Genomic DNA, 115,343 nt, shown 5'->3' with positions numbered 1-115,343 from the left:
ACCGCACCGATGGCCAGGCCGCCCCGGATGTGACCGACGCAGGCGTTGGCGAAGTCGATCAGGCGACGCGCCACGCCACCAGTGGTCATGAAGGCACCGGAGAGCAGGAAGAACGGGATCGCCAGCAGGGTGTAGTGCTCGGAGGTCTCGAACAGCTTGATCGCCAGCGAGCGCACCGAGTCGGGGCTGAACAGCATGATGGTGATCGAACCGGCCAGGCCGAGCGACGCGGCGATCGGCACGCCGATGAACATCAGCAAGAACAGCAGCAGGAAGAGGAACAGAACGGTCATTGCTTGGGCTCCTCGTGCTCATTGATTTTCAGCGCATCGGCGGCTTCGTCAGCCAGGCCGAGGCCGGTCTGCTCGTTGCGCAGGATACGGACGAGGATTTCCAGGAAGCGGATGAACACCATGGCGTAGCCGAACGGCACGATCATGCCGATATGCCATTGCTGGATGCCGTAGTGGCCGAGGTCTTCGGCACCGATGCCGGCGGTGAACAGGGTGCGTACCCAGTCGAAGCTGCCGACCGCGATCAGGCCGGCGTAGCCCAGGCAGGCCGAACAGGCGATCACACCGATGACGCGCTGCACGCCGCGCGGGGCGAGTTTGACCAGGGCATCGACGCCGATGTGGCCGGCGGTGCGCACGCCATAGGCCAGGCCGAAGAAGATCAGCCAGCCGAACAGGGCCTTGGTCAGGGCATTGCTCCAGGTCATCGCCTGGGCCATGTCGAGAATGGCGTCGCCGATAGCGAGCAGAAACTCGTTACCGCCGAAGGCATCACCCAGCCAATAGAACAGGGTGTAGAAGTTGTTGAGGATCACGTAGACGAAAGTGATCAGCGTCATGGCTGCCAGGAGGAAGGCGATAAAGCCTTCCTCGAAGTGCTCCCAGACGCGCCGCAAGGCGTTCATGGTCGGTTCTCCCGAATGGAAAGGGCGTAGGGTGGGACGGTAGCCGGCCCACCGGTTACAGCGTTGATCGACGCCCGTCGCGGGCGTCGTGGTGGGTCAGAGCATCGACGCTCTGCCCACCCTACGGCTCTCCGGCCTTATTACTGGTTGGCAGCTTGCGCGGCCTTGATCAGGTCAGCGCCGATCTCGCCTTCGAACTTCTTCCATACCGGCTGCATGGCATCGCGCCATTGGCCGCGCTGCTCAGGAGTCAGGGTCAGGATCTCGGTGGTGCCTGCTTCGACGATGCGCTGCTTGTCGCCTTCGTTAAGGGCGTCAGCCTGCTTGTTCACCTCGACGGTGACCTCGGCGATGATCTTGTTCAGCTCGTCGCGTACGTCAGCCGGCAGACCTTCCCAGAACTTGGTGTTGGTGATCAGCATGTAGTCCAGCAGACCATGGTTGGACTCGGTGATGTACTTCTGAACTTCGTGCATCTTCTGGCTGTAGATGTTCGAGTAGGGGTTCTCGGCACCGTTGACCACACCAGTCTGCAGGCCCTGATACACCTCGGCGAAGCTCATCTTGCGCGGGTTGGCGCGCACGGCCTTGAACTGCTCTTCCAGTACGGCGGAAGCCTGTACGCGGAACTTCAGGCCACGGGCGTCTTTCGGCTCCAGCAGCGCCTTGTTGGCCGACAGCTGCTTCAGACCGTTGTGCCAGTAAGCCAGGCCGGTGATGCCCTTGTCGGTCATGGAGGTCAGCAGTTTCTGGCCTTCCGGACCTTTCTGGAAGCGATCGACTGCAGCCATGTCGTCGAACAGGAACGGCAGGTCGAATACCTGCAGCTGCTTGGTGTAATGCTCGAACTTGGCCAGGGACGGGGCGATGAGCTGGACGTCGCCGAGCAGCAGCGCTTCCATTTCCTTGCCGTCGCCGAACAGCGAGGAGTTCGGGTAGACCTCGACCTTGACCTTGTCGCCCAAACGCTCTTCAGCCAGTTGCTTGAACAGCACGGCACCCTGACCTTTCGGGGTGTGCTCGGCAACCACGTGGGAGAACTTGATGACGATCGGGTCGGCAGCGTGAACCACGCCAGCGATGGACAGGGACAGGGCGCAAGCCAGCGCCTTGGCAGTCAGTTTGAACATGCGGATGCTTCCTCTTGTTGTGTTTATCGCATTTGCGCCGGGGCGCAGCTGACGAACGGACAAGAGCAAGTCTAGGCGGCTTGGAGAAAAACGCCGGTGGCATTAGCGAGGCCTGGACTTGTACTTGTGGGTTCGCTTGGAGCTAGCTTAGAGCAACCCTTGTGCCAGTCTGCGATGCGCAGACCTTGCGCGCCGTGCAAAGGCCCATGGCTGTAGGCTTTGATGGCTTTTTGCCGAGACCTGGGCGGGCGTGTGAGCCCGCCAGCGACAGGTCTGGAAGGATGAAATTGGCGGTTTGTCGCCAGTCAGTCGAAGTCCTCTGGCGAGCTTCCGCCAGCGCCTGAGAAATTCAGCCCATGTTTGCGCAGCTTGTCGTGCAGCGTCTTGCGCGGCACACCCAGCGCCTCGGCCAGGCTGCGTAGCGAGCCGTGCGGGCGGCTCAGCTCGGCGGCGATCAAGGCGCGCTCGAAGGCTTCGACCTGTTCGCTGAGCCCGCCGTTGACCGGTGGCAGGTTTGGCGCGTTGCTGTCGAGCGCCAGTTCCAGGCCCAGCGCGAAACGCTCGGCGGCGTTCTGCAGCTCACGCACGTTGCCCGGCCAGGGATGACGCAGCAGCAAGGCGCGCTGCCCCGGCTGCAGCTCACGCGGGGCCAGGGCGTGGCGGGCGGCCGCCCCATCGGCAAAGTGCTGGAACAGCAGCAGGGCATCCTCGCCGCGCTCGCGTAGCGGCGGGATGGACAACGGCGCGACGTTGAGGCGGTAGTAGAGGTCGGCGCGGAAGCGCCCGGCATCGGCGGCCTGGCGCAGATCTTCCTTGGTCGCGGCGATCACGCGGATATCCAGCGGGATCAACTGATTACCACCGAGGCGCTCGACCACGCGCTCCTGCAGCAGGCGCAGCAGCTTGACCTGCACATCCATGCTCATGCTCTCGATCTCGTCGAGGAACAGGGTGCCGCCGTTGGCGAACTCGAACTTGCCGATGCGCCGTTTCTGCGCGCCGGTGAAGGCGCCGGCCTCATGGCCGAACAGCTCGCTTTCCACTACCGACTCGGCCAGTGCACCGGCGTTGATGGCGACGAAAGGCCCTTCGCGGCGGTTGGACAGATCGTGCAGGGCGCGTGCGACCACCTCTTTGCCGGCGCCGGTCTCGCCGAGAATCAGTACATCGGTGGCGATGCTGGCCAGTGCACCGATCTGTTCGCGCAGGCGCTGCATGGCCGGCGATTGGCCGACCAGACGGCTGGACAGTTGCTGGCGGTCATTGAGCGCCATGCGCAGGCTGCGGTTGTCCAGCACCAGGCGGCGCAGCTCCAGCGCCCGGCGTACGCTGTCGAGCAGATCGTCATTGGCGAAGGGTTTTTCCAGGAAGTCGTAGGCGCCGGCGCGCATCGCTTGCACGGCCAGCGGCACGTCACCGTGGCCAGTGATCAGCAGCACGGGCAGCTCGGCATCACGCTCGCGCAATTGCTGCAGCAGTTGCAGGCCGTCGATGCCGGGCATGCGGATATCGCTGACCACCACGCCTGGCCAGCCAGCGGGAATGCGCGCGGCCAGGCCCTGCGCGTTGCCCAGGCTGATGACCTTGAGCCCGGCCAGGTCGAGCGTCTGGCTGAGTGCCTGGCGCAGATGGGCGTCGTCGTCGATCAGCAGTACCTGAATGCGGCTGTCGATGGCGCTGTCGCTGGTCATGGCGAAGGGTCCTCTGAGGGTTGCAGGTTGACGCCGGGGCTGGCCAGGCGCAGGGTGATCAGCGCGCCGCCGGCCGGATGATTGGCCAGCAGCAGTTCGCCGTCCAGCGCACGCACCAGACTATCGCAGATGGCCAGGCCCAACCCCAGGCCCTGGGCGCTGGTCTTGGTGGTGAAGAAGGGCTCGCGCGCGCGCGCCAGTGATTCGGGCGAGAAGCCGGGGCCATTGTCACGCAGCAGCAGGTGGAGGTGCTCGGCTTGATGCTCGATGCTGATCCAGATGCGCCGTGGCGGCGCCTTATCGATCAGTGCATCGAGCGCATTGCCGAGTAGATTGCCCAGCACCTGACGCAGCCGCGTCTCGCCAGCCTGGACCCAGAGGGTGGCGTCCGGCAGGTCGCGAATCAGCTCTACATCCATGGCCCGGCGGCGCTTGGCCAATAGCGCCAGAGCATCGTCCAGCGCTGGTTGCAGGGCAACCCGCTCCGGCGCGTGGCGGTCGCGGCGGGCAAAGGCGCGCAAATGGGTGATGATCGAGGCCATGCGCTCGGTCAGCTCGCTGATCAACTTGAGGTTGGCGCGAGCATCGTCGCTGCGCTGATGATCGAGCAGGGTACTGGCGTTCTCCGCATAGCTGCGGATCGCCCCCAGCGGCTGGTTGAGTTCGTGGCTGATGCTGGCACTCATGGTGCCGAGCGCTGACAGTTTGCCGGCCTGGACCAGCTCGTCCTGAGCGCGCACCAGCTCCTGCTGAGCCTGTTCACGCTCGAGCACTTCCTGCTTGAGGCGGCTGTTGAGTAGCTCCAGATCCTGCGTGCGTTCGGCGACGCGCTGCTCCAGTTCGGCCTTGGCGCGAGCGTCCAGAGCAATGCGTTCCAGGTAATGACGGCGACGCAGGATCAGCAGGCCCAGCAACAACAGCAGCGCCAGCAGGGCGGCCGCCCCGACGGCCACGGCGCTGCGCACGGGGCGGTCGAGCAGGATGCGTGGGGCGAGAATGCTCACCGTCCAGCCGGTTTCTTCCAGAGCGCGGCTTTGTGTCAGCCAGGCGTTGGGATCGATATCGAGCAGGGGCGGCGCCTGGGTCGGGTAGGGCTGGTTGGCGGCGATGGCCGATTGCTCGACGCGGTCCAGCGGGCGGCTGGCGTGAAAGCGCCAGTCCGGGCGCGAGGTGAGGATGACCACGCCGTTGGTATCGGTCACCAGCAACTGTTCAGGCGTGTTGCCCCACAGGGTTTCGGTGTGGTCGAGGTCGACCTTGACCACCAGTGCGCCGATATTGTGGTCGTCCTCGCGCACCGGATAGGCGAAGTAGTAACCGCGTTTGCCGGACGTTGTGCCCAGGCCGAAGAAGCGCCCCAGGCGCCCGGCCAAGGCTTCCCGAAAATACGGGCGAAAGGCGAAATTGCCGGCGACGAAGCTGTCGGGTTTGTCCCAGTTGGAGGCGGCCAGGGTGACGCCACGGGGATTCATCAGGTAGATCACGTCGGCGCCGGTCTGGCTCTTCACGCGGGCCAGCAGGCGGTTGGCGTTGTCCAGCGCGGCCGGGTCTTCGGGGGCGTGCAGGGCGGCGCGCAGGCCCGGCAGATCGCCAAGAATCTGCGGCAGGACCTCGTAGCGGCGTAGCGTGCCGAGCAGGTTGGCCACATACAGATCGAGGGTTTGCCGGTTCTGCTCGATCAGCACTTCGCGGTAGTAGCGCTCGGCCAGGAAGTGAACGGGCCACAGCAGTGGCGCAAGCAGCAGCGCCAACAGCACGAGGCTGCGCCAGCGCAGGCGACGGGGAGTGGCGGTGTTCGTGCTCATGGCAAACCGTGCAGAAATGATCGGCGCATTATGCACGTTAAGCGTGCGGCCGGTGATGTGCGCCGGCCGCGCGGATGAAACGCAGGGCCTTCAGTTCATGCGTTGCAGGCAGGCATCCAGTGCCGTGCGCCAGTCCGGCAGGCGAACCTGCCAGTCTTGCTCCAGTCGCTCGCCATCCAGGCGCGAATTGAGGGGGCGCTGCGCCGGTGTCGGATATTCGCTGCTGGGAATGGGACGCAGCCTAGCGCAGGGTTTGCCGGCTGCACGCAGGCGCTCGGCGATGGCGCTGGCGAAGCCGAACCAACTGGTCTCGCCCTGGCAGGTCAGGTGGTAGGTGCCCCAGTGATGGCGCCCCTGCTGCCACTTGTCGATCAGTTCGGCGGTGGCGCTGGCGATGCTGCCGGCCCAGGTCGGCGCGCCGATCTGGTCGTCGACCACGCTGAGCTCTTCGCGCTCCTGCAGCAGGCGCTGCATGGTCAGCAGGAAGTTGCGCCCGTGCTGCGAGTAGACCCAACTGGTGCGCAGGATCAGGTGGTCGCAGCCGCTGATGCGCAGCGCCTGTTCGCCGGCCGCCTTGCTGGCACCGTAGACGCCGAGCGGGTGTGGCGTATCGGCCTCACGGTAGGGGGTGGCCTTGCTGCCGTCGAATACGTAGTCGGTGGAGTAGTGGATCAGCGGGATATCCAGCTCGAAACAGGCATCGGCCATGACGCCTGGCGCCTCGGCATTGATGGCGAAGGCCAGCTCTCGTTCCTGCTCGGCCTGGTCGACGGCAGTGTAGGCGGCGGCATTGATCACCAGCGCCGGCCGCTCGCGCAGAATGGTTTCGCGCAGGCTGTCCGGGCGCGACAGGTCGAATGCCTGCCTGCCGAGACTGATCAGTTCGTGCTCGTGCAGGGCCAGTTGCAGTTCGCGAGCGACCTGGCCGGTGTGGCCGCTGATCAGGATCTTCATGCGAAGGTCTCGGCGTCGGTCAGGCTCAGGCCCTGTTGGTCCTTGGCCGAGAGTTGTGGCGACAGGCCCTCGAGCGGCCAGTCGATGGCCAACTGTGGGTCGTCCCAGCGGATGCAGCGCTCATGGGCGGGGGCGTAGTAGTCGGTGGTCTTGTAGAGGAATTCGGCGTATTCGCTGAGTACCAGGAAGCCGTGGGCGAAACCTTCCGGCACCCACAGCTGGCGTTTGTTTTCGGCGGACAGATGCACGCCGACCCACTTGCCGAAATTCGCCGAGCTGCGGCGTACGTCGACCGCGACGTCATAGACCTCGCCGGCACTGACGCGCACCAGCTTGCCCTGGGCCTGCTGCAGTTGATAGTGCAGGCCGCGCAGCACGCCGCGCGCGGAGCGCGAATGGTTGTCCTGGACGAATTCGCGGGTTACCCCGGTGGCTTCGGCAAAGCGCCGTGCGTTGAAACTCTCGTAGAAGAAGCCGCGTTCGTCACCGAAAACCTGGGGTTCGAGAATCAGCACTTCCGGCAATGCAGTGGTAATCACCTTCATGGGAGTTCCTCGGCAAGCTTGTACAGGTACTGACCGTAGCCGGTCTTGCCCAGCGCCTTGGCGCACGCGAGCAGTTTGTCGCGGTCGATCCAGCCCTGCTGATAGGCGATTTCTTCGAGGCAGGCGACCTTCAGGCCCTGGCGCTTTTCCACGGTCTGCACGTAGTGCGAGGCGTCGAGCAGGCTGTCGTGGGTTCCGGTGTCTAGCCAGGCGAAACCGCGGCCGAAGCGCTCAACGCGCAGGTCGCCACGGGCCAGATAGGCGTTGTTCACATCGGTGATTTCCAGCTCGCCGCGTGGCGAGGGCTTGACCGCCTTGGCGATCTGCACCACGTCGTTGTCGTAGAAATACAGGCCGGTCACGGCAAAGCTGGACTTGGGTTTTGCCGGCTTTTCCTCGATCGACAGCGCATTGCCGGCGGCGTCGAACTCGACCACGCCGAAACGCTCCGGGTCGCTGACCCAGTAGCCGAAGACCGTGGCACCGCTATTGTGGGTGGCCGCGCGCAGCAGCTTCTCGGTGAAGTGCTGACCATGGAAGATGTTGTCGCCGAGGATCAGGCATACCGAGTCGTTGCCAATGAACGACTCGCCGATCAGGAAGGCTTGCGCCAGGCCGTCGGGAGAAGGTTGCTCGGCATACTGCAGGTCGATACCGAACTGGCTGCCGTTACCGAGCATCTTGCGGAAGTTGGGCAGATCTTCGGGGGTGGAGATGATCAGAATCTCGCGAATGCCGGCCAGCATCAGCACCGACAACGGGTAGTAGATCATCGGCTTGTCATAGATCGGCAGCAGTTGCTTGGACACGCCGAGGGTGATGGGGTGCAAGCGGGTGCCGGAGCCGCCGGCGAGGATGATGCCTTTCATGTTTTCTATGTTCCTTGTCGATGCGTAGGGCGGGTGCAACCCGCCGCTGCCTGGCTGGCGGGTTGCACCCGCCCTACGTCTTGAGCTCTAGAGTGCGCCGAGTCGCTGGCCCTGATAACTGCCATCCTGAACGCGGCGGCACCATTCGAGGTTATCTAGATACCACTGCACGGTCTTGCGCAGGCCGGTTTCGAAGGTTTCCTGCGGTACCCAACCCAACTCGCGCTCGATCTTGCTGGCGTCGATGGCGTAGCGCAGGTCATGGCCAGGACGATCTTGCACGTAGGTGATGAGGTCTTCATAGCGCTCGATACCGGCCGGCTTCTGTGGTGCCAGCTCTTCCAGAAGCGCGCAGATGGCGCGTACCACATCCAGGTTCTTCTGTTCATTATGGCCGCCGATGTTGTAGGTCTCGCCGACCTGACCTTCGCTGACCACCTTGAGCAGGGCGCGCGCGTGGTCTTCCACATACAGCCAGTCGCGCACCTGCTGACCGTTGCCATACACCGGCAGCGGTTTGCCCGCCAGGGCGTTGAGGATCATCAGTGGGATCAGCTTTTCGGGGAAATGATAGGGGCCGTAGTTGTTCGAGCAGTTGGTGATCAGCACCGGCAGGCCATAGGTGCGCTGCCAGGCACGCACCAGATGGTCGGACGCCGCCTTGCTCGCCGAATAAGGCGAGCTGGGCGCGTAGGGAGTGGTTTCGGTGAAGAGGTCATCGACACCGTGCAGGTCGCCATACACCTCGTCGGTGGAAATGTGATGAAAGCGAAACGCCGCTTTGCGTTCTGCGCTCAGGCCAAGCCAATAGGCGCGGGTGCTTTCCAGCAGGCTGTAGGTGCCGACGATATTGGTCTGGATAAAGGCCGCTGGGCCATCGATGGAGCGGTCGACATGAGACTCGGCAGCCAGGTGCATGATCGCGTCGGGCTGGAACTCGGCCAGCGTCTGCGCAACCACAGGGCTGTCGGCGATATCCGCCTGGACGAAACGGTAACGCGGGTTGTCATCAACGGGGGCAAGCGATTCCAGGTTGCCGGCGTAGGTCAACTTGTCGAGGTTGAGAGCCTCATGCTCGGTGTGACGGATCAGATGACGGATCAGAGCCGAACCGATAAAGCCGGCACCGCCGGTGATCAGGATGCGCATGGATGATGCCCTTTACCTGTGGAACATGAACGCTAGTCGTCGGCTGCGGATGATAAGGCAGCCACATGAAATAGGGGAGGAAAGCTGTCCTGCCGCTCAGGTCATTCGGTTGCCGGGGCGCCTCTACCCTGACGCCTCACCTCTCTGGTATTTGGTAATCCGATCATAGAGGCGCCGCTAGGCAATCCGGACGTACTTCCGCCCATGGGATGTCTGGTCAAAAGATGCTTGGTTGCGGCGTTTATATGACGTCAATTTTTAACTCCATCCTAATGTCGGATGGATGTTGAAAGGCCATCATAAAAGTGGTTAAGTCGCACCATAACAGAAGCGACAGCATTCTGTCGTATTGCGCGAAATTTTCCTCTTACTGCCTTTTTTCTGTCGCCTGCGGGCGAGATGTTCTCGGAAGATGTGGCGGGAGTAAATATCATGGGTCAGCTTTCGCACGGTAGCTCATTGCTGGCACGCCCTGGCTTTGTTCAGTATTTCCTGGCGGGGATGCGCCTGGTACACGGCTTTACTGCCGCGTTGCCTGGACTGCTGTTGCTGCTGTGGTTGTCGGAAGAGCGTTCTCTAACACAAAGTTATAGTGCAATTCTGTTTTTCTTCGGCGTGCTGACGGTCCTGATGTTCCAGGCTTTGGACGTCTACTCTGAAGATATCTTCAGCAATCTGCTGCGCTTTCGCGTGATGTTTTTCGCTTGGTCGGCGGCATTTTGTCTGCTGCTGTTCATGCATCAGGCACTGGAGATGTTCGGGTTCATGGAAGGGCATCTTCTCGCGCTCTGGTTTGTCGTCAGTTTATTGGCGTTTGGTGCGGAGCGCTTGCTTCTTTTGTCGTTATTCAGGCGATGGGCTGGTGCTGGTCAGTTCCTGCAGAGTGCTGTCATTCTTGGTGGTACCGAAAACGGCGTGCGCCTGGCCGAGTACATGTCGCGTCATTGCGATATCCGCTCCGGTCTGATTGGTTTTATCGATGATCGTATCGGCCGCATACCAGACACTCTGGCGGGCTTGCCGTTGCTGGGTGACAGCCGGGACCTGGAGAGCCTGATCCGCCGCGAGCGGGTCACTCAGGTGTTGGTGGCGCTGCCCTGGTCGGCAGAGAACCGCATCGGCCAGATCGTGCGCGAGCTGCGCAAGTTGCCGGTCAACGTCTTACTCGTGCCGGACATGCTCGCCTTTCGGCATGCACGCAACCGCATCACCGAGGTGGGCGGACTGCCCATGTTCAACGTATCGGAGCGTCCGCTGGATGGCTGGTCGCCCCTGATCAAGCGCCTCGAGGACCTGGTGCTGGCGAGTCTGGCGCTGATACCTGCGTTGCCGGTGATGGTTCTGGTGGCATTGGCCATCAAGCTCGACTCGCCCGGCCCGATACTGTTCCGGCAGAAACGTTACGGTTACAACAATCGCCTGATCGAAGTGTTCAAGTTCCGCTCGATGTACTGCGACCGTGCCGATGCCAACGCCGAGCACCAGACCACCCGCGGCGATGATCGCATCACCCGGGTCGGCCGCTTTATCCGCAAGACCAGTCTCGACGAGCTGCCGCAACTGTTCAACGTGCTGCTCGGCAGCATGTCCATGGTCGGGCCCCGCCCCCATGCCACGGCGACCAAGGCGGCCGGAATCCTCTTTGAGGACGCGGTCAAGGAGTACACCGCGCGGCATCGCGTTAAGCCCGGCATCACCGGCTGGGCGCAGATCAATGGCTATCGGGGCGAAACCGATACGCTGGAAAAGATTGAGAAACGTGTCGAGTACGACCTGCAGTACATCGAGAACTGGTCGGTCTGGTTCGACCTGTACATCCTCTTCCGCACCTTGCCTGCGGTCATCTTCACCCGCGAGGCCTACTGATGAGCACGCTGATTCCCTGCATCGTCGCCGGTGGTGCCGGCACCCGTCTGTGGCCGGTATCGCGTGAGGCTATGCCCAAGCCTTTCATGCGTTTGGCCGATGGTCTCAGCCTGCTGCAGAAGACCTTCGAGCGTGTCGCTGGCCTGGATGATGTGACCAGGCTGCTGACGGTGATCAATCGGGAGCTGCTGTTTCGCACCCTGGACGACTACCGGCCGCTGAATAGTGGGCGCCTGGGGCTGGATTTTCTCCTCGAACCGATGGGGCGCAACACGGCACCGGCGATTGCCGCGGCAGCGTTGCATGCCGTTCGTCACTACGGTGAGGAGGCGCAGTTGCTGGTGCTGCCGGCCGATCACCTGATTCGTGATCAGCAGGCTTTCGTTTCCGCGGTGGCGCGTGCGCGCGATCTGGCCGAGGCGGGCTGGCTGGTCACTTTCGGCATCCGCCCCGGCCATGCGGAGACCGGTTATGGCTATATCCAGCAGGGTGAAGCGTTGGAGGCCGGTGGGTATCGCGTAGCCAGTTTCGTCGAGAAGCCCGACCTGCAGACCGCGCAGGCGTACTTGGAGGGCGGCGAACATCTGTGGAACGCCGGCATGTTCTGTTTCCGCGCCGACGTGCTGCTGCGCGAACTTCGCGAACATGCGCCGCAGGTCGTCGAGGGCGTGGAGAGATGCCTGGCACTGAGTGGGGCCGTCGAAGGCAAGCAGGGCAAGCAATGTGAGCTGGATGCGCCCAGTTTCGCCGAGGTAACGGATATCTCCATCGACTATGCCCTCATGGAGCGCTCCTCCAGAGTAGCAGTCGTGCCTTGCGATCTGGGCTGGAGCGACATCGGCTCGTGGCAGGCATTGCGTGAACTGACGCCAGCAGATGCCAACGGCAATCAGGTCAACGGCGAGGTGATTTTGCATAACGTGCAGGGTTGCTACATCGACTCGCCCAAGCGCCTGGTCGGTGCCGTAGGGGTACGCGACCTGGTGGTGGTCGACACTCCGGATGCCTTGCTGATCGCTGATGCCCACTGCACGCAGGACGTCAAATTCGTCGCTCAGGAGCTGAAGAAGCGCGGTCACGATGCCTATCGTCTGCACCGTGCGGTGACTCGCCCGTGGGGCACCTACACCGTGCTGGAGGAGGGTGCGCGCTTCAAGATCAAGCGCATCATGGTCCGCCCCGGCGAATCCCTGTCGCTGCAGATGCACCACCATCGCAGCGAGCACTGGGTAGTGGTCAGCGGTATGGCCCGGGTGATGAACGGCGAGCGCGACTTTTTGCTCAACACCAATGAGTCGACCTTCATTCCCGCTGGGCACAGTCACCGCCTGGTAAATCCTGGGGTGATCGATCTGGTGATGATCGAGGTGCAGAGCGGCGAGTATCTGGGCGAGGACGACATTGTCCGCTTCAACGATATCTATGGTCGTGCGCCAGCGGGCGAGAAAAGTAATTGATAGAGGGCCTCAGGCGCTCAGCCGGGCGCCTGGTGCGAATACGGAGCCGCAGTGTGGCTCCTTTGTTTCTGGGTTTATAGAGCGGTCGTGGTGAGCGTCGTTTGGATACGGCACTCAGGCGCTGCTTGCGCATGGTTTCGGGGTATTGAAAGTGAATATTGGGATCTTAAAGGGAACTTCCCACATGAAAGCACTGTTGCTGATCGTTGTGACGCTGGGCTTGACGGCCTGTAATACGCCGGCTCGCATCGGACTGCCTGATTCTGACACCGTCGAGGCTGGTCATGCGGCGGCGTTGACCCTGGCTGACCTTCCTCCGGTGCAGGAGCGCATTTATCCGGGCGATGTCCTGCGCATCGTTAGAAACAGTGGCGAAACACCGACCATCTCGGCATTCACCGCCAACTCAATCTATGAGTTGACGCTCTATACGGTGCTCAATGACGGCAGCTTCTCCTACCCCTTCATCGGCAAGGTAGAGGCGGGTGGCAGAACCCCTGAGCAGCTGGCCGCGATCCTGGAGGAGAGGCTGAAGCCCTACTACCGTGAGCCAGGGGTCACGGTGAATATCAATCAGGCGCCGGGTAACACGGTGTTCGTGGGGGGATCGGTGCGAAACCCTCAGCCCTACTCGGCCAGTATCGCGTCCACTCTTGAGCAGGCCATCGTCACTGCTGGTGGCGTCATGCCTGACGCCGACAGCCGTAACGTCGCGCTGCTGCGTTCGAATGCTGATGGGCTTTACAAGACTTACTTCATCGACTTCAGCCAACTGCTTCAAGGTGGCGAACAGGGCCGCCGCGCTGTCGCGTTGCAACGTGGTGATGTGGTTTTCGTGCCCAAGTCCGGTGTGGGTAATCGCATTGAGGGCGTCGACCTCTATCTGAATCAGCTGATCCCGTTCGTCAAAACGATCGGGATTGGCGCCAACTATGACCTGCGCAACAACTAATCGCCAAGGACAGCTCTCATGATCGAAATTCGCACATTCCGTGATCTGTTGCGCCTGTTCTTCATCTTCTTCAGGGAGTTCAAGCTGGCGGTTGTAGTCACTCTGGTGGTCGTATTGCTGGGCGCTTTTTTGCTGCCGACCTCATTCGAGTCCAGCGCACGTCTGTTGGTAAAACCTGGGCGTGACACCAATACACTGCCTATCGAGGTCGCTGACCGCCAGTCGATAGTCATGCCTGCGACTCAGCGTGATCCGATTCTGGACGAAGAGCGCATGCTGACGGGGCGGCCGATTAGTCGTCAGGTCGCTGAACGTTACCTAGAAGAGCTGGCCAATGCCCCGCGTCCTGAAGGTTTCCTGCCCACGGTCAAATATTATGTCGGTCAGGCGGTCAGTGGCGCCATCGAACTTGTCCGTGGTTTTTTCCAGTTACTGGGGCTCGCTGAAGAGCAGACACCAGTCGATCGCTTGGCGACCAAGCTGGAAGACAAATTCAGTGTGACCCACGCTCCCGGTTCGTCGGTGATGGAAATTCGCTTTCGCTGGAGCGATCCGGCAGTGGCGCAGTCGGTGGTACAGAGCTGGGTCGATCTATATCTGGAGGAGCGTACCCGCGCATTAGGGCGTCGCAGTCTCTATGATTTCTACTTGAACCAGAGCGAAGCGAGTTCCGCCGAGATTCTCAAACTCAAGCAGGAGTTGACTGCAGGCCTGGATGAGCTGGGTGCCATCGGTATGGAGGCGCATCTGCAGAATCTGTCTGAGCGCATCAACCAGTTGCGTACCGACAGGTTCAACACTCGCCGGCTGATTTCCTCTACCGAGGGCAGCCTGGCTACCCTGGATCAGCAGATCAAGAGTTTGCCGGCCGAGATCAGTACCTCGCGTGAAGTTGCCCTTAACCCCGTGCAGCAGGATCTGCTGCGTATGCTCAATGGCAAGCGCGCTGAGCGTCAGGATCTGCTGCGCACCTTCACCGAGAATGCACCGCCGGTGAAGAGCATCGACGAGACCATCGCCAGCCTGGAGGCAATGGTCAAAGCGGAGGCCGATACCCTGCAGGTTTCCCAGAACCGCGCCCCGAATCCGATTGCCGAGCGTCTGCGCAGTAACTTCATGGATCAACAGTCCGATCTGGCACGCCTGAAAGCGCAACTGATCCGCCAGGAGGAGCAGCTCAAGATTCTCGAAGAGGAACGCGTCAAGGCTCTGTCCGTTGAGCCCGAACTGGCTCGCCTGCAGCGTGAATTGACGGCTGCCGAGAGAAACTTTGCGCTGTACGACGAAAGCCTGGAAAAGGCGCGGATCGACCGGGAGCTGGATAACAGCCGGATCAGCAACATCGCAATGATCGAGCAGGCCACTTTCAACCCGAGCCGGGTGTTCCCTAAAAGTCTGCTGATGCTCGTGCTGGCTCTGCCGCTGAGTATTCTGGTTGGCTTCCTGACGATCTACTTCTGCTACCTGTTGGATCAGCGGATTCATGACGGCGGTCGTTTCGCGGACAAGTTCGGGGTTCCGCTGTGGACCACGCTGCCAGAGGTTTCTGGCGATCCGACCCAGAACAGCGCTTTTCTGGCTGCGCTCTATCGTTTGTACGGCCTACTGCCGTTGGATCAGGTCGGTGAGCGTGGGTTGGTGTTCGGTTTGACCTCGGCGCGCCGTGGTGAAGGAGTCAGTTTCATCATCGGCCATCTGCGCCGACTGCTCGAAGAGCGCGGCTACAAGGTGCGTGTGGGTGATGCGCCGGCTCAGCCAGGCGAAATCGTATTGCTGGATGCCTCGGCGTTGCTATCGAGCCCCGAGTCTTTCGTGAGTCTGCGCAAGGCCGATCTGGTGGCACTGGTCGTCGAGGCGCAGCAGAGCAACATCCCGACGGTGGCGCATGCCATCGGTGTGCTGAATACCGCGTTCAATAAGGTCGATGGCGTGATCATCAACCGTCGTCGCTTCGAAGTGCCTGATCGTGTGCTGCGCGTGATCGCCAGGGTGCGAGGCGTGGTCTGATGCGGGTTGCCTTGTTGGCGCCGTTGCCGCCCGAACAGACGGGGATTGCGGATTATGCCGCAGTGCTCAAGATGGCACTGGAGGCCAGCTCGGTAGAAGTGATCACTCCACTGGCTGGCTGCGGCAATGATCCGCAGCGAGCTGCGGCTCGGGTGGCAGAGTTCGACTGGAGTGGCGTGGATGTCGTGCATGCCGAGTTGGGTGGCGGTCGACTGGCCGAGTTCCATGCACTGAGAGCCCTGCGGGCGCGCTATCCAGGGCTGCCGCTGTCGGCCACCGTGCATGATCCCGAGCGCCTGGTATGGCGGCGTGCTTCGCTGCCTTGGCCGTTGTCTCTGGCGCAGTCCATGCCGTCGCCATGGCCGCAGGCGGCCACTGTGCTGGCCGACCCACTGTGCCTTTACGAGGAGCGTCAACTGGCAAACAGCCTCGATGCCCTGGTGACGCTGACGGAGACGGGACACAATTGCCTGGTTCGTCGTATGCGTTTGCCGGCGGACAAGGTGCATGTCATTGCCCATGGCAATCAGGTGATCGAGCCGACGCCATTGCCGCCACTGGAGCCGCTGCGGCTGCTCTATTTCGGGTTCATCTATCGCGGCAAGGGTATCGAGGATCTGCTTGATGCCTTGGCGCTGGTGGTTCGTCGCCAACCCCAGATGCTGTCACGGGTACGCCTGACCCTGGCTGGCGGCAGCGCGCCTGAAATGGCTTTCGAGCCAGGTGGCAGCTATCTCGATCAGTTGCGCAGACGCATCATCGAGCAGGGGCTCGAGTCGCTCGTGGAATGGCGTCTGGATCTGCCGGCCGAGGATATCGCCACGCAGATCAAGGCACACCATGTGATGGTGTTGCCGTATCGCGAGTCGAAGAAGCTGAGGCTGCTGGGCGAGCAGCGTGGTACCAGTGGTGCGTTGTCCTGGGCAGCGGCGTGCGGACGTGGCGTGATCACCTCTGATGCCCGTGCTTTCGCCGAGGAGGTCGCCACCGGGAACGGGGCGATATATGCACAAGGGGATGTAAACGCCCTGGCGCAGGAACTGCAGGAGCTGTTGGAGGCTCCGCAGCGCTGCCTGCAATGGGCTGAACGTGCCACGCAGATCGGTCATGAGCGACGCTGGCCAGCCACTGCTCAGCGTTTCAAGGCGCTGTTCACCAACCTTTGCGAGGGTAGGGATCATGCGAAGTAAGCGAGTTGTTCTATCCGCGCTCCTGGTTGCGCTTGTCTTGTTCGTGGCTGTCATTCTCAGTCGCAATGCCGAGGCGGAAGTTACCAGCCTGAAACCGGATCGTCCGGTGGTCTGGAAGGACTTTCTGGGCGTCAACGCGCAGTTCCATTTCTTTCCCGAAGCGACCTATCGCAAGCAGATGGCGCGTTTGCACGAACTCGATCTGCAATGGGTTCGTATCGCCATGCATTGGGCTTTGCTGGAGTCTGCACCAGGCCGTTATTACCCACCTTTCGATGCCGCAACCAAGGTCATGGCCGAGGAAAAATTCAAGGCCGTAGGCTTTCTTTCCGGCTCCGCCCCCTTCGCCACCAGCGCTCCGGCCAACTCTCCCTACCAGGATTCCTTCCCGCCAAAGGACAACCGTCTATACAGCGAGAGCCTGGCGAATTTCGTCGAGCGTTACCCGCAATTCGACGCCTGGCAGATCTGGAACGAGCCGAACCTGCCGCCGTTCTGGCGCCCGAAGGAAGACCCCGATGCTTACGCGGCATTGCTGCACGATGCCGTCGTGACGGTGCGCAAGCGTTTTCCTGACAAACCGCTGCTCACTGCGGGCATGGCCTACTTCAGTCAGATGCCCACTCGCGGCATGAACTTGATGCTCAAGTCGCTGCTTGAAAAGGGCTTGGCCGACTACAACCTGATCACCGCCTATCACCCCTATACCGAGTACCCGGAAACCAACGAGCTGGGCAAGAACGATTTCGTCGAGACCGTCCGTTATGTCAACGGCGGTTTGCGTGGGGAGGGCATCAAGCAGATCTGGGCAACCGAGTGGGGTTGGTCCAGTTATTCCGGGCCCAAGGAAATGCAGGCGATCATCGGCGTTTCCGGGCAGGCCGATTACACGTTGCGCCGCCTGGCGCTGATGAGTGCGCTGGATTTCGATCGCATCTTCCTTTTCAACCTCAGCGATCTGGATGCTCGAGCCAGTGTTCGCGACCAGTCCTACGGCTTGCTCGACCTCAATGGTGAGCCGAAACCGGTATTCAATGCGCTGAAGAACTTTCTCAAGGTCACCGGGCCGCGCCTGGAACCGGCAGAGCCACCCAAGTTCGCCCAGACCCCAAAAGATCTCTACAGCGTTTCCTGGACGCGTGGTGATGGCAAGAAGCTGTTGATGGCCTGGAGTGCCACGGCTGGCAAGCTGCACCTTGATGGCGTACGCCAGGCTACGCTGTACGACCCGCTACGCGGTACCGAGCAGGTTCTGAAGGGAGAGGGCGGTGCTCTCGTGGTTGGGCTCAAGCCCAGCCTGCAACTGCTGGTATGGGATTGAGTGATGTCGCTTAGGATTCTTTGGGTTCTGCCTTATCTGCCATGGCCGACGAGCAGTGGTGGCAAGACGCGGCAGTTCAATCTGTTGCGTGCTCTGGCACAGGCAGGGCATCGCATTACGCTGTTGGTGCAAAGCAAAGTGCCTCTCGATGATGAGGCCCGCAAGGTGCTGGAGCCTCTGCTCGAACAATTGATCGTCTTGCCACGGCGGCCGCTGCGAAGCCCGACCACACTCCTGACCGCTGCACTGTCGCCATTGCCGATGTTGGCGAGCATCAACGGTCATGCGCCTGACTTGAGTCGACGTTTCGCCGAGTTGCTGAAGCAGCCATGGGATGTCATACAGATCGAGCACAGCTACAGCTTTCAGCCATACGAACAGGTACTGCGTCAGACCGCTCAACCGTTCATCCTCACCGAGCACAACGTCGAGTCGGCTTTGGGGGGGGCGATCTATGACCGTTTCCCGGCTTGGCTCCGGCCGATGGTGTGGTTCGACCAGTGGCGTTATCGCCGCTGGGAGCGGCATGTCATGGCGCTAGCGGCGCAGGTAGTGGCTGTAACCGAAGCGGATGCGCAAGAACTGGGGGCGATTACCGGGCGACATATCCCGGTGGTGGTCAATGGCGTCGATTGCGCGCGTTATGCTGCGGTTACCCCGGCTTACGACAGCAATCGTCTGCTATTCATCGGCAATTATGAGTACCCGCCCAATGTGGATGCCGTGGAGTGGGCCATGGGTGAAGTGATGCCCCGAGTCTGGCAATTGCAACCCGAGGCACGCATCACCATTGCGGGCTATGCGTTGCCGGCTGAATGGCCGCAGCGCTGGCCGGATGAGCGCATCGAATGGCATGCCTTTGTACCGGATCTGACTGCTCTACAGTCTCGGGCGGCGATTTTCTTCGCCCCACTGCGTACCGGTGGTGGCTCCAAACTCAAGGTGCTAGAGGCCATGGCAGCAGGGCTGGCGGTGGTCACCACTGCGCAGGGCGTTTCCGGTCTGGCCGTTACGGCCGGAGCCGAGTATGACGGCGGTGAAGATGCCGAGGCGCTTGCCGTTGCAATATCGAAGCAACTGGCTGACCCGGCTGCGATCCAGCGAATGGGGGCGGCAGGTCGTGCCTACGTCGGCAGGGCGCATGACTGGAGCGTCGCTGCGCAGCAACTGCTGGACGTGTATGCAACTGTCGGCAAACCCGGGGAGTTGGCATGCGAGTAGGTCTGGATTACCGGCCTGGTATCAGCAACCCGCACAACGGCATCGGTCGCCAGAACCTGGCTCTGGCCAAGGTGCTGGAAGAGCTGCCGGGTGTCGATCTGCATCTGTTCACGCCTGCCCCGTTGGATCATCCGTTGCGTGCAACCGCGCACTGCCCGACCTGGGATAGCACGGTCGATGGCCAGCATCGTCTGCCGCGCCGCTTGCGTTTCGAACTGGGTTACATGCCCTGGGCGCTGCGGCGAGCGGGTATCGACGTGCATATCAGTACCTTCAACATGGGGTTGCCGTTGCCTCCCAGACCGTCAGGGGTGCGCTATGTTCTGCAGCTTCACGATCTGTTTCAGTTGCACCTGAAGAACCACCACGCCACCTGGCTTCGTGAAACGGTCTATCGCATCAGTGACAACCTCTCGATTCGTTACTCGGTGAATGTCGCTGATCGTATCTGGACACCTTCGCAATACAGCGCCGATGAGGTGGCACGCGTCTTCCCGTCAGCCGCGCCCAAGGTGCGCGTGCTTTCCAACCTGGTGCCCAGCAGTACCCTTGAGCCCATGCTGCCAGAGCAGCCATTGCCATCTCGTTTCTGGTTGTTGGTTGGTACGCGTGAGCCGCGCAAGAACATCGCTTGGTTCATTGAGCACTGGCACAAGGCACGTCTGACTGATCCGGCCATCCCGGATCTGGTGTTGGTCGGCGGTGGCGAATTCGTTGCGCCGCAACAACGTGAACTGCCGGGAGTACATCTCATGCCCACACTCGGTGATGCCGAGTTGCAGGGGCTATATGGTGCTGCTGAGCGTCTGTGGCATCCCTCCTATGCCGAGGGTTTTGGTTTGCCGGTGATCGAAGCGATGGCCGTCGGCACGCCGGTGGCCGTTGCCAGTGGTACGTCGCTCGACGAGATCGTGCCTGAGGGAACGCCACGCTTCAGTCCTTATGACGCTGCGGCCGTGATCGAACTCATGCATCGCCTTGCTCGTCCCGATGAACCCGATCGCCAGGTCTTGCGTGATTGGGCCAGGCGTTACGCGGAGCAGCCCTATCGCGCCCGCGTTGCCGAACTGCTACAGGAGTTGCAGTCATGACATCGTCCTTTGGGATGCCGATAGCGTTGATCTCGGGGCTGGTGTTTGGCGTCCTGCTTTGGTTCATGTCGCCGCTGAAGGTCGTGGTGCTGATCGTCGCCATGGTCATTGGCCTCAATCTTCTGCGCCGCCCATTGCTGGGCTTGCTGTTGTTCGGGCTGATCGCCAATTTCCTGCCTTACTCGACCATCAACGTGGGTGTACGCACGACCGTCTCGGAGTTGCTCATCCTGGTCATCTGGGCCTGCGTGCTGTTTCAGGGCATCTTCGAAGGCACCACCCAGGCTCGTAAGGGCGGGACAACGGAGCGATACGTCCTGGCGTTGATCCTGTTCAGCGCCTTCCCTTTCGTAGTCGGCCAGGTGATGGTTCAAGCCCAGGGTAATGGCGTTGCCAACTGGGTACGCTGGATGGCCAACGTGTCGCTGATTTTTCTGGCAATGCGCCTGCTGCGCGATGAGGGGGCGAGAGAGTCGATGGTGCAGGCACTGCTGTTCGGTGCCTTGGCGATGCTGATGCTTTCCTTGCCCATCTTCCTGGCCGAGCGTTCTGCGGTGGCGCTTAATCCGCTGCTGACCAAACTGGGTTATGCGACTCTGGAGGAGGTGATTGGCGATACCTCCGGCGCTGTATTCCTGCGTATGGGCTCGCCCTGGATTCACCCCAATACGCTGGGTGGTGCCATGGCCCTGCTCCTGCCTCTGGCCTTCTGCTATGGCATCACCCGGATCGGCTGGCGTCGCCTGCTGGGCTTGTCCGTTGGGGTGACGGGTATCATCGCGCTGTTGCTCAGTGGCTCGCGCGGTGCGCTACTGAGCCTCGGTGTGGTGTTGATCTGGCTGGCGATTCGTCGCGTGCCTTATACCGGCCGCCTGTTGATGTGTGGTATCGCCTTCAGCGCGCTGCTGGTGCTGTCCTACCCGCCATTGCAGGATCGCGTTATCGCCATGTTCGATGTCAGCGATGCCAGTACCTCCATGCGTTTTACCGAATATTCCAACTTCCCGCGGGCCATGGCCACTTATCCGCTGGGTATCGGTTTCAAGGTGGAACCGCCGGTTCCTGGGACTGACTTGCACGGCATATCCAACCTGTGGCTGAACATCGTCTACAAGCTGGGCCTGCCTGGTATGTTCCTGTTCATCGCCGCGACCTGGAGTTGGTGGCGGGAGACACGGCCGAGTGGCAAACGAACCGACCTGACTGCGGATAATGCGGTCTGGCTCGGCACTACCTCAGGTCTGATGGCTGCGTTGTTCAGCGGTATCTTCGATCATTACTTCAGCTTCCAGCCGGTTCTGGTCGGTTTGTTCTGGCTGATGATCGGATTGAATCTGCTGGAGTCCCGGCGCTTGCGATCAGGCGCGCCGATGCTCTCTGAAAACGCCTCGCCACACCTATCGTGAGGCACAGAAGCATGCTCGGTTCCACGCTCTGGCTGACGCTGGCCACGTTGATTGGCCTTGCGGCGGGTTTCGCCCGTGAATGGCTGCTGATCGACGCCTGGGGCGCCAGTTTGCGTAGCGACGCGTTCCTCGTCGCGTTGTTTTTGCCCGAGGCGGTGCGCATGGCACTTGCCACCGGGCTGTTCAGCTCGGCGGCGTTACCGCTGTATCAAGAGCGCGACGCTGCCCAGCGCGAGGCATGGCTATCGGCGCTGACCGGGCGGGTATTGGGCTGTGCCTTGCTGATAACCGTGCTGTTTCATGTCGCGGCGCCCTTGTGGGTCATGCTGATTGGCCCCGGCTTGTCCGACGAAGGGCGCATGCTGGCCATGCAGAGCCTGCAAGTGCTGGCCTGGTGCGTGCCGGGTTTCATGCTTCATGCGCTGCTTTGCATTCCCCTTCAGGCGCATGCCCGCTTCGTGCTGGCTGGCCTTGGCTCCCTGCTCTTCAATCTGCCGCCGGTGATCTATCTCGCCGTGATGGGGGAGCAGGCGACGCCTTCAGGATTGGCGAGCAGTTGTCTGCTCGGCAGCTGGCTCATGCCCATGGCGCTGCTTCCAGCCATGCGCGGCATGGGATGGCGACCCTGGCGTTTCCAGGCTGACAGAGATTGCGGTCAACAGTTGCTGAGACGACTTGGGCCTCTGCTGGCCAGCACCATGGCCAGCCAGGGACTGGCATTGCTGGAAAGAATGATCGCTTCGCTGCTGGGGGAGGGCGCGGTAACCTGGCTGAACTTTGCACGTAAGCTCATCAATCTGCCGATGGTCGCGCTGATGAGCCTCAATCAGGTTCTGTTGGGGCTGATGGGCGGCAAGTCGGAGCAGGAACGCTTGGCTCTATTGCGCCGGGGTACCGCTATGGCGACCTTGCTGACCGTCCCTGTTGCTGTTGGTCTGGTGGGCGCTGCAGAGCCTCTGATCCAACTGCTGCTTCCTAGCCAAGCCAGTGGGGGCGTGTTGGCCGCTTTGCTTGGTTGGTTGGGGCTGACGCTACTGTTCGCAGCCTGGAATGCATTGCTGGCGCGCTACGCCTATGCAGCCGGCGACACACGTTTGCCTCTGGCCTGCGAACTGAGCGGCAATGCTCTCAATGTGGTGTTCCTGATGATCCTGCCGTGGATCTTAGGACTCAAGGGAATTGCCCTTGCAGCATTGCTCGGCGTGCTGCTGACGGGGTTCTTGCTGATGTGTAAGCAGCGTTTGCTGGGCAGCCTGGATTGGAAGAGGCAGTGGGGCTTGGGGCTGGCAATGCCTGCGTTGGCGCTGCTGATTCCACTGAGCGTGCCGCTGGGCTGGTGGCAGCTTGGTTCCACGATCGTCATCTCTGGACTGCTGATGGTCTTGCTAGCAGCTTGGCTCAGACCCTGGCGAGCCGCCTAGGGATTCACCGCGCTCGGGCCCTGCTGCCTGGGGCATCGCTTTGACCTTCCTGGCCTGCCTGGACGTAGTGGCTGTTCTTGTGCAGCCAACGTTTCTCCACTCCGTGCCACATCAGAGCCGCTGCGAACAGCGTCAGACCTACGGTGGCCAGCAGAGCCAGCCAGGCATTGGCCTCGAAGGCGCCGAAATGCACCATCGTCTGCGCGATGGGAAAGTGCAGAATATATACGCCATAGGAGAAGTCGCCGAACTTGCAGAAGTTCCCGACGTAGTTGTACAGCGCAAAGAAGATCACCAGGATCGCCAGGGCGATCGGCTTGAGTGCCTCCACCTCGATCAGCGGGCGAGCCAGGAAGTAGATCGCCGCGGCCAGTACCAGCCATTTCACATGGCGTTCAAAAAAAGGCAGCAGGTAATAGAGTGCTGCGCCTGCGATGAAGAAGCGCAGTTGCCCGGGCAGCTGTTTCTCCAGTTGGAAATACATGCCTCGGCCCGTGCTTTCGTGCAGGTGGAACATGATCAGCGAGTAGGCTGTCGAGGCGACGAATAATGCCAGCAAGATACGCGAGCGTCCCAGGCGTCGGCATAGCCAGACGATCACCGGAACACTCAGGTAGAACATCACTTCAATCTTGATCGTCCACAGCGCGCCATTGACGGCGGCCATACGGTTTTCTGTGAACACACCCGGTAAATCCGGCTGTAGGAAGTTGAGAAAGGCGAGATTGGTCGTGAGGTATTGAGCGAACTCGCTGGACAGGAAGTACGCAGACAACGAGCGGTCGCTGATGCTCGAGAGCAGAATCGCTGCCAGCGTTACCGAGACGAAGTAGGCCGGATAGATGCGCCGGGCGCGTTTTTCGAAGTAGCTGGTCAGAGACCGGGATTTCTCGTAACTCATGAAGATCAGGAAGCCGCTGATCACGAAGAACGACTCGATGGCGATCTTGCCCGACAGCAAGGTATCGATAATACCCAGCTCGCTGGCACCCGAGAGCTCATGGGCGTGCAACAGGCAGACAGCCAATGCCAGCAGCAAGCGAATGAGATCGAAGTTGTTCTGTCGCAGACGCGGGCTGCTGATACTCATGGATGATGAATCACTCTGCGTGCCTCGCTGCCAGCGCGGCAGAATTGGGGGCGGGTTTCTTCTTGAAGATCTTCTTGCCCAGATTATTGGCCGCATTCATCAAGGGTTCCTCTATGAGGCGGAAGCCCACCAGCCCATAGATCATCACTGCTGAGAACATGATGACGAGGAATGCGATATTGCCTATCAGGCTGGGGGAGGCCAGTTCGAAGAGAACCCACAGCTTTCCGATCACGCCGATCACCAATAGGTGCGATAGGTAGGTGGTGTAGGAGCTGTCACCGATGGCAACCATGAAGTTTGGAACGCTCAGTTTGTCGCGGCGCTCCAGCAGGGTGGCGCCGATGGTCAACAGACCGAACAGGGTGCCAAGGCTGAATACGCGTACCAGGCCTTCGCCCCGGAACAGGCCGAGGTTATAGCCCACTGGTACGCCAATCAGTGGCACGAACAACAACATGCCGATGGCCACGCGGGTTGAGACGCGCTCACTCAGTGGGCTGAAATAGAACAGGGCAATCAGGCTTCCCATTACGAATTCGATTGCGTAGGGATGCAGAATCAAGCGCAAGACAGGACCGAAGCTGGAGGTATCGAACGCCAAGTTGGCGCAAATGATCAGCCCGGCCCAGCTTGCCAGAATCCAGGGCAGGTAGCGTTCGCGGAACAGCATCAGTGATGTGAAGACCAGGTAGAACCACATTTCGAAGACCAGTGACCAAGCCACCATCACCAGTGGGAGGTTCTTGTCGGGCACCAGAAAGAAGGATTTCCAGAGATTCGGCTCACCGTGCGCGCTATTAATCCACTGAGGCATGATGAGGAACACGGCAAGGGTGATGAAGAAGTACACCCAGTAAGGTGGGTAGATGCGCGCAACCCTGGCATATGCGAATTTGGCGATTTCCTTGGGGACTTGGAATCTTCCTCGAGAAACCATGACCATGATGAAACCACTGACGACAAAAAACCAATCGATAAATAGCTGATTGAAGTCTTTTATCTCTGCTGGCAATAAAGTGGCGCCAGAATATTTCTCTTCAGCGAACGTCATGTGACCAATGACGACCCCGGTCAGGCCAATACAGCGAAATGCCTGCAGAGTGTTCAACTTGGACATAAGGCGCTCCCGTTATTCAAAAAGCAGTGGCTGTTCAACAAGCGAACGGCACTGTCGAAAAAATGGCATCAATACTTTGGCAGAAAATATAAGGTAAGACGTGATGGTCTATTGGAGTTTTGCGTGCGATATATGGGGCAGCATGCCATCATGCAGCTTGCGCTGGCAAGTGGCCTCGGAAGCTTGAGCGCGGTGCTGGCGGTGCTTTAACCTGACTGCATCGGAGTCGCCGGTTGCAGCTAAGGTCGTTGTTGTATAGGGGGTTCCGTGAGAGGACGATGTTTGGTTATGGAGTCATCAATGTTTCGATTGGTAATTTCTAAGCCCCTTGTTATATCCGCAGTCTTTTACCTGGCGGGGCTCTATCCGGCAGCGCATGCAGCAGATGACGATCCTGTAAGGATGCTGATAAAGAAGTATGCTGCTGATACATACGCGACCATGGATGATCTTCTATATATAAGAACCTATAAGTGTCTCGAACCTGCATATAGTGAGAATGCCGTCCTCTTTTACGTCCCCTATTCGGACGACAACAAACTGCTGTTCAGTAACGGAGTCGAGTGCAAGGTCATGGAAGTCTATGACCGTGGTGCGCATTACAGCAGAGAAGGGCGCTAGTGTTACCCATATCCTCCTAATTCCCGCCGCCGCAGGTCTGCCTATTGTGGTTCGCGGTAGGCGTGGCCCGAGAGCCGTGTGGTGACGAGTCGGGATTAGGTCGTGGGTGCCCTGTTTCGTTTTTCTAGGGGGTGGCAATGATTGCGGTCATTTTTGGTGGCACGGGATTCATCGGAAGTTTCTTCGCCCGCTTTCTTCTCGATGAGCAGGGCTTTGACAAGGTCTATGTCGTTGATCATGAGGCGCTCGAGCAGAAAGCCAGCGCCTTTCGGCGTCAGCTACTCAGCAGTTCAACAAGGACCGAAGTGGTTCTTTGGGATGTGCGTAAGCCCATCGAGTGGATGCCTGCTGAGCCGGTCGACCTGATCGCCAACTTTGCTGCGGTGCACCGTGAGCCTGGGCATGAGGATGTCGAATATTACGAAACCAACCTGCTAGGTGCGGAGAACGTATGCGCCTGGGCCGACAAGGTGGGTTGCAAGCGCATGATCTTCACCAGCTCGATTTCTCCTTACGGCCCAAGCGATGCCGTGAAGGACGAGCGCTCGCTACCGGTTCCGGCGACAGCCTATGGTGGCTCCAAGTTGGTAGCCGAGAAGATTCATCAGATCTGGCAGGCGCGTGATGCTGCCAGTCGGCGGCTGGTCATTGTGCGGCCTGGTGTGGTTTTCGGGCCGGGTGAGGGGGGGAACGTTTCCAGATTGATCAAGGCGGTACTGCATCGCTACTTTTTCTACATGGGCAACCGTGCGACCCGCAAGGCGGGCACCTATGTGAAGGAGTTGTGCAGCGCCATGTGGTGGGTGTTACAGCGGCAGGAGACGGAGGAGCCTCGCGTCGATCTGTTCAACATGTCGATGAACCCGGGGCCATCCATCCAGGAGTATGTCGAGGTCGTCTGCAAGGTGGCAGCCGTCAAACGACGCGTGCCAGCGATTTCCTACCCGCTGCTGTTGGCAGTGGCATACATCATCGAAACTGTGGCCAAACCTCTTGGCATCAAGCATCCCTTCAGCCCTGTACGCATCCGCAAACTGGTCAGATCCAACAACATTCTGCCTACCTACCTGGTGGAGAGGGATTATCCCTATCAGTACACGCTGGAGAGTGCTTTTGCGGATTGGAAGAGAAGCTGCCCGCAAGAGTGGCAATGAGAGGCGTGCACATGACTGATCAAGCAGTAAATCCGAACCTGCGCGTCGCCTGTATCGTGCCCACCTACAACGGGCGCAAGGAGCTGGAGCGTCTGCTCGATTCGCTGGAACGCCAGAGTGCGAGCTTCGATTTATTCATCGTCGACTCCAGCTCGCAAGACGGTACCGCGGAACTTGCACGAGCCCGGGTGCCGGGAGTGGTCTCTATTCCCAGCAGTCAGTTCAATCATGGTGGAACCCGGCAGATGATGGTTGGCGCCAATCCGGGTTATGACATCTATGTCTTTCTGACCCAGGACGCTTACCTCGAGGATTCAGAGGCCATCGAACACCTGCTCGCCCCCTTCTCGGACGAGCGAGTCGGCGCCGTATGTGGTCGTCAATTACCACACCTGGACGCTACGCCAATGGCGCAACATGCGCGCCTGTTCAACTACTCGGCAACGTCCCAGGTGAAAACGCTTGAGGACGTGCCAGTGCTCGGGATCAAGGCAGCGTTCATGTCCAACTCCTTCGCGGCCTATCGTGGCGAGGCTCTGCTGGCCGTGGGGGGCTTCCCTGAGCACGTGATCTTTGCCGAGGACATGTATGCGACGGCGAAGATGTTGCTCGCCGGTTGGAAGATCGCCTATGCCGGCGAGGCCAGGTGTCGGCATTCGCATAACTACAGCGTGCAGGAAGAGTTTCGCCGTTACTTCGATATGGGGGTATTCCACGCCCGTGAGCCCTGGATTCGTGAGCGCTTCGGTGGCGCGGGTGGCGAGGGACTGCGTTTCGTCAAGTCCGAGCTGATCTTTCTGGGGCTTTCGCGTTTCTATCTGTGGCCATCGGCCATTTTCCGCAATGCCTGCAAGCTAGTGGCATATAAGCTGGGGCAGAGTGAAAAGGGTATGTCTCAACAGCTGAAGAAGAAGCTCGGTATGTACAAGCGCTACTGGGATAGCCCTTATGCATAGGTCTGGGCGACAGAGGAAAGATTGAGCGTATAAAACACAAAGGCCCGCTGAATAGCGGGCCTTTGTGTTTTATATGGTGCCGGCACCAGGAGTCGAACCCGGGACCTACTGATTACAAGTCAGTGTAAAATGCAGGTTTTCCACAGGTCGTATCAGCAAAATTGACAAGCATTTAGGCTATGTAAATGCATGAATATAAAGGGATAAGTCGATTTTACTGGGCTGCGTTGAAAAATCTAACCGCTGTTTAATCTTTAGTCAAATTCCTACCCCAAACCTACCCCGTGGGCTATAGTCCTACCCCAAACCTACCCCGGAATTGGTCAGGAGCGGGCAGATGAAACAGCGCGTGGCGATGAAGGAGCACATCCTCCAACGGCTCAAGTACGACCCGCAAAAAGGCCGTCAGGACTACCTCGATCCGCCCATGCCCGGGCAGGGTACCTTCGGCGTGCGGGTCAACAAAACATGCATAAGTTTCATCTTGCTCTACAGCTTTCATGGCGACTCTCGGCGTCTGACCCTGGGCAAATACCCCGAGCTGTCCCTCGCTGAGGCGCGTGCTAAGGCCGCGCAGGCGGGGGAGCTGCTCAAGCAGGGCGTCGATCCTGGGAAGAAGAAGCTCGTCGAGTTGGTTGCGTACCGCACTAGCCCGACGCTCGAAGAGGCGATTGTCAGCTACCTGGAGTGGGCCGAAAAGAACAAGAAGTCGTGGCGTGAGGATGAGCGCATGCTGCGCAGCGAGTTTGTCCCCCACCTGGGCAAGACCAAAATTGCTGACATCAGGCGCAAGGAGGTGATTGCGCTGCTTGATCACAAAGCCAAAACCGCGCCGGTGCAGGCCAACCGCCTGCTGTCCGTGATCCGCAAGCTGTTCAACTTCTGCGTGGAGCGGCAGATTCTTGAGGCCACACCGCTGGTGAAGATGCCGCGTGTCGCCAAGGAAAAACGCCGCGAGCGCAGCCTTAACCGGCATGAGTTGGTGTGGTTTCTGCACCAGCTGGCCGGTGCCTCGCTGACAACCAATACGCGGTTTTCGCTGTTGCTGAGTCTGATGCTGGCGCAGCGTTCCGGGCGCATCGTCACCATGCGTTGGGTCGACATTGATCTCGACGATGTGATCTGGGACCGCAGTGGCCTGTTTGAAAAAAACGAAAACCCGATTGCCATTCCGCTTTCCGAGGATGTGCTGAGCATTCTGAAATACCTGCGTGAGCGGCAGGTTCAGAACGTGATGTCGAGTGACCCTGAGCGCTGGGCTGACAGTAGAAAATTGCCGAGCCCGGGGCAGTACGTGTTTCCGGGGCGCTGGCCCGCCAAGCCGCAGACACAGCCCTCACTCAACCGCGCCATGCGCCGCTTCTACGATGACTATCTGAAGGACCCAGAGCGTGTTGAAGAGGAGAGCCTGCTGCGGGTCGCAGACGGCTATCCGCGTCCGACCGTGCATGACTTGCGCCGTACGGCAACCACGCACATGTCCAAGCATGGCTTGGGCAAGGACGTGCGCAGTCGCATCCTCAACCATAAGGACCTGTCGGTGGATGCGATCTATGACCGTTACTCATACTTTGAAGAAAAGGCTGAGGCTCTCCAGGGGTGGCATGCCTATCTGAAGGGGTTGCTGCAGAAGGAGTTTGGTGACGTGGACTGGGTAGGGTTCTACGGGCGGCGCATGGAGGCCTCTGCACCAGATGATGAGGGGGAATAAAGCTATGTCCTGAGCAGCCTCGCTGCTGCGGGCGATCAGGGGCTGTGGGTCAATGATTAGCCCGAGCCGCCTCCCGACCCAGCCCCCAGGCTGGTGGCGCGGGGGATCGGTAGTGTCAGCGTACTCTGTCTCACTGGTACGTAGGATTTTCAGTCCTACAGTCTTTTGCCTTCAGCAACGCCTACTCACCTGTAGAAACCTTGCTTCGCCCCGCATTTGCTAATGCGTTTCAAGTCGCATCGTCTCACTCAGCCCGAACCTAACCAGATGGTTTACTATCCAGAAACTGTGAGGCGGAGCACGGTGCTGGGTGATTCGCGCATTTGGAAGCGAGTAAAAGCAGAGGGTTAGGAAGCGTGGCTAAAAAGCAGAATGTGCTGCTCTGCTGGGTAGGTGGAAACGACCTCAAAGCACCATCAGGAAGTGATGCTGGGCCTGTGCTTTCGACGCTGAAAGCGGAGTCTTTCGATCAGGTCGAACTGCTCTCTTCTTACCCGGCTGCGCAGGTTGAGCCCTACCTGGCCTGGCTGCGTGAGCAGGTGAATTCGCAGGTCAATCTTAGCTATGAGTCGCTTAGGTCTCCGGTGCATTTCGGAGATATCTACCAGGCTGCCAATGCACACCTAAAGCGGCTGCATGTCTCTGGCACACAGCTATCCATCCTGCTCAGTCCCGGCACGCCAGCCATGCAGGCGGTTTGGATTTTGCTCGGTAAGACCCGCTATCCAGTCACCTTCTACCAATCCTCGTTAGAGCAGGGGGTGCAGAAGGTCGATGTGCCATTCGAGATTGCTGCGGAATATGTGTCGGCAGCCAACACCATTACGGGTGACAAGCTGCTTCAGCTTGCTGACGGCCAGGCCCCAGTCAACGCGGCCTTTGACAGCATCGTTACACAGAGTGAGCGCATGTTCAGGCTCAAGGCGCAGGCGCAGGTTCTTGCTCAAAAGCAGGTGCCTGTCCTGATCTATGGCGAAACGGGCACTGGCAAGGAGCTATTCGCCAGAGCGATTCACAATGCCAGTCCTCGATCATTAGGGCCATTTGTAGCGGTCAACTGCGGCGCTATTCCGCCGGAGCTGATTGACTCCACATTGTTTGGTCACCGCAAAGGCGCGTTCACAGGCGCTGTTGAGAGTCGAGCTGGTGTCTTCCAGCAGGCTGATGGTGGAACCCTGTTCCTGGACGAGTTTGGTGAGCTGGCTCCTGATGCCCAGGTGCGTCTGTTGCGGGTGCTGCAGGAGGGTGTAGTGACTCCGGTAGGTGGCAGTCAGGAAGTCAGAGTGGATGTGCGTCTGATTACCGCGACTCACCGCAATCTGATGCAAGCCGTAGCAGAGGGTGGCTTCCGTGAGGATCTTTTCTATCGCGTTGCCATCGGTGTCCTGCATCTACCGCCACTGCGTGAGCGCGAGGGTGACCTGCTGTTGTTGGCCGACTCCCTGTTGAGTGGGATTGTCGCAGGGGACGAATCGCTAAAGGGTAAGAAAATTTCCGCAGAAGCAAAAAATCTTATCCTTAATCACCCGTGGAGAGGCAATGTGCGGGAGTTGCAGTCCACCTTGTTGCGCGCCGCCCTCTGGTGCCCGGGTGATGTGATTGGCGCTGCGGATATTGAACAGGCGATGTTCCAATCGCCTCGTGAGCAGAAGAGCTCCTTGTCTCAAGATGTATCTCAAGGCATTGATTTACAAGGGGTAATTGCCGAGGTTGCCGGGCATTATCTGCGCAAGGCGCTGACGCTTACCGGCAATAACAAGACCCGGGCGGCCAGCCTGCTAGGCCTCAAAAGCCAGCAAACGCTGAGCAACTGGATGGACAAATACGGCATCGAATAAAACTGGCACGGTCCTCGCTCTAGGACCCTCATGGACAGAATCGCCTACATGAAATCAGTCAACTTCGAGTTCCTCCGCACCGGCAACGAATTGCTGGCGAACCTCGCAGGCCTCGCTGAAGCCGTCCTGCATATCGATCCGGGCAGCGCACTCACTCGCCTGCGCAGCTTTGCCGAAGAGCTGACCAAAGCCATCTACAAGGAAGAGCTGCTGCCGCGCATGCCGCAGTCAACCTTCTACGACCTGGTGAAAAACTCGGTTTTTGTCGATTGCGTCAGCAAGCCGCTGGTGCACCAGATCAATTTCCTGCGCATCCAGGGTAACGACACCGCACACGGCGCTGAAGGTGACCTGCGCAATGCACAACTGGCACTGAAGACCGCCCATCAGCTGGCCATGTACATGGCCATCAAGTACTACGGTACCGCACAGGCCGATATTCCGCCCTTTGCCGAGGTGCAGGATCCGACCGCGACCCTCGTCCGCCTGCAGAAAACCGTCTCCAGCTATGAGAAGGAACTCAACCAGCAGCAGGAAGCGCTGCAGAGCGTGATGGACAAGCTGGAGCAGGAGCGCACCCGCCACCTCGACAAGGTCGACCCGCCTGCCAAGCCTGATCAGCAAAAGCGTCAGCAGCAGAGCCAGAAGGTGGCCGACAGCCTGCAGTGGAACGAAGCCAAAACCCGCGCATTGCTGATCGACGCCATGCTCCTGCAAGCCGGCTGGGATGTCAGCAACCCCGCGCAGGTCGGCCAGGAAGTGGAGGTCGATTTCCCCGGCAACGTCTCCGGCAAGGGCCGTGCGGACTACGTGCTATGGGGCGACAACGGTCAGCCCCTGGCCGTGATCGAGGCCAAGAAATCCGGCAATGTCAGCCTGCAAGCCGGGCGCGAACAGGCGCGCATGTACGCCGACGGCTTCGAGCGCATGGGCATGCAGCGCCCGGTGATTTTCTACAGCAACGGCTACGAAACCTTTATCTGGGACGATAAGCAGTACAACACCTACCGCCCGGTGTACGGCATCTACAGCAAGGACAGCCTGGAATACCTCGCCTATCAGCGCCAGTACCGTGTCCCCACGCTGGAGAAACACAACCCAGAGCTGAGCATTGCCGACCGCCCCTACCAGATTGAGGCGATCAAAACCGTCGCCGCCCACTTCCAGCAGCAGCGCCGCAAGGCCCTGATCATCCAGGCCACCGGCACCGGCAAAACCCGCGTGGCCATCGCCCTGGCTGAGTTGCTGCTGCGCACCGGCTGGGCCAAGCGCGTGCTGTTCCTCTGCGACCGCAAAGAGCTGCGCGTGCAGGCCGATGACGCCTTCAAGCAAAACCTGCCCAGCGAGCCGCGCTGTGTGATCGGCGAAACCGGCAAGGTCGACCAGACCGCGCGCATCTACATCGCCACCTACCCGGGCATGATGAACCGCTTCGCCCAGCTTGATGTGGGCTTCTTCGACCTGATCATCGCCGACGAAAGCCACCGCAGCATCTATAACAAGTACCGCGACCTGTTCGACTACTTCGACGCGCTGCAGGTCGGCCTCACTGCCACGCCGGTGAAGTTCATCAGCCGCAACACCTTCGATATTTTCGACTGCGAAACCACAGACCCGACTTTCGAGTTCGGCCTCGATGCTGCCATCAATAATGAGCCGCCTTATCTGGTGCCATTCCGCGTGAAGGACCTCACCACGGACTTCCTACGCGACGGCATCCACTACAACGACCTCAGCGACGAGCAGAAGCGCCAGCTCGAAGAGGACCTCGGCGAGGAGGAGGCCAAGCGCACCACCATCGCCGGCAAGGACATCGGTCGCAAAATCTTCAGCGAAGACACCGACCGCATCATCCTGGAAAACCTGATCAACAACGGCATCAAGGATGAGACCGGCTCACTGGTCGGCAAAACCATCGTCTTCGCCCAGCGTCAGGACCACGCCGAGCACCTGGAAAAGCTCTTCTGCAAGCTCTACCCGCAGTACGGCACCAAGGTCTGCAAGGTCATCCACAACGCCATCCCGCACGTGGACACCCTGATCAAGGAATTCAAAAAGCCGGATAACGACTTCCGCATCGCCATCTCGGTGGACATGCTCGACACCGGCATCGACGTACCGGAAGTGGTCAACCTGGTGTTCGCCAAGCCGGTCAAATCCTGGGTTAAGTTCTGGCAGATGATCGGCCGCGGTACGCGCCTGCGCCCCAACCTGTTTGGCCCCGGTAAAGACAAAACCGAGTTTTTGATCTTCGACCACTACGGCAACTTCGATTTCTTCGAGCAGGAGTATCAGGAGCCGGAAGACACCGGCAGCAAATCCCTGCTGCAAACCACCTTCGAAGCTCGCCTGGCGCTGGCCCAAGCCGCCCTACGCCACAACCATGCCGCTGCCTTTGACGCCGCCATTGCCCTGCTGCGTGCCGACATCAACGACCTGCCCGACACCAGCGTGGCGGTAAAGCGTGAACTGCGCGCCGTGCACCAGTTGCAGCAAACCCAGCAGCTGCAGCAGTTCGATGGCAAAACCCAACACCTGCTGACAAACACCATTGCCCCGCTGATGTCGGCCCGCGTGCTGCGCGACAAACACGCCACTGCGCTGGATAAGCTGATCGCCGGTATTCAGTGCTGCCTGGTCGAGCAGGCCACCTGCTTCGAGGACGGCAAAATTGCCCTGCTGGCCGAGTTGGACAAGCTCGCCGTGAATATCCAGGCCGTCCGCCAGAAGGATGCCCTGATCGCCGAAGTACGCAGCGCCGACTTCTGGCTGCAGCCGAGCATCGACAAGCTGGAAAACGCCCGCCAGGAACTGCGCGGCATCATGAAATATCGTCAGACCGGCACCGGGCCAGGTGATGGCATAGGAACCACCAAAACCAAGGATGGCAACCTGCTGGGCGACGAGCGCGCGGTGTACATCACTGGCGCCAGCGAGGCCATGATCTACCGCCGCCGCCTCAAGGACATCCTTGCCGGCATGCTCGCCGCCAACCCGACCCTGCAAAAAATCCACAAGGGCGAACCCATTGCCGAGAGCGAGCTGAAAACCCTGACCTCGACCATCCTCACCAGCCACCCCGGCGTCAGCCTGGAGGTGCTCAACGAGTTCTACGGTCGCACAGCCGATCAACTGCACCTCACCGTACGCGAGATCATTGGCCTGGATGCACACGCCATTGAGGAACACTTCAAACAGTTCCTCCATGCCCATCCCAGCCTGACCGCCCAGCAGGTGCGCTTTATGAACCTGCTGAAAAACTACATCGCCCAGCACGGCAGCATCGTGATTGAAACACTCTACGACGCGCCGTTTTCCAGCATCTCCCACGAGGGCATCGACGGCGTGTTCGCCCCCGCCGATGTCACCGAACTGGTGGCCGTGCTCAAACCCTTTTTGAAGAACCCCGACCAGCCCGGCCCCCCCGCCTGATGGCCGCACAACCTATAGATCGAGACCACTGAATGCTCACCGGCAAAATCCGCAACGATATCGACAAGCTCTGGGAAAAATTCTGGACCGGCGGCATCACCAACCCGCTGACTGTGATCGAACAGATCAGCTACCTGATGTTCGCCCGCATGCTCGACATGCAGGAAGACGTGGCCGAGCGCAAAGCCAATCGCACCGGCAAGCCCTTCGACCGCCTCTTTCCCAATACCCCGGAAGGCCAGCTGCTGCGCTGGAAGATCTTCCGCAACATGAGTGGCAAGGAGCTGCACAGCCATCTCAAGCAGAAGGTCTACCCCTTCTTCGCCCAACTCGGCGGTGCTGAAGGCGAGGGCGGTGAGCGCGAGGGCCTCGGTCATATCAGCGAGTACATGCAGGACGCCGATCTAGAGATCAAGAACGAGTCCGTACTCACCTCCGCTGTGGAGATGGTCAATGACCTGCCGCTGACCCAGAGCGACGTCAAGGGCGATATCTACGAATACCTGCTGAGCAAGCTCACCACCGCCGGCATCAACGGCCAGTTCCGCACCCCGCGCCACATCATCGACGCGATGATCGAACTGATCGCCCCGCAGCCGACCGAGGTAATCTGCGACCCGGCCTGCGGCACGGCGGGCTTTCTCGCCCGCACCATGGAATACCTCAACCGCGTGCATTCAAGCCCGGAAGGCACCTTCACCGACGAAGACGGCAACCTGCATTACTCCGGCGACCTGCTCGAACCCTACCGCCAGCACATCAACAGCCAGATGTTCTGGGGCTTCGACTTCGACACCACCATGCTGCGCGTCTCCAGCATGAACATGATGCTGCACGGCGTGAACGGCGGGAACATCCGCTACCAGGACTCCCTGAGCAAATCCATCAAGGAGCACTACCCGCGTCAGGAACAAGACTTCTTCGACGTGGTGCTGGCCAACCCTCCGTTCAAAGGCAGCCTGGACGAAACCAACACCAACCCCGACGTGCTCGGTCTGGTGAAAACCAAGAAGACCGAGCTGCTGTTCGTTGCCCATATCCTCCGCTCGCTCAAGCTCGGCGGCCGCGCCGCCGTGATCGTGCCGGACGGCGTGCTGTTCGGCTCGTCCAAAGCCCACCAGCAACTGCGCCAGGAGCTGCTCGACAACAACCAGCTCGAAGGCATCGTCAGCCTGCCCAGCGGTGTGTTCAAACCCTACGCCGGCGTCAGCACTGCCATCCTGATTTTTACCAAGGGCGGTACCACCGAACGTGTGTGGTTCTATGACCTGCAGGCCGACGGCTACTCGCTGGACGACAAGCGCACCGAGCTGAAAGGAGAGGGCAGCAACGACCTGCCCGATGCTATAGCCCAGTGGCATAAGTACCGGCAGATGATTGAGGGCAACCTCAGCGCCAGCACCATCAATACCCTGTTCGGCGACAAGCGCAAAAAGGCCTTTGTCGTGCCCGCAGAGGATATTGCTGCCAACAAGTACGACCTCTCCATCAATCGCTACAAGGAAGTGGAGTACCGGCAGGAACAGTACGAGGATCCCAAGGTGATTCTGCAACGGCTAAAAGGGCTGGAGCAGGAAATTCTGGCGGATCTGGATGAGCTGGAGGGGATGCTGTGAGCTGGCCTCTTGTTGCCATAAAAGAAGTGGCAAAGGTTGTTACAGGGAAGACACCATCAACGGTGGATGATCAGAACTTTGGCGGGGATATTCCGTTTGTCACTCCTGCTGAGCTTGGACTGGAGACTTATGTAACGAGTGCGCCAAGAACCTTGTCCGCTAAAGGCGCCTCGGCAATTAAGCTGGTACCAAATAATGCTGTAATGGTTTGCTGTATAGGCTCGCTTGGGAAGATGGCGATTGCGGGTACGCCTGTTGCCACAAATCAACAGATCAACTCAGTGATCTTTGACGAGAATAGAGTTGACGCAAAGTATGGCTTCTACGCTTTGCAGCTTTTAAAGCCAAAAATGGAGGCTATGGCTCCATCAACTACCGTAGCGATTATTAATAAGGGCAATTTCGAGGCGATGCAAATCCCTCTCCCACCTCTGCCCGAACAAAAGCGCATCGCCGCTATCCTAGACAAGGCCGATGCCATTCGCCTCAAACACCAGCAAGCCATCCAGCTCGTCGACGACTTCCTCCGCGCCGTGTTTCTGGACATGTTCGGCGACCCGGTAAGCAATCCGAAGGGATGGCCCAAGAAAAGCCTTAAATTACTGGGTAAGTCAGCAACTGGCAGGACGCCCCCAGGTGAGAAAGTTGGTATGTGGGGCGAAGGTTTGCCTTTTGTAACTCCTGGTGATTTGTGTGGGAAAGTTGACTCTTCTGTTCGGGAGGTGACCCGAGAGGGGGCTGAGTATTCAAAAATTTGCCGCAAAGGCAGCTTGTTGGTCTGTTGTATAGGTACTGTTGGGAAGGTTGGGATTGCTGGCCGCTCTTTAGCATTCAATCAGCAGATAAATGCGCAGGAGTGGGGTTCTGAAATTTCAGATATTTATGGGTTTTTTGTATTTAAGCTGTCTCCTGGGTTGGTTAGCTCTAAAGCAATTCAGACTACACTTCCGATTCTAAAAAAATCACTATTTGACGAAATTGAAATCCCTGTCCCGCCGATAGGCCTTCAGGAGAAATTTTCCGCTATTGCGCAGAAAGTATCGGAGTCTAGCCTCCGCCACGAATCTGGGTTGAATACGCCACTTTTCGAATCGCTATCCCAGCTGGCGTTTTCAGGACAGCTTTAGATAAGGAAATCCCCATGCGCCTCAAGTCCGTCAAGCTCACACATTTTCGCGGCTACCGCGCCACTACCGTCATTCCCATCGACGAAGCCATGACCGGCATCGTCGGGCGCAATGACTATGGCAAATCGACCATCCTCGAAGCCCTGGCGATCTTCTTCGAGAGCGGCGACGTCAAGGCCGACAAGAGCGATATGAACTGCTTCAGCCTGGCCGAGGGCGCCGAGCAGTTCGAGATTGCCTGTGAGTTTGATGATCTGCCTGAGGCGCTGGTGCTCGATGAAAATGCAGAGACCTCCTTGGCGCAGGAGTACTTGCTCAACGCCGAGGGTGCGCTGGAGATTGTCAAAACCTTCAAGGCCAATACCGGCAAGCTGGAGCGCACCGCTATCCGCTGCCAGCACCCTGCGGATGAAGCGCTGGCTGGGCTGCTGAGCCTGAAGATGACCGAACTGAAAAGGCTCGGTGAGCAGCAAGGCGTTGCTGAGCAAGTAGCAGACAAGCGCGTGGCTTCACAGTGGCGGCAGGCTATCCGTGCTGCAGCGCAGCCCATTGCCTGTCAGGAGAGGCTGCTGGACGTTAGCAAAGGACTTTCGACCGACAGCAAATCCATTTGGGAAAAGATCGAGGCCCAGTTGCCTACCTTTGCCCTGTTCAAGGCGGATCGTGAAAGCAGTGACGGCGATGCTGAGGCCAAGAACCCGCTGCAGCAGGCGGTCAAGGAAGCTCAGGCTGCGCTGCAGGATCAGATCAGCGCGCTGGAGCAACAGATCGAAGCCAGTGTGCTGGATGTCGCTGAGCGTACCCTCGACAAGCTGCGGGAAATGGCCCCCGAGCTGGCCAATGAACTGACCCCACGTTTCAAGGAAAAGCCCAAGTGGAGCTTCAGCTTCACCCTGGATGGCGAGAACGGTATCCCCATCAACAAGCGCGGCAGCGGCGTGCGCCGGCTGATCCTGCTCAATTTCTTCCGCGCCGAGGCGGAGAAGGCGGTAATGGGCTCCCAGCGTAATGTGATTTACGCCATCGAAGAGCCGGAAACCTCCCAGCACCCGAACTACCAGATGATGCTGATGAAGGCGTTGCTGGAACTCTCCAACCAGCCCAACCGGCAGATCATTGTCACCACCCACGTTCCCGCCCTGGCCGGCCTGATGCCCATCGATGGCATCCGCTACGTCACCAAGGATGAGAACGGCATCCCCATCGTCAAGATGCCAGATGACAATGTGCTCAAGGAGGCCGCCGAGAGTTTGGGTGTGCTCCCCGAAACGGGGATGGAGCGTGCGAAGGGAATCATCCTGGTGGAAGGCAAGAGCGACATCACCTTCCTGCGTCACACAGCTAGCACCCTCAAGGCAGCAAGCGTTATTGACCGCGATCTCGATGATCAGGGGCTTATCCCGATTCACGTTGGCGGCTGTGGAAACGTGAAGCATTGGGTCACTCATCAACTTGCCGACGAAATTGGCCTGCCTTGGTGCGTTTTCCTCGACTCAGATCTTGGTGATCCCTTTCAGCACAAGACAAACCTCAAGCGAAAACAAGAAGTTGAAGGGCTTGGACGGGCGTTTTATTCGACTCGTAAGCGTGAAATCGAGAACTACCTGTGTCCAGATTTGATTCTGCAAGAAGCCGGTGTCGTGGTTAATTTCACCGATACCAGCGATGCCAAGCAGATCATTGGTGACGCAGTAGGGATGAAACCAGACGATGTTTCAGATCGATTTTGGCCACTGATGAGTGCCGACAAAATCCTCCAGCGCTCGATGTACCAAGATGGCGACAAACAGCGCTCGGAGCTGAAAGAGCTCGTTGAGAGTTTGCTGGCGTTGGTTCCTTGAATCCCGCGTGGTGTATGGCTCTGCTGAAGCGGTTTGGTCTGCCTGCTCCCAGTGCAGGGGATAAACGGGACAGATTTATTTATTCAGGATTTGAGGCAGTTATATGTCAATCTGGACGGGCTTGAAACGCACTGTCGCTGTGCTGGGTTCGGCTGCGGAGGCCGTTTCGCGAGCGCTTACAGTGCTCAACGACTTTCTGGATGACGTTAATCGCTCATCGGCTGAATTTAACCGTTCACTCAAGGAACGCCTTGAGGCAGGAAGGACTCCTGCTCTGGAAACGCAGGTGAAAGTTCTTGAGGCTCAGATTGCCCATCCGGAGATTTTTGCGGTTTTACCGCGTCAGGTCATGGCCAAGCGTAAGGAGCTTTTGCAGGTGTATGAGGAGCTGGCTGGCCGCCTGACGGGAGAAGCCGCAGATGAGGTTCTGGTGAAAAGGGACAAGCTCCGGGCGGAACTGCGCGAAAAGACTGCAAGGTAGTCTTGGTATTGGATTAGGGTTTCTGAGTTGTCTCTGGGCTCGCCTGTTGTGTAAGGAATATGGATGGTTTCGGATAACTTTGCCCCGCTGAAGTCTCGCTGGCCCGAGCTGTATCAGCATGCCTCGCTGGCAGAACGCTATGTGTTTGCTGACCCGCATACCGCCGTGGTCAAGTTGCGTTGTTTTGCCGAGGTGCTGGTGGGGGTGCTCTACCGGGATTTGCGCCTGCCCTGTGAACCAAGTGATGGCTTTTTCGAGAAGCTCAAGTCCCCGGCCTTTGTGGAGCTGGTTGGCGACATCGTGCTACAGAGGCTGCATGCGCTGCGGATGATCGGCAATAAGGCCGCCCATGGCGGCTTGATCGACTCCAGCGTTGCGCTGGCCCTGATTGGTGATGCGTATCTGATCGGTCAGTGGTTTTACAAAACCTGTGGCGGTGAGTCTGCCGACAGCTATCCGCCTTTCACTGTGCCTGTCGAAGCCAATGAGCAGGGCAGCCCTGCAGAAGACCATGCCGAGCAGTTGGCCATGGCGAAAGACGAGTTGAGCCGCCTTGAGGCTGCAGAGAAAGCGGCGCAGGCAGAAGCTGCGTCACTCAGTCCGGCGCCAGAACAGGCCAGGATTGATGATTTCAAGTGCGCCTCGGCTCAGGCGCAGCGCACCATCGATTTCAACGGCCCGAACACGCGCCGACATATCAGCATTCACGACGCCTTTGCCGGCTATACGCTGACCAGTGGCCAGACGGAGCTGGTCAAACAGATCGAGCGCTTCCTAAGTAGTAGGTCGGAGAGCGTTTTCCTTCTCAAAGGCTACGCGGGCACCGGCAAAACCTTCATCACCAAGGGGCTGACCGAGTATTTCCGGGCCATTGGCCGCAACTACGTGCTCGCCGCACCCACCGGCAAGGCCGCGAAGGTGATCGCCAGCAAAACCCAGTCGCCGGCTTACACCCTGCACAAGACTCTCTATGCGTTCGACGATATGGACGAGTACCGCGATGCAGACACCGAGGGTACCGAGACTTTCAAGTTCTACGCCAAGCTGGCGGTGAACACGCTCTCGGTGGATACGGTGTACATCGTGGATGAGGCGTCCATGGTGGCGGACATCTACCAGGAGGCAGAGTTCTTCCGCTTTGGTTCGGGCTATCTGCTTGCCGACCTGTTCGAGTTCGTTAATCTGGACCATAACGATCACCGCAAGAAGGTGATTTTTATCGGCGACGACGCGCAGCTGCCACCGGTGGGGATGAACTTTTCCCCTGCTTTGGATGCGGAGTATCTGTTGCGCCATCACCGCGTCCGTTGCAGCGAATACGAGCTGTCTGAGGTGGTGCGGCAGAAAGCGCAGAGCGGCATTCTGGCCAACGCTCAGCCCCTGCGACAGTCATTGCAGAGCAAGGTGTTCAACCGCCTGACCATGGACCTCGCCTATCCAGACGTTGAGAAGGTCGAACATCAGGCGCTGTTGCAGCGTTACTTGGACTCCTGCGGTGGCAAGATCAACGGCGAGTCCATCGTCATTGCTCATTCCAACGCTGACGTGGGCGATTACAACCGGCTAATTCGCGAACACTTCTTCCCCGGCTGGGCGCAGGTGCGTCCGGGGGACAAGGTGATGGCTGTTGCCAATAGCAACGCGTACGGGTTCTTTATCTCGAACGGTGACTTCGGCCTGATCCGTGAGGTGCTCGGAGAGGTTGAAGAGCGCAGCGTCAAGCTGAAGCGGAGAAATCCCGAAACCTCAGTGGTCGAGGAAATTGTTGTGCCGCTGCGCTTCAGGGACGTGCTGGCAGGCTTCCGTGATCTTGATGGCTCGCCCCGGTTTTTCCAAGCCAAGATCATGGAAGATCTGCTCTACAGCAAGGAGCCCACGCTTTCGTCAGATGAGAACAAGGCGCTCTACCTCGATTTCTGCATGCGTCACAAGCACTTGCCAAGGCGGACTAAGGCGTTCAAGGACGCCCTGATGGCGGATCCGTATTTCAATGCCTTGCGGCTCAAGTTCGGTTACGCCATCACTTGCCACAAGGCACAGGGCAGTGAGTGGAACCATGTATTCGTTAAATGCAAAAGCCATCAAAGCCAGCTGACGGCTGACTATTTCCGCTGGTTCTATACGGCGATCACGCGAACGGCGCGCCACCTTTATCTGCTCGATCCACCGAATATCCAGCCGTGGAGTGGTATGCAGATGGTGGCCAATCCGGCGCTGGAGTTGCTCGGCGCAGCGCCCAGCATGCCCGCGGCTCCGGCTCCGGCTCCGGCTCCGGCTCCGGCTCCGGCTCCGGCTTCCAGCGTTGCTGCGCCTGCATCTGCAGCGGTTGCCCCTGCGCCGCAATCCGAAACATTTGGCATCCCCGCCAGCGCAACAACGCTGCTCGCGTTGCTGGCCGAGGTGCGCAGGTTGATTGCCGGGCGGGGGATCAGTATCGAGGACGTCCTCCATCACCAGTACCAGGAGGTTTACCTCTTCAGCCGTGAGGCAGAGTCTGCCCGCATAGACATTACCTATAACGGAAGAAGCAAGATTACCGGTGTAGCGGCACCTTACCTCTCCGAGTTGAGCAGCGAGCTGAGTGCTGTGCTGGCCGCGCTCAAGGGCTTGCCGCTTGCAGATGGCGGAACGGCCGGAGTTGCCGAGGCCCATTTCGCCAAGCCGTTCCTCAATGAGCTCCACGCCAAGGTGCTTGGCCTGTGCGCTGACAGTGGTATCACGTTGCAGAAGGTTGTTGAGCTGCAGTGGTGCCAACGCTACAGCTTTGCCCGCGATGGTGCCGTGGCTGTTTATGACATCTGGTACAACGGCAGAGACCAGTTTACGAAATGCCAGCCCGTGGTCGCAGCGTGCTCCCCGGGCACCTTGGCCGCTGAGGTGGGGCAGCTTCTTACGGTAGGTATGCAAGCGTGATTAGCAACAAGGAGGTTTTCGCCAAGCGCAGGGAAGGAGCGATCGACGAGGCCTACAAGATGGCGCTTGAGTTGATGGCTGCGCCGCAGGTAGATGACTGGGACCGCAAGGCATTTGCCTGGTGTCTGGTCGACCTGATCAAGCGAGACGTCAAGGGCGGGGATCTGGAGAACCTGCCGCACTATCGCAGCCAGTTGGAGAGTCTTGCTGTCGATCCTGGTGACGATGTGCTGAGTAAAGGCGTTCGCCATGCGCTATCGCTGTGCAATCCCTTTGGCCAGCAGATCAGCGAGGCCAAGGGGCTGAGTAAGAGCGGGCAGCATGCGCAGGCTGCAGCCATCTACCGCAAGGTATGGATGAACGGTGCTGCCGATCAGGAGATCCAGACCAGTTTCGGCTGGGAGCTTTACCAGCACACCAAGGCGCTGCTGGCCAAGGAGAACTTCAGCGTTGGCGAGGTCAAGCGCAATTTAAGTGACTATCTCAAGCTGGAGATCGAAAAGCCCTCTCCGCTCCACTCTCGCATGCTGCAGTTGGCCGCCAAACTGGCCGGGCAGGACAAGCTGAAAATGCTGGCCTTTTCCCGCCATTGGGATCTCCAGCACCTGCGCGGGGAAGACTATGAGCGTTACCGCGCCGAGGATGGCAGGGAGTATCCGTCACTGGCTGAGAAGGTCATCCAGCTCGCGGGCAAGGAGGCGGCCGCTGCGGATGATGCTGACGGGCAGGAGTACATACTGCCCTTCATTGATAGTGCCATGGGCCGCTTCCCGGACAACGTATTTCTCAAGCTGAACAAGGCCAAGCTGCTGCTGGCGCTGGGCCGGCATGACGAGGCGCTGGCTTTCGGGATTGCGGTGACCAAGGCCAAGTCCAACGATTACTGGGCCTGGGGGCTGCTGGGGGAAATTGTCTCGCAAAAGGATCAGGACGCTGCGCTGGGCTGTTATTGCAAGGCGCTGACCTGCTCGGCAGAGGACAAGTTCACCGGGAAAATCCGCCTGAAAGTCGCCGAGCGCATGCTGGAGGCTAATGACCATGCAGCAGCCAAGCATGAGGTCGAGGCTATTGTTCGAGCCAAGGAGCAGGAGGGCTACAAGATCCCTGAAGAGGTTGCCAGTATAGCGGCGCAGGACTGGTTTGCCGGTGTGCAGGCCAAGGTATCCAACCGTGACTACTACAGGCTGCATGCAAAGGCGGCTGAGGCGCTGCTGTTCAATGACTTGCCCTGGATTGATGCTTGCCTGGGCGAGACCTTTGTCGTGCCGGGTAGAGAGAACAAGCCCAAGCGCAAGGTTTTCCTGAAAACGGGCTCAATCCCCGCGGAGGTGTCGATTCCTGAGTCAAAGGTCGCGCGGATGAGTTTGGCGGCCGGGGATGCCGTCAGGATCAAGGGCGAGTTTGATGAGAAGCAGCGCTTCAACCTGTTTGTGCTGGAGCGCCGGCCTGGCGCTACTGCGTGGGATGTGGCACCCGAGCTTTTAGGGGTTGTGAGCCAGGTGAATGAGGACAAACAGGTCATTCGCTACATCGTCAGCCGGGAGATCAATGGTGAGATCCCGATGTCGGTGTTGCCGTGTGCGTTTGCCGAGGGCGATGCCATCGAGGTGCAGCTTGTTCGCTATGTTTCGAAGCGTGGCCCTCAATACCGCGTGCTTTCCGCAAAGGCGAGCGAAAAAGTGCCAGGCGATTTGTTGCGCAAGGACTTCACCGAGGCGGTTCGCGTCTCTAACGGCATGGGATTTACCCCAAGCGAAATATTTATTCCTCCGCCATTGGTGGAGCGCTGCGAGATCGAAGACGGTCAGCAGGTTTCCGGTACGGCGGTACAGGTCTACAACAAAAAGCGTGAAAGCTGGGGATGGAAGGCCGTATCCATTCAGCCGTTGTAGACGGCTACATGTTGGTCGTTCTCTGGCTTTTGAGAGTTCACAAATAATTGCGAAAGAGAATTCTGCAGTCCGGCTTTTTCAAGGCAGCACCCCTGGCCGCCGCCCCAAGCCTGATCATGGGTGCACTTCCACTGTTGGGTTACGCGCCGTGGGGGCGTACCACCGCCTGGAGGGCCTCAAGGCGAACCTGGCTGCTAACTGTCTGCCGGACAATCTGGATGCCTACGCGCCGGATCAGTTCGACGAGTTTCTGCTCGAACGCCGACAGCGGATGGCGCAGAAGATTAAGCAGTATTACTGGGGATTGTGAGGGGTATTTCCCACAGCGTTGTGAATGAGCCCCTGTTCGTGTCGGTAAACAAAATTACCAATAAATAACGGTTTTTACGTATATAACGATATTTCTCGGCCTTCAAGATTGCATAACATACTGTTTTTAAAAGAAAACATGAGTTGGCACGGAATGCGCTTATAGGGAGATATCCAATTGACTATCAAGGAAGTACACAGTGTCAGAACTCAAAAAATTCCAGGTCCAAACCGCCCGTCCGCTGCCGATCATCGTTCTGGCTGACACCAGTGGCAGCATGTCTGTGGATGGCAAGATCGAGGCGCTGAACAAGGGCCTGAAAGACATGATCAGCAGCTTTGCCGGCGAGAGCCGCCTGCGGGCTGAACTGCAGGTCAGTTTGATCACCTTTGGCAGTCAAGCAGAGGTGAATTTGCCTTTGACTCCGGCTCATCAGTTGCAGGGCTTCACCCCGCTTACTGCTGCGGGGGCGACTCCGCTGGGTGGTGCTCTGGCACTGGCCAGCCAGATGATCGAAGACAAGGACAGCATCCCCTCCCGCGCCTACAAACCGGTAATCGTGCTGGTTTCCGATGGCCACCCTACTGATGACTGGCAGGGTTCCTTTGCTCGTCTGGCCAATGGCGAGCGCTCGTCCAAGGCCACTCGCTTTGCCATGGCCATCGGTGCTGATGCCGATGAGAGCATGCTCGGTGATTTTGCCAATGACCCGGAGGCACCGCTGTTCCGTGCCGAGAATGCTGCGGATATCCACCGTTTTTTCCGCGCTGTGACGATGAGCGTCAGTGCACGTAGCCGCTCGGCGACGCCGAATCAGTCTGCTCCGCTGCAAATCCCGACGGATGATCAGGACTGGGATTTCTGATGCGCTTGTTGGCGAGTGGGGCTTCGGTGAGGGGCCCCGCCCACCAACAGGATGACTCACCTAACCAGGATGCCCTGGCCGTCAGTGGTATACGCGGCGGTTGGTGCGTTGCAGTTGCCGATGGATTGGGCAGTCGCCCCTTGAGCCACTTCGGTTCGCGCAAGGCGGTGCAGTTGTCACGGCACGTGCTTCGGTGCCAGGCGGACATTACTCATGCAGCGGTTACTGACGAGGTTCGCAAGGCCTGGCTGGCCTGTTTTGGCGAGCGTTATCGCCTACATGAAACGACCTGCCTGTGGGCGCGCGTGGATGCCCGTGGCCGGGCTGTTGCCGGGCAGATTGGCGATGGATTGCTGCTGGCAAGAAGCGCTGGCGCTTTCAGGGTGCTGACCGATCAACGCCAGGGCTTCGGTAATCAGACCCTGACCTTGGCCCAGGCGGATGCCCGGAATACTCGCAGCTTCGAGTTTGAGTTGAGCCAGCCGGGTGATGGCGTACTGCTGATGACGGATGGTATCTCGGATGATCTGATTCCATCGCAGCTTGAGTCGTTTTTTGATGCCATTTACCGGCGCCAACTGCGTTGTAGTAGCAAGCGCAGCATGCGCCGCTGGCTGACGGGTGAGCTGCTGGACTGGTCGACGCCACGCCATGGTGACGACAAGAGCATTGCTGGAATTTTCTTAACGGATTGATACAGATGAGCACGAACAAGGCCGCGCCGCAGAAGCAGCGCATGGTGCAGGACAGCAAAGGTTCGGTTTATGAGCTCACGAGTGAGTTGAGCAGTGGTGGGCAGGGCGTTGTTTACCGCACCCAGTACCCACAAGCTCTGATCAAGGGGTTTACCAATAAGGATGAGCAGGCGCGCCGTCGTTGGCGTGAGCACATCGAATGGCTGACCCGGCAGGATCTGGCCGATTTGAAGCTGGCTAGACCGCTTGTACTGCTGGCTGAGCCACGCTGCGGTTATGTGATGGAGCTGATGGACGGGCTGGTGCCTTTGCAGGGGCTGCTGGGCAGTTTTGCTAATGCTGAAGAAGAGGCACCTGAAGATTATCTGCGCCAGGGCGGGCTGCGTCGGCGTATTCGTATTCTGGGCCAGATGGCCAGAACACTGAATCAGTTGCACGGGCGCGGCATGCTCTACGGTGATCTGTCGCCGAACAATATCTTTGTCTCGGATGATTCTGCACATGCCGAGACCTGGTTGATTGACTGCGACAACATCAGCCTCGATAGCCACAGTGGCTTGACCCTGCACACCGTGGACTATGGCGCACCGGAAGTGGTGCGTGGTGAGGCGTTGTTGTCCAGCCTCACCGATTGCTGGAGCTTCGCCGTTATTGCCTATCAGTTGCTGACACACAACCACCCGTTCAAGGGTGAGATGGTCAGCGACGGTGAGCCTGAAGTCGAGGATGCCGCGCTGCGAGGTGAGCACCCCTGGATCAACGATAGCGAGGACGACAGTAACGCTTGCTTCGTTAATCTGCCGCTGCAGTTGCTGGAGCACAGCAAGCTACCCCAACTGTTTAGCCGTTGCTTTGAGGGGGGGCGAGCCAGCCCCTATGAGCGCCCGGCTATGGCCGAGTGGCTTGAGGCGCTGGTTGAAGTGGACGAGCGCATCTATTGCTGCCCTGGCTGCGGCAGTACCAGCCTGTTGCCAGTGGACTTGCGGGCAGCGGACGAAGCGGAGTGTTTTTTCTGTGAGGCGCCAGCTGACAGCCGTCTGGTTCTGTTTGAGGAGTTCATTGCCTTGCCTGCCGAGCAGGAAGGGGATGTGGAGACTCCTCAAGAGCTGGTAGCGACGGGGCGCAAGGTCTGGCTGCAGCCGGGAGGGCAGGTTGAGCTCAAGCGCTTGCTGCCGACGTTCAGCTATGACCGTTGGCCGGCTGACCATATCCGTATCGAGTACAGCGACAAGGGCCTGGGGATTTTCCCGCTGCCTGAGAGCCAGTTGCAGTTGCAGCGCGGGGAGAACATTAAACCGTTGCAGCGTTATCAGGGCCTCAAGGAGAGCCTGCGTGGCCAGGATGAGGAACCCTTCCTGATTCATGTAGGTGAGCCTGCGAAGTCAGGGCATAAGGACTCCGGGTTGCCCTCCAGCAAAGTCGTCTGGCAATTCCGGTGGTGATAGCAAATGGAATTTAAAGATTTCCCCATGCTGTCAGCCGATGTGCTGGCGCTTTCTACAGATGAGTCTGTGGATGCCTTGCAGGACGGGCAGGCTATTTTCCTGCAGCGCTATCAAGATGACTGGCTGGCGGTACAGGGAGATGTGCGCATCCGCGTCAATTGTGCCAAGGCCGATGCCGAAATATTTGGCCGTCTGGCCCTGCGTGATCAGACCCGCTGGTTGCTGACCGGTACGAAGAAAAACGAGCTGCTGGTGCAATACTGCGCACCGGTTGAAGTAACGGCAATGCAGCTTGAACTGGGTGTTGATGAGCTGCTTGCTGAGGATTTGCACGCCAAGCGCGAAATTGCCGGCAGCACTGTTGAACTGGCCTGTCGCTGGTTTGTCGAGCACTTTGTGGTGAAGGGTCTGGCCGAGGGGGACTGGCTGACGGTTGCTCGTTTCAGCAACACCGCTAGCAAGGGCGGTTTTCAGTTGCTGGGTAATGGCTGGCGTGCCGATGTCGAGCAGCGCCAGGATGGCAGTTTTCTGCTCAAGCGTGTTAACCGTCATACCCATCGTGATGGTGCATTCTCCATCCTGCTTGGCCAATTTGAATTTAAGGATGCCTCTGTTGCGGCTGCGCTCGGCAGCGCCAGTCAGCAGGCTCTGCTGAGTGCGGCGCTGCGTGACAACGCCAGCTATCTCGAACTCTGGAATCTTTACAACGATAAAGAGTGGCAAAGAGCTTTAGAGCAGGCAGAAAGTTTGGGTTCTCTGGCTTACGCCGAGTGCCACGGCTTTCAGGAGGGGCGTGGCAATGCCTGGCGTCTGATTCCCAAGTCGCAGGAGCAGTATCAGGCGTTCCGCGAGCGCTGGCGCGATCTGGAGCTGAGCAGCAATGATCAGTTTGATCTGGGCGATCAGCGCCCGGACTGGCTGGAAGAGCTTTCATCCGAGAAGGCTCAAAGGACTGCCAATGCTCCGCGGGGGACTATTCGCTTCGAGCCAGATTGCGTGATTTTCAAACAGGCGGCGGGTAAGACCAACATCCGACCGAAAGCGGGGGAGGGCTGGTTGTATCTGTCTCTTGCCGGCCAACGTTCGATGGGTAAGCGTCGCTTGGCAGCCAAGCAGTCGATTGACTCGGGCAAGCGGCTGCCGCAATTGAAATGGCTGCTGGAAGGGGTTGCGGTTCCTGCTGCGCGACGACGCCCGATCAGCGGGCTGACCCCATACGTGCTGGAGTCTTTCAAGGGTGGCAAGCCGACCGAGAAGCAGGCGCTGGCGCTGGATTGCGCGCTCAATACCCCTGATCTGGCAATCATCATCGGCCCTCCTGGTACCGGTAAAACCCAGGTTATTGCAGCATTGCAGCGTTGTCTGGGTGAGCGAGCGGAGAAGCAGAATATTGCGGCGCAGGTACTGGTCAGCAGTTTTCAGCATGATGCCGTCGACAATGCACTGGAGCGTAGCGATGTATTCGGCTTACCTGGCGCGCGGGTGGGCGGCAAGCACGGCGAGAGTGATCAGGCGGCTTTGATTGAGCCTTGGCTGGAACGCCAGGCGGCTCATTTGCACCGCAAGATTGCGCAGGAATACAGCCGCTTCCCTGAGCTTGAGCAGTTGCGGGCCATTTCCGCGAGGTTGGCCCTTGCCCGGGTAGCGAGTACCGGCCCTGCACAGCAGGCGGATGAGTTCCAGCGCCTTTTGCATGACTTGCGTGAACTGGAGCAAAGCGGCCTGGCATTGCCGCCCCGGCTTGAAAGTCAGTTCGAGGAGTATATCGATACGCTTGCCGGTCAAGCGCCGGCTACAGCTGCGGGAGGTCTGCCTCCCTCTCAGCTGCTCAGGCGTATCCGTGCTCTGCGTGTCGAGGTTGCTGCCTTTACCGATGATGGCGGCGAGCGTGCCTGGGATCTGCTGAGCTGGCTCAAGCGCCATGAAAAAGGTGTGGCCCCGGAGCTGCTGCGCCTGCTGGAAGAACTTGCCGACAGCTCGCACGTTGAGCCGGCGACCCTTCAGGCTCTGAAGATCTGGAAGGATCTGTTGCTTGATCAGCACTTGCCGGATTACCGGCCGGCTGCGCTGAAACGCCAGGTAGACCCTGATGGCCTAGCGCTGCTTGATGAGGTGGATCGCTATCTGGAAGACCGCATGGCCAAGCGCAAGCAGGGGGTTGCATGGGTCTTGGAGCAACTGGTCGATAGTCTGGAGTCCGATCGTTCCGCTGCGCGGGCTGTGGTCAATGAGTATTCGATGGTGGTCGGTGCAACCTGCCAGCAGGCTGCGGGCAAGCAGATGGAAATGTTGAAAGAGGTATCCACTAGCTCCAACTCGGATATCGAGTTCGATACGGTTGTCATCGACGAGGCAGCACGGGCCAATCCATTGGATCTGTTTATTCCGATGTCCATGGCCAAGCGGCGGATTGTTCTGGTGGGCGATGACCGCCAGCTCCCGCACATGCTTGAGCCGGATATCGAGGGGCAGTTGCAGGAGGAGCATGAACTGACCGAACTGCAACTGGCGGCTTTCCGATCCAGTCTTTTCGAGCGTATGCGGGTCAAGCTACAGGATTTGGAAAAGCAGGATTCGATTCGCCGTGTGGTGATGCTTGATACCCAGTTCCGCATGCATCCGGTCTTGGGCAACTTTGTCAGTAAGCACTTCTACGAATGTGAAAACCTGGGGGTTCTGCATTCCGGCAGGCCGGCAGATGCGTTTGTATTCAGCCAGGAGCTGCTTTCCAGGCTGGGGCCGCTGGCGGAGTCCTACCGCGGCCATGTTTGTCAGTGGATTGATGTGCCGGCGGTGCAGGGGCGTGATCAGCGCCGGGGAACTAGCCGGGTTCGAGAGATTGAGGCGCAGCGCATTGCTGACGAAGTGGTAAAGCTGATGCAGGCCGGCGGTGAGGCGTTGTCTGTTGGCATCATTACTTTCTACGCGGCACAGCGCGATCTGATCATGGAGAAGCTCGCTCAGCAGAAAATCGACGGTACTCCCTTGATGGTAAAGCGCGAGGGGGGCTACGAGCCGCATGAGCAGTTCAAGTTGACCCGCAAGGTGCAGGCAGATGGAAGCGTGGTTGCAGAGGAACGCTTGCGGGTTGGCTCGGTGGACGCCTTCCAGGGCAAGGAGTTCGATGTGGTGCTGCTGTCTTGCGTGCGCAGTTTCCAGCCCAATCGCTCGGTGCGAGCTGCTGCCAGCGAGGGGGGTGAGCGTGAGCTGCAACTGAACCGTCAGTTTGGTTTCCTGCGTTTGCCAAACCGCATGAACGTGGCCATGAGCCGGCAAAGGCAGATGCTGATTTGTGTCGGGGATGCTGCTTTGGCCAGTAACCCGGATGCACAAGAGGCTGTACCAGCTCTGGCTGCTTTTTATCAGCTGTGTGGGGGTGAGCATGGCTGCATTCGCTGAAACCGGTACTTATCTGCAGTTTGCTGAAAAGCCTCGCGGCGAGGCTAGGCCCTTGTTGTGGCCGGTGCTGGTTCATCGCGTGCTTTATCCCGAGGCAAAAGAGGCTCAGTTGAATCTGTTCCAGCGCGCTGTGCTGGGGTTGATCCGGGCACAGTTGACGCAAGCGGAGGCAATCGCTGAGTTGACCGGGCTGCATGTCAATCTGATCAAGCTGATACTGGCTCAAGGGGTGAGTAACGGCTGGCTGACTGATAGTGCCCGTGGGCTGACTGAAAAAGGCGAGCAACTGCTGGATGGTGAGTCTGTTGAGGATGACAACCTGAAGGCTGGTTATCTGTTCCAGGATGCTATCAGTGGTCAGTTCTGGCCACGCTTCGCTGAGCAGCTTGATTCGATCGAGCCCGAAGATCCGCTGCAACGCTATCCCGTATTCAAAGGGGAGCGGAAAAGCGGCAAGTCAATCCGGCCGTTTGTGATGGCGGCGGGCAAGTCATCACTGCCGACGTTGGATCATGAGGCTCTGGCGATAGCTTATCGCGACTATCGGGATGATTGCCGGGCAGCTCGGCAGCTCGATAGCGGCCAGTTCCCGCAATTCCTTAAGTTGTCTGGGGTGCAGCGGCTGGATGATACCGCCAAGCCTGCAAGGGTACTGCTCTGGGCCAAGCCTGATGACGAGGGGCTGGAGCTGTGGGCAGTCGACGATCCGTTTGCGCTGCGAGCCAACGCCTGGTGGTTACAGGATGCTTTGCGGGAGCAGACTGAGGGGGGTAGCAAGTACCTGCTCAACCATTTGCAGCCTTTGGTTTCTGTTCCGCGTGCGGATGATCAGACGGTTGAGCAGTGGCTGCAGGCCATGCGCCAGCAGGCGGATATGCAGGTGCTCACGGAATACCCCTGGGCGGCGCGGCAACCGGATATCAAGCGGCATTTGGCAGCCCTGCTACTGCGTATGAACAAGCTGGAACAAGGCGACCAGAGTGAGCAGGAACTGGATGCTGCAGTGATGGAGTGCCAGAAACTGCTTGAGGTCCTCATGCAGTGGTTGATTCACCAATATCCAGTTGAAGCAGGCCATCTGCCCAAACAGAAAAACCTTGGCCGAGGGCTAAATGCGCGCGTGCTATCCGCCTTGCAGTTGCCGGCGTTTACCGACGGGGTAATCAGCAAACTAGCCGGGCAAAACATCAATCAGATCATTTTGGCTTGCTCTCGGCCAGGCAGCTCCCTGAAGGCTTTGCTGTTTGCTGCAGCAATGGGAACGCTCAACCACTCCGGGCACCCGTTCAAGACGCTGTTAGCTCGCGAGCTGCAACTTGACAGGCTGTTGCTGCTTGCGGATTTGCGTAACCGCAGCAGCCATGCGCAGAGCCGCTTTACCGGACGAGAAGTCGCCCCCCTCACCTATGAGGAAACGCTGGATAACATCCAGTACGCGCTGGGCTTCACCGAATTTTTTAAGGAATGGATGTAATGGGCAAGAAAAGCTCGAACAAGTTTGGTCCACAGCAAATCCCTGCAGCGGCACCGTCTGCGGTCGGTATGGCCCGTGCTTCAGTGGAGCAGCAAGTGAATGTATGGAGCGCTTCTTTCGAGAACGCTTCCAAGGCCTATCAGTCTTTTGACATGACACTGGATATTTCTGTCGAGCGTGAGTGGTTGCGCGGCGTCTGCGAGCGTTTTGAGGGCGACAGTGATCTGGTTCGCTGGATTGAGCAATTCGCCACGCTCTGCAAGGAGTTGGTGCGCTTCAAGGAGCGTTTGCATGACGAATATGCCGAGAGGTGGGCTGCTGCCAGCAAACTAGCTGAAACTGCCGAGGCGGCGGCACTGGCGCAGGTAGCCGAACAGGAAGCGCTTGTGGCCGTCCGCTCCGGACTGGATGCAGAGAAAGCTGAGCTCAAGGCTGAGTGGGACAAGCTGCTTGAGGCTCAGCAGGAATTGGCGCTGAAGATGGCCGAAAATTTGGAGGCCGAGCGTTCCCTGAATATGCGAGAGGCCAATGCGCAAGCCGGCTTTGTTGCGGAAAACGAAGCGGCTTTACGTAAGCTGGAGGCGCAACAACGTCAGCAGGTGCGTCAGCATGAAGCGGATCTTCAGTCGTTGCGCGAAGACAAGCACCAGCTCGACGGTGAAATTTCCCAGGCAGCAAGGCGGCTGGCGGAGGTCAAGTTCAGTTGCACGGAGGCAGAGGCTGAACGTGTCAGGTTGCTTGATCAGCGTGAGCACGACATCAAGCAGAAAGTGGTCGAGTTAGATCGTGCGCGTAGCCGCCTGGATCGTGAGTGGGCGGATATCCAGGCAGAGGAAAAGGCCTTGCAGCAGCGTCTGGATGAGGAAATGGCATCCGAGCGGGCGAATCATCACCAGGTTGTTGCCAAGCTGGAAGAGCAGCGTGAGCGGGCCTGGAGCAAGGCGAATGAACTCAAGGAGCAGCTGCTCGATATTCAGGAGCTCAAGCAATCCCTGGGCGAAGTATCCGGAGCTGAGATCCTGCAGCAACTGGAAGCGCTGCGTCAGGAAAACCGTGAACTCAAGCGCAGCCTGGAGCAATCGGATACGGCGCAATTGCAGCGCGATAATGACTACCTGCGTGACAGCAAGGCTGATCTTGAAAGAGAAGTAGCTGAGCTACGCCCTGAGCGGGATGAGCTGCGTCGTGAGTTGAGCAACAAGCGTGTCGCGGCTACAGAGCTTGAGGCTGTGGCGCGTGAGAAACGTGTTCTGGAGCAACACAAGAATACCCTTACCGTTCACATTGATGATCTGGAAAGCCGCATCGAGCAGCTGACCAGTGCGCAGAAGACCCAGACGCCATTCCCTGCCATGTCGCTGATGGATAGTGAGCGTGATTACCGGGCGCGTATGGAACTGGATGAAGTGCCTGATCTAGAGACATTTGCCACCCAGTTACAGCATCGGATTGCTAAAGCTGAAAAGCATGTAGAACTGTTCTATCCGATCGAGGATATCCGCGTGCTGCTGGGTGGTTTGGCCATGAGCCAGCTGCATGTCTTCCAGGGTATCAGTGGTACCGGTAAAACAAGTCTTGCCAAGGCTTTTGCCAAAGCAATGGGGGGCTTCTGCACAGACATCTCAGTGCAGGCCGGTTGGCGTGATCGGGATGATCTTCTTGGTCATTACAACGCCTTTGAGCGACGGTTCTACGAGAAGGACTGCTTGCAGGCGCTATACAAAGCGCAGACCCCGCGTTGGGAAGACACCTGCAACATCATCCTGCTGGACGAGATGAACCTGTCGCGCCCTGAGCAATACTTTGCCGAGTTCCTCTCTGCCCTGGAGAAGAACAACCCCGATGAGCGCTTGATCAGCCTCTCGGAAACGTCGTTGCCCAATGCACCTGCGATGCTGGCCGAGGGACGCAAGATCAGGGTGCCAGCCAATGTCTGGTTTATTGGTACCGCGAACCATGATGAAACCACCAATGAGCTGGCGGACAAGACCTATGATCGTGCTCATGTAATGACTCTGCCCAAGCAGGATAAGCGCTTCACGATCAAGTCGTTTGAGCCGGCCAACTACTCTTATCGCTCCTTGCGCAAGGCATTTGGCAAGGCACGTGCTGAGCGCAAGGAGGAGGTCGTCAAGCTGCTGAAGGACTTGACCGGCGATGCCTTCACCGAACAGTTGGGCAGCCAGTTTGAGCTGGGCTGGGGGAACCGCTTTGAAAAACAGGCGCTGGATTTCATCCCTGTCATGCTGGCCTGCGGGGCCTCTTCGGGGGAGGCGCTCGATCACTTGCTGGCCACGAGAATCATGCGTCCTGGCAAAGTGACCGGCCGCTACAACGTTTCTGCCGAGACGCTGCGTAATCTGAAGGGCGCTCTGGAGGAGTTCTGGATCAGCGCTGATCTGGCGGGTGATCCGCGCAAGTCTATGGAGCTGTTGGAGGCTGATATTCGTCGCCTGGATGGGCGTAGCTGATGTGGATTGATCGTTTTACTGGTGAGCAGTGCCGGCACTTGCCCGCCCTCATTCCGCCCGGTCGCTATCAGTCTGTGGGTGACGGGCCTGCGTTCAATGGACATACACCGGTATTTACGGGTGTGCTGGTGAGTGATGGGGACCAGCGCTGCCAGTTGGGTGATGAGGCTTGCACTTTTACGCCGTCGCAAAAAAGTCTGGCGGCGGCAACGGAATTGCTGAGCAAGGTCATTACGACTATTGATGCCGAGGCGCTGCAGGCGCCTTTGATGTCCCCCCTGATGCCCGCTTCCATCATTGATGCCAAGAGCCATCTGCAGCCCTTTGAGGAGCAGCTTCTGGATGTGGTGAAGCAAGGGCATCTGCATCACATCTCGCAGCGTCCGCGCCTTGATCTGCATTATGAGGATGAGGTGGCTGATATCGGGCGCGCACGCCGTTTGGCAAAAGGGGCTTTGGTGCATCTGGCCTCGCACTCGGAGTGCTGGCAGCGGCAGACCTTGAGTGGCGTGATCCCCAAGAAGGTACTGGCCCGCTTCAGCGAAGATGACTATGGCATCTATGAGAATCGTGTCTTTGCGCGCTTGCTGGATAAGATTGAACGCTATTTGCACGGACGCCTGGCGGAGTTGCGTGGCTTGCAGGCGACGCTGAATCAGGCGCTGCGCTTCTATGAGGCGGAGAATGTCGATTACCGTCTGCGTGAAGAAATTTGTCGCTTGTGGGGGATGACATTCAGCGCAGAGGAAACCAGTAACGCATCAACGTTGCTTGGTAAAACGCTTAATCAACTTGAGGGCTTGTACCAGACGATTACGGGTCTGCAGCAAAGTGGTCTGTATTTGTTGGTCAGTCGGCAGGCGCAAGTGACAGGTGCGCTGCATATGACCAACATACTTGGCCACGACCAGCATTATCGGCATCTGGCTATCTTGTGGGATCAGTTGGCGAAGGTGGCGCAGGCCAAGCGTGCCACGCCAGCAGAGCGCTTCAGGCAGAACCAGTCTCTTGCTTCTGTCTATTCTCGTTACGCCGGTCTGGTTATGAGGAGGGCACTGCTGCCTTATCTGAATGGCCAGGACGAAGGTGTCTGGGCCGGAAGGCACATACTTCTTCGGCAACGTGGGCTGGAGTGGCAATTGCTTTGCAGTTCTCCTGGCCTTTCAGCGCCAGAGGAGGTATTGCTTACCATTGTGCCTTGGTTGAGTGATGCGCCTGCTCCTGAGGTGACCCCACAGAGCAAGGAGCGGTTTATCGCCTGGCCGGCAATGGGGCAGGAGATTGATGCGGCTTATTGCCCGGAGCAGTGGATACCGCTGTCTCCCACGGACATGTATTGCACGGAGCGCTTTGGCTTGCTGGTTGACCAGGTGCTTTGCCGAATGGCTCTGATTACGTATGCGCAGCCGTTGCAAAAAATCCCGCAAAAAGTGCTGGAACAGGCAAAGCAGGTTGCGGGGGTTCAGGTTAATTCAGAGCAAAATGAACTGATTGTTACTGAGGCCTTGGCCGGGGAGGCAGTGACGGCGCTCAAGGAGGCATTGGTTGCCTCTAACTCCACTGCGCAAGCGTCAGCCCTGGAAGGTCACAACCAGGCGATTCTTGCTTTGGAAAAGTGCCCGGTGTGCTCTGGCAGGGCTCCGCTGGTTTTCCAAAGCCCTTTAGGGTTCAAAGCCAACTGTTTGGATAAAAAGTGCGCAACGCGCTATCTGCGCTTGGAGCAGACCGGGCGTGTTTTTGAACAGTCAATACCGGAGTCCACTGGGTTTACGGTGGTTGGACGAAGGGCATTTACGATTAGGCAGATGGCTGGCGCCTGAGATGATACCCGGCCGCTAACGCTAACGTTCATTTGCGACAGGGTGTGCAGTTGTTCGTCGGTTTGTCAGGCGCTGTGGCGCCTCGATACGGCCGACCACTCGTTCTCGACCAAAAACAGCAGGCTGTTTGGGGTGGCGAACTTTTGACAAGTCAGCGTCCTGTGCAGGTCTGATATGCAATTTGTGACCAGCCCCAGATCGACGGTTCCCATAGACGCTGATGGATTCAATGGATTGGTGCCCCATCATGTAGGCGAGAGCTTCATCGCTTTCACCTGACGCTTTCAGGTTCGAACCAATCTGGTGCCTGAAGCTTTTCAGGGTCGGCTGCTGTTTGCGCCGTGGCCACAGAGCACGGCACTCCTTGCGCAGGCGATCCCGAATAGCTGTATTAGTGCGAGGGCAGATACGCATCCATTTCGCGGCGCCAGCCACAACCTGGAGCACGGCAGGGTCGTCAATGACCAGTGTTCTGTCGGCGCCCCTATCCTGCGGAGCATTTTTTTTGCCGCCAATGATATGAACGTGATTGCCTGTCACCGTGATCGAGCGCATCTCACAGGGGCGTACCCCCAAGTAATAGGCAAGTACGAGCGACCAGGCCTCGTCCATGAATTCACGCGCTAACAGATGCTCCTGAAGCTCTCTGTAGTCTTCTTCAGTGATCGAGCGGATTTGCTTGAGTTTGGGTTTCTTGGGAAGTGTTGAACCTTGCGCTGTCACTGGGTTGACAAGCTGCTTGATGGCTTTGGCCGCTTGGTGTGAATCGCCCCTAGTTTCGTAAACACCTCCAAGCCTCATAATGAGGCCTATCAGGAGGTGCCATGAGCAACCAGCGTTACCCCGAAGAATTCAAGATCGAAGCGGTCAAGCACATCACTGAGCGCGGCTTGCGTGTTGCCGATGTGGCAGAGCGTCTAGGTGTGTCCGCGCATAGCCTGTACGCCTGGGTAAAGCGCTACAGCAAGCCCCAAGTACAGCGGCAGCAGGTAGATGATCAGCAAGCCGAACTGCGTCGTTTGCGCGCTGAACTCAAGCGAGTGACCGAAGAGCGAGACATCCTAAAAAAGGCCGCCGCGTACTTTGCCAAGGAGTCCGGCTGAAGTACGCCGTTATCAGCAAGCTGTCGGTGGAGTACCCGGTGCGGCGCCTCTGCCAGACCCTCCAGGTACATCCCAGCGGTTACTACGCCTGGCTGGCCGAGCCGAAATCTGCACGCGCCAAGGAGGATCAGCGTCTGCTCGGATTGATCAAGCATGCCTGGTTGGAAAGCGGCGAGGTCTACGGCTACCGCAAGATCCACGACGACCTGCGTGAGCTGGGCGAGTCTTGTGGCCGGCACCGCGTGGCTCGCCTGATGCGGGGAGAGGGACTGCGCTCGCAGACCGGTTATCGTCGGCGCCCCGGGTACTATGGTGGCAAGCCGACTGTGGCCTCGCCCAACCGTCTGGAGCGGAAGTTCAACGTCAGTGAACCGAACAAGGTCTGGGTCACCGACATCACTTACATCCGCACCTATGAGGGTTGGTTGTACTTGGTGGTGGTACTGGATCTGTTTTCGCGCCAAGTGATTGGCTGGTCGATGAAGCCACCCGCGCCTTCTTCCACTCGGCGTAGACGTAGGGTTGCACCGGCAAGGGGCGCAGCGCCAGACGATCCAGAGCCTCGAAGGCCGAGTGCCGGGAGCCCGGCAGCTTGCGAAACGGGCGGCGATTGAGCCGCTCCAGCAACACGGAGATGGCGCTGTTGAGTTCATCCAAGGAGAAGAACTGACGGTTGCGCAGGGCCGCGAGGATCCAGCGCTCGACCACCTGCACGCCGACTTCGGCCTTGGCCTTGTCGCGCGGCTTACGCGCCCGCGCCGGCACCACCGCCACTCCGTAGTGCTCGGCAAGGTCGCGGTAGCTGGGGTTGATGTCCGGCTCGTAACGATGGGCCTTGCTTACCGCGCTGCGCAGGTTGTCCGGCACCACGATCTCCGGCACGCCGCCGAGGAAGGCGAAGCAACGGGTATGCGAGCCTAGCCAGTCCGGCAGCTGCTGCGACCAGGTGGCTTCGGCGAAGGTGTAGCTGGACGCGCCAAGCACCGCGACGAACACCTGCGCCCGGCGGATCTCGCCGCTGTGGCGGTCGATAACCGGCACCGTCTGCCCGGCGTAGTCGACGAACAACTTCTCGCCGACGCGATGCTCCTGGCGCATCACCACGTCCAGCTTGCCCTGCCAGGCCCGGTAGTGCTCGCAGAACCAGCTGTACTGAAAACCCTGCGGCTGGTTCAGGCGGTACTCCTGCCAGAGCAGCGCCAGGGTCACGCCGGGGCGACGCAGCTCGGCATGCACCCAAGACCAATCAGGCAGCGGTCGTTGTTCGGAGGGTACCGCCGGCGGTGGCGGGAACAGCTGCTGCTCCAGTTCGGAATCGGACAACGAACAGGGCCAGGCTAGACCGCTGGCGGCAAAGCGGTTGAGGTAATCGCCGACGGTGACACGACCGACCTGCACACTGACTGCAATCTGGCGAGCCGATAGCCCGACCTCGAACTTGAGACGAAGTACTTCGCGAATCTTACGCATGGATAAACGCTCCACGACGACCTCTCTGCTTCGAAAAAGAGGTCGATGGTAGTGAAGAAATCCTGCGTTACTGCCTGCCCGGTTGAGTGGCCGGATGGCCGTGGAATCAGTGGCCGGATCACCGTGGAATCGGTGGTCAGATGCTTATGGAATGGGTGGCCAGATGACCGTGGAATCCGCACTATACCTAGTGAGAGGCTATGAACCAGCTGTTCCTTTGGACTTCGATTCTGCGGCCCGACGGAGCGTCCCGAATGAGTTGTCTCAAACCGGGAAGCGAATCTTGCGTTGTTTTCGGTAGCTGCTGCTCAGTTTTGAAGTCAGCGCGACTTCTAGCTCTTTCGCCGCCATATTCCCGGCCGCCTTTCCGCTCTGGTTCTACCCGATCACTCTCCTGCTGACTAGAGTGCTACTCCTAGGTTGGCAAATCGGGCTCGTTTGGATTTTCGGCACGTTGGCCTTTCGTGATGGCTACCTGCGTATCGGGCTATGAACGGTTGGGCCGGTGGGGCACTGGTGGCATTTGGGTTCCAGAAGATCTTCGCGCGCTGAGACGCCTGAGCAGTTCAAGGTCGTCGTGTAATCCTGACGCGTAACCTGCAGGCGACGTTGCGCAATCGAGAGCGAACCCAGTTCGCTCTCGAGATCGCCGCCGAAACGGGGTTAGAGCACCGACCAATCCTTGATGATCGGCGCGTGATAGGCATCTACGGCGTAGCGTCTGCTCGCCAGTGGACGTTACGCCGTGCTCGATGACGGTAAGGGATTCAGCCTAATGCCGTGAACCCCATCATCGAGCAACGACTCGGGCAGCAAATTGCAGTGACCCATGCGCCATGGCAGAGTGTTCTGGGAGATTAGTCGGTCGCAAGGCTGAGATGTAGAGTCGAAGCATACTGGTGAAAACCAAGTGAACCTCGTAGCCCTCTAGATTGTCTCGAGTTTGTCCAAGTTATCGCGATGCAGATGGCCGGGCTCGAACATGTTGGCATCTCTCCTTCAGCGATAGGCGATGGCGCTGTAATCCAGGCTGATCCGGGTACCGGATTTGCCCTGGACGATGGCCTCGATATTTTCCAGCGAGCCGATCACCGCCGTGCTGCCAGTGTTGCGGGCGAACTCGCAGGCGGCTTGCACCTTCGGCCCCATGGAGCCGGCGGCAAAGCCGAGTTTGTCCAGCTCGTCGGGGTGAGCTTCGGCGATGGATTTCTGCGTCGGCTTGCCCCAGTCGATATAGGTGGCGTCGACGTCGGTGGCGATTACCAGCAGGTCGGCGTTGAGCTGTTCGGCGAGCAGTGACGAGCACAGATCCTTGTCGATCACCGCCTCCACGCCATGCAATTTGTTGCCGTCGTACATGGTGGGAATACCGCCGCCACCGGCGCAGATCACCACGCTGCCTTTTTCCAGCAGCCATTTGATCGGGCGAATTTCGAAGATGCGTTGTGGCCGTGGGCTGGCCACGACGCGGCGGAACTTGTCACCGTCCGGGGCGATGCTCCAGCCTTTCTCGGCGGCCAGGCGTTCGGCTTCTTCCTTGGCGTAGACCGGGCCTATAGGTTTGGTTGGTTTCTTGAACGCTGGATCGGCGCTGTCCACTTCGACCTGGGTGAGGATGGTGGCGAAGGGCACCTCGAACGGCAGCAGGTTGCCCAGCTCCTGCTCGATCATGTAGCCGATCATGCCTTCAGTTTCGGCGCCGAGTACATCCAGCGGGTAAGGATTGGCGGCGTCGAAGGCATTGCCCTGCAGGGCCAGCAGGCCGACTTGTGGGCCGTTGCCGTGAGCGATCACCAGCTCGTTTCCGCCTGCAACCTTGGCTATCTGCTCACAGGCGATACGTACATTTTCACGCTGGTTTTCCGCGGTCATGGCTTCGCCGCGACGAAGCAGGGCGTTGCCGCCCAGGGCGATGACGAGTCGCATGATGGTTGCTCCTTGTTCTCGTTCGTAGCCCGGATGCAATCCGGGGATGGCGAGGGGGCGATTGCCCCGGATTGCATCCGGGCTACGGTTTAGATGTCGGCCAGGGTCGCGACCAGAATCGCCTTGATGGTGTGCATGCGGTTTTCCGCCTGCTCGAAGGCGATGTTCCATGGCGACTCGAAGACGTCCTCGGTCACTTCGATGCCGTTCTTCAGGTGCGGATACTGTTCGGCGATCTGCTTGCCGACCTTGGTTTCGCTGTTGTGGAAGGCCGGCAGGCAGTGCATGAACTTCACCCGCGGGTTGCCGGCGGCCTTCATGATTTCGGCGTTGACTTGGTACGGCAGCAGTTCCTGGATGCGTTCACCCCAGGCTTCCACCGGCTCGCCCATCGACACCCAGACGTCGGTGTGGACGAAGTCGACGCCCTTGACCGCTTCCTTCGGGTCTTCAGTGAGCAGCAGGCGGGCGCCGCTTTCCTCGGCGAATTTCTTGCAGGCGGCGACATGTTCGGCGCTCGGCCACAGCGCCTTGGGCGCGGCGATGCGCACGTCCATGCCGAGCTTGGCGCCGATCAGCAGCAGCGAGTTGCCCATGTTGTTGCGCGCATCGCCGAGGTAGGCGTAGGCGATGTCGTGCAGCGGCTTGTCGCTGTGCTCGCGCATGGTCAGCACGTCGGCGAGCATCTGCGTGGGGTGGTACTCGTCGGTCAGACCGTTGAACACCGGCACGCCGGCGTAGGTGGCCAGTTCCTCGACAATCTCCTGCTTGAAGCCGCGATACTCGATGGCGTCGTACATGCGTCCGAGCACGCGAGCGGTGTCCTTCATCGACTCCTTGTGACCGATCTGCGAGGAGCCGGGGTCGATGTAGGTGACGTTGGCGCCCTGGTCGTAGGCGGCCACCTCGAAGGCGCAGCGGGTGCGGGTCGAGGTCTTCTCGAAGATCAGCGCGATGTTCTTGCGGCTCAGGTGCTGCTGCTCGGTGCCGGTGTACTTGGCGCGCTTGAGGTCGCGCGACAGGTCGAGCAGGTAACGCAGCTCACGGGTGCTGTGGTGCATCAGGCTGAGCAGGTTGCGGTTGTGCATGTTGAAAGCCATGAGATTTCGCTCCGTTGGCAAGGGCAACTGTAGGGCGGACATGCTGCAGGCTTGTCCGCCTTCTTGCTGGCAAAGGTGGACAAGGCTGCGCCATGTCCACCCTACGAATATGTGTCCGTCAGTAATCGATTGGGTCGCGGATGATCGGACAGGTCATGCAGTGGCCGCCGCCACGGCCGCGTCCCAGTTCGCTGGCGCTGATGGTGATGACCTCGACGCCGGCCTTGCGCAGCAGGGTGTTGGTGTAGGTGTTGCGGTCGTAGCCGATGACCACGCCGGGTTCCAGGCAGACCACGTTGTTGCCGTCGTCCCACTGCTCGCGTTCGGCCTCGTAGGCGTCGCCGCCGGTTTCCACCACGCGCAGTTTCTTCAGGTTGAGCGACTCGGCGACCACGTCGAGGAAGCTGCGCTCGTCGCGGCGCAGGTCGATACCGCCAGGCTTGCTTTCATCCGGGCGCAGCACGAAGGGCACGATGGAGTTGGCCACTTCCGGGAAGATGGTCACTAGGTCGCGGTCGCAGAAGCTGAACACGGTGTCCAGGTGCATGGCCGAGCGCGATTTGCCCAGGCCGGCGACTATCACCTTGTCGGCGGCGCCTTTGGCGAACAGGGTACGCGCCACCTGGCCGATGGCCTGGTGCGAGCTGCGCTCACCCATGCCGATCAGCACGGTACCGTTGCCGATTGGCATCACGTCGCCGCCTTCGAGGGTGGCCGAGCCGTGATCCTGATCCGGGTCGCCATACCAGACCTCGAACTCTTCATTGATGAAGTCCGGGTGGAATTTGTAGATGGCACTGGCGAGCAGGGTTTCCTGGCGGCGCGCCGGCCAGTACATCGGGTTGAGGGTTACGCCGCCGTAGATCCAGCAGGTGGTGTCGCGGGTGAACTGGGTGTTGGGCAGCGGCGGGAAGATGAAGCTGGACTCGCCCAGATAGGCGTTGAACATCTTCGCTGCTTCCGAATCTTTGTATTTCTGCAGGTCTGCGCCGGACACGCCGCCGATCAGGAATTCGGCGATGCGCCGTGGCTCCAGGCTTTCGATAAACGAACGAACTTCGTTCTGCAGACCGAGGCCGACGCTGTTGGGGGTGATCTTGCGCTCGAGAATCCACTGCAGCGCTTGCGGGTTGCGCACGGTCTCTTCGAGCAGGTTGTGCATCTCCACGACCTCTATACCGCGTTCACGCATCTTGGTCATGAAATCGAAATGGTCGCGCTTGGCCTGCGATACCCAGATCACGTCGTCGAACAGCAGTTCGTCGCAGTTGGCGGGGGTCAGGCGCAGGTGCGCAAGGCCGGGCGAGCAGACCATCACCTTGTGCAGCTTGCCGGCTTCGGAATGAACGCCTAGGGCTTTCTTGGACATGTCAAACTCCTTCTCGTGGAACGTGGCCCCGGAAGGTCCGGGGCGGCACTTTTACAAACTCAGGAAACCGTCATACAGGCCGAATGCGGCAATGCCGGCGCCGATCAGTACGGCGATGAAGATCAGCTTCTCGACGCCCGTGAACACCGGTTGGCCCAGCTCGCGCTTGGCCTTGGCGAACAGGATTGCGCCAGGGGCATAGAGCAGCGCGGAGAGCAGCAGGTACTGCACGCCGGCGGCGTACACCAGCCACACCGCATACAGCGTGGAGATCAGCGCGATCAGCAGATCCTTGTTGCGTTCGCCGGCGGCGTTTTCGTAGGTCTCGCCGCGCAAGGCCAGCAGCACGGCGTAGGCACTCGACCAGAAGTACGGCACCAGAATCATCGAGGTGGCCAGATACAGCAGGCTGAGGTAGGTGGACTCGCTGAACAGGGTGATGATCAGAAACAGCTGGATCAGCCCGTTGGACAGCCACAGCGCGTTAGCCGGGACCTGGTTGGCGTTCTCCTTGCGCAGGAACTCCGGCATGGTGTGGTCACTGGCGCTGGCGAAGAGAATCTCGGCGCACAGTAGTGTCCACGACAGCAGCGCCCCGGCCAGCGAGATGATCAGGCCGATGGAGATCAGTTGCGCCCCCCAGGGGCCGACTACCTGTTCCAGCACGGCAGCCATCGACGGGTTTTTCAGTCCGGCCAGTTCGGCCTGGGCGAGGATGCCCTGACTGAGGATGTTGACCAGCACTAATAGCAGGAGCACGCCGATGAAGCCGATGACGGTGGCCTTGCCGACATCGCTGCGTTTCTCGGCGCGGGCGGAGAAGATGCTCGCACCCTCGATACCGATGAACACCCAGACGGTGACCAGCATCATGTTGCGCACCTGATCCATCACGCTGCCGAGCTCGGTGTTGCCGCTGCCCCAGAAGTCCGAGGTGAACACGTCCATCTTGAAGGCGACGGCGGCGATGACGATGAACAGCGCCAGCGGCAGCATCTTGGCGATGGTGGTGATGGTATTAATGAAGGCCGCTTCCCTGATCCCGCGCAGCACCAGAAAGTGCAGCAGCCAGAGCACGATAGAGGCGCAGATGATCGCCGGCAGGGTGTTGCCCTCGCCGAATACCGGAAAGAAGTAGCCGAGGGTGGAGAACAGCAACACCATGTAGCTGACGTTGCCGATCCAGGCGCTGATCCAGTAACCCCAAGCCGAGGAGAAACCCATGTAGTCGCCGAAGCCGGCCTTAGCGTAGGCATACACCCCGCCATTGAGGTCGGGTTTGCGGTTGGCCAGGGTCTGGAAGACGAAAGCCAGGGTGAGCATGCCGACACCGGTGATCAGCCAGCCAATAAGGGTGGCGCCGGCACTGGCACTGGCGGCGATATTCTGCGGCAGGGAGAAGATCCCGCCGCCAACCATTGAACCAACAACCAGAGCGATCAACGCGCCGAGGCGCAGTTTTTGAGTCGAGTCAGACATAGCGAGACCTCCTTGGTCTAGTAATAACTACCGGGCAGACTCTTTCGGAGTTTTCCTAATGTTTAACAAGTTCAATGCAGTCGTGATAAATGGGGTTAGAAAGTTTGAAGGTGGTATCACGAAACCGCTGTCATTGCTGAATCAGAGCGTCCTGATGGTATTCACCTGATCTTTATTTATACGTTGGGGTTTCCCGTCAGGTTGCTTAAATTCGTAGAAACCACTTTTTGCATCGTATTTGGGTTCGTCTAGTGTCTGGATTTCCTGACCGCTGTTGAGCACGATCAGCGAGGGGGTAGAACAGCCAGCAAGCAGGCTGAGAGTCAGAGCGGAAAGTACAAGGCAGATTTTTTTCATGATGATGCTCCTAAGTTGTCGTCAGTAAAGTTGGCTTCTAATGTTTCTTCCGGTAGGAAGTCTTTGTCCGGGTTGTAGTCAGGCTTGAGGAAGCTGTCCAGCGCTTCCAGGTCAGCCGGACTGAGGGTGCCGGCGGCCTGCTTCAGGCGCAGGTTGTTGAGGATGTAGTCATAGCGCGCGTCGTTGTAGTTGCGCACCGCGCTGTACAGCTGACGCTGGGCATCGAGCACATCGACGATGTTGCGGGTGCCGACCTGGTAGCCGATCTCGGTGGCTTCCAGGGCGCTCTGGTTGGAGATGATCGACTGGCGGCGCGCCTGCACGGTCTCCACGTCGGTATTCACCGCACGGAACAGGTTACGGGTGTTCTGCACCACCTGGCGGCGCAAGCTTTCGCGCAACTGCTCGGTCTGCCCCAGGCGCTGATAGGCCTCACGCACCTGCGAGCTGGTCAGGCCACCGCTATACAGCGGGATGTTCAGCTGCAGGCCAATAGAGCGCTGCGAAACGTCGTCACGGTAAGGCTGTGTTCCTGTAAGGCGAGCACCACTATTGCTGAAGCCCATGCCGTCGTTATCGCCCTTCTGGTAGCTGGCCACGGCATCCAGGGTCGGCGCATGGCCGGCCTTGCGCTGGCGCAGGTTTTCCTCGGCAGCATCGACCGCGAAGAAGCTGGCCTGCAGATTGAGGTTCTGCGCAGCGGCGGTATCGACCCAGGTTTTGGCGTCGTTCGGTGTCGGCGCCAATACCGGCAAGGTATGCACGATACCTTCGACTGCCGTGTAGCTGCGATTGGTCAGCGCCACCAGGGCCTCGAAGGCATCATCCACGGCGCGCTCGGCGAGAATGCGGTTGGCTCGGGCAGTGTCGAAACCGGCCTGCGCTTCGAGCACGTCGGTCTTGTCGGAAAGGCCAACATCGAAGCGCTCGTTGGCCTGATCCAGCTGGCGCTTGAACGCCGCCTCTTCGGCACGGGTCGAGGCCAGGGTGTCCTGGGCGCGCAACACGGCAAAGTAGGTCTCGGCGCTCTGCAGAATCAAGCTCTGCTCGGTCGCTGACAGCTCCAGCGCCGCCTGCTCACTGGTCGCCTCGGCCGCCTGCAGCTGGAACCATCGATCGGCACGGAACAGTGGCTGGCTCAGGTTGGCCTGATACACCAGACCGCTGCGCGACAGGGTGTTACTCGGCGAATCGAGCTCGGTGCGGGTATCGCCATAATTGGCCCCCGCCGACAGGTTGGGCAGCAGCCCGGCACGCGCCTGCGGCACCACTTCGCGACGCGCCTGGTAGTCGGCGCGAGCGGCAGCGATATCGGCGTTGTTCTTCGCTGCTTGTTTGTACACGGTGACCAGGTCGGTTTTGGCCGGGGTGGGTAGGGAGGTTGCCCAGCCCTGTGCTGGGATGCCCAGGCAGATGGCTGTCACCAGGGCCAACCTAGCGGTTGTGGTTATCTCCACGTATTAGTTTCCTTATTTGGTCTGTCTTGCATGTCTATTCGAATGGCACCGTGTGGATGGCCTTCTCAATGCAGGGATTTGCGCAGCCGCGACAAGGCACCGATGAAAAACACGCTACCGATGGCGCCTAGGGCAAGCATTTGCGGCCAGACGACAGCCGGGCCGGCGCCACGGAAGAGAATGGCTTGGGCTAGCTCGACGAAGTGCGTGGTGGGTGCCGCCAGCATGACGTTCTGTACGACTTCCGGCATGCTTTCGCGCGGGGTCATGCCGCCGGAGAGAATCTGCAGAGGCATCAGCACGAGAATGATCAGCAGGCCCAGCTGTGGCATCGAGCGGGCCAGGGTGCCGAAGAAGATGCCCATCGAGGTGGTGGCGAACAGGTGCAGGGCGACACCGCCGAGGAACAACAGCACGGAGCCGGGAATGGGGACGGCCAGCCAGCCCTCGATGATGATGCGCATGGACAGGGCGGTGGCGGCCAGCACCACTAGGCCCATCGACCAGACCTTGGCCGACATGATCTCGAACGGCGTGACGGGCATCACCAGCAGGTGCTCGATGGTGCCGTGTTCGCGTTCGCGGATCAGTGCGGCGCCGGTGAGGATGATCGACAGCATGGTGATCTGGCTGACGATTGCGTTGACGGAGCCGAACCAGGATTGCACCAGGTTGGGGTTGTACTGCATGCGTACCACCGCTTCGACGGGTACCGCGTTGGCGCCACGAAAGCGCCTGAGGAACTCGCCGACCTCGTCATTAATGATCTGCTGGATATGTCCAGCCCCCGTGAACGCTTGGCTGACTTGTGTGGCATCGACATTGAGCTGGATGGTTGGCTGGCGTCCGGCTAGCAGATCTTGCTGGAACTGCGGCGGGATGTTCAGGGTGAAGGTATAGCGCCCGGCGTCCATGCCGCTGTCCATGGTTTCCAGGTCGATGGCCGCGGGCTTGATGAAGTAGGGCAACTGGAAGCCGCCGACGATGCGCGTCGACAGTTGCGAGCGATCCTCGTCGAGCACGCCAATGCTGGCCCGGTGCGGCGACTCCGGCACACTGTTGGCTTGGGAGTAAATGCTCAGGGTGAAGGCGTAGAGGATCAGCAGCAACAGGGCAGGATCGCGATACAGGCTGCGCAGTTCCTTGATGCCCAACTGCAGGATGTTGTTCAGTTTGCGCATCTTATTTCTCCTGCTTCTTCAGGCCGGCGACGCTGAGCAGGGTCAGTGTGGGGATGGTGATCAGCAAGGGAATGAAGTAGGGGTAGAGTTCGGCCAGGCCCAGCGCCTTGGAGAACACGCCACGGCTGATGATCAGGAAATGGCTGGTCGGGTAGAGGTTGCCGATCAAGGCGCTGGCGTCTTCCAAGGCCGATACCGGGTAGATCAGACCGGAGAATTGCGTGGCCGGCACCAGAGTGGCAATGGCGGTGCCGAAGATTGCAGCGATCTGGCTGTTGAGCACCGAGGAGATCAGTAGGCCGAGACCGGTGGCGCAGGTCACGTAGAGCAGTGCGCCGAGTGTCAGGGTCAGCATGCTGCCCTTGATTGGCACGTCGAAGACCCAGACCGAGAATGCCACCAGCATGAAAAAGTTGGCCATGCCCAAGGCGATATAAGGCAACTGCTTGCCGATCAGGAATTCCAGGCGGGTCACCGGTGTGACGTAGAAGTTGGTGATCGAACCCAGTTCCTTTTCACGCACCACGCCCAAGGCGGTGAGCATTGCCGGAATCATCATCAACAAAATCGGGATCACCGCTGGCACCATGGCTTGCAGGCTTTGCACATCGGGGTTGTAGCGGTAGCGCAGGGCGATGTCGAACTGGCTGCGGGCCGCATTCCCGGGAGCCGTCGCGGCAAGCTGCTGCAGGTAGCCCTGGTGGATGCCCTGTACGTATCCCTTGACCGTGTTAGCGCGGGTTGGCATGGCGCCGTCGACCCAGAAGCCGATCTGTGGTGTGTCGCCGCGTTTGAGGTCACGACTGAAACCTGGGGGGATCTCTACGGCCAAGCTGATGTCGCCTGCGCGCATGCGCTGGTCGAGTTCGTTGTAATCGCTCAGCGGCGCCTTTGCCACGAAATAGCGTGACCCGGCAAGGGTCTCGGCATAGGCGGCGCTGGTGGTGGTCTGGTCGCGATCGAGCACCGCGTAGCTCAGGTCCTCGACATCCAGGTTGATGCCGTAGCCCATGATGAACATCAGCAGAACCGTACCGATCAAGGCCAGGGTGGCGCGAACAGGATCGCGGCGCAGTTCCATGGCTTCGCGCTGGGCGTAGCTGTACAGACGCCTAGGGCTGAAACGTGATTTCACTGCGTTGGTCTGGGCGAATGCCGTCTCCTCCAGGGCCGCCTGCGAAGTGTCTGTCGGTGTGTCGTTGTCGTCAGTGGCATCGCGCAGGTAGGCGATGAAGGTTTCTTCCAGGGTGGACAGGCCGCGCTTGTCCATCAGTGCCTGAGGCGTGTCGCTGTCCAGCACTCGGCCGGCATGCATCATTGACATGCGGTCGCAGCGCAGCGCTTCGTTCATGAAGTGGGTGGAGATGAAGATGGTCACGCCGTCATTGCGCGACAGGTCGATCAACAGCTCCCAGAAACCGTCACGGGCCACCGGGTCGACACCGGAAGTCGGCTCGTCGAGGATCAGTATCTCCGGCTGGTGAATCACTGCCACGGCCAGCGACAAGCGCTGGCGCACCCCCAGGGGCAGATCCTCCGGCAACTGCTCGGCGACTCCCTGAAGATCGAACCTGTCGAGCATTTCCTGAATGCGCGCGGGACGCCGTTGCGGCGGGATTTCGAACAGCCGGGCATGCAGGTCGAGGTTCTGCAGCACACTCAACTCGCTGTACAGCGAGAACGCCTGGGACATGTAGCCGACCCGGCGGCGGGTGTCGATGTTCCTTGGGTCGACCGGTTTGCCGAACAGGAAGGCTTCGCCTTCGCTGGCCGGCTGCAGCCCGGTGAGCATCTTCATGGTGGTCGACTTGCCGCAGCCGTTGGAGCCGAGGAAGCCGAAGATTTCCCCGCGCTCGATGCGGAAATCTACATGATCGACGGCGACGAAATCACCAAAGCGGCAGGTCAGGCCGTGCGCCTCGATGGCCACCGCATTCTCGCCGCTGGCCGCCGGGCGGGGTGGAATCACTAGGGTATGGTGGCCGCTGCGCTTGGCTTCGGGCAACAGGGCGATGAAGGCTTCTTCCAGATTGTCGGTGCCGGTGCGTTCGAGCAGTTCGCCAGGGGTTCCGATATCCAGCACCTTGCCGTCGTCCATGGCCACCAGCCAGTCGAAACGCTGGGCTTCGTCCATGTAGGCGGTGGCGACCAGCACGCTCATGCCGGGGCGGCGCTTGCGAATGCGCTCGATCAATTCCCAGAACTGGTTGCGCGCCAGCGGGTCGACGCCGGTGGTGGGTTCGTCGAGGATCAACAGATCCGGATCGTGGATCAGCGCACAGCACAAGCCGAGCTTCTGTTTCATGCCGCCGGACAGCTTGCCCGCCGGGCGTTCGACAAACGGCGCCAGGCCGGTGCTTTGCGTCAGGTCGGCAATCCGCGCCCTGCGCTCCTGCTCATCCTGGCCGAACAGGCGGCCGAAGAAGTCGAGGTTCTCGAACACGGTCAGGGTCGGGTAGAGATTCTTGCCCAGACCCTGGGGCATGTAGGCGATGCGCGGGCAGACGTCGCGGCGGTGGCCGGCATCGGCCATGTCGCCGTCGAGCACCCGTATCGTGCCGTCCTGCATCCTACGCGCCCCGGCGATCAGGGCCAGCAGGCTGGACTTGCCCACGCCATCTGGGCCGATCAGGCCGACCATGCGGTTGGCGGGGATGTCGAGGGTGACCGCGTCCACCGCGCAGGTTTTGTTGTAGCGCAGGCTGACCTCGATCAGTTGCACCACGCTGGGGTCGTTCGCTGTCATGGTGTGATTCGCACGTGCAGGCTTTCGGGCCACTCGGCGGCGGCGTCAAGTTTCAGGTAGGCCATGCCGGGAACCCCGGTCTTGACCTGTTCGAGGTGTTTTTGCAGCAGTTCTGGATCGATTCGGGCCTTGACCCGGAACATCAGTTTTTCCCGTTCGTTGGCGGTTTCCACTGTCTTGGGGGTGAACTGTGCGACGCTGGCGACGAAGGTCACCTTGGCTGGAATTACATATTGCGGTGCGGCATCCAGGATCAGTCGCACCTCCGCGCCCAGGGCGACTCGACCAGCCTGTTGCGCCGGCAGGAAGACGTTCATGTACACGTCGTTGAGGTCGACCAGATTGAGTACCTTGCCGCCGGCACCCAAGACTTCACCTGGCTGGCTGACGCGATACTGCACACGGCCACTTCGGGGCGCCTTTAGCCGGCTGTCCTCGATATCCGCTTGCAGCCGCTCGACGCTGGCCTGGGCTGCCTCCACGCTGGATTCGGCCTCGATCACCTGCGATTGCGCAGCATCTATGGCGGCCTGGCTCGACAGAACCTGGGAACGGGCGGCGCTGAGTGCGGCCTGGCTGCTTTGCAGGGCGGCCAGGTCATCGTCGAGTTTCTGCTGGGGCAAGGCATTGCGTCTGACCAGGGTCTCGGTACGGGCGTAGCGCTTCTGCGCCGCAGTCAGCTCGGCCTGACGCTGGTGCACAACGGCTTCGGCGGTGGCTTTCTCGCTGATGCGCAGGGAAACTTGGGAATGGGCCGTGCGGGTGGCGTTCTGCGCCTGGCGAACCTGGGCCTGGGCCTGGCTCAACTGGGCGGTGAGCACCTGGATGTCCATTTGCGCGAGTACTTGTCCGGCGGCGACGAAATCGCCTTCGTCGACGTCGATCTGCAGCAGACGGCCAGCTAGTTTCGTGGCGACGTCCACTTCGGTTGCCTCGATCCGGCCATTGGCGCTGGCGAAACCGGAACCCAGGCCGCTCGGGCGCAGTTCCAGCCAGACCAGTGCGGCCACGGCGGCCAGGGCGACGGCGGAGGCCGTGTGGATCAGGGTTTTCTTCTGTTGTGGCTTCATCGAGGGTTTTCCTAAACTTCGGGCGGTCATTGCTTCACGTAGCGCCCAGGCGCTTGTTCTAGGGGAGGGTATTCGGCATTGCCCATCCGCGTGATGGCGGGCCGGAGCTCGCCGGCATGCCCGGCCAGCCAGGCGAACCAATCGACCCACCAACTACCTGCGTGTTGTTGAGCGCTTTGTAGCCAGTCGTCAGCAATCGGCGTGATGTGCTCGTTTACCCAGTAATGGCGTTTGTTGCTTGCTGGTGGGTTAATCACTCCGGCGATGTGGCCAGAAGATCCGAGGACGAAGCGTTTCGATCCCCCAAGAAGAGCCGTGCTGGCATAGGCACTGCGCCATGGGACTATGTGGTCATCGTGGGTTCCGAGGAGGTAGGCTGGCGCCTCTATGGAGCGCAGATCCAGCTTGACCCCGCACAGCTCCAGCTCGCCCGACTTGAGGTCGTTCTGCAGGTAGGTGTGGCGCAGATACCAGCAGTACATGGGGCCAGGTAGGTTGGTACTGTCGTTGTTCCAGAACAGCAGATCTAGGGCGCGTGGTTTCTGTCCCTTGAGGTACTTGTCGACGTTGTAGTTCCACCACAGCTCGTTGGGCCGCAGCAGGGAGAAGGTGTTGCCCATATCCTCTCCGCGGAACAGGCCACATTTACCACCATGGCCACCGATGGTGCGCTCGCGGTAGGCCACCAGTTGCTCATCGACAAAGACACTGATCGGCCCGGTATCAAGGTAGTCGAGGAAGGTGGCGAACAGGCTCAGACTGGCAATGTCGTGGTCGCCCCTCGCAGCCAGCACTGCCAACGCGCAGCTCAGCAGGGTGCCGCCGATGCAGAAGCCCAGGCAGTTCAGATGACGCTCGCCACTGATGACCCGGGTAGTGCGTAGGGCGCTGATCACTCCGTCCTGGATGATCTGCTCCCAGGTGATGTCAGCCTGTTTCTGGGTGAAGTTGCGCCAGGACATCAGGAATACCGGGTGACCCTGTTCCAGCAGATGGCGAACCAGAGAATTTTCCGGGCTGAGGTCGAGGATGTAGTACTTGTTGATGGCCGGCGGGACGATAAATATTGGCCTCTGGTACTGTGTATCGGTGAGCGGCAGGTATTGGATCAACTGGAACAGCGGAGTTTCCAGCACCACCTCACCGGGAGTGACGGCGAGATTCACGCCAACTTCGAAGTCGCCTCGGTCGCATTGACGCAACTTGCCTTCTTGTAGGTCTCCGGCCAGATGCAATAGACCACTGAGCAGGCTGGCCCCCTGGGTTTCCACCAGGCATTTCAGGGCATCGGGATTGCTCAGCAGGAAGTTGCTCGGGGCGCTTGCGGCGATTGCCTGCTCGATCAGGTAGCGCAGACGCTGACGTGGCTTCTCTTCTTTGATGGTGAGCAGCTCCAGCAATTTCAGCAGAAATCCGGAATTCAGCAGGTAGAAGGCGGCCATGGAACCGAACAACGGTTCACTCCAGTTGCCACTAGCGAAACGCCGGTCGTCGAAGTCGAACGGTTGACGGGCCAGCAGTTGCTGGCCAAGCGCTGTCCATTGTTGCTGGTAGTCAACCTGCAATTGTTCCAACGCTTCGGGGGAGACATTGAACCACTGGCTTTGGTCATGCCCGTTGAACCAAGAGTTTTGCGCTACGTACAGGCGCAGTTGCTGTAGGGCGAAGCTGGTGATGAAAGGCGCCTGTCCTGACCAGTAGTGAGCGAAAGAATGTGAATTGTTCATGTTCATGGTTTGTCCAAGAAAATGAAAAAAGGCCGCGCCCGGCAAAGGGCACGGTGCGATCATTTGGGGGAATACCCTCACCGCCATCCAGGCGGTGAGGGTGCAGGGGAGCTCGCCCGATAGATCCGCGAAATCGTTAGTCAGCGTTCAATGGCCAGCGCCACGCCCTGGCCGCCGCCGATGCACAGCGTCGCCAGGCCTTTCTTGGCATCGCGGCGGATCATCTCGTGCAGCAGGCTGACCAGCACGCGGCAGCCGGAGGCGCCGATCGGGTGACCCAGGGCGATGGCGCCGCCGTTGACGTTGACCTTGGCGGCATCCCAGCCCAGCTCCTGACCAACGGCCAGTGCTTGGGCGGCGAAGGCTTCGTTGGCTTCGATCAGGTCTAGCTCGTTCAGACTCCAGCCGGCTTTGTCCAGGCAGCGGCGGGTGGCCGAGACCGGGGCGATACCCATGATCGCCGGATCGACGCCTGCGTTGGCATAGGCGCTGATTTTCGCCAGCACCGGCAGGCCCAGCGCTTTGGCCTTGGTTGCGCTCATCAGCAGCACGGCGGCGGCGCCATCGTTGAGGCTGGAGGCATTGCCGGCGGTAACGCTGCCGTCCTTCTTGAACGCCGGCTTGAGTTTGGCCAGCGACTCGGCGGTGGTGCCGGCACGCGGTTGCTCGTCACGGGCGAAGGCGATTGGATCGCCCTTGCGCTGTGGGATCAAAACCTGCGTGATCTCGGCATCGAAGCGACCGGCCTCGATGGCGGCCACGGTTTTCTGCTGCGAGGCGGCGGCGAAGGCGTCCTGGGCTTCACGGCTGATGCCGTACTTGTCCACCAGGTTCTCGGCGGTGATGCCCATGTGGTAATCGTTGAAGGCATCCCACAGGCCATCGACGATCATGCTGTCGAGCATCTGCGCATGGCCCATGCGCAGGCCGGTGCGGGCTTTGGGCAGCACGTAGGGCGACAGGCTCATGTTCTCCATGCCGCCGGCAATGATCACCTCGGCATCGCCGCAACGGATAGCCTGGGCAGCCAGGTGCAGGGCCTTGAGGCCCGAGCCGCAGACCTTGTTCAGGGTCATCGCAGGAACGACGTGGGGCAGGCCGGCGCGAATCACAGCCTGGCGTGCGGGGTTCTGTCCGGACGCGGCAGTGAGCACCTGGCCGAGGATCACTTCATCGACCTGGGCAGCATCGAGGCCGGTCTGCTCGAGCAGGCGCCGGATGACGATGGCGCCGAGTTCCGGTGCCGGAATCTCGGTCAGGCTGCCTTGGAAGCTACCGATGGCGGTGCGGGTTGCAGCGACGATAACGACGTCGATCATCTGGAATGCCTCATGTTATGACTAGTCGATTGCGCATCACTGCATATTCATGCCGCCGTTCACCGAGAAGTCGGCGCCGGTGGCATAGGCGGATTGATCAGAGGCTAGCCAGGCTACGATCGAGGCAATTTCCTCAGGCTGGCCGAGGCGACCGACGGGGATTCCGGCAATCATGCCTTCAAGGATGTCTGGGCGAATTGCCGCAGTCATATCTGTCTTGATATAGCCAGGGGAAACCGTATTGACGGTCACGCCCTTGCCACTCACTTCTCGGGCCAAAGCCATGCTGAAACCATGGATACCGGCTTTGGCTGCAGAGTAGTTGGTCTGGCCGAACTGACCCCGCTGTCCATTGATCGAGGATATGTTGATGACACGCCCCCAGCCCTTGGTCAGCATGCTCTCGATGACCTGACGGGTTGTGTTGAACAGGCCGGTGAGGTTGGTATCGATCACTGCTTTCCAGTTTTCGGGAGGCATCTTGCGTAGCGTACCGTCTCGGGTGATCCCCGCATTGTTGACCAGTACATCAATCGGGCCGACATTTTCGCGCACCATCTCAAAAGCCTGGCGGGTGCTGTCCCAGTCGGTGATGTCGCAGTCGATGCAGTGGAAGTGGAAGCCAGCCTCTAATTGCTTCGCCATCCAAGAGGCTTTGCGGCTTGAGTAGGGGCCGCAACTCACCACTACGGTGAAACCATCCTGGTGCAGGCGCTGGCTGATCGCTGTGCCGATGCCGCCCATGCCACCGGTGACTAGTGCTATACGTGTCGGATTACTCGAAGTGGCCACTGACCATGCCTCCTTAATCGAAGCCTTGATATTTTGGTCAAGCTTCCGGTGCTTCACGGGCAGGAACAATGTTTCTGGGTGACGCTGGGTTGTCCTTGCGCGCCAATTCTGTCGCGTTTTGACAGTGGTTCGGCCTGGTCTTGATCTGGATCAGGAAGAATGCCTTGCGGGCCTCTAATATGCGTATTTCACGGCGATCAATCGTTTGCCTTTCGGCTGGGAACGGGCGCAGAGGGATGCTATGTACAGGATCAGTTCCAGTTACGTCGGGATGCTGGTGGCTATGCTGCAGGCGGAGGGACTGGATGCGGTGCGTTTGTGTCGTGAGGCAGGAATCGATATGTGTTTGCTGGCACAGGAGGATGCGTTCTTCACGCGCGCTAGCGCCTATCGACTGATGGCGCTGGCCGAGTTGGATTCGGACAATCCGAATCTCGGCCTCAAGGCTGCCGTGCATTTCAAACCTGGCAGTTTCCAGTTGGTGGGCTACGTGATGATGTCCAGTGCCAACCTGAAACAGGCTCTGGAGCATTTTGTGCGTTTTCACTTGCTACTTGGCAATGGTGTCACTCTCGCACTGTCTCCTGAGCAAGGCGGGCGTCTGCGTTTGACATGTTTGGAGCATCCTGAAGAGGGCTGTCCCAGAAATCGAGCGTTTGAGGATGCCGGTGCCGCTGCCCTGTTGGGTTTTTGCCGTTGGCTGATGGGGGGAGGGCTGCCGCAACCGCTGCAATTCGATTTTGTCCATGACGAGCCGGGTAATCTCCCTGAATATCAGCAGTTATTCGGGTGTTCGTTACGTTTCGGTGCCCAGCACACTAGTGTCCTGTTCGACCAGCAAGAGTTGTTGCGCCCGTTGAGCACGGCCAACGAGGCGCTGGGATTGTTGCATGAGCGCTTCGCCGAGTTTCGTCTGGGGCAGTTGGGTGGTGTCTCCTTGGGGGGGCGCGTGCGTGGCCTGATAATCGAGCGCTTGGGCCAGGAAGGATGCGACATGGAGTCGATCGGACTGGCTCTTTGCATGAGCAAGCGTACCCTGCAGCGAGGCCTGGAAAAGGAAGGGCTGAAGTTCAAGGACATTCTCGGTGATGTTCGCCGGCAGTCGGCCGATTATTACCTGTGCCGCAGCTCATACAGTCTGACCCAGGTGGCCGAGTACCTGGGGTTCCACGATCAGAGCAGTTTCCACAAGGCCTGCCTGCGCTGGTTCGGGAGGTCTCCGGGTCGATACCGGCTGGACGAAGGCGAGCAGAGTACGCCCCATGAGGATGTCTCAGATGCCGCTCATCAGGCTGATGATCAGTGCATTGACGATATCGATGAAGAAGCCGCAGACCAGCGGAACGATAATGAACGCCTGGTGCGCGGCTCCGTAGCGCTGAGTAACTGCCGTCATGTTGACGATGGCCGTTGCAGTTGAACCCAGGGCGATGCCGCCGAAGCCGGCGGCTATCACGCTGGCTTCGTAGTTGCGGCCCATACAACGGAAAACCAGCAATACGGTATAGAGGATCGTCAATGTTATCTGCAATGTCAGGGCTGTGACGACGAAGACCAGAACACCGCCTAACTGCCACAACTGCAGTCCCATCAGCGCCATGACTAGAAACATACCCAGGCAGATGTCGGAGATCAGCGCCAACCCTTGGCCGGCTCCGCTCCAGTGCTTGATGCGTTGACCGCCGATGGCTGCTTGCAACAGGTTACGAATGACGATCCCGGCCAACAGGCAACTGACAAACGAGGGGAGGGTGATTCCGCTGTTGAGCAGCAGCAAGTTGAAGCCGTGGCCCAACATCAGCGTCATGTTCAACCACATCCAGGCCCACAGGATGTCGTAATGGCTGATGGGGGCGGAGATGTCTGCCGAGGTTGCTGGTACTCCAACTTCCAGGTCTGAATCGCGAGAGGGGGTTAAGGCGTGGCGGCGTATCAGGTAGTTGGCGATCGGCCCGCCGATACAGCACGCCGCGATCAGCCCCACTGTGTTACTGGCAATACCTAGCTCCATGGCATTTTCGATGCCCAATTGCTCGGTGAACAGCGGTGCCCAGGCCAGGGTGGTACCGACGCCGCCGGTGAGCGAGATCGAGCCGAGCATCAGGCCGGCTCTGGGATCCAGGCCGAAACCGCTGGCCACGCCCATACTCAGCAGGTTCTGCAAGACGATGAACACGCTGGCGAGTACCAGCAGAATTAGCAGCGGGCGGCCACCCTTGACCAGGTTGCGGATATCCGACTTCAACCCGATGCCTGCGAAGAAGTAGAGCAGCAGTACATCGCGTACCTCCAGGTCGAAGACCACTTCGATATCCAGTATGTAGAACAGAACGGCGGTAACAGCGGCACAAAGGAAGCCACCGAGCACTGGTTCTGGAATGCTGTAGCGGCCTAGTGGTTCGTAACGCTGTGCGAGCCTCTTGCCCGCGAACAGCAGCATGATCGCCAGAGTAAAACTGACCAGCCCCTCAACGAGAAAGGTATTGTCCTGCATGAAGAGTCCTTGCGGTTAGCCGAGGATGTTCAGGCCGCCATCGACGAAGTGGACGCCGCCAGTTTGGCCCTGACTGGCATTACTGACCAGCCATGCGCACAGACCGCCGACTTCTTCCAAGCTGACTAGGCGGCGCAGGGGCGCGCGATGGGTAGAGGTTTGCAGCAGGTGATCAAAGTCTTTCAGCCCGGATGCTGCTCGAGTCGGCATGGGGCCGGGGGAAATGGCATGCACGCGGATGTTGTGTGGCCCCAGCTCGGTGGCCAGGTAGCGCACACTTGATTCCAGGGCGGCTTTGACTGGGCCCATCAGTGCGTATCCTTCGATCGTTTCCTGGGCTCCCAAGTAACTCATGGTTACCAGACTGCCGCCCTGGGGCATCAACGGCTCGGCCAGGTGCGCCATGCGGATGAAGGAGTGGCAGGAAATGTCCATGGCCTGCTGAAAGCCGCTGCTGGAACTGTCCAGCAGGCGGCCGCGGATTTCCTCTTTGGGTGCGCTGGCCAGGCAGTGCACGACGAAGTCCAGTGATCCCCATTGCTCTGTGATGTGCTCGAATAGCGCTTCTAGCTCGCCGGGCCGGGTGACGTCCAGCGGCATGCACACACTGGCCTGTACCTGCTGTGCCAGGGGCTCGACATGCGCCCTGGCTTTCTCATTCAGCCAGGTGATGGCCAGTTCCGCACCCATTTCATGTAGCGCTTGGGCGCAGCCCCAGGCGATCGAATGGGTGTTTGCGACGCCGACCACCAGGCCGCGCTTGCCAGCCAGGGACAGGCTTTCTTTGATGCTCATGGTTGTTGCTCCTGATACAGCTTCCAAGCATGGCGGGCGATGATGCTCTCTTCATCGGTGGGAATGACCCATACTGATCGAGTGCTGGAGGTACCGGATATAAGCTCGGCGTTGCGTCGGTTCGCTGCGTCGTCTAGCTGCAGCCCGAAGAGCGGCGCGAGATGTTGTAGTACTTGGGCACGCAGCTCAGCATCCTTCTCGCCGATACCGGCCGTGAATACCAGTGCGTCCAGTCCGCCCAGGCATGTGGCAAGCCGACCGACTTCCTGGGCGATACGGTAGGCGTAGTAGTCGATGGCCAGGGCCGCGCGCGGCTCGTTGCTGGCGCGTAGCTTGCGCATGTCGCTGCTGACCCCGGATATGCCGAGCAGGCCGGATTGTCTGTACAGCAGTTTTTCCAGCTCATCAACAGATATGCCTTGCCCCAGCAGGTACAGCAATACGCCTGGATCCACGGCGCCGCAGCGGCTTCCCATGGGTAAGCCGTCGAGAGCACTAAAACCTGTTGTCATTTCGATGCTGCGGCCAGCTTCGATAGCGCAAAGGCTGGAACCATTGCCTAGGTGAGCGATGACCAGCTTGCCGGTAGCGAGCTCCGGTGTTTTGTCGATTAGGCGCTGGCTGACGTATTCGAAGGACAGGCCATGAAAGCCGTAACGGCGTACGCCCTGTTCGTATAGCGCGTAGGGCAAGCCGAAGAGTTGACTGATTTCATTGCGTCCAGCATGGAAAGCCGTGTCGAAGCAGGCGATCTGGGGCAGTTGAGGGTCGTGCTCGAGCGCGGCATGGATTGCCGCGAGGCTGTGCGGTTGATGCAGTGGTGCCAGAGGCTCCAGCGTCTTCAGACGTGCCAGTGTAGTGTGATCCACGCGCACCGGTGCGCTGAAATCCATGCCCCCGTGCACCACACGATGGCCGATCAGCACCGGTGGGCGATCCTGTAGGCCTTCTTCAAGGACACGATAGATCTGCTGGAAGGCCGCCTGCATATTGGCAATCTGTTCCGGCTCGAAACTCGTGTCCTGCATTATCGTTCCGTCGGCCATGACGACCTGTAGACGTGGCGCCACGCCAATCCCGTCCAGCTTTCCGCGCGCCAGCAAGCGAGGTTGATCTTCGCCCCGGCGACCGGAGAATAGGCCGGTCTTAATGCTCGAAGAGCCTGCGTTGACGGTGACGATGAGTTCGTCCTGAACAGGGCTCATACAGGTATCCCCAGGCGAGCGCGCCGTGCTTCGGCAAGTAGCACGGCCAGCCCACAACTGGCGATGCGCGCTCTTGGACTGTCAGCGCGGCTGGTGAAAACAATAGGTACTCGGGCGCCAAGGACGATGCCAGCAGCTTCGGCTCCGGCTAGATAGATCAGCTGCTTGGCGAGGATGTTGCCCGCTTCCATGTCCGGTACCAGCAGGATGTCCGGGTCGCCGGCGACTTCTGAGTGGATACCCTTGACCCGAGCGGCTTCGGCGTTGATCGCATTGTCGAAGGCCAGTGGCCCGTCGAGCAGCGCGCCGTCGATCTGTCCGCGCCGGGACATGACCACCAGTGCGGCGGCCTCCAGGGTTGAAGGCAGCTTGGCGGTGACGGTTTCCACCGCCGACAGCAGCGCCACCTTGGGCTGTTCGATGCCGAGAGCGTGCAGCATCTGGATCACATTGCGGCAGATGTCGGCCTTGTCTTCCAGGCCGGGGAAGATGTTGACCGCCGCGTCGGTGACGAACAGCGGCTTGTGGTAGCTGGGCACGCTCATGGCGAACACATGGCTGAGGCGCCGTTCCGTGCGCAGACCGTTTTCGCGGTCGGCCACGGCATGCAGCAGTTCATCGCTGTGCAGGCTGCCTTTCATCAGCAACTCGCCACGGCCTTGGCGGATCAGGGCGACACCACGCTCGGCGGCGGCGTGGCTGTGTGGCACGTCCTCCACGGTCAGCCCGTCGATATCCAGACCGGCTTCGCTGGCGGTTGCCGCAATCTTCTGGCGCGGGCCAACCAGAATCGGTGTGATCAGCCCGGCCTGGGTGGCCTCCAGCGCCCCGCGTAGCGCGTTCGCCTCGCAAGGATGCACGACGATGGTGGGCAGCGGGCCAATCTCGGCGCAGCGGTTCAGCAGCGCCTGGTAGTGATCCAAGCTCATTCGGCGTTGCCTCCCTTGTCCGGGCTCGCGAGGCCAGGTGCGGGCGCGGAGCGGGTTGCCTTGATGCGTGCTGGTTTTTCCGGCGCGGCCACTGGGCTCCTGCTCCGGGTCGCTGCCGGGGGCGGGCTGGCATCAGTCTGTGCCTGCGCCTTGGCAGGCCGGGCGGCATTTTTCTTCCTTGGTCGCGTGGCGGCCTTGGACGTAGGGGCGTCCGCCTCGGGGAGGCGCAGGCTTGCCTGGATTTGCTCTGGCGGGCTGCCCACCGTGATGAGTGGCACGGATGGTTGGGCGAAATCCGGCAATGGGTGTTCGAGCAGATCATGCAACCGACGCCAAAGATCACCCACGGCACCCTCGGCGTACAGCAACTCAGGCACGAGGTGCGTGGCGGCTGTCAGGACGACTTCACGCTGGCTGGCCTTGGCTAGCAAAAGGGGCAAGGTGTTCAGGCTTTCCTCGGGGTGGGCGAAGACCAGTAGATCCTGCAGGCGGACGCTGTCACGTACGGCGAGAGGGTCGATGCCGAGCTGTTGCGAGAGCGTGCGAGCGCGCTGGGCGAGCTCTTCGATGCGTTCTTTGCTGAACCTGCCGCTGGCACGTGCGAGCAGGCAGAAAATGCGAATGAGCGCTTCCCGCTCCCCACCCTGGAGAAGCGAGTCGTGCAGATGCTCGATCAGAGCCTTGTCCCGTTGTTCTATGTGGCTCTGTTGCGAGCGCGGTGCTTGCCCTCCGGTCAGGGTGCTCAGCCCGCCGTAGAAGCTGTGGAAGAGCAACTCCTGGGATGCATCGCGGATGTCGCGATAACCATCGAGCTGGGCCTCGATGACGCTGGAGAATACCTCTTGCCAGGCAAGCAGGGGGTTGTTGGGGGATGCCGGGCGGCGATTGGTGCGGGTCAGGGCCGCGCTTCCCGCCAGCCACCAGAGGGCTGGATTGAGGCTGCTCCAGACGATCTGCTGCTGGTGAAATGGGTGGCTCTTGCGCAGGGATTCGGCGAGTGGTTCGTTGATCGCCCTGCGCATCCAGGGCCGCACGAACCAGTCGTAAAGCGTGCTGTTGAGTCCGGAGACGCGGTCGACCAGGGCGAATTCACGCTCGTCGCTTCGGCCATCTTCATCGTGGGCGAGAATATCGGCGATACGCCGGGACTCGAAATGTACCTGATACGCCTGGTCACCACTGGGGGATGCCGGTAGATCGTCGATCATCAACTCGTACAGGCCAGGCGACAGCAGGGCGATGGCATCGATGGCGCCGAGCAGCTGCCGGTGTTCGCGCCGGGCGACCTTGCCGGAGACGAAGATGCCCAGGTGGCCGATGCTGGCATGCTGCAGGTAGACGATGGTGCGTCCGGCGCTGCGCAGTGCCAGGTCGCTGGGGTAGACGTCGGCTATCCAGTTCAGTGCCTGCTGCGGCGGAGTGATGTTGTCGCCGTACGAGCAGAACACCACCACGGGCGCCTCGATGCGTTTCAGATCGATGCCGCTCGTGCGACCGGAACCGCCGGCCAGGCGGTTGCCGATGAACAGGTCGTCGACGATCACCTCGATCTCCTCGCTGTTGAGCAGGGTCGGGCTGCCCCACCAGCGTTCGAAATCGAGAAAGCGCGGGGTTTCGGCGTCGACGTCGCGGAACAGGTTGTAGTACTTGCTCCAGTAGGTGTTGGCCGGGTTCAGGCTCTCGAAGTTGCTGACCAGCCAGGTGCCGTCGAAGCGGCCGTTGCCCAGGTCGCTGCCCAGGCGGGTCATCCAGGCGCCGCCGAGCAGGCCGCCGGCATAGCGCATCGGGTTGCGCCCGTTGACGCCGGCCCAGTAGGACAGCGGCGCACCGTTGACGATCACCAGGCCCGGCAGTTCCGGACGTGCCGCCGCCAGGCCCATCAGCGCCCAGCCGGCCTGGCAGTTGCCGATCACCACCGGCTTGCCGGCCTCGGGATGGCGCGCGCTGACCGTTTCGATATAGCGGGCTTCGGCCTCGGCGATGTCGAGCAGGGTCTGGCCGGGCGCGGGGGCATGGCTGAAGGCGATGAAATAGGTCGGATGCCCGGCGCGCAGGCTTTCGCCAATTTCGGAGTCTTGCTTGAAGCCGCCGATGCCGGCGCCATGACCGCCGCGCGGATCGATGACGATGACCGGCTGACGCGTGGCATCGCTTGGCTGGTCAGCCGTTGGAAGGATGCGCAGCAGGGAATAGTTGACCGGATGAGGCAGGTCGTGGCCGTCGATCAGCACCTCGTAGGGAAACTTGAGCAGCAGGGGATAGCCGGCGCGCTCGTGGGCCAGGGTATTGTCGCCACGCTGGCGCAGTGCATCCCAGAACAGCAGGCCGCGTTGCCCGCAGTCGACCAGGTATTCCCAGCAGTCTCCCGGGCTGGGGGCACGCAGGCGACCTTCGTTGAGGGGCGCGAGCAGGGCCGCATGGCGTTGGCCGAAGGCATCGAGCATAAGCTTGCCGTGCAACTGCTGCAGACGGCTGAGGTGTTCGAACAGATTATGGAATGAGGAAAAGCTGTCTTCTCGCTTCGCAAAAAAACTTTCCTGGCTCATGAGCATTTCCTATCTCGGTGGCGTGCTAAAGGCCTGCGCTCAATCCTCCCCTTGGAGAGGCTGCATGGCGTTAAGGCTAGGTTTATAGCGAATCGCTGCGGCTTGGGCAAAATTTTTTTGCAGTGCAAAAAAGCTCTTGCGATCTTTTTTGTGCGGTGCAATATTATGCTGGCGCGGCAGCTCCATCATGGATGGCTTTCGCGTGTCAGGCCGTAGGTGGCCTTCCCCATTGCCAGGAGATCCGACCATGTCTTTTTTCGATTCGGAAAAACTGCAAAGCGCACAGAAAGCCAACCTTGACCTGCTGCAGCAGATCAGTGGCAAGGTATTCGAGAGCGTCGAGCAGCTCAGTCAGTTGCAATTCAAGGCGCTACGCGCTTCCAGTGGCGAGCAGTTCGACAGCTTGCGCAAGCTGCTGTCAGTGCGTGACCCGCAGGCCTTCGCCGAGTTGCAGGCGTCCTTCGCTCAGCCGGCAGCCCAGGCGGAGCGCCTGCTGGAGTTCAATCGCGAGGTGTACGATCTGGTCTCCAGCACGCAGGCGGATATCGCCAAGCTTGCCGAGCGCCAGGTCGAGGCGGGCACCAAGCAGGTGCGGGAACTGGTGGACGTTATCGCCAAAAACGCCCCGGCGGGTGCGGAACCGGCGGTAGCCGTGCTCAAGTCGGCACTGGAAAGCGCCGGCAGTGTCTATGAAAGCGCGCAGAAAGCCGCCAAGCAGGCAGCCGAGATCGCTGAGAACGGCATCGCTGCCGCCGCTTCCGCGGCCGGTCAGGCCACTCGTGAAGCCGGCAAGGCTGCGGGCGGGCGCAAGTAAGGCAGGGCGGCCGTGTCACGGACGGTGATGAGTTTCATTGCTCATCACCGTCTTTTTTCGTCTGCCTGAAATTGCCGGGTGGGATGCCGCCGAACATACCGAATAGGTTCTGGGTGCCCAAGTAGAGCTTCTTCGACTGTTCTACGTACTGGCTCATCATCTCCTGCATGACGGGCACCTGCTTGTGCATAAAGTCGCTCCAGGCCTGTGAGGATTGCACCCCGGTCTGGGTCTGGATTTCGATCACAGTCTGGATGCTCTTTTCCAGATAGTTGCCGAGCATGCCCTGGAATGGGCCATAGAAACGGATGATGCCCTTGAGCATATCGCTGGAGAAGAGCGGCTCGCCGTCGCTTTCCGCTTCCTGAATGATCTGCAGCAGGATGCTGCGAGTCAGATCCTCGCCAGTCTTGGCGTCGACCACCTGGAACGGTACTTCGTCGATGACCAACTGGCGGATGTCGGGGAGGGTGACGTGGGTGCTGGTATGGGTGTCGTACAAACGGCGGTTGGCGTATTTCTTGATCAGGCGTGGGGCTCTGTGGCCGTCATCGGACATGTGTAGCGTCTCATTATGAGTCGGAGTGTCTGTGGCAGGTATTATCTCAGGCCTCTCCCGGTGTAGATATATTGTTAATGCGGGGATAATTGGTTGTTTTAGTTTTTCGGATATAAGGCCGTAAGATATTCGCAGATACTTACTTGGGGCTGGCATCTACCGCCAGCAGAATCACTTCGCGCTGTATCAGTCGAGATGGCGTCTGAACCATATGCGGATCGTGATGATCCGCGCCATCTCCGACGTAATGGGTATCTACCGATTGTGAGCTCTTCAACTTATACCACCACTTCGTTCACTGTGAGTCGTTCACTGCGTTGCTTTCCGTCAGTCCTGCTGGTTCTAGTGCTGGCCGGGTGTGCAGGGGTCAAGGTCACGGCGGTCAGCAACAATGATTACCTGGCCCAGCGCCGCGGTGATGTGTTGACCACCGGCAACCTCAGTGCTTCGGCGGTTGCTGCCCTGCAGGTCGTGGGCAGTGATGAGAAGCGCTGCCTTGCTGACCTGCCGGCCTGCCGCGAGGCGCTGGACAGCACAACGGGGTTGCGTGACGAACAGCGGCTTTCCACGCTGGCCGAGCTGTGGCTGAAGGAAGCCCAGGACGGCGGCAAGGTGATGGCGGCGGAGGCCCGCACCGATGCCTACCTGGAGAGTGCCCGGTATGCCTACGCCTACCTCTTCCTGACCACCCGCACACCGAGCCAGCGCGCCCTGGAAGACCGGCAGACGCAGGTGCGCGACTACTACAACTTTTCGGTGCAGCAGGCGCTCGTCGAGGTCTTCGATCGCTACCGTGGACGGCCACCATCACCCGAGGACACTCAGGGTAATTTCCGCCTCAAGACCGGGCGCTGGACGATCGGCGGGCGCATGACCGATGTGAGGCTGGCCGATGACCGCCTGTTGCCGAAGGAGCTGATTCCGGCTGCGTCCCTGTCCTTTGGCGGGTTGCGCAACCAGTACCGTCGGGATGGACTGGGTGCCGAGTTGGTAGCGGTGACGGCCAGGCGCGTGGTGAGCAAGGGGAGCGATGAAATACCCTGGAGCGAAACCCCCTTCCCGGCGATTACTGCCGTGGCGCGCTTTCCCGGGGAGACCCTGGAGCAGGTGTTGTCCACCTATCAGGTGGAAGTGATCGGTTATGACCCCTACCGGCAGGATTCGGTGGACATGGCAGGTGTGCAGGCGCCCCTGGCGGCCAACTTCACGTCGGGCTATGGCCTGTGGCTGGCGCGTTCCGGGTTTGCCCGGCAGTCCCTGCTGACTCTGGTCGGACGCGGCGAAGTGTTGGAACGCCCCCATGTCTACCTGCTGCAGCCGTTCGATCCCGACCGGCGCATCGTGGTCATGCTGCATGGCCTGGCCAGCAGCCCGGAGGCCTGGATCAACGTGGCCAATGAAGTGCTGGGCGACGAGGAACTGCGCCGCAATTACCAGATCTGGCAGGTCTACTACCCGACCAACCTGCCGCTGGCCGTCAACAATCAGGCCATCCGCGAGGCCATCGAGCAGACCTTGGCGAATTTCGATCCGCAAGGCACGGCCAAGGCCAGCCACGATATGGTGCTGGTCGGGCACAGCATGGGGGGCGTGTTGTCACGGCTGATGCTGTCCTCATCGGGTGACCAGTTGTGGGATGCCATGCTGGGAAGTTACGGGATGCAAGGCGCGCGCCTGGAAAAAGCCCGGGCGAAGCTCGGGCCCTACCTGTATTTCGAGCCATTGCCTCAGGTGAGCCGGGCCGTATTCGCTGCGGCGCCACACCGGGGTACCCCGTTTGCCGAAAATCGCGTGTCGCGCTGGGCCGCAGGGCTGGTGAAGATGCCGGTGTCGATGTTGAACCGTTTCAAGGAGGTTGCCCAAGTGCTGGTTGACCCCAATGCGGCGGCACCGGTCGCGTTGGTGCGCCCCCTCAACAGCATCGACAACCTGAGCAACCAGGACCCCTTCGTCAAGGCCGCAGCCGACCTGCCCATTTCGCCACGAGTGCACTATCACTCGATCATCGGCAACTACACGCCAGACCTCGAGGTCCTGCTGTCCAGTGACGGCGTGGTGCCGTACGCCAGCTCGCACCTGGCTGGCGCCGACTCGGAGCTGGTCGTGCCATCGTGGCACAGCGTGCAGGAAACACCGCAGGCGATCATCGAAATTCGCCGCGTGCTGCATGAACACCTCACCGGCCTGGCCAGCCCCAAGGTGGCTACGGTACGAGCGCCATGAACGGGCTGTTGGGTCTTCTCCTGCGCAGTGTCCTCGCGCTGTCGTTTTTTCTGATCATGGCCTGGGGCGTGCTGGCGCTGTTCTACCAGACTGGAGGGCTGGCAACCTGGGTGCTGATTGCGGGCTGGTGCCTGCTTGGCTGCATTCTGCAGGTTCTGCTGTGGCGCGGGCGTCCCATACTGGCGCTTGTCGGTCAGGTGCTTGTCTTCGCCGCGTTGCTGGTCTGGTGGACAAGCCTGGAACCGTCAAACCAGCGTATCTGGGCTGGTGATGTCGCGCAGATGACCCAGGGCGAGCTCGTGGGCAATCAGCTCATCCTGCACAATGTGCGCAACTTCAACTGGCGCAGCGATGATGACTATGACGTTGCCTGGGAAACACGTCGCTACGATCTCGACCAGCTCGCCTCGGTCGACCTGATCACCTCCTATTGGGGCATGCCGGCCATCGCCCATGTTCTGGTTTCTTTCGGCTTCACGGATGGGCGTTTTCTGACGTTCACCGTTGAGGTGCGCAAGGAGCAAGGCGAGGCCTATTCGGAGATTGGCGGTTTCTTCAAGCAGTTCGAGTTGAGCATCGTCGCCACTGACGAGCGTGATGCCTTGCGCGTGCGCACCAACGTGCGCGGCGAAGACAGCTATCTCTATCGTATTGCTATGCCCGACGAGGCGATGCGTGCGTTGCTGCTCTCCTATGTGCAGCAGGCCAACGCCCTGGTCGATCAGCCGCGTTTCTACAACACCATTACGGCCAACTGCACCACCATCGTTTTCGACATGCTGCAGACGATCATTGGCGGACTGCCGGTCGATTACCGTTTGCTGCTGACAGGCTACCTGCCGGCCTATGTCATGTCGGTCGGTGGCCTGCAGGGTGGCTACAGCCTCGATACGTTGCGTCAGCACGGGCGCTTTACCGAACGGGCACGGATGGCCAACGATGCGAGCGATTTTTCCAGGCAGATCCGGCGCGGAGTGCCCGGCTGGGTCTCTCCCACCGATACCAGCCACAATGATGAAGGCAGAGACTGATGCGAGAACTTGAAGTGATGATTGGCCTGATCGGCCTGGGATTCCTGCTCCTGATGGTCGGCTACAGCCGGCGGGAACGGGACAGTGGTGTGCTGGTGATGGCCACAGGGATAGTGGTGATGTTGGCTACCATTGGTTACAAAATCTACATTGAGCTGAGGTAATGAACCATCCTGCACTCGTTGTTTGTTAGTTTTTGCAGCAGAGCGCCCGTTCCGTGAGCTTAAGTCGGGGCGGAGGCTCTCGATGGGGTATTGGTGAGCTAGTTTTGAATTTCGATAAAGTAGCCTGATGACTTTACCAATGGGTGATGTCGCTTGGGTTGCCACAACTATGTCGAACCGTCTACCGTCCCCGAATGAAGTGAATCCCTCACCCAGGCCACCCGGCCCCGCGAAGAGGTCCACCACCTGAATGGCGTGGTCGAGCTCACCTGTAGGGTCTGTGGGCGTACTATCGAAAAGATTCTTTTGGCCTTGAGTCATGGACATAGTCAGTAAGGAAGTCAGGTCTCGCATGATGGCGGGCATTCGGGGCAGCAACACGTCACCAGAAATGAAGGTCCGACGCCTGCTGCATCGGCATGGTTTCAGGTATCGCCTGCACCAGAAGGATCTTCCTGGAAAGCCTGATTTGGTGCTTTCTCGCTATCGTGTCTGCATTTTTGTTCACGGTTGCTTTTGGCACAGACACCCCGGATGTCGCTACGCTACTAGCCCCAAGACCCGGTTGGACTTCTGGCAGAGAAAATTTGACCAGAACGTCGCCCGAGATACCAGGAACAAGGCTGTGTTACTGGCATCGGGGTGGCGGGTGATACAGCTGTGGGAATGTGGGTGGTGCCCATCCACGGTGGTGGTCACAAGGTGCCACAGCCATACTTCCCCGGCCCCAGAGTGCTTGGCCGCAATAGCTCATTCAATAGCCCCGAGCATGTCTGGAGATTTTTCATGCGAGCTATAGATCCCTGCGACTAGGGGCCACTCACAGCAGTCACGTGGCTACGACTGCGGAGCAGGTAGGATCTTGCCTGCTTGCCGTTGCTTCATCTCCGTATACCAATGGCCCCGGGTTGCGGCGGGAAATTCGATTGCTCCCAGAATGCGCCCCTGACCATATCGAGGTGGCTTCTGCGGCTGGCGAATGCTCGCCAAGACGGCGCTCTCTGCGGGGCGTACATGTGATTTCATGCCTGCGCCCAGTCGGCCATCACCGTACACGCTGATCGACGAGATGGACTGGTGCCCCATGATGTAAGCCATGCTTTCTGGGCTTTCTCCGGATGCTTTCAGAATTGATCCCATCTGGTGCCGGAAGCTTTTCAGCGTTGGCTGCTTTTTCCTCTTGGGCCAGAGGCGTCGGCACTCCTTGCGCAGGCAGTCTCTGATGGCGGTATTAGTGCGTGGGCACCCGGCCATCCACTGCGCGGCCCATTCCACCAACTTCAGCGTTCTTGGTTTGTCGATTACCAAGGTGCGGTCAGCGCCACGGTGCAGTTCAGCCGATTTCTTGCCTCCAATGATGTGCACGTGGTTGCCGGAGATAGTGATCGTGCGCATCTCGCATGGGCGTACACCGAGGCAATAAGCGAGCACCAGTGATGCGGCTTCGTCGAGATTGCCGCCTGCGCGCAGGTGCTGGTGCAGCAATTTAAAGTCTTCGAAGGGGACTTTCCGAATCTGCCCCGGCTTGGGCTTTTTCACTATCTGACTGCCTGGTGCCGTGACCGGGTTGACCAGCGCTCTGATGGTGTTTGCTGCCTCGATGTTTCGCCGGGCAAGCTGGTCATTCATTAGGGTGTTCTTGAGGGTGCTGAACGCATTCGGTCGATAGTCCGGTGCACAGGCAAGCAAAGCTGCGCAGATCTGCGCCGAAGATGGATCGTCCTCACCGCAGTGAGACCGATAAAAGTTTTGTGCCCGGGTTTGGTACCGCTGCAAGGTCGTAGGTTGCATCGCTGTCATCTCTCTTCTTGTTGTTTTGATGACAAAGCTAAGCCGCTTCGCGAACGGCGTTGTGTCAGCTCGAACTCCACTGAAACACTCCGCAGCCGCTCCGTTTTTCTCGTTACGTCCGAACTGCCTCAACGCCCCCTTACTCGCGGCGCGAGTAAGGGTTGCGCGCTCTCACTCACGCGACCCGCTTCATCTAAATTCAGCGTGCGCCGTGAGCAAAAGCGCGCGCAAGCGTTTTGTCATCAAAATCGAAGAGCAGCCAGCGCCATGGCGCTGAAAGGACGAGCCGGGGTAGCGCGAAGCGGTGCGTGGCTGGCGTGTCGAAATGGGGCATTCAAAAATGCTAGCCACGCAGTGGCGATTTGGTTATGAAAAAAGTCGCCGAAGTCAGTGTTTTCAAGGGTTGTAGCGATAATATAACCAAAAAAAGGAGTGCCAGTTTTGGCACGCTGAGCGCCATAACTGGCCAGCTCGGTGTCGGTTTGGGCCACTTTCAGCGCCGTATTGGGCACTCAAACTGCCGCTAGCGGCACGACCCCGAGTGTCGCAAAGTCATGGTGCGACATACACGGTGTATCGTTGCGACATGGCCAGCGTGTCGCAGCGTATCTGTGCGACAGTCCACGTGTGTCGCATAGGGGTTCCGCGACACTCACTGAGTGTCGCAGTGCCTCCTGCGATACGCAGGTCATGTCGCATCGGCTATCCCATCGCACTGCTAGTGCAGCTGCCATGGCTCTGGATACTCCATAGTTAGCATTCGATGCAGATAGTCATCCAGCGATTGCGCACCTTTTAAAATGTTGAAGCTGAGGATTACGTAGAAGCTGCCACTTAGCGTGTGCAGCACCCAAAACGGCCCCTCTCGCTCAGCCTGAACGATGGCTGATGTATGAATGTAGGCACCGTCACTGAAACGATCAGCTCTCACATGCCGGTAAGTGATCCCGTAGCCGCTTGATCCGCGAATATAGGCATCAGTCAGGTATCCGGTGACGGGTCTGCTGAAAGGAAGGTCTTCGACCTGCTCCAGCAGCTTCTGCAAGACTGGGTGTGTATACATGGCTATGTCGACAGATCAGTAAATGTGTTGGCTCGATCAGAAAATGCTCGCAACGGCGTCTGCGCTGACCTGGATGCGCGTGCCTGGTCCTAGAAGCAAGTAGGCTGTATTGAGCGTTCTGAAATGGAACTCCTCGTGATGGTGCAGAAGCGACGTTCGGACGAAGTCTCCGACATCCCACCGTCTTTCACTGTCGAAGATAACCGTGTGTGCATAGACCAGAGCAGGTTGTCGTCGGGTCTTTGCCAGTTGTAGGCGCTGGCTTTCAGTGACATCCAGATCAAGCCACCGCCAGTTCCGCACCAAGCAATAGCCGCCATAAACAAAATGCTGCCGTGCATAGGCCATGGCCTCAGTGTCGTTCATGCCACTGCCGCTCATCGGCTCGCCTGCTGAATACAGCAAGTCCGCCATTTCCCTAAGTGTGGCCATGGTCTAAGGCTGTTCGTGCTGAGCGCTGCTATGGTGGTGCTCCTCAAGCTCAATGCTGCACAACAGGGCCGCAAAGTCCGAGTCGAGCAGATGAATGCGCTGAGGGCGGGCATCCACGATGGATTTGATGATCGCGTCGACCCGTTGTGAAACAGGCATCTGGCTTGGCGATTTCGAGCGGTCATGCTGATAAATGATCGTGCTGAGCGAAGCGACGGCTCCACGCAACTGGTGCTCCTGCGCTTCAGCAATTTCAAAACCGTTTTTCGCACTGAATTGGTCGGAGAGCTCTTTGAGCACGGCTTTGCGGTTTCCTGGCTCAGCCTGTTGCGCTCGCCAGTTCAGAATCCGCTTCAGCACCGCAGGTGCTGCCGTTGCAGTTGGCGGTGTCGGCCCTGCCAGCGGTGTGGGCTCACCAAAGAAATGTGCGCGCAACTGATCGAGTCGCATGCGGGCGCCGGGGGAAACCTTGCGCGAGCTAAGGCTTTTCAGCCAGAACTCGAATTCCGACTGCGGCAGGCACAGCATTCGTTTCAGCAGTGGTTCCCCAGGCAGGGCAACGTCATGCTCGGTCGGGCTGTAGCGAGGGGGCTGCAGTTTGGCGGCTTGAGCATGCCAGTTAAGACCCATAGCTTCGCAAATGGGGCGTATCGGCCAGTAACGCTCATTGTCGCTGCTGATCAGACTTGGAATCGACAGTCCCTGGATTTTGATTTTGGTGGCGCGCATCGGATTACTGTCCTCCCGGAGCTGCATGGTTGGGGGAAGTGGCCGGTGGGTGTTGATGCTGTCTGCTGAGGATCTTGTGCATTGTTTGCGTGGCTTCATCAGAGTCCATCCACTTCAGCCATGTCTCGTAGACGTGGGGTTTGGTCTGTTGCAGCCTGGAAATCTTGTTGGCGCTAGCTTCAATGGTTCGGCAAGCATCTCGGAATTGCACGGCATCTGTTCTGCTATCTGAATCCAACTGGTCAAGAATCAGATCGATGAAGTCAGCAGATAGCTGCATTGGTAAGTAGTACAGCGGTGATCCTGAGTCGGGATCCTCTTTAATTAAGAGCTCGTTTTCCCAGATCGAAGCTGCAGCTTTAGCCAGGGTGGTGGGTGCGCTGAACGCGCAGAGCAGTGAGCCAAGTTCGATCTTGGTTTGCTGTGTTTTCTTGTCGATCAAAAACAGGATTTCCGAATTGCTCGATGGTGTCTTGGTGAGGGTATCCATGAATGGCTCCGTGAACCTTTATCCAGATAATCTGTAAATCAGATATCTGTAGATTAGATATACCCTTGCCGGATTGTCAAGCGTGAGGTGTACCCGTTGGAAAAGTCGGTGTATCGGGATGAGAACCTGGTGCTGCTCAGACTGCTAAAGCAGTGTCGAGTGGAAGCTGGTTTGACCCAGGCGCAATTCGCCCAAGCGCTGGAGCGCCCACAGTCGTTTGCTAGCGATATCGAGCGCGGCTTGCGCCGGATTGATCTCGTCCAACTGCGGGATATCTGCCACGCGCTGAACATCGGCCTCGTCGAATTCGTGCAGCGCTTCGAGACCGAGTTAGCGCGTAAGGACGCTTAAGGCTGGAGCAGATTTTCTGCTTTGCTGCGTTCGCATGCTGCCGCGTACAGCGCAGCCGCATCGGAGCACAGCAGCCGTAGTGCCATGATGCAGTCCAGAAGCAAATGGTTTTCCAAGGTGTTCAAGTCACTTGCACTGGAGAGTGCGTGGAGCATGCCGACTGCGGCGTTTTGGCGAAGCTGGGCTTCATCATGCAGTTGGCCGGAGGTGACGTCAGTGCGAACAGTGAACAGGCCATTAAACGCGTCGAGGGCTTGGGGCACTGAGTCGGTGGTGCCCGAAGGGATGTTGGTCTGCGGCATAGGGTGACCTCTAGAGTTTTAGAGAGGCCACCACCTTTCGCTTCCACACGAAGGGTGGCGGCTGCATGCGGGTGTGGAAGACCGAGACTCTAGGAACTCGGCGCGCCGAAGCGCCCCGCATGCAGCCACCATGACACAAGAATCCTCTGGCGCTGTGTTCCTGAAGCCAGGTCTGTCGACCCGCCCAATCACCCTATGCTGCCCGCAGAGGCCCTGCAAGGTGGCACTTTACGGGATATCGGCGAAAAAGGCTCTGACCATGAGTAGCCTTCAAGATGCTGGTAATGCCTAGATTTTGATGGCGGGGGATGTGATGCGGAGGGCGTCATCGGTGATGGCGGATGAAATAGCCCGATGAGCGGTCGTAAGACTGGCGCAGATTTTTTCTAACCGAGTGGTGGTGTGGTGGCAAATCCCTACCCCAATCCTACCCCAAGCCGAATTTCAGGCACAAAAAAGGGCTACGCTTTCACGTAACCCTTTGATTTGTATGGTGCCGGCACCAGGAGTCGAACCCGGGACCTACTGATTACAAGTCAGTTGCTCTACCAGCTGAGCTATACCGGCACTGAAGGGCCGCCATTATATCCATTCGTCAGCCTGAGTAAAGCCACCTTCGAGCCAGGTTTTTCCGGACTCGGCTATCAGCAGCTTCTGGCTTATGCACAAAGAGAAGGCGCGTGCGATGGTGGCGCACCGGCTCTGTGCATTCGATCACGACTTTTCGCAAGTTATTGTTTTTTCTAAGGCTTCGAAGGTTGTTCGAAAAATGATCAGATGTCTACGAGGCAATTCCCAAGTGGCTTTGCAGCATTTTCCCAGAAAGGATCAACAGAGTTATCCACAGCTTCTGTGTGCAACTCAGGCGCGCTCGGCCAGCAGCAGCAGGTTGCGCGGGCTCAGCTGGTAAGCGCAGAAGGTGCCCAGCTTCACCCTGTAGCCCTGTTCCCGCAGATACAGGGCGCGGTCGAGCAGTAGCCAGAGTTCCAGTGGCCGGCGGAACAGGTTGCGCAGCAACTCCAGATTGCGCACTTCGGCCAGGCGTTGCCAGCCGCGAGCTTCCAATGCCGGCCAGTCCTGCTCACCAGGCAGTGGCACGTCGCGCAGCGCGGCGAGGTCATGGCAGAAGCGGGCGAAAGATTTGCTTAACCAGTCGCTGGGCAGCGACGGGGTCGGCAGGTATTCATCGATGCCGCGTAGCTGGCGTTGCAGAAGATCGAAAGCCAGGCGCCAGGCCATCGACTGATTGCGCTGTCGGCGTACGCGGGCACCTGCCGTGACGGTTTCGCTCAATGGCAGGCCGAGATCGTCGCGTGAAAGCCGCAATGCGGACGCTTGTGCGGCAGTCGAGAGGGGCTGGTAGTGCATGCCGGCGATGCGGTTGTAGCAGCAGGGCGCCACCGCCAGTTGTGGGCATCCGTTGCGGCTGGCCAGTTGCAGCAGGCGGACATGCAGGTCGCCACAGGCGTGCAGGGCTACAGGGGTATGTTCTTTCGTCAGGCGCTCGTTGCAGTCATCGGCAAGCACATCCTGCTGTAGATGTGTGGCGTTCAGTCCCAGGCGTTTGCTCAGTGCGCTACCGGACTCGATCAGCGCCGGGTCGTGCTCCAGGCAGGTCAGGTGCTGGCCATCCTGAGTCAACCAGCGACCGAGGTGGCCCTTGCCGGAACACCAGTCGAGCCAGTGCGTGGGGCGCTGGCGAAACTGCAGGTGGCTGGCAAAGGCCTGGATCTGCGCCAGCTTTCTACCGGGCACGTCGACGCTCACGGCGTGCGCGCGCGGTGGACTGTCCAGGCTCGGAATTTCGCCCAACTGGCTAAGCGCTTGCGCCTGGCGGGCCAGATCGGGAAAGGGCGCTGGCGCAGAGAGTGCGAAGGGTCTGTTGTCGCTGGTCTCAGCCTGTTCCAGAGAGCGGCCGCGCAGCCAGGTAGCGAGTTCAGCCAGCTCTGTTTCCCAAGGCAGCTGCAGGTGATGAAACGGCCGAGGTCGCCATAGCGCCTGATGCTGCAGAAGAAAGCTGTCCAGCGCCTGGAAACGAGCGAGCAGATCGCCAGAGGTAAGGATGGGCTCGGACATGGCGTTCATGCGTCTGGTTGAACCGGGCTGCCAAGTGGGCCGCCCGGTTGGCTTAGCGACCCTGGCAGGCGTCGACGCGCAGCCAGCGCTCCAGCAGGCGGAAGGCGCGCACCAGAACGAAGGCGATGACCAGGTAGAACAGGCCTGCGGCAAAGAAGATCTCCACCGGCAGATAGGTGCGCGCGATGATGGTGCGCGCCATGCCGGTCAGCTCCAGCAGCGTCACGGTGCTGGCCAGGGCGCTGGCCTTGAGCATCAGGATTACTTCGTTGCTGTAGGCCGGCAGGCCGATGCGCGCAGCGCGCGGCAGGACGATGTAGAGCATGGTCTTGGCTCGCGACATGCCCAGGGCGCGCGCCGCTTCCACTTCACCGGGCGGCACGGCCTGGATGGCGCCGCGCAGGATTTCGGCAATGTAGGCGGCGGTGTGCAGGGTCATGGTGATGATCGCGCACCAGTACGGCGAGCGCAGGTAGGGCCAGAGTGGGCCCTGGCGCACGGCGTCGAATTGCGCCAGGCCGTAGTAGACCAAAAACAGCTGTACTAGCAGCGGTGTGCCGCGGAAGAAGAAGATGTAGCCATACGGCAGGGCGCGCACGTACCAGTGCCGAGAAGCGCGGGCGATGCCCATGGGTAGGGCGAGGATCAGACCGGCGACGACGGCGATGGCCACCAGCTCCAGGGTCAGCAGCGCACCCTGGGACAGGCGCGGCAGCCATTTGATGATCACTGCCCAGTTCAGGCTGGAGAGGCTCGTCCAGAGCGCCAGTGCGATGAGCACGCCTGCTGTGAGCCAGGCGATGATGGCGGCGTTCTTTCTCATGACGCGCTCCGGACGAAACCGCGGCTAGCGCGCTTCTCGAGGAAATGCAGGCCGATCATGGCGAGGATGGTCAGGCCCAGATAGATGAAGGCTGCAACCATATAGAAGGTGAAGGGCTCCTTGCTCGCGGTCACGGCGATCTGCGAACGGCGCATGATCTCTTCCAGGCCGATCACCGACACCAGCGCGGTGTCCTTCATCAGAATCATGAACAGGTTGCCCAGGCCGGGCAGGGCGATGCGCCACATCTGCGGCAGGATCAATTTCCAGAGAATGCGCGCCTTGGACATGCCGAGTGCCATGCCGGCTTCGCGGTGGCCCTTGGGGATCGCCAGGATGGCGCCGCGAAACACTTCGGTGGCGTAGGCGCCGAAACACAGGCCGAGGGCAATGGTGCCCGCGGCGAAGGCGGAGAGTTCGAGGCTCTCGACGCCGAGCAGGTCGGCCAGGCTGCGCATCAGGCCGACCGTGCCGAAATAGATCAGCAGCACCCAGAGCAGTTCGGGCACGCCGCGCACGATGGTGGAATAGCTGCCGCCGAGCCACTGCAGCGGCTTGTACGGCGAAGTCTTGGCCAGCGCGCCGAGCAGACCGAGCACCAGACCCACCGCCAGCGCGGAAAGCGCCAGTTTGATGGTCATCAGGGTGCCGGCCGCCAGGGCGGGGCCGAATCCGTGGAGTTCGAAGATCATCGGAGGGCTCGGGCGACTGCGCCGCCGAGTGGGCGGCGCAATGCCTTCAGGTCATCAGTAGATGCTGAACGGGAAGTACTTGTCGTTGATCTGCTTGTAGGTGCCGTCTTCGATGATGGCCTGCAGAGCGGTGTTCAGCTTCTCGCGCAGCGGGTCGCCCTTGCGTACGGCGATGCCGATCTTGTCGTTGTCGAATACCGGGTCGCCCTTGAACTCGAAGTTCTTGCCGGCGTCGCTCTTGAGCCATTCCCAGTTGACAAAGGTGTCGGCCAGCACGCCGTCGAGACGGCCGGAGGCCAGATCGAGGTAGGCGTTTTCCTGGGTGTCGTACAGCTTGATGTCGACCACCTTGCCCAGGTTGTCTTCCAGCCAGGTGCCGGCGATGGTGGCGCGCTGCGCACCGATCACCTTGCCCTTGAGGCTGGCTTCATCGGTCTTGAATTCGGCCGACTTCGGCGCGATGAACTGCAGCTTGTTGGTGTAGTAGGGCTCGGTGAAATCGACCGCGGCCTGACGCTCTTCGGTGATCGACATGGAGGCGATCAGGAAGTCGAACTTCTTGGCGTTGAGGGCGGGGATGATGCCGTCCCAGTCGGAGGTGACCACTTCGCATTCGGCCTGCATCTTGGCGCACAGCGCCTGGCCGATTTCCACGTCGAAGCCGGTGACCTTGCCGCTGGCGTCGATCAGGTTGAAGGGCGGGTAGGCGCCTTCGGTGCCGAGTTTGAGTTTGTCGGCGGCGACAGCGCTGGTGCCGAAAGCCAGGGTAGCGGCCGCGGCCAGCAGGATCTTCTTATAGTTCTGCATGCATGTTGCTCCGTGTTAGCGATTGCTGGACATGAATTGTTTACAGCGTGCCGATTGCGGGTTGTCAAACACCTGGGCGGGTGGCCCCTGTTCCTCGACCAGGCCCTGGTGGAGGAACACCACCTCGCTGGACACCTGGCGGGCAAAACTCATTTCATGGGTGACCAGCAGCATGGTGCGACCTTCATCGGCAAGCGCGCGGATCACGTTAAGCACTTCTTGTACCATCTCCGGGTCCAGCGCCGAGGTGGGCTCGTCGAACAGGATCACCTTCGGCTGCATGGCCAGGGTACGGGCGATGGCCGCACGCTGCTGCTGGCCGCCGGACAGCTGGTTGGGGTAGACGTGACGCTTGTCGGCGATGCCGACCTTGGCCAGCAGCGCTTCGGCCACCTCGATGGCTTCGGCCTTGCTCTGGCCGAGCACGCGGCGCGGCGCCTCGATGATGTTGTCGAGCACGCTCATGTGCGGCCACAGATTGAAATTCTGGAAGACGAAGCCGATTTCGCTGCGCAGGCGGTTGATCTGCTTGTTGTCGGCGGCGACCAGGTCGCCGTTCTTCGCGGCCCTGAGCTTGAGCTCCTCGCCGGCGACGAAGATCTGCCCCTGATGCGGGTTTTCCAGCAGGTTGATGCAGCGCAGGAAGGTGGACTTGCCGGAGCCGGAAGAGCCGAGAATGGAGATGACGTCGCCGTCTTTGGCCGTCAGGGAAATGCCCTTGAGCACTTCGAGGTCGCCGTAGCGTTTGTGCAGGTTGCGGATTTCCAGCGCGGGCGTCGCCTCGGCCATGGGGTGTGATCCTCTTCTTCTTCGAAAGCGCTCCGGCGTGCTGCGGGCCGTCCTGGCTGGCGGCCAAGCTAGCATAGCGTTTCCGTGACCGCCAAGCCGTTTGCCGGGCGATAGAGGGTCTCTGGGTCGCGGGTGTCGCCTGGCTGCAGTTGCTTGTCGCGCAGGCGAAATAATGGCACGGACAAATTGCCGGAGGCGGAAAGCAAAAAGCCCCAGCGCATGGCTGAGGCTCTTCGTTTGCTATTCATGGTGCCCAGGGACGGAATCGAACCGCCGACACGGGGATTTTCAATCCCCTGCTCTACCAACTGAGCTACCTGGGCCAACGGGGCGCTATTAGACGGATTTGAGGGATCAGTGTCAAGCGCGGGTTTGAAAAATATTTAATTATTTCGGGCGCTTAGGTTCGTGAGGGGGAGGGTGCGCCGTGCGCACTGCTATCGAGAGCCGACGGCTGGTGCGCATGGCGCACCCTACTTGAAGCCGTGCACCCTACCTCTTACTCGCTCGGCGGCACGTAGCCTTCGGCCTGGGCGTATTCCTCGCCGGAGAGGAACTTGTCCATCTCGGTCTGCAGGAACTTGCGGTCCTCGGCGTTCATCATGTTCAGGCGACGCTCGTTGATCAGCATGGTCTGGTGCTTCTGCCACTCGTCCCAGGCCTGCCTGGAAACGTTGGCGAAGATGTCCTCGCCTTTCGGGCCGGGGTAGGGCGCGCGATCCAGGCCGGGCAGTTCCTGTTTGTATTTGCGGCACAGCACGGTGCGGGTCATGTCGGTTCTCCAGCGGTAATGGCTTGCGCCGCGCGTTTGAGCAGCTTCTTCACCGGGGCGGCGAGGCCCAGGCGCGGCGGGGTGGCGAGGTTATACCAGAGCCAGTCGCCCGCGGCCACGCGGCTCGGCTGCTCGGTCACCCGCACCAGCCAGGGTTCGATGGCCAGCTGGAAGTGGCTGAAGGTGTGGGTCAGGCCTTCCAGCTCTTGGCGCTCGCCAAGCTCGAGCTGTTGCTGCTGACCGAGGTCGGCGAGCTGCTCGAGGTCGTCCAGTTCCGGCAGGCTCCACAGCCCACCCCACAGCCCGGTGGAGGGGCGGCGATAGAGCAGGATGTCGCCGGCGGCGTTGACCAGCAGCGGCATCAGGGTGCGCTTCTGCGGCAGCGTCTTGCGCGGCTTGGACACCGGGTAGCGGATTTCCAGGCCGAGCAGGTGCGCCTGGCAGCCGCTGCGCACCGGGCACAGCAGGCAGGTGGGTTTGCTGCGGGTGCAGAGGGTGGCGCCGAGGTCCATCATCGCCTGGGTGTAGTGGCCGACCCGTTCGTGCGGCGTGAGGCGCTCGGCGATGTCCCACAGCTGCTTGGCCACCTTCGGTTCGCCGGGATAGCCCTCTTGCGCCACGTAGCGTGCCAGCACGCGCTTGACGTTGCCGTCGAGGATCGGCGCACGTACGCCCATGCTCAGGCTGGCGATGGCGCCGGCGGTGGAGCGGCCGATGCCGGGCAGCTCGGCCAGCGCCTCGACGCTGCGGGGGAACTCGCCGCCGTGCTCGCGCATGATGATTTGCGCGGTCTTCTGCAGGTTGCGCGCGCGGGTGTAGTAGCCCAGGCCGGTCCACAGGTGCAGCACTTCATCCTCGGGCGCTTCGGCCAGGTCCTTCACGGTCGGCAATGCAGCCATAAAACGGTCGAAGTAGCCGAGCACGGTGCTGACCTGGGTCTGCTGCAGCATGATTTCCGAAACCCAGACACGATACGGGGTGATGTTCTGCTGCCAGGGCAGATCCTTGCGCCCGTGCTGGTCGTACCAGGCCAGCACGGCGCTGTTGAACTGCTCCGGACTCATCGATTGAACAGGCCCTTGAGTGCGTCTTTCAGATCCGGGCTGACCTTGTCGCCGAGCTTCTCTTCCAGCTTCTCGGTCAGCTTGTTGCCGGCCAGGCGTGCGGCGATCTTGCCGAGACCGTCCTGATCCAGGCGGCAGGCCTTGGCGCCCAGCTCCAGCGGACCGCGGCAGCGCAGCGGCCATTCGATGCCGACGTAGCGCTCGTTGACCTGGCAGGCCGGGTCCGGCATCTCGCGCTGGTCGCCCTGCAGGGTGATGCCGACCTTGTAGTCGAGACCGAGCACGCGCAGGTCGAGATCGCCATTGCCGCTGACCGCCAGGCCCGGCACCTGGGCCTTGAGGTCCGGGTTGTGGGCAACGCCGTCGCGCACGCTGAGGCTGCCCTTGAGCTCGCGGAAGGGGGTGTCCTTGCCGCTCGGCGGGTTGCTCAGCGCCTTGCGATTGAGGGTGGCGATGCCGCGGCACAGCTGCTGCTCGAGGTTGGCGTCGACCAGCACGCCGTCGTTGAGGACGAAGCTGGCGTTGCCGTTGAGCGCCTCGACCCAGGCTTTCTGGCTGTTGCCGCGGGTGTTGAACTTGGCATCCAGGTCGAGCTGGCCCTTGATCGGCGAGGGTTGGTCGTCCTTCTTCAGCAGCGGCTCCAGCGGCATGCGGCTGAAGCGCTGTTCCAGGCTCAGCATCGGCTCGGCCTGACGCACATCGATGCGCCCGCCGCTGACGAAGCTGCCGCCCTGCAGCTTGCCGCGCAGCTCTTCCACCGTGATCAGGCCGCCGCGGCCGTTGGCCTTGAGGTTGATGTCGCTGAACTGGTGCTTTTCATAGCTGAGCTGGCCCAGGTTCAGTGCCAGTTGCAGATCGAGCTTGCGCAGCTGATCCACCGGCAGCACTTTCTCGCTGCTCCAGGCCTGCTGGGTCGGGGCATTGGGCAGCGGGGTGGTGCCGTCCTTGCCGGCGCCGGCGATGCTTTCCTTGACCTCGGCCTTGCGTGCGGCTCCGGCACTGTCCTGGGCTTTCGGCGGCAGATAGCGGTTCAGGTCGAGCTTGTCGCCCTTGAGGTCGGCGCGCAGCGCCTGCCTGGCGAAGTCGGTCACGCCCAGCTTGCCGGTGAAGGTGCTGCCGTCGAGCTTGAGGTTGAGCTCCTCGAGCATCATGCCCTTGCTCGAGCCGTTCAGGCGGCTGGCCAGTTCGAACTGGCTGAGGCTGTTGGCGGCCTGCATGGGCGGCAGTTCGACGCCGACGCCTTCGAGGAATTCGCGCAGGTTGAGCGGGGCGATGGACAGGCCGCCGGAAAGCTTGGCGTCCTTGTCCAGTTCGCGCGCCTTGATCTCGCCGAGCGCGCGCAGCTGGTTGGCGGAAAGCTTGAGGCCGTTCCATTCGGCGATATTCGCGGCCAGGTCGACCAGCAGCTGGCCCTGGGCAGAGAAGTTCAGGGTCTTGCCCTTGAGCGGCTCACCGGAGGCTTCGCCGGCCAGCTTGAGGTCTTCGAACTGGTAGCGCTTGAGCACGCGGTCGAAGCGCAACTGGCCTTCGACCTCGCTGCGCGCGCGCAGCACCGGTTGGTTGGTGCCGAAGAAGGCGCTGAGCTTGACCGGGATGCTGGCGCCTTCGCGGATGGCGCCGGTTTTCAGCTCGATGTTCTCCAGGGTGAATTGCTGGCCCTTCTGCGCGTCGCTGTAGTCGATGCGCGAGTTGCTCAGGGTCAGGCTGTCGATATCCAGCTTGACCGGCTGGCCGGCCGGCTTTTCGCTCGGCTGGCGCGGCGGCGCGTCGTCACTCGGTGCGGGTTCGCTGGGCGCGGGTTGCGTGGCGCTGGCCTGGGCTGGGCGGCCGACGCCTTCCCAGTTGCCGCGGCCCTTGTCGTCGCGCTGCAGATTGAGGTTGAGGCCGTCGACGCGGATGTCGCTCATCTGCACTTCCTTGCGCAGCAGCGGCATCACGCGCACCGACAGGCCGATCATGCGCAGGTCGGCGAAGGGCTTGTCCGGGGTGTCGGCACTGGCCAGAGTGGCGTCGGTCAGTTCCAGGCCCAGCCAGGGGAACAGGCTCCAGCCGATATCGCCCCTGAGCTGCAGCTCGAGGTTGGCCTTGTCGCGGGCGATCTGGCGGATCTCGTCCTTGTAGTCGTTGGGGTCGAACAGATGAGTCAGAGCGAACAGCAGCGCCACTACGATCAGCAGCAAGCCGAGAAAGAAAAGGCCCAGAATCTTGCCTAACGCTTTCATGAATGGGTCCTTGGTTTCGAGAGCTGGAATGGCGGTGTGCAGAAGACTGCCGATTATAGCGTCATGGAGCCATGTCCAGGCGCCTGCTTGAGGCGCTGAACAGGGATTGGCTCGAGCTTGGATCGGAATAGGTTCGAGCGGTTCCCCGCAGCTGCGCCGTGCAGCGGATTGGCAGTTGTATCGACGCTGTCTATCACGCAATAGATGAGGTCTTTTGGGTTTTTGCGTAAAAAGCAAAAAATCTGCATAAATTGATAAAAATTGACTTCTTGCGCGGCGATTTGTCGCGCCCTGGTGCTACTCTCCGCAAGCTTTTACCTCGGCGAGTCTATGCGATTGCCCTTGCTTGCTCGTAACTAAAAGAAGAGACCTATCTATGACTGACGCCTTTGTATTGGACGGCGATGTGGCGAAGCCTGCATTTCTGTCCAAGGAGCGCATCATCGCGCGCCCCGGTTTCAACCGTTGGTTGGTTCCGCCAGCCGCTCTCGCCATTCACCTGTGTATCGGCATGGCCTACGGCTTCTCGGTATTCTGGTTGCCGCTGTCGAAGGCGGTCGGTATCACCGCTGCCACGGCCTGTGCCCCGGAAATGGGCTTCTTCGAGCAGATTTTCGCCAGCAACTGCGACTGGCAGATCTCCATGCTCGGCTGGATCTACACCCTGTTCTTCGTTTTCCTCGGCTGCTCGGCTGCCATCTGGGGTGGCTGGCTGGAACATGCTGGCCCGCGCAAGGCGGGCGTGGTCTCCGCGCTGTGCTGGTGCGGCGGTCTGCTGATTTCCGCGCTGGGTATCTATACCCACCAGATCTGGCTGCTATGGCTGGGCTCGGGGGTAATCGGTGGTATCGGTCTCGGCCTGGGTTACATCTCGCCGGTCTCGACCCTGATCAAGTGGTTCCCGGACAAGCGCGGCATGGCCACCGGCATGGCGATCATGGGCTTCGGCGGTGGTGCGATGGTCGGTGCGCCGCTGGCGGCGATTCTGATGAATCACTTCGCGTCGGCTGAAGGTGTGGGCGTCTGGCAGAGCTTCGTGGTCATGGCGGTGATCTACTTCATCTTCATGATGGGTGGTGCGCTGTCCTACCGCGTACCGCCGACCGGCTGGAAACCGGCAGGCTGGACCGCGCCGACAGCCAAGGCCAGTAACGCGATGATCACCAAGGGTCACGTACACGTGAACACCGCGTGGAAGACCCCGCAGTTCTGGCTGGTCTGGGCCGTGCTGTGCCTGAACGTGTCGGCCGGTATCGGCATCATCGGCATGGCTTCGCCGCTGCTGCAGGAAGTCTTCGCCGGCAGGCTGATCGGTGTTGACCTGGCCTTCAACGAGCTCAGCTCCGCGCAACTGGTCGAGATCGCTGCCATCGCTGCGGGCTTCACCGGTCTGCTCAGCCTGTTCAACATCGGTGGCCGCTTCTTCTGGGCCTCCTGCTCGGACTTCATCGGTCGTAAGGGCACCTACTTCGTGTTCTTCGGTCTGGGCTTCGCGCTCTACGCTTCGGTGCCGATGCTCGGTCACCTGGGCAGCCTGGCGCTGTTCGTGCTGGCGTTCTGCATCATCCTGTCGATGTACGGCGGCGGCTTCGCCACCGTGCCGGCCTACCTGGCCGATTTGTTCGGCACGCAGATGGTCGGCGCGATCCACGGTCGCCTGCTGACTGCCTGGGCGGTGGCTGGTGTGCTCGGCCCGGTGCTGGTCAACTACCTGCGCGAGTATCAGCTGAGCATCGGTGTGGAGAAGGCTGCGGCCTACGACATCACCCTGTACATCCTTGCCGGTCTGCTGGTGCTGGGCTTCATCTGCAACGCCCTGGTGCGTCCGGTGGCGCCGAAGTACTTCATGACCGAGGCCGAGCTGGCCGCCGAGCGCGCTCATGGCGAGAAGTCGGCACCGGCAGCGAGCGAGCTGGAGTGGTCGGCTGATCCGTCGAGCAAGCCGGTGGCAGTCGCCGCCTGGCTGGTGGTGGGTATTCCGCTGGCCTGGGGTGTGTGGATCACCCTGCAGAAGACCGTCGTGCTGTTCCAGTAACGCCGTGCTTGTGGAAAAGCCCGCTCAGGCCTCGCGCCTGCGCGGGCTTTTTCGTTTCTGCCCGTCCGACCATCGCCGGTAGCCGTTGCCGCCCCGGCGCGCCTATAATACTGGCCTTTTTCCGTTAGTAATTCGTGGAGCTGGTGATGGCCGAACGTACGGCATTCGTCGAGCGCAACACCCTGGAGACCCAGGTCAAGGTCTCGATCAACCTGGATGGCACCGGTAAGGCGCGCTTCGATATCGGTGTGCCCTTTCTCGAGCACATGCTCGACCAGATCGCCCGTCATGGTCTGATCGACCTCGATATCGAGTGCAAGGGCGATCTGCATATCGACGACCACCACACCGTCGAGGACGTCGGCATTACCCTCGGCCAGGCCTTCACCAAGGCCATTGGCGACAAGAAGGGCATGACCCGTTACGGCCATTCCTACGTGCCGCTGGACGAAGCGCTGTCGCGCGTGGTGATCGACTTCTCCGGTCGCCCGGGCCTGCAGATGCACGTGCCGTTCACCCGTGCGGTGGTTGGCAACTTCGATGTCGATCTGTTCCAGGAGTTCTTCCAGGGCTTCGTCAACCACGCGCTGGTCAGCCTGCACATCGACAACCTGCGTGGGCACAACACCCACCACCAGATCGAGACCGTGTTCAAGGCCTTCGGCCGCGCGCTGCGCATGGCGGTGGAACTGGACCCGCGCATGGCCGGGCAGATGCCGTCGACCAAGGGCTGTCTGTAAATGCAGACGGTAGCCGTAATCGACTATGGCATGGGCAACCTGCACTCGGTGGCCAAGGCGCTGGAGCACGTTGGCGCCGGCCGCGTGCTGGTGACCTCGGACGCCAAGGTGATTCGCGAGGCCGACCGCGTGGTATTCCCCGGTGTTGGCGCGATCCGCGACTGCATGGCCGAGATCAGGCGCCTGGGCTTCGACGAGCTGGTGCGTGAGGTCAGCGCCGACCGTCCCTTCCTCGGCATCTGCGTCGGTATGCAGGCGCTGCTCGAGCGCAGCGAGGAGAACGACGGCGTCGACTGCATCGGCCTGTTCCCCGGTCAGGTACGCTTCTTCGGCAAGGATCTGGCCGAGGATGGCGAGCGCCTGAAGGTGCCGCACATGGGCTGGAACGAAGTGGCGCAGGCGGTCAAACACCCGTTGTGGCACGACATCCCGGACAATGCGCGCTTCTACTTCGTGCACAGCTATTACATCGAGGCCGGCAAACCGCAACAGGTGGTCGGTCGCGGCCACTACGGCAAGGACTTCGCCGCCGCACTGGCCGAGGGCTCGCGCTTCGCCGTGCAGTTCCACCCGGAGAAGAGCCACACCCACGGCCTGCAGCTGCTGCAGAACTTCGCCGCCTGGGATGGTCGCTGGTAATGGCCCGCAACAAGGTTCCCAGTCTCGCGCTTGAGCCTGCCCAGGAGCAGGCCGCGCTGCTGATGTTGCAACGCTTTCTCGACGAGCGTTTCGAGCTGCAACTGGGCACCTTCGAAGTGCAGGAAGTCCTCGACCAGATCACCCGCGAGCTGGCGCCGCACTATTACAACAAGGCGATTCTCGATGTGCAGGCGCACCTGAAAGACAGGTTCGAAAGCATCGAGAGCGACCTCTGGGCGCTCGAAAAGAGCTGAGCGCCTTACCGAATTCAAACTTGAGCAGGTTCAACCGATGCTGATTATCCCCGCTATCGATCTGAAGGACGGCGCCTGCGTGCGTCTGCGTCAGGGCCGTATGGAAGACTCCACGGTGTTCTCCGATGATCCGGTGAGCATGGCTGCCAAGTGGGTCGAGGGTGGCTGCCGTCGTCTGCATCTGGTCGACCTGAACGGCGCATTCGAAGGCCAGCCGGTCAATGGTGAAGTCGTCACCGCCATTGCCAAGCGCTACCCGACCCTGCCGATCCAGATCGGCGGCGGCATCCGTACCCTGGAAACCATCGAGCACTACGTTCGCGCTGGCGTCAGCTACGTGATCATCGGCACCAAGGCCGTGAAAGAGCCCGAATTCGTCACCGAAGCGTGCAAGGCCTTCCCCGGCAAGGTCATCGTCGGTCTGGACGCAAAGGATGGTTTCGTCGCCACCGACGGCTGGGCGGAAGTGTCCAGCGTGCAGGCCACCGACCTGGCCAAACGCTTCGAGGCTGATGGCGTCTCCGCCATCGTTTATACCGACATCGCCAAAGACGGCATGATGCAGGGCTGCAACGTCGAAGCCACCGCTGCACTGGCCGCTGCCAGCCGCATTCCGGTGATCGCCTCCGGCGGCATCCACAACCTGGGTGATATCGAGAAGCTGCTGTTGGCGCGCTCGCCCGGCATCATCGGCGCCATCACCGGCCGCGCGATCTACGAAGGCACCCTGGATGTGGCCGAGGCCCAGGCCTTCTGCGACAGCTTCAAGGGTTGAACCGTAGGGCGGGTGAAACCCGCCGCAATTGACGCAATCTTTATCGGTGGGTTGCACCCACCCTACGGGAGCTCCGTATGGCACTGGCTAAACGCATTATCCCCTGCCTCGACGTGGACAACGGCCGCGTGGTCAAGGGCGTCAAGTTCGAGAACATCCGCGATGCCGGCGACCCGGTGGAGATCGCTCGCCGCTACGATGAGCAGGGCGCCGACGAGATCACCTTCCTCGACATTACCGCCAGCGTCGATGGCCGCGACACCACCCTGCACACCGTCGAGCGCATGGCCAGCCAGGTGTTCATCCCGCTCACCGTCGGTGGCGGCGTGCGCACCGTGCAGGACATCCGCAACCTGCTCAATGCCGGTGCTGACAAGGTGTCGATCAACACCGCTGCGGTGTTCAATCCCGAGTTCGTCGGCGAGGCTGCCGCGCGTTTCGGCTCGCAGTGCATAGTCGTCGCCATCGACGCCAAGCGTGTATCTGCGCCGGGTGAGCCGGGCCGCTGGGAGATCTTCACCCATGGCGGGCGCAAGCCGACCGGCCTCGATGCCGTTGCATGGGCGCGCAAGATGGAAGACCTGGGCGCCGGTGAGATCCTGCTGACCAGCATGGATCAGGACGGTGTGAAGAGCGGTTACGACCTCGGTGTGACCCGCGCCATCAGCGAGGCCGTGCGCGTGCCGGTGATCGCCTCTGGTGGCGTCGGCAACCTGCAGCACCTGGCCGACGGCATCCTCGAAGGCAAGGCCGATGCCGTGCTGGCCGCGAGCATCTTCCACTTCGGCGAGTACACCGTGCCGGAAGCCAAGGCCTATTTGGCCAGTCGCGGCATCGTGGTGCGTTAGAGGCCTACTTGTTCGGACCGCGGCCGTGGTCCGCAGCGGCGCTCGAGCGAGCGCCGAGCCGGCTTGCTCGCCATCCTCAGTAACAAAAGCTGCGGGCGAGTCGACGGCAAAGTGCCAGCGATCCGGCTAACATTGCCCATCATTCCCAAAACTTATGGCCCTGCATTTCGCAGACGGTTATTGCCTGCCGATCTTTCCGACACGGAGTCCCCATGTTCCTCATTCGATTCTTGACCGTCCTGGCCCTGTCGTGTGGCCTCAGCCTTGCGCGCGCCGAACCGCTGGTGCTGCTCACGGAGAATCTGCCCCCCTTCAACATGTCGGTCGCCGGCACCAACTATGCCCGTGACGATGGCGTGACGGGCATCAGCTCGGACATCCTGCGCGCGGTGTGCGAGCGTGCTCAGGTCCAGTGCCAGCAGATCTTGCGCTTCCCCTGGCAGCGTGTTTACCAGCAGACGCTGGACGATGCGGGCTACGGGCTGTTCTCCACCGCGCGTACCGCAGAGCGCGAAGGGCTGTTCAAGTGGGTGGGGCCGATCGCCAGCAACGAATGGGTGCTGTTCAGCAAGGGTGACAGTTCGATCCAGTTGAACAGTCTCGACGATGCACGGCGTTACCGTATCGGCGGCTACAAAGGTGACGCCAAGACCCAGTTCCTGCTCGATCGCGGGCTGGAAGTGCAGACGGCGTTGCGTGACAGCGAGAACGTCAAGAAGCTGGAGCGGGGCCAGATCGACTTGTGGGTTACCTCCAATCAGGCGGGGCGTTTCGTTGCACGCCAGGAGGGCCTGGAGAACCTCAAGGTGGTGCAGAATCTGCACACCGCTGATCTCTACCTGGCGCTCAACCTGCAGACTCCTGACGAGCTGGTGCAGAAGTTGCAAAGTGCACTGGACTCGCTGCGGGCCGAGGGTGCGTTGAGGAGCATCGAGGCGCGCTACTGAGGCACACTGCCAGTAATCGCTGGGCCGGGGAGGGCGTGGCGGTTATCCTGAGGCGGTCTGCCTTTTCATAGAAAGAGAAATGTCATGTTCAAACGTCTGCTACTCGCGCTCGCTGGCACCCTTATGGTGCTCGCTGGCGCGGTGCGCGCCGAAGTGGACCCGAACTACAGCGTGGTCCTGCTGACAGAAAATTTCCCGCCTTACAACATGGCGATCAACGGCAAGAACTTCGCTCAGGAAGACAATATCGATGGCATCGCCGTGGATATCGTCAAGGAGATGTTCAAGCGTGCCGGGGTCAGATACAGCCTGACTCTGCGTTTTCCCTGGGATCGTATCTACAAGCTGGCGCTGGAAAAGCCGAGCTATGGCGTGTTCGTCACCGCGCGTCTGCCGGAGCGTGAGGAACTGTTCAAGTGGGTTGGCCCGATCGGTCCTGACGACTGGGTGCTGCTGGCCAAGGGTGACAGTTCGATCAACCTGGCCAGCCTGGATGAGGCCAAGCGGTATCGCATTGGCGCCTACAAGGGCGACGCCATCTCCGAATACCTGACCGACAAGAGTGTGGAGCACAGCACCTCGTTGCGTGACCAGGAAAACGCACGCAAGCTGATGGCTGGGCAGATCGATCTATGGGCCACCGGTGACCCTGCCGGCCGCTACCTGGCCAAGCAGGAGGGTATCTCCGGCCTGCGCACCGTGTTGCGCTTCGACAGTGCCGAGCTCTACCTGGCGCTGAACAAGGAAATGCCTGACGAGATCGTCGCCAAGCTGCAGGCTGCACTGGATCAGATGCGCGCCGAAGGCTTCGTCGACGAGACGCTGAACAACTACCTGTAAGCACCGAACACGCGACCGGCCACGAGCCGGTCGCTTGCCATGGATGGCAAAGCCACTGAGTGCCAATGACCGGGCTCGGGCCCATGCAAGGATGTCGCTAGCCATAACCAAAATCATGCGAGCGGTACGTCTTATGCTGAATACTCTGAAGAAAAGCCTGTTTGTCGCCTTGTTCATGCTTTGCGGTTCCGCGTACGCGGAGTTGCCCCAGGATTACAAGGTGGTGCTGCTGACCGAGAATTTCCCGCCCTTCAACATGGCGGTGGACGACAAGAACTTCGCTCGTGACGACGGTATCGATGGCATCAGCGCCGACATCGTGCGCGAAATGTTCAAGCGTGCTGGCATCGACTACACCCTGACCCTGCGTTTCCCCTGGGACCGCCTCTATCGCCTGACGCTGGACAAGCCCAACTACGGGCTGTTCTCCACCACCTATACCGAAGAGCGCAAGCCGCTGTTCAAATGGGTTGGCCCGATTGCCAAGACCGGCTGGGTGTTGCTCGCCGCGCCGGGTAATGACATCAAGGTGTCGAGTCTGCAGGACGCTGCCAAGTACCGTATCGGTGCCTACAAGAACGATGCCGTCAGCCAGAACCTGGAGAGCCAGGGCCTGGAGCCGATCAACGCCCTGCGTGACCAGGAGAACGTGAAGAAGCTGGTGCGTGGGCAAATCGACCTGTGGGCCACTACCGACCCGGTTGGCCGTTATCTGGCCAAGCAGGAAGACGTCACCGGCCTCAATACCGTGCTGCGCTTCAGGGAGGCCGAGCTGTATCTGGCACTGAACAAGGATACCCCGGATGAGGTGGTACAGCGTCTGCAGAAGGCGCTGGATGAGCTGCGCAGCGAAGGCTTCATCGACGACATTACCGAGAACTATCTGTAAAACCGTAGAATGTCGCGCGGCCGCCTAGGCCGCGCGCACCAGCCGTGACGCTGGTGCCAGCCTCGGTGCGCACGGCGCACCCTACGCGCTTCGCCAAAGAAAAAGCCCGGACAGTTGTCCGGGCTTTTTCGTATGGCCTGCTGACTCAGTTGCCGCGCGTGACGCTCAGGCCCTTGAGCAGGTTCAGCGCCTGGCTCAGCTGATAGTCGTCATCCTGCGGGCGTTCGGTGCGCGCGGCCTGGGCACCACGGCTCGGGCGATCGGCGCCGCCGTTGCCATTGCCCAGGTGGCCTTGCAGGTCGGCTTCCTTGATGCCTTCATTTTCCTGCTCGCGAGTCAGCTTGGCGCGCGCCACTTCGATATCAGGGACGATGCCCTGAGCCTGGATCGAGCGACCGTTGGGTGTGAAATACAGGGCGGTGGTCAGCTTCAGCGCGCGGTCGTTGTTCAGCGGCAGCACAGTCTGTACCGAGCCCTTGCCGAAGCTGTCGGTGCCCATCAGTACCGCGCGCTTGTGATCCTGCAGCGCACCGGCAACGATCTCCGACGCCGAGGCGCTGCCGCCGTTGATCAGCACCACCAGCGGTACGCCTTCGCTGGCGTCGGCCGGGTCGGCGTTGAAGCGCAGTTCGGAATTGGCCAGGCGGCCTTCGGTGTAGACGATCAGGCCGCTCTTGAGGAAGTGATCGGTCACTTCCACGGCTGCCTGCAGCACGCCGCCCGGGTTGTTGCGCAGGTCCATGACCAGGCCGCGCAGTTTCTTGTTGCCGTTGTCCTGGCGCAGTTTGGTCAGGGCCTTGCCCACCTCCTCGCCAGTGTTGACCTGGAATTGCGAGATGCGCAGATAGCCGTAGCCGTCTTCGAGCATCTGGCTCTTCACGCTACGCACCTTGATCACTGCGCGGGTCAGGGTCAGGTCGAAGGGGCGACCGCCGTCGCGTACCAGCGTCAGCTCGATCTTGCTGCCGGCCTTGCCGCGCATCTTGTCCACAGCTTCCATCATCGACAGGCCCTTGGTCGGCTGGCCGTCGATCTTGACGATCAGGTCGCCGGGCTGGATGCCGGCTTTCGAGGCGGGCGTGTCGTCGATGGGGGAGACCACCTTGACGAAGCCATCCTCCATGCCGACCTCGATGCCCAGGCCGCCGAATTCACCGCTGGTGCTTTCCTGCAGTTCGGCGAAGGCTTCCGGCTCGAGGTAGGCCGAGTGCGGGTCGAGGTTGCTGAGCATGCCCTTGATGGCATTTTCCAGCAGGGTCTTGTCGCTTACCGGCTCGACGTAGGCTGCCTTGATGCGGTCCATCACCTCGGCGAAGGTGCGCAGATCGTCCAGCGGCAACGGAGCCTTGGCGCTTGCCGCCGCTGCCGGCGCGGGGGCAGGCTCGGCGGCGTGCAGGGCTGGAGCGCCGAGCAGCAGCCCGAGGGCCAGGGCCAGGCAGGTGGGGCGGAAGCGATGAGACATGAAGACAACTCCTAGTTAAATTAGGCGCCACCAGGCTGCAACCTGATTATCCCTGCGCGCGGCACCACTGTGCCGGGTCACTCGGACGACCGTTCTGGCGAATGGCGAAGTACAGTGCCGATGTTTCCTGGCCACCGCTGCTACCAACGGTGGCGATGGGGTCGCCGGCCTTGACCACGTCTCCGGCACTCTTGAGCAGGTTCTGGTTGTGACCATACAGGCTCAGGTAACCGTTGCCATGGTCGAGAATGACCAACAGACCGGCGCCACGCAACCAGTCGGCGAATACCACGCGTCCACCATGCACGGCGCGTACCTGGCTGCCGGCGGGCGCACCGATCAGCACGCCATCCCATTTAGTACGAGCGTCGCCGCCGCGAGGGGTTCCGTAGCGTGCTACCAATCGGCCATCGACCGGCCACGGCAGCTTGCCGCGTGCGCTGGCGAAAGGCCCGCCGTAGACGGCGCCGGATGTAACCAACGGGCCGCTTGGCTGACTCGGCTGCTGGCTGCCTGGCCGCGCCTGCTCTGCCTGTTGCGCGGCCAGGGCGCGCTTGCGCGCCTCTTCAGCCTCGCGTGCCTGGCGGGCCAGGGTTTCTTCGATGGTCTTCAGTACGCGGCCCAGCTCGGCCTGTTCCTGCTGGCGCGCCTTGAGTCGCTGGTCGCGGGTGGCGAAGTCGCTGTTGAGCTTGGCCAGGGCCTGCTGGCGCTCCTTGCGCGCCTCGGCAAGCTTGGCGTGACGTTCGTCCAGGCCGGCCTTCTGCGCCTGCAACTGGGCCTGGTGGCTGGTGATTTCCTGCTCGACGTTGGCCAGCTGGCGCAGAGTCTCGTTGAACGCGGCGAGCTGCTCGAGGCGGGCCTGACTGAGGTAGTCGTAATAGGTGAGGGTACGTGAGAATTTTTCCGGGTTCTGCTGGTTGAGCAGCAGCTTGACGTATTCCTGGCGGCCGCTCTGATAGGCGGCGCGGGCCTGGATGCCGATCAGTCGTTGCTGTTCAGTGCGCGCGCCCTGGAGTTTTTTTTTCTCCTGATCCAGGCGCTGGATTTCCTGCTCGCTGCCTTTGAGTTCGCGCTGCAGTTCCTTGACCTGGTTTTCCAGGTCGCCCATCTCGGTCTCGGTCTTCTTCAGCTGCTGCTGCACGCCGGATTTCTCCTGCTGCAGTTTCTCCAGCAGCTTCTTCAGCTCGGCAACGTCCTGGCGCGCCGCTTCCAGCTGGCGCTGGGTATCGGCGCGCTGATCGGCGATGGCCGGAGCGATCAGGCTGCTGAGCAGAATCAGGGCAAGGATGCGAAGCATGGGCGGGGCGATACCTGGCGGAGTAGCGAATGGCGCTTAGTATGCCTAAAAAACCGGCGGCAAGCTGCAAGCCACAAGCAGCTAGAAGAGCGAACGTGACGCGTAGCCCGGATGCAATCCGGGGGGAGATTCCCCGGATTGCATCCGGGCTACGATGCTTGCGTCTTATTGCAGCTCGACGATGGTCTTGCCGGTCATCTCGGCCGGCTGTTCCAGGCCCATGAGCTTGAGCAGGGTCGGCGCCACGTCGGCCAGCACGCCGCCTTCGCGGATGCGTGCCGGGCGCTTGCCGACGTAGATGAACGGTACCGGCTCGCAGGTGTGCGCGGTGTGCGCCTGGCCGGTGCACTCGTCTTCCATCTGCTCGACGTTGCCGTGATCGGCGGTGATCAGCGCTTCGCCGCCGACCTTCGCCAGCGCCTCGGTGATGCGGCCGACGCAGCTGTCGAGGGTTTCCACGGCCTTGACTGCGGCCTCGAACACGCCGGTATGACCGACCATGTCGCCGTTGGCGTAATTGACGATGATCACGTCATAGCGCTGGTTCTCGATGGCATCGACGATCTTGTCGGTGACTTCCGGCGCGCTCATTTCCGGCTGCAGGTCGTATGTAGCGACGTTCGGCGATGGGATGAGGATGCGTTCTTCGCCCTCGAACGGCTCTTCACGGCCGCCGGAGAAGAAGAAGGTGACGTGGGCGTATTTCTCGGTTTCGGCGATGCGCAGCTGGGTCTTGCCGTTCTTCGCCAGGTATTCGCCGAGCACGTTGGTCAGCGCTTCCGGAGCAAAGGCGCTGGGGGCCGGGATGCTCGCCGAGTACTGGGTGAGCATGACGAAACCGACCTGCGGTGCACGCTTGCGCTCGAATTCCTTGAAACCAGGCTCGACGAAGGCGCGAGTCAGCTCGCGGGCACGGTCGGCGCGGAAGTTCATGAATACCACTGCGTCGCCATCCTCGACCTGCACCGGTGTACCGATGGTGGTGGTCTTGACGAATTCGTCGCTCTCGCCGCGTTCGTAGGCTGCCTGCAGGCCTGCCACGGCGTTGGCGGCGTTGAACTGGCCAGCGCCGTCGACGATCAGGTGATAGGCC

Annotated in this window: 93 protein-coding genes, 2 tRNA genes and 4 pseudogenes (2 of these 99 cut by a window edge); 47 read left to right on the top strand and 52 right to left on the bottom strand. The window is 60.2% G+C overall.

Annotated features, from left to right (window positions below):
• From dctM to rfbB, 9 genes are all read right to left on the bottom strand, one after another.
• Positions 1–293, bottom strand: partial view of a C4-dicarboxylate TRAP transporter large permease protein DctM gene (gene dctM / locus BLT86_RS17585; RefSeq protein WP_017675979.1) — the start only. The gene continues 988 nt to the left of window position 1, outside the view; the window shows 293 of its 1,281 coding nt (coding positions 1–293); the start codon lies at positions 291–293; the stop codon falls past the left edge of the window.
• On the bottom strand, positions 290–919 hold the full coding sequence (locus BLT86_RS17580; protein ID WP_092378557.1) for a TRAP transporter small permease: 630 nt from the start codon (positions 917–919) through the stop codon (positions 290–292). The genes dctM and BLT86_RS17580 overlap by 4 nt, the downstream gene beginning before the upstream one ends.
• A gap of 140 nt (positions 920–1,059) precedes the next feature.
• Complete coding sequence (gene dctP, locus BLT86_RS17575; protein WP_017675977.1) at positions 1,060–2,049, bottom strand: C4-dicarboxylate TRAP substrate-binding protein DctP; 990 nt, start codon at positions 2,047–2,049, stop codon at positions 1,060–1,062.
• 305 nt (positions 2,050–2,354) lie between these two features.
• Positions 2,355–3,740: a sigma-54-dependent transcriptional regulator gene (locus tag BLT86_RS17570; RefSeq protein ID WP_017675976.1), complete on the bottom strand. Its 1,386-nt coding sequence runs from the start codon at positions 3,738–3,740 to the stop codon at positions 2,355–2,357.
• The gene (locus tag BLT86_RS17565; protein WP_092378553.1) at positions 3,737–5,545 is read right to left on the bottom strand and encodes a sensor histidine kinase; all 1,809 of its coding nucleotides are present in this window, start codon (positions 5,543–5,545) and stop codon (positions 3,737–3,739) included. Before BLT86_RS17565 ends, BLT86_RS17570 begins: the two co-directional genes overlap by 4 nt.
• Positions 5,546–5,635: 90 nt before the next feature.
• Positions 5,636–6,499 (bottom strand): dTDP-4-dehydrorhamnose reductase, encoded by an 864-nt coding sequence (rfbD, locus tag BLT86_RS17560; protein WP_092378550.1) that lies wholly within the window; start codon positions 6,497–6,499, stop codon positions 5,636–5,638.
• Entirely contained in the window at positions 6,496–7,044 is a 549-nt protein-coding gene (gene rfbC / locus BLT86_RS17555) for a dTDP-4-dehydrorhamnose 3,5-epimerase (RefSeq protein WP_064495044.1), read from the bottom strand. Before rfbC ends, rfbD begins: the two co-directional genes overlap by 4 nt.
• Positions 7,041–7,913 (bottom strand): glucose-1-phosphate thymidylyltransferase RfbA, encoded by an 873-nt coding sequence (rfbA, locus tag BLT86_RS17550; protein WP_092378547.1) that lies wholly within the window; start codon positions 7,911–7,913, stop codon positions 7,041–7,043. Before rfbA ends, rfbC begins: the two co-directional genes overlap by 4 nt.
• Before the next feature lie 87 nt (positions 7,914–8,000).
• Positions 8,001–9,062, bottom strand: a complete 1,062-nt coding sequence (gene rfbB / locus BLT86_RS17545; protein WP_092378544.1) for a dTDP-glucose 4,6-dehydratase — start codon at positions 9,060–9,062, stop codon at positions 8,001–8,003.
• A 432-nt stretch (positions 9,063–9,494) separates the two neighbouring features.
• Between rfbB and BLT86_RS17540 the strand changes: the two genes are divergently transcribed.
• The 10 genes from BLT86_RS17540 (at position 9,495) to BLT86_RS17495 (ending at position 22,994) form a co-directional block, all read left to right on the top strand.
• Complete coding sequence (locus tag BLT86_RS17540; protein WP_092378540.1) at positions 9,495–10,928, top strand: undecaprenyl-phosphate glucose phosphotransferase; 1,434 nt, start codon at positions 9,495–9,497, stop codon at positions 10,926–10,928.
• On the top strand, positions 10,928–12,385 hold the full coding sequence (locus BLT86_RS17535) for a mannose-1-phosphate guanylyltransferase/mannose-6-phosphate isomerase (protein ID WP_092378537.1): 1,458 nt from the start codon (positions 10,928–10,930) through the stop codon (positions 12,383–12,385). The genes BLT86_RS17540 and BLT86_RS17535 overlap by 1 nt, the downstream gene beginning before the upstream one ends.
• A 184-nt stretch (positions 12,386–12,569) precedes the next feature.
• On the top strand, positions 12,570–13,337 hold the full coding sequence (locus tag BLT86_RS17530) for a polysaccharide biosynthesis/export family protein (RefSeq protein ID WP_092378534.1): 768 nt from the start codon (positions 12,570–12,572) through the stop codon (positions 13,335–13,337).
• A gap of 18 nt (positions 13,338–13,355) precedes the next feature.
• Entirely contained in the window at positions 13,356–15,344 is a 1,989-nt protein-coding gene (locus tag BLT86_RS17525; RefSeq protein ID WP_092378531.1) for a GumC family protein, read from the top strand.
• Positions 15,344–16,534: a glycosyltransferase gene (locus BLT86_RS17520; RefSeq protein WP_092378527.1), complete on the top strand. Its 1,191-nt coding sequence runs from the start codon at positions 15,344–15,346 to the stop codon at positions 16,532–16,534. Before BLT86_RS17525 ends, BLT86_RS17520 begins: the two co-directional genes overlap by 1 nt.
• Entirely contained in the window at positions 16,524–17,855 is a 1,332-nt protein-coding gene (locus BLT86_RS17515; RefSeq protein WP_092378524.1) for a beta-xylosidase, read from the top strand. The genes BLT86_RS17520 and BLT86_RS17515 overlap by 11 nt, the downstream gene beginning before the upstream one ends.
• Positions 17,856–17,858: 3 nt before the next feature.
• Positions 17,859–19,076, top strand: a complete 1,218-nt coding sequence (locus BLT86_RS17510; protein WP_092378522.1) for a glycosyltransferase family 4 protein — start codon at positions 17,859–17,861, stop codon at positions 19,074–19,076.
• Entirely contained in the window at positions 19,067–20,167 is a 1,101-nt protein-coding gene (locus BLT86_RS17505; RefSeq protein ID WP_092378519.1) for a glycosyltransferase family 4 protein, read from the top strand. The genes BLT86_RS17510 and BLT86_RS17505 overlap by 10 nt, the downstream gene beginning before the upstream one ends.
• Positions 20,164–21,573, top strand: coding sequence for an O-antigen ligase family protein (locus tag BLT86_RS17500; protein WP_231976550.1), 1,410 nt, complete (start codon positions 20,164–20,166; stop codon positions 21,571–21,573). Before BLT86_RS17505 ends, BLT86_RS17500 begins: the two co-directional genes overlap by 4 nt.
• A gap of 11 nt (positions 21,574–21,584) precedes the next feature.
• A complete protein-coding gene (locus BLT86_RS17495; protein WP_092378513.1) occupies positions 21,585–22,994 on the top strand; it encodes a lipid II flippase MurJ in 1,410 nt (469 codons plus the stop codon).
• A 4-nt stretch (positions 22,995–22,998) separates the two neighbouring features.
• Here the strand turns inward: BLT86_RS17495 and BLT86_RS17490 are convergent, their stop codons facing one another.
• Both BLT86_RS17490 and BLT86_RS17485 read right to left on the bottom strand, forming a co-directional pair.
• On the bottom strand, positions 22,999–24,084 hold the full coding sequence (locus tag BLT86_RS17490) for an acyltransferase family protein (protein ID WP_197676069.1): 1,086 nt from the start codon (positions 24,082–24,084) through the stop codon (positions 22,999–23,001).
• Between the two features lie 10 nt (positions 24,085–24,094).
• Complete coding sequence (locus BLT86_RS17485) at positions 24,095–25,204, bottom strand: acyltransferase family protein (RefSeq protein ID WP_092378510.1); 1,110 nt, start codon at positions 25,202–25,204, stop codon at positions 24,095–24,097.
• Positions 25,205–25,962: 758 nt separating this feature from the next.
• On the opposite strand from BLT86_RS17485, the gene BLT86_RS17475 reads away from it, so the two are divergent.
• From BLT86_RS17475 to BLT86_RS17390, 19 genes are all read left to right on the top strand, one after another.
• Complete coding sequence (locus tag BLT86_RS17475) at positions 25,963–26,979, top strand: NAD-dependent epimerase/dehydratase family protein (protein ID WP_092378504.1); 1,017 nt, start codon at positions 25,963–25,965, stop codon at positions 26,977–26,979.
• Positions 26,980–26,990: 11 nt separating this feature from the next.
• Entirely contained in the window at positions 26,991–27,935 is a 945-nt protein-coding gene (locus BLT86_RS17470) for a glycosyltransferase family 2 protein (RefSeq protein ID WP_092378502.1), read from the top strand.
• Positions 27,936–28,272: 337 nt separating this feature from the next.
• On the top strand, positions 28,273–29,646 hold the full coding sequence (locus BLT86_RS17465) for a tyrosine-type recombinase/integrase (RefSeq protein ID WP_038664511.1): 1,374 nt from the start codon (positions 28,273–28,275) through the stop codon (positions 29,644–29,646).
• 356 nt (positions 29,647–30,002) lie between these two features.
• Positions 30,003–31,484, top strand: a complete 1,482-nt coding sequence (locus tag BLT86_RS17460; protein WP_092378499.1) for a sigma-54 interaction domain-containing protein — start codon at positions 30,003–30,005, stop codon at positions 31,482–31,484.
• A 48-nt stretch (positions 31,485–31,532) separates the two neighbouring features.
• On the top strand, positions 31,533–34,916 hold the full coding sequence (locus BLT86_RS17455; protein ID WP_092378496.1) for a DEAD/DEAH box helicase family protein: 3,384 nt from the start codon (positions 31,533–31,535) through the stop codon (positions 34,914–34,916).
• 32 nt (positions 34,917–34,948) lie between these two features.
• A complete protein-coding gene (locus tag BLT86_RS17450) occupies positions 34,949–36,532 on the top strand; it encodes a type I restriction-modification system subunit M (RefSeq protein ID WP_092378493.1) in 1,584 nt (527 codons plus the stop codon).
• Positions 36,529–37,659: a restriction endonuclease subunit S gene (locus BLT86_RS17445; RefSeq protein ID WP_038664502.1), complete on the top strand. Its 1,131-nt coding sequence runs from the start codon at positions 36,529–36,531 to the stop codon at positions 37,657–37,659. Before BLT86_RS17450 ends, BLT86_RS17445 begins: the two co-directional genes overlap by 4 nt.
• Before the next feature lie 14 nt (positions 37,660–37,673).
• The gene (locus BLT86_RS17440) at positions 37,674–39,500 is read left to right on the top strand and encodes an AAA family ATPase (protein ID WP_038664499.1); all 1,827 of its coding nucleotides are present in this window, start codon (positions 37,674–37,676) and stop codon (positions 39,498–39,500) included.
• Positions 39,501–39,603: 103 nt separating this feature from the next.
• Positions 39,604–39,981 carry a hypothetical protein gene (locus tag BLT86_RS17435; RefSeq protein ID WP_038664496.1) on the top strand — a complete coding sequence of 126 codons (378 nt, stop codon included), beginning with the start codon at positions 39,604–39,606 and terminating at the stop codon, positions 39,979–39,981.
• A gap of 63 nt (positions 39,982–40,044) precedes the next feature.
• A complete protein-coding gene (locus BLT86_RS17430; RefSeq protein WP_092378491.1) occupies positions 40,045–42,894 on the top strand; it encodes an ATP-dependent DNA helicase in 2,850 nt (949 codons plus the stop codon).
• The gene (locus BLT86_RS17425) at positions 42,891–44,786 is read left to right on the top strand and encodes a DUF7017 domain-containing protein (RefSeq protein WP_038664490.1); all 1,896 of its coding nucleotides are present in this window, start codon (positions 42,891–42,893) and stop codon (positions 44,784–44,786) included. The genes BLT86_RS17430 and BLT86_RS17425 overlap by 4 nt, the downstream gene beginning before the upstream one ends.
• Before the next feature lie 148 nt (positions 44,787–44,934).
• Positions 44,935–45,096: a hypothetical protein gene (locus BLT86_RS25835; RefSeq protein WP_153574101.1), complete on the top strand. Its 162-nt coding sequence runs from the start codon at positions 44,935–44,937 to the stop codon at positions 45,094–45,096.
• 199 nt (positions 45,097–45,295) lie between these two features.
• Positions 45,296–45,961, top strand: a complete 666-nt coding sequence (locus tag BLT86_RS17420) for a vWA domain-containing protein (RefSeq protein ID WP_038664489.1) — start codon at positions 45,296–45,298, stop codon at positions 45,959–45,961.
• Positions 45,961–46,656 (top strand): PP2C family serine/threonine-protein phosphatase, encoded by a 696-nt coding sequence (locus BLT86_RS17415; protein WP_038664486.1) that lies wholly within the window; start codon positions 45,961–45,963, stop codon positions 46,654–46,656. The genes BLT86_RS17420 and BLT86_RS17415 overlap by 1 nt, the downstream gene beginning before the upstream one ends.
• A gap of 41 nt (positions 46,657–46,697) precedes the next feature.
• Positions 46,698–48,098, top strand: a complete 1,401-nt coding sequence (locus BLT86_RS17410; protein ID WP_230585269.1) for a protein kinase domain-containing protein — start codon at positions 46,698–46,700, stop codon at positions 48,096–48,098.
• 6 nt (positions 48,099–48,104) lie between these two features.
• Positions 48,105–51,500: a DEAD/DEAH box helicase gene (locus BLT86_RS17405; RefSeq protein ID WP_038664480.1), complete on the top strand. Its 3,396-nt coding sequence runs from the start codon at positions 48,105–48,107 to the stop codon at positions 51,498–51,500.
• On the top strand, positions 51,484–52,974 hold the full coding sequence (locus BLT86_RS17400) for a hypothetical protein (protein ID WP_038666039.1): 1,491 nt from the start codon (positions 51,484–51,486) through the stop codon (positions 52,972–52,974). Before BLT86_RS17405 ends, BLT86_RS17400 begins: the two co-directional genes overlap by 17 nt.
• Entirely contained in the window at positions 52,974–55,445 is a 2,472-nt protein-coding gene (locus BLT86_RS17395; protein WP_038664477.1) for an AAA family ATPase, read from the top strand. Before BLT86_RS17400 ends, BLT86_RS17395 begins: the two co-directional genes overlap by 1 nt.
• The gene (locus BLT86_RS17390; RefSeq protein ID WP_230585268.1) at positions 55,445–57,265 is read left to right on the top strand and encodes a hypothetical protein; all 1,821 of its coding nucleotides are present in this window, start codon (positions 55,445–55,447) and stop codon (positions 57,263–57,265) included. Before BLT86_RS17395 ends, BLT86_RS17390 begins: the two co-directional genes overlap by 1 nt.
• Positions 57,266–57,286: 21 nt before the next feature.
• Here the strand turns inward: BLT86_RS17390 and BLT86_RS25830 are convergent, their stop codons facing one another.
• The gene (locus tag BLT86_RS25830) at positions 57,287–58,066 is read right to left on the bottom strand and encodes a site-specific integrase (protein WP_051605121.1); all 780 of its coding nucleotides are present in this window, start codon (positions 58,064–58,066) and stop codon (positions 57,287–57,289) included.
• A gap of 23 nt (positions 58,067–58,089) precedes the next feature.
• Between BLT86_RS25830 and BLT86_RS17385 the strand changes: the two are divergent.
• Positions 58,090–58,856: pseudogene (locus tag BLT86_RS17385) on the top strand (IS3 family transposase); the annotation flags it as partial.
• On the opposite strand, the pseudogene istA reads toward BLT86_RS17385, so the two are convergent.
• A pseudogene (istA, locus tag BLT86_RS17380) lies at positions 58,855–59,838 on the bottom strand (IS21 family transposase); the annotation flags it as partial. The pseudogenes BLT86_RS17385 and istA overlap by 2 nt on opposite strands.
• Positions 59,839–60,405: 567 nt before the next feature.
• On the opposite strand from istA, the pseudogene BLT86_RS26145 reads away from it, so the two are divergent.
• Positions 60,406–60,715: pseudogene (locus BLT86_RS26145) on the top strand (DUF3363 domain-containing protein); the annotation flags it as partial.
• Between the two features lie 122 nt (positions 60,716–60,837).
• On the opposite strand, the gene arcC reads toward BLT86_RS26145, so the two are convergent.
• The 12 genes from arcC to phbB all read right to left on the bottom strand — a co-directional run bounded on the left by arcC (position 60,838) and on the right by phbB (position 76,361).
• Positions 60,838–61,764 (bottom strand): carbamate kinase, encoded by a 927-nt coding sequence (arcC, locus tag BLT86_RS17370; RefSeq protein ID WP_038664471.1) that lies wholly within the window; start codon positions 61,762–61,764, stop codon positions 60,838–60,840.
• A gap of 89 nt (positions 61,765–61,853) precedes the next feature.
• Entirely contained in the window at positions 61,854–62,864 is a 1,011-nt protein-coding gene (locus BLT86_RS17365; protein WP_038664468.1) for an ornithine carbamoyltransferase, read from the bottom strand.
• 118 nt (positions 62,865–62,982) lie between these two features.
• On the bottom strand, positions 62,983–64,233 hold the full coding sequence (gene arcA, locus BLT86_RS17360; protein ID WP_038664465.1) for an arginine deiminase: 1,251 nt from the start codon (positions 64,231–64,233) through the stop codon (positions 62,983–62,985).
• A 51-nt stretch (positions 64,234–64,284) separates the two neighbouring features.
• The gene (arcD, locus tag BLT86_RS17355; protein WP_011911900.1) at positions 64,285–65,712 is read right to left on the bottom strand and encodes an arginine-ornithine antiporter; all 1,428 of its coding nucleotides are present in this window, start codon (positions 65,710–65,712) and stop codon (positions 64,285–64,287) included.
• A gap of 141 nt (positions 65,713–65,853) precedes the next feature.
• Positions 65,854–66,069 carry a YgdI/YgdR family lipoprotein gene (locus BLT86_RS17350; RefSeq protein WP_010563423.1) on the bottom strand — a complete coding sequence of 72 codons (216 nt, stop codon included), beginning with the start codon at positions 66,067–66,069 and terminating at the stop codon, positions 65,854–65,856.
• Positions 66,066–67,526, bottom strand: coding sequence for a TolC family outer membrane protein (locus BLT86_RS17345; protein ID WP_092378488.1), 1,461 nt, complete (start codon positions 67,524–67,526; stop codon positions 66,066–66,068). Before BLT86_RS17345 ends, BLT86_RS17350 begins: the two co-directional genes overlap by 4 nt.
• A 65-nt stretch (positions 67,527–67,591) precedes the next feature.
• On the bottom strand, positions 67,592–68,707 hold the full coding sequence (locus BLT86_RS17340; protein WP_038664457.1) for an ABC transporter permease: 1,116 nt from the start codon (positions 68,705–68,707) through the stop codon (positions 67,592–67,594).
• 1 nt (position 68,708) lies between these two features.
• Positions 68,709–71,453: a ribosome-associated ATPase/putative transporter RbbA gene (gene rbbA, locus BLT86_RS17335; protein WP_092378485.1), complete on the bottom strand. Its 2,745-nt coding sequence runs from the start codon at positions 71,451–71,453 to the stop codon at positions 68,709–68,711.
• Complete coding sequence (locus BLT86_RS17330) at positions 71,450–72,523, bottom strand: HlyD family secretion protein (protein WP_092378482.1); 1,074 nt, start codon at positions 72,521–72,523, stop codon at positions 71,450–71,452. The genes rbbA and BLT86_RS17330 overlap by 4 nt, the downstream gene beginning before the upstream one ends.
• A gap of 26 nt (positions 72,524–72,549) precedes the next feature.
• Positions 72,550–74,250, bottom strand: coding sequence for a class I poly(R)-hydroxyalkanoic acid synthase (gene phaC / locus BLT86_RS17325; RefSeq protein WP_011911904.1), 1,701 nt, complete (start codon positions 74,248–74,250; stop codon positions 72,550–72,552).
• 140 nt (positions 74,251–74,390) lie between these two features.
• Complete coding sequence (locus BLT86_RS17320; protein ID WP_092378479.1) at positions 74,391–75,569, bottom strand: acetyl-CoA C-acetyltransferase; 1,179 nt, start codon at positions 75,567–75,569, stop codon at positions 74,391–74,393.
• 36 nt (positions 75,570–75,605) lie between these two features.
• The gene (gene phbB / locus BLT86_RS17315; protein ID WP_092378475.1) at positions 75,606–76,361 is read right to left on the bottom strand and encodes an acetoacetyl-CoA reductase; all 756 of its coding nucleotides are present in this window, start codon (positions 76,359–76,361) and stop codon (positions 75,606–75,608) included.
• A gap of 241 nt (positions 76,362–76,602) precedes the next feature.
• Between phbB and BLT86_RS17310 the strand changes: the two are divergent.
• A pseudogene (locus BLT86_RS17310) lies at positions 76,603–77,583 on the top strand (AraC family transcriptional regulator); the annotation flags it as partial.
• A gap of 51 nt (positions 77,584–77,634) precedes the next feature.
• Here BLT86_RS17310 and gltS read toward each other — a convergent pair.
• The 6 genes from gltS to BLT86_RS25825 are packed head-to-tail and all read right to left on the bottom strand — an operon-like array spanning position 77,635 to position 84,519.
• On the bottom strand, positions 77,635–78,855 hold the full coding sequence (gltS, locus tag BLT86_RS17305; RefSeq protein ID WP_010563430.1) for a sodium/glutamate symporter: 1,221 nt from the start codon (positions 78,853–78,855) through the stop codon (positions 77,635–77,637).
• Positions 78,856–78,870: 15 nt separating this feature from the next.
• A complete protein-coding gene (gene fabI, locus BLT86_RS17300; protein WP_011911908.1) occupies positions 78,871–79,650 on the bottom strand; it encodes an enoyl-ACP reductase FabI in 780 nt (259 codons plus the stop codon).
• Positions 79,647–80,855, bottom strand: coding sequence for an acetate/propionate family kinase (locus BLT86_RS17295; RefSeq protein ID WP_092378472.1), 1,209 nt, complete (start codon positions 80,853–80,855; stop codon positions 79,647–79,649). Before BLT86_RS17295 ends, fabI begins: the two co-directional genes overlap by 4 nt.
• On the bottom strand, positions 80,852–81,784 hold the full coding sequence (locus BLT86_RS17290) for a phosphate acetyltransferase (protein WP_003464230.1): 933 nt from the start codon (positions 81,782–81,784) through the stop codon (positions 80,852–80,854). The genes BLT86_RS17295 and BLT86_RS17290 overlap by 4 nt, the downstream gene beginning before the upstream one ends.
• A complete protein-coding gene (locus BLT86_RS17285) occupies positions 81,781–84,330 on the bottom strand; it encodes a DUF3141 domain-containing protein (protein WP_092378470.1) in 2,550 nt (849 codons plus the stop codon). The genes BLT86_RS17290 and BLT86_RS17285 overlap by 4 nt, the downstream gene beginning before the upstream one ends.
• A gap of 39 nt (positions 84,331–84,369) precedes the next feature.
• Positions 84,370–84,519 carry a hypothetical protein gene (locus tag BLT86_RS25825; RefSeq protein ID WP_153336801.1) on the bottom strand — a complete coding sequence of 50 codons (150 nt, stop codon included), beginning with the start codon at positions 84,517–84,519 and terminating at the stop codon, positions 84,370–84,372.
• A gap of 58 nt (positions 84,520–84,577) precedes the next feature.
• On the opposite strand from BLT86_RS25825, the gene BLT86_RS17280 reads away from it, so the two are divergent.
• On the top strand, positions 84,578–85,144 hold the full coding sequence (locus tag BLT86_RS17280) for a phasin family protein (protein WP_003464225.1): 567 nt from the start codon (positions 84,578–84,580) through the stop codon (positions 85,142–85,144).
• A 34-nt stretch (positions 85,145–85,178) separates the two neighbouring features.
• Here the strand turns inward: BLT86_RS17280 and phaR are convergent, their stop codons facing one another.
• Entirely contained in the window at positions 85,179–85,703 is a 525-nt protein-coding gene (gene phaR / locus BLT86_RS17275; RefSeq protein ID WP_010563433.1) for a polyhydroxyalkanoate synthesis repressor PhaR, read from the bottom strand.
• Positions 85,704–86,003: 300 nt separating this feature from the next.
• Here phaR and BLT86_RS17270 point away from each other — a divergent pair, with 300 nt between their 5' ends.
• From BLT86_RS17270 to BLT86_RS17260, 4 genes are all read left to right on the top strand, one after another.
• Positions 86,004–87,926 (top strand): esterase/lipase family protein, encoded by a 1,923-nt coding sequence (locus BLT86_RS17270; RefSeq protein WP_231976549.1) that lies wholly within the window; start codon positions 86,004–86,006, stop codon positions 87,924–87,926.
• Entirely contained in the window at positions 87,923–88,957 is a 1,035-nt protein-coding gene (locus tag BLT86_RS17265; protein WP_003464218.1) for an Lnb N-terminal periplasmic domain-containing protein, read from the top strand. The genes BLT86_RS17270 and BLT86_RS17265 overlap by 4 nt, the downstream gene beginning before the upstream one ends.
• The gene (locus tag BLT86_RS25950) at positions 88,957–89,121 is read left to right on the top strand and encodes a hypothetical protein (protein ID WP_010563435.1); all 165 of its coding nucleotides are present in this window, start codon (positions 88,957–88,959) and stop codon (positions 89,119–89,121) included. Before BLT86_RS17265 ends, BLT86_RS25950 begins: the two co-directional genes overlap by 1 nt.
• Before the next feature lie 319 nt (positions 89,122–89,440).
• Positions 89,441–89,920 (top strand): very short patch repair endonuclease, encoded by a 480-nt coding sequence (locus BLT86_RS17260; protein ID WP_080695116.1) that lies wholly within the window; start codon positions 89,441–89,443, stop codon positions 89,918–89,920.
• 38 nt (positions 89,921–89,958) lie between these two features.
• Here the strand turns inward: BLT86_RS17260 and BLT86_RS17255 are convergent, their stop codons facing one another.
• From BLT86_RS17255 to BLT86_RS17235, 6 genes are all read right to left on the bottom strand, one after another.
• Positions 89,959–90,750, bottom strand: coding sequence for a site-specific integrase (locus BLT86_RS17255; protein ID WP_230585266.1), 792 nt, complete (start codon positions 90,748–90,750; stop codon positions 89,959–89,961).
• A 404-nt stretch (positions 90,751–91,154) separates the two neighbouring features.
• On the bottom strand, positions 91,155–91,403 hold the full coding sequence (locus BLT86_RS25820; RefSeq protein WP_125835803.1) for a hypothetical protein: 249 nt from the start codon (positions 91,401–91,403) through the stop codon (positions 91,155–91,157).
• Between the two features lie 227 nt (positions 91,404–91,630).
• Entirely contained in the window at positions 91,631–91,957 is a 327-nt protein-coding gene (locus tag BLT86_RS17250) for a hypothetical protein (RefSeq protein ID WP_045107818.1), read from the bottom strand.
• Positions 91,958–92,011: 54 nt separating this feature from the next.
• Positions 92,012–92,407, bottom strand: coding sequence for a DUF6957 family protein (locus tag BLT86_RS17245; RefSeq protein WP_003464209.1), 396 nt, complete (start codon positions 92,405–92,407; stop codon positions 92,012–92,014).
• Positions 92,408–92,410: 3 nt separating this feature from the next.
• A complete protein-coding gene (locus BLT86_RS17240) occupies positions 92,411–93,136 on the bottom strand; it encodes a phage antirepressor N-terminal domain-containing protein (protein ID WP_003464201.1) in 726 nt (241 codons plus the stop codon).
• A gap of 4 nt (positions 93,137–93,140) precedes the next feature.
• The gene (locus BLT86_RS17235; RefSeq protein ID WP_003464199.1) at positions 93,141–93,626 is read right to left on the bottom strand and encodes a hypothetical protein; all 486 of its coding nucleotides are present in this window, start codon (positions 93,624–93,626) and stop codon (positions 93,141–93,143) included.
• Positions 93,627–93,722: 96 nt separating this feature from the next.
• Between BLT86_RS17235 and BLT86_RS17230 the strand changes: the two genes are divergently transcribed.
• Complete coding sequence (locus BLT86_RS17230; RefSeq protein WP_003464196.1) at positions 93,723–93,977, top strand: helix-turn-helix domain-containing protein; 255 nt, start codon at positions 93,723–93,725, stop codon at positions 93,975–93,977.
• Here the strand turns inward: BLT86_RS17230 and BLT86_RS17225 are convergent.
• The 11 genes from BLT86_RS17225 to BLT86_RS17175 form a co-directional block, all read right to left on the bottom strand.
• A complete protein-coding gene (locus tag BLT86_RS17225) occupies positions 93,974–94,279 on the bottom strand; it encodes a hypothetical protein (protein WP_038664426.1) in 306 nt (101 codons plus the stop codon). The genes BLT86_RS17230 and BLT86_RS17225 overlap by 4 nt on opposite strands.
• A gap of 491 nt (positions 94,280–94,770) precedes the next feature.
• Positions 94,771–94,846 (bottom strand) — tRNA-Thr (locus tag BLT86_RS17220).
• 294 nt (positions 94,847–95,140) lie between these two features.
• On the bottom strand, positions 95,141–96,355 hold the full coding sequence (locus tag BLT86_RS17215; RefSeq protein WP_092378464.1) for a methyltransferase: 1,215 nt from the start codon (positions 96,353–96,355) through the stop codon (positions 95,141–95,143).
• Between the two features lie 52 nt (positions 96,356–96,407).
• Complete coding sequence (locus tag BLT86_RS17210; RefSeq protein WP_092380448.1) at positions 96,408–97,097, bottom strand: ABC transporter permease; 690 nt, start codon at positions 97,095–97,097, stop codon at positions 96,408–96,410.
• Between the two features lie 77 nt (positions 97,098–97,174).
• Complete coding sequence (locus tag BLT86_RS17205) at positions 97,175–97,870, bottom strand: ABC transporter permease (RefSeq protein WP_092378461.1); 696 nt, start codon at positions 97,868–97,870, stop codon at positions 97,175–97,177.
• Between the two features lie 54 nt (positions 97,871–97,924).
• Positions 97,925–98,677: an ABC transporter substrate-binding protein gene (locus tag BLT86_RS17200; protein ID WP_004374017.1), complete on the bottom strand. Its 753-nt coding sequence runs from the start codon at positions 98,675–98,677 to the stop codon at positions 97,925–97,927.
• A gap of 15 nt (positions 98,678–98,692) precedes the next feature.
• Positions 98,693–99,466, bottom strand: a complete 774-nt coding sequence (locus BLT86_RS17195; RefSeq protein WP_004374016.1) for an ABC transporter ATP-binding protein — start codon at positions 99,464–99,466, stop codon at positions 98,693–98,695.
• Between the two features lie 247 nt (positions 99,467–99,713).
• A tRNA-Phe gene (locus tag BLT86_RS17190) sits at positions 99,714–99,789 on the bottom strand.
• Positions 99,790–99,965: 176 nt separating this feature from the next.
• A complete protein-coding gene (locus tag BLT86_RS17185) occupies positions 99,966–100,238 on the bottom strand; it encodes an oxidative damage protection protein (protein ID WP_092378458.1) in 273 nt (90 codons plus the stop codon).
• A complete protein-coding gene (gene mutY / locus BLT86_RS17180) occupies positions 100,235–101,302 on the bottom strand; it encodes an A/G-specific adenine glycosylase (protein WP_092378456.1) in 1,068 nt (355 codons plus the stop codon). Before mutY ends, BLT86_RS17185 begins: the two co-directional genes overlap by 4 nt.
• Positions 101,299–103,524, bottom strand: a complete 2,226-nt coding sequence (locus BLT86_RS17175; RefSeq protein WP_092378453.1) for an AsmA family protein — start codon at positions 103,522–103,524, stop codon at positions 101,299–101,301. The genes mutY and BLT86_RS17175 overlap by 4 nt, the downstream gene beginning before the upstream one ends.
• A gap of 376 nt (positions 103,525–103,900) precedes the next feature.
• On the opposite strand from BLT86_RS17175, the gene BLT86_RS17170 reads away from it, so the two are divergent.
• The 9 genes from BLT86_RS17170 to BLT86_RS17130 all read left to right on the top strand — a co-directional run bounded on the left by BLT86_RS17170 (position 103,901) and on the right by BLT86_RS17130 (position 111,491).
• Positions 103,901–105,559: an OFA family MFS transporter gene (locus BLT86_RS17170; RefSeq protein WP_092378450.1), complete on the top strand. Its 1,659-nt coding sequence runs from the start codon at positions 103,901–103,903 to the stop codon at positions 105,557–105,559.
• 146 nt (positions 105,560–105,705) lie between these two features.
• On the top strand, positions 105,706–106,299 hold the full coding sequence (gene hisB / locus BLT86_RS17165) for an imidazoleglycerol-phosphate dehydratase HisB (protein ID WP_017675949.1): 594 nt from the start codon (positions 105,706–105,708) through the stop codon (positions 106,297–106,299).
• Positions 106,300–106,938 carry an imidazole glycerol phosphate synthase subunit HisH gene (gene hisH, locus BLT86_RS17160; protein WP_092378447.1) on the top strand — a complete coding sequence of 213 codons (639 nt, stop codon included), beginning with the start codon at positions 106,300–106,302 and terminating at the stop codon, positions 106,936–106,938.
• A complete protein-coding gene (locus BLT86_RS17155) occupies positions 106,938–107,192 on the top strand; it encodes a DUF2164 domain-containing protein (RefSeq protein ID WP_072424828.1) in 255 nt (84 codons plus the stop codon). The genes hisH and BLT86_RS17155 overlap by 1 nt, the downstream gene beginning before the upstream one ends.
• Positions 107,193–107,229: 37 nt before the next feature.
• Positions 107,230–107,967 (top strand): 1-(5-phosphoribosyl)-5-[(5-phosphoribosylamino)methylideneamino]imidazole-4-carboxamide isomerase, encoded by a 738-nt coding sequence (gene hisA / locus BLT86_RS17150; RefSeq protein WP_017675946.1) that lies wholly within the window; start codon positions 107,230–107,232, stop codon positions 107,965–107,967.
• A 77-nt stretch (positions 107,968–108,044) separates the two neighbouring features.
• A complete protein-coding gene (hisF, locus tag BLT86_RS17145) occupies positions 108,045–108,815 on the top strand; it encodes an imidazole glycerol phosphate synthase subunit HisF (protein ID WP_017675945.1) in 771 nt (256 codons plus the stop codon).
• 212 nt (positions 108,816–109,027) lie between these two features.
• A complete protein-coding gene (locus BLT86_RS17140; protein WP_092378444.1) occupies positions 109,028–109,762 on the top strand; it encodes a substrate-binding periplasmic protein in 735 nt (244 codons plus the stop codon).
• Between the two features lie 84 nt (positions 109,763–109,846).
• Positions 109,847–110,602 carry a substrate-binding periplasmic protein gene (locus BLT86_RS17135; protein ID WP_092378441.1) on the top strand — a complete coding sequence of 252 codons (756 nt, stop codon included), beginning with the start codon at positions 109,847–109,849 and terminating at the stop codon, positions 110,600–110,602.
• A 133-nt stretch (positions 110,603–110,735) separates the two neighbouring features.
• The gene (locus BLT86_RS17130) at positions 110,736–111,491 is read left to right on the top strand and encodes a substrate-binding periplasmic protein (protein WP_092378438.1); all 756 of its coding nucleotides are present in this window, start codon (positions 110,736–110,738) and stop codon (positions 111,489–111,491) included.
• Positions 111,492–111,636: 145 nt separating this feature from the next.
• On the opposite strand, the gene BLT86_RS17125 is transcribed toward BLT86_RS17130, so the two are convergent.
• The 3 genes from BLT86_RS17125 to gpmI all read right to left on the bottom strand — a co-directional run.
• A complete protein-coding gene (locus BLT86_RS17125) occupies positions 111,637–112,953 on the bottom strand; it encodes a S41 family peptidase (RefSeq protein WP_092378435.1) in 1,317 nt (438 codons plus the stop codon).
• Between the two features lie 46 nt (positions 112,954–112,999).
• Entirely contained in the window at positions 113,000–114,250 is a 1,251-nt protein-coding gene (locus BLT86_RS17120) for a murein hydrolase activator EnvC family protein (RefSeq protein ID WP_092378432.1), read from the bottom strand.
• Between the two features lie 165 nt (positions 114,251–114,415).
• On the bottom strand, positions 114,416–115,343 hold the 3' portion of the coding sequence (gpmI, locus tag BLT86_RS17115; RefSeq protein ID WP_092378429.1) for a 2,3-bisphosphoglycerate-independent phosphoglycerate mutase. Its footprint extends 605 nt past the window's final position; only the last 928 of its 1,533 coding nucleotides appear in the window; its start codon lies beyond the right edge, outside the window — the gene reads right to left on this strand; the stop codon is at positions 114,416–114,418.

Source organism: Pseudomonas sihuiensis (assembly GCF_900106015.1).
GTDB lineage: Bacteria > Pseudomonadota > Gammaproteobacteria > Pseudomonadales > Pseudomonadaceae > Aquipseudomonas > Aquipseudomonas sihuiensis.
Note: the sequence above shows the minus strand (reverse complement) of the source record. Positions and strands in the feature narration are given on the sequence as shown.

Excerpts from the sequence above, each read along its gene's own strand:
- BLT86_RS17580 (WP_092378557.1), bottom strand. The coding sequence starts at position 919 with ATGAACGCCTTGCGGCGCGTCTGGGAGCACTTCGAGGAAGGCTTTATC.
- dctP (WP_017675977.1), bottom strand. The coding sequence starts at position 2,049 with ATGTTCAAACTGACTGCCAAGGCGCTGGCTTGCGCCCTGTCCCTGTCC.
- BLT86_RS17570 (WP_017675976.1), bottom strand. The coding sequence starts at position 3,740 with ATGACCAGCGACAGCGCCATCGACAGCCGCATTCAGGTACTGCTGATC.
- BLT86_RS17565 (WP_092378553.1), bottom strand. The coding sequence starts at position 5,545 with ATGAGCACGAACACCGCCACTCCCCGTCGCCTGCGCTGGCGCAGCCTC.
- rfbD (WP_092378550.1), bottom strand. The coding sequence starts at position 6,499 with ATGAAGATCCTGATCAGCGGCCACACCGGCCAGGTCGCTCGCGAACTG.
- rfbC (WP_064495044.1), bottom strand. The coding sequence starts at position 7,044 with ATGAAGGTGATTACCACTGCATTGCCGGAAGTGCTGATTCTCGAACCC.
- rfbA (WP_092378547.1), bottom strand. The coding sequence starts at position 7,913 with ATGAAAGGCATCATCCTCGCCGGCGGCTCCGGCACCCGCTTGCACCCC.
- rfbB (WP_092378544.1), bottom strand. The coding sequence starts at position 9,062 with ATGCGCATCCTGATCACCGGCGGTGCCGGCTTTATCGGTTCGGCTCTG.
- BLT86_RS17540 (WP_092378540.1), top strand. The coding sequence starts at position 9,495 with ATGGGTCAGCTTTCGCACGGTAGCTCATTGCTGGCACGCCCTGGCTTT.
- BLT86_RS17535 (WP_092378537.1), top strand. The coding sequence starts at position 10,928 with ATGAGCACGCTGATTCCCTGCATCGTCGCCGGTGGTGCCGGCACCCGT.
- BLT86_RS17530 (WP_092378534.1), top strand. The coding sequence starts at position 12,570 with ATGAAAGCACTGTTGCTGATCGTTGTGACGCTGGGCTTGACGGCCTGT.
- BLT86_RS17525 (WP_092378531.1), top strand. The coding sequence starts at position 13,356 with ATGATCGAAATTCGCACATTCCGTGATCTGTTGCGCCTGTTCTTCATC.
- BLT86_RS17520 (WP_092378527.1), top strand. The coding sequence starts at position 15,344 with ATGCGGGTTGCCTTGTTGGCGCCGTTGCCGCCCGAACAGACGGGGATT.
- BLT86_RS17515 (WP_092378524.1), top strand. The coding sequence starts at position 16,524 with ATGCGAAGTAAGCGAGTTGTTCTATCCGCGCTCCTGGTTGCGCTTGTC.
- BLT86_RS17510 (WP_092378522.1), top strand. The coding sequence starts at position 17,859 with ATGTCGCTTAGGATTCTTTGGGTTCTGCCTTATCTGCCATGGCCGACG.
- BLT86_RS17505 (WP_092378519.1), top strand. The coding sequence starts at position 19,067 with ATGCGAGTAGGTCTGGATTACCGGCCTGGTATCAGCAACCCGCACAAC.
- BLT86_RS17500 (WP_231976550.1), top strand. The coding sequence starts at position 20,164 with ATGACATCGTCCTTTGGGATGCCGATAGCGTTGATCTCGGGGCTGGTG.
- BLT86_RS17495 (WP_092378513.1), top strand. The coding sequence starts at position 21,585 with ATGCTCGGTTCCACGCTCTGGCTGACGCTGGCCACGTTGATTGGCCTT.
- BLT86_RS17490 (WP_197676069.1), bottom strand. The coding sequence starts at position 24,084 with ATGAGTATCAGCAGCCCGCGTCTGCGACAGAACAACTTCGATCTCATT.
- BLT86_RS17485 (WP_092378510.1), bottom strand. The coding sequence starts at position 25,204 with ATGTCCAAGTTGAACACTCTGCAGGCATTTCGCTGTATTGGCCTGACC.
- BLT86_RS17475 (WP_092378504.1), top strand. The coding sequence starts at position 25,963 with ATGATTGCGGTCATTTTTGGTGGCACGGGATTCATCGGAAGTTTCTTC.
- BLT86_RS17470 (WP_092378502.1), top strand. The coding sequence starts at position 26,991 with ATGACTGATCAAGCAGTAAATCCGAACCTGCGCGTCGCCTGTATCGTG.
- BLT86_RS17465 (WP_038664511.1), top strand. The coding sequence starts at position 28,273 with ATGAAACAGCGCGTGGCGATGAAGGAGCACATCCTCCAACGGCTCAAG.
- BLT86_RS17455 (WP_092378496.1), top strand. The coding sequence starts at position 31,533 with ATGAAATCAGTCAACTTCGAGTTCCTCCGCACCGGCAACGAATTGCTG.
- BLT86_RS17450 (WP_092378493.1), top strand. The coding sequence starts at position 34,949 with ATGCTCACCGGCAAAATCCGCAACGATATCGACAAGCTCTGGGAAAAA.
- BLT86_RS17440 (WP_038664499.1), top strand. The coding sequence starts at position 37,674 with ATGCGCCTCAAGTCCGTCAAGCTCACACATTTTCGCGGCTACCGCGCC.
- BLT86_RS17435 (WP_038664496.1), top strand. The coding sequence starts at position 39,604 with ATGTCAATCTGGACGGGCTTGAAACGCACTGTCGCTGTGCTGGGTTCG.
- BLT86_RS17430 (WP_092378491.1), top strand. The coding sequence starts at position 40,045 with ATGGTTTCGGATAACTTTGCCCCGCTGAAGTCTCGCTGGCCCGAGCTG.
- BLT86_RS17415 (WP_038664486.1), top strand. The coding sequence starts at position 45,961 with ATGCGCTTGTTGGCGAGTGGGGCTTCGGTGAGGGGCCCCGCCCACCAA.
- BLT86_RS17410 (WP_230585269.1), top strand. The coding sequence starts at position 46,698 with ATGGTGCAGGACAGCAAAGGTTCGGTTTATGAGCTCACGAGTGAGTTG.
- BLT86_RS17405 (WP_038664480.1), top strand. The coding sequence starts at position 48,105 with ATGGAATTTAAAGATTTCCCCATGCTGTCAGCCGATGTGCTGGCGCTT.
- BLT86_RS17400 (WP_038666039.1), top strand. The coding sequence starts at position 51,484 with ATGGCTGCATTCGCTGAAACCGGTACTTATCTGCAGTTTGCTGAAAAG.
- BLT86_RS17395 (WP_038664477.1), top strand. The coding sequence starts at position 52,974 with ATGGGCAAGAAAAGCTCGAACAAGTTTGGTCCACAGCAAATCCCTGCA.
- BLT86_RS17390 (WP_230585268.1), top strand. The coding sequence starts at position 55,445 with ATGTGGATTGATCGTTTTACTGGTGAGCAGTGCCGGCACTTGCCCGCC.
- BLT86_RS25830 (WP_051605121.1), bottom strand. The coding sequence starts at position 58,066 with ATGAGGCTTGGAGGTGTTTACGAAACTAGGGGCGATTCACACCAAGCG.
- arcC (WP_038664471.1), bottom strand. The coding sequence starts at position 61,764 with ATGCGACTCGTCATCGCCCTGGGCGGCAACGCCCTGCTTCGTCGCGGC.
- BLT86_RS17365 (WP_038664468.1), bottom strand. The coding sequence starts at position 62,864 with ATGGCTTTCAACATGCACAACCGCAACCTGCTCAGCCTGATGCACCAC.
- arcA (WP_038664465.1), bottom strand. The coding sequence starts at position 64,233 with ATGTCCAAGAAAGCCCTAGGCGTTCATTCCGAAGCCGGCAAGCTGCAC.
- arcD (WP_011911900.1), bottom strand. The coding sequence starts at position 65,712 with ATGTCTGACTCGACTCAAAAACTGCGCCTCGGCGCGTTGATCGCTCTG.
- BLT86_RS17350 (WP_010563423.1), bottom strand. The coding sequence starts at position 66,069 with ATGAAAAAAATCTGCCTTGTACTTTCCGCTCTGACTCTCAGCCTGCTT.
- BLT86_RS17340 (WP_038664457.1), bottom strand. The coding sequence starts at position 68,707 with ATGCGCAAACTGAACAACATCCTGCAGTTGGGCATCAAGGAACTGCGC.
- rbbA (WP_092378485.1), bottom strand. The coding sequence starts at position 71,453 with ATGACAGCGAACGACCCCAGCGTGGTGCAACTGATCGAGGTCAGCCTG.
- BLT86_RS17330 (WP_092378482.1), bottom strand. The coding sequence starts at position 72,523 with ATGAAGCCACAACAGAAGAAAACCCTGATCCACACGGCCTCCGCCGTC.
- phaC (WP_011911904.1), bottom strand. The coding sequence starts at position 74,250 with ATGAACAATTCACATTCTTTCGCTCACTACTGGTCAGGACAGGCGCCT.
- BLT86_RS17320 (WP_092378479.1), bottom strand. The coding sequence starts at position 75,569 with ATGATCGACGTCGTTATCGTCGCTGCAACCCGCACCGCCATCGGTAGC.
- gltS (WP_010563430.1), bottom strand. The coding sequence starts at position 78,855 with ATGCAGGACAATACCTTTCTCGTTGAGGGGCTGGTCAGTTTTACTCTG.
- fabI (WP_011911908.1), bottom strand. The coding sequence starts at position 79,650 with ATGAGCATCAAAGAAAGCCTGTCCCTGGCTGGCAAGCGCGGCCTGGTG.
- BLT86_RS17295 (WP_092378472.1), bottom strand. The coding sequence starts at position 80,855 with ATGAGCCCTGTTCAGGACGAACTCATCGTCACCGTCAACGCAGGCTCT.
- BLT86_RS17290 (WP_003464230.1), bottom strand. The coding sequence starts at position 81,784 with ATGAGCTTGGATCACTACCAGGCGCTGCTGAACCGCTGCGCCGAGATT.
- BLT86_RS17285 (WP_092378470.1), bottom strand. The coding sequence starts at position 84,330 with ATGAGCCAGGAAAGTTTTTTTGCGAAGCGAGAAGACAGCTTTTCCTCA.
- BLT86_RS25825 (WP_153336801.1), bottom strand. The coding sequence starts at position 84,519 with ATGATGGAGCTGCCGCGCCAGCATAATATTGCACCGCACAAAAAAGAT.
- BLT86_RS17280 (WP_003464225.1), top strand. The coding sequence starts at position 84,578 with ATGTCTTTTTTCGATTCGGAAAAACTGCAAAGCGCACAGAAAGCCAAC.
- phaR (WP_010563433.1), bottom strand. The coding sequence starts at position 85,703 with ATGTCCGATGACGGCCACAGAGCCCCACGCCTGATCAAGAAATACGCC.
- BLT86_RS17265 (WP_003464218.1), top strand. The coding sequence starts at position 87,923 with ATGAACGGGCTGTTGGGTCTTCTCCTGCGCAGTGTCCTCGCGCTGTCG.
- BLT86_RS25950 (WP_010563435.1), top strand. The coding sequence starts at position 88,957 with ATGCGAGAACTTGAAGTGATGATTGGCCTGATCGGCCTGGGATTCCTG.
- BLT86_RS17260 (WP_080695116.1), top strand. The coding sequence starts at position 89,441 with ATGGACATAGTCAGTAAGGAAGTCAGGTCTCGCATGATGGCGGGCATT.
- BLT86_RS17255 (WP_230585266.1), bottom strand. The coding sequence starts at position 90,750 with ATGAATGACCAGCTTGCCCGGCGAAACATCGAGGCAGCAAACACCATC.
- BLT86_RS17245 (WP_003464209.1), bottom strand. The coding sequence starts at position 92,407 with ATGGCCACACTTAGGGAAATGGCGGACTTGCTGTATTCAGCAGGCGAG.
- BLT86_RS17240 (WP_003464201.1), bottom strand. The coding sequence starts at position 93,136 with ATGCGCGCCACCAAAATCAAAATCCAGGGACTGTCGATTCCAAGTCTG.
- BLT86_RS17235 (WP_003464199.1), bottom strand. The coding sequence starts at position 93,626 with ATGGATACCCTCACCAAGACACCATCGAGCAATTCGGAAATCCTGTTT.
- BLT86_RS17225 (WP_038664426.1), bottom strand. The coding sequence starts at position 94,279 with ATGCCGCAGACCAACATCCCTTCGGGCACCACCGACTCAGTGCCCCAA.
- BLT86_RS17215 (WP_092378464.1), bottom strand. The coding sequence starts at position 96,355 with ATGTCCGAGCCCATCCTTACCTCTGGCGATCTGCTCGCTCGTTTCCAG.
- BLT86_RS17205 (WP_092378461.1), bottom strand. The coding sequence starts at position 97,870 with ATGATCTTCGAACTCCACGGATTCGGCCCCGCCCTGGCGGCCGGCACC.
- BLT86_RS17200 (WP_004374017.1), bottom strand. The coding sequence starts at position 98,677 with ATGCAGAACTATAAGAAGATCCTGCTGGCCGCGGCCGCTACCCTGGCT.
- BLT86_RS17195 (WP_004374016.1), bottom strand. The coding sequence starts at position 99,466 with ATGGCCGAGGCGACGCCCGCGCTGGAAATCCGCAACCTGCACAAACGC.
- BLT86_RS17185 (WP_092378458.1), bottom strand. The coding sequence starts at position 100,238 with ATGACCCGCACCGTGCTGTGCCGCAAATACAAACAGGAACTGCCCGGC.
- mutY (WP_092378456.1), bottom strand. The coding sequence starts at position 101,302 with ATGAGTCCGGAGCAGTTCAACAGCGCCGTGCTGGCCTGGTACGACCAG.
- BLT86_RS17175 (WP_092378453.1), bottom strand. The coding sequence starts at position 103,524 with ATGAAAGCGTTAGGCAAGATTCTGGGCCTTTTCTTTCTCGGCTTGCTG.
- BLT86_RS17170 (WP_092378450.1), top strand. The coding sequence starts at position 103,901 with ATGACTGACGCCTTTGTATTGGACGGCGATGTGGCGAAGCCTGCATTT.
- hisB (WP_017675949.1), top strand. The coding sequence starts at position 105,706 with ATGGCCGAACGTACGGCATTCGTCGAGCGCAACACCCTGGAGACCCAG.
- hisH (WP_092378447.1), top strand. The coding sequence starts at position 106,300 with ATGCAGACGGTAGCCGTAATCGACTATGGCATGGGCAACCTGCACTCG.
- BLT86_RS17155 (WP_072424828.1), top strand. The coding sequence starts at position 106,938 with ATGGCCCGCAACAAGGTTCCCAGTCTCGCGCTTGAGCCTGCCCAGGAG.
- hisA (WP_017675946.1), top strand. The coding sequence starts at position 107,230 with ATGCTGATTATCCCCGCTATCGATCTGAAGGACGGCGCCTGCGTGCGT.
- hisF (WP_017675945.1), top strand. The coding sequence starts at position 108,045 with ATGGCACTGGCTAAACGCATTATCCCCTGCCTCGACGTGGACAACGGC.
- BLT86_RS17140 (WP_092378444.1), top strand. The coding sequence starts at position 109,028 with ATGTTCCTCATTCGATTCTTGACCGTCCTGGCCCTGTCGTGTGGCCTC.
- BLT86_RS17135 (WP_092378441.1), top strand. The coding sequence starts at position 109,847 with ATGTTCAAACGTCTGCTACTCGCGCTCGCTGGCACCCTTATGGTGCTC.
- BLT86_RS17130 (WP_092378438.1), top strand. The coding sequence starts at position 110,736 with ATGCTGAATACTCTGAAGAAAAGCCTGTTTGTCGCCTTGTTCATGCTT.
- BLT86_RS17125 (WP_092378435.1), bottom strand. The coding sequence starts at position 112,953 with ATGTCTCATCGCTTCCGCCCCACCTGCCTGGCCCTGGCCCTCGGGCTG.
- BLT86_RS17120 (WP_092378432.1), bottom strand. The coding sequence starts at position 114,250 with ATGCTTCGCATCCTTGCCCTGATTCTGCTCAGCAGCCTGATCGCTCCG.